This window comes from Paraburkholderia sp. BR10937 (assembly GCF_040965695.1).
GTDB lineage: Bacteria > Pseudomonadota > Gammaproteobacteria > Burkholderiales > Burkholderiaceae > Paraburkholderia.
On record NZ_JBFRCL010000003.1, the window covers coordinates 1 to 111,706 of the forward strand.

The 111,706-nt window shown below is 65.4% G+C and carries 103 protein-coding genes, 1 other RNA gene and 3 pseudogenes (1 of these 107 cut by a window edge); 47 read left to right on the plus strand and 60 right to left on the minus strand.

All coding sequences use genetic code 11. The features are described 5' to 3' along the window. The first annotated feature begins 166 nt into the window (after nt 1-166). The 3 genes from AB4Y44_RS03425 (at nt 167) to AB4Y44_RS03435 (ending at nt 5,036) form a co-directional block, all read left to right on the plus strand. Nucleotides 167-1,051 carry a Kdo hydroxylase family protein gene (locus AB4Y44_RS03425; protein WP_368698713.1) on the plus strand — a complete coding sequence of 295 codons (885 nt, stop codon included), beginning with the start codon at nt 167-169 and terminating at the stop codon, nt 1,049-1,051. 85 nt (nt 1,052-1,136) lie between these two features. Then, nucleotides 1,137-2,444, plus strand: coding sequence for a lipid IV(A) 3-deoxy-D-manno-octulosonic acid transferase (waaA, locus tag AB4Y44_RS03430; RefSeq protein ID WP_368698714.1), 1,308 nt, complete (start codon nt 1,137-1,139; stop codon nt 2,442-2,444). Nucleotides 2,445-3,032: 588 nt separating this feature from the next. Beyond that, complete coding sequence (locus AB4Y44_RS03435) at nt 3,033-5,036, plus strand: acyltransferase family protein (protein WP_368698715.1); 2,004 nt, start codon at nt 3,033-3,035, stop codon at nt 5,034-5,036. A gap of 27 nt (nt 5,037-5,063) precedes the next feature. Here AB4Y44_RS03435 and ureG read toward each other — a convergent pair whose 3' ends face one another. From ureG to AB4Y44_RS03480, 9 genes are all read right to left on the minus strand, one after another. Further along, entirely contained in the window at nt 5,064-5,714 is a 651-nt protein-coding gene (ureG, locus tag AB4Y44_RS03440; protein WP_368698716.1) for an urease accessory protein UreG, read from the minus strand. A 12-nt stretch (nt 5,715-5,726) separates the two neighbouring features. Beyond that, the gene (locus AB4Y44_RS03445; protein ID WP_368698717.1) at nt 5,727-6,407 is read right to left on the minus strand and encodes an urease accessory protein UreF; all 681 of its coding nucleotides are present in this window, start codon (nt 6,405-6,407) and stop codon (nt 5,727-5,729) included. Beyond that, nucleotides 6,394-7,080: an urease accessory protein UreE gene (gene ureE, locus AB4Y44_RS03450; RefSeq protein WP_368698718.1), complete on the minus strand. Its 687-nt coding sequence runs from the start codon at nt 7,078-7,080 to the stop codon at nt 6,394-6,396. Before ureE ends, AB4Y44_RS03445 begins: the two co-directional genes overlap by 14 nt. A gap of 9 nt (nt 7,081-7,089) precedes the next feature. Continuing rightward, nucleotides 7,090-8,796, minus strand: coding sequence for an urease subunit alpha (gene ureC / locus AB4Y44_RS03455; RefSeq protein WP_324158462.1), 1,707 nt, complete (start codon nt 8,794-8,796; stop codon nt 7,090-7,092). A 41-nt stretch (nt 8,797-8,837) separates the two neighbouring features. Next, nucleotides 8,838-9,143, minus strand: a complete 306-nt coding sequence (locus AB4Y44_RS03460; RefSeq protein ID WP_368698719.1) for an urease subunit beta — start codon at nt 9,141-9,143, stop codon at nt 8,838-8,840. Nucleotides 9,144-9,160: 17 nt separating this feature from the next. Then, entirely contained in the window at nt 9,161-9,463 is a 303-nt protein-coding gene (gene ureA, locus AB4Y44_RS03465; protein ID WP_028208480.1) for an urease subunit gamma, read from the minus strand. Between the two features lie 251 nt (nt 9,464-9,714). Further along, nucleotides 9,715-10,620: an urease accessory protein UreD gene (locus AB4Y44_RS03470; RefSeq protein ID WP_368698720.1), complete on the minus strand. Its 906-nt coding sequence runs from the start codon at nt 10,618-10,620 to the stop codon at nt 9,715-9,717. A gap of 400 nt (nt 10,621-11,020) precedes the next feature. Next, nucleotides 11,021-11,596, minus strand: coding sequence for a GNAT family N-acetyltransferase (locus AB4Y44_RS03475; RefSeq protein WP_368698721.1), 576 nt, complete (start codon nt 11,594-11,596; stop codon nt 11,021-11,023). 893 nt (nt 11,597-12,489) lie between these two features. Beyond that, nucleotides 12,490-12,768, minus strand: a complete 279-nt coding sequence (locus AB4Y44_RS03480) for a hypothetical protein (RefSeq protein ID WP_368698722.1) — start codon at nt 12,766-12,768, stop codon at nt 12,490-12,492. Nucleotides 12,769-13,145: 377 nt separating this feature from the next. Here AB4Y44_RS03480 and AB4Y44_RS03485 point away from each other — a divergent pair, with 377 nt between their 5' ends. Then, nucleotides 13,146-13,394 (plus strand): hypothetical protein, encoded by a 249-nt coding sequence (locus AB4Y44_RS03485; protein ID WP_368698723.1) that lies wholly within the window; start codon nt 13,146-13,148, stop codon nt 13,392-13,394. A 4-nt stretch (nt 13,395-13,398) separates the two neighbouring features. On the opposite strand, the gene AB4Y44_RS03490 is transcribed toward AB4Y44_RS03485, so the two are convergent. The 4 genes from AB4Y44_RS03490 to AB4Y44_RS03505 all read right to left on the minus strand — a co-directional run bounded on the left by AB4Y44_RS03490 (nt 13,399) and on the right by AB4Y44_RS03505 (nt 17,719). After that, nucleotides 13,399-15,612, minus strand: coding sequence for a penicillin-binding protein 1A (locus AB4Y44_RS03490; RefSeq protein WP_368698724.1), 2,214 nt, complete (start codon nt 15,610-15,612; stop codon nt 13,399-13,401). 331 nt (nt 15,613-15,943) lie between these two features. Beyond that, nucleotides 15,944-16,144 carry a DUF1289 domain-containing protein gene (locus AB4Y44_RS03495; RefSeq protein ID WP_368698725.1) on the minus strand — a complete coding sequence of 67 codons (201 nt, stop codon included), beginning with the start codon at nt 16,142-16,144 and terminating at the stop codon, nt 15,944-15,946. Between the two features lie 3 nt (nt 16,145-16,147). Continuing rightward, the gene (gene dmeF / locus AB4Y44_RS03500) at nt 16,148-17,437 is read right to left on the minus strand and encodes a CDF family Co(II)/Ni(II) efflux transporter DmeF (RefSeq protein ID WP_368698726.1); all 1,290 of its coding nucleotides are present in this window, start codon (nt 17,435-17,437) and stop codon (nt 16,148-16,150) included. Between the two features lie 9 nt (nt 17,438-17,446). Beyond that, entirely contained in the window at nt 17,447-17,719 is a 273-nt protein-coding gene (locus tag AB4Y44_RS03505) for a metal/formaldehyde-sensitive transcriptional repressor (protein WP_028206235.1), read from the minus strand. Between the two features lie 565 nt (nt 17,720-18,284). Between AB4Y44_RS03505 and AB4Y44_RS03510 the strand changes: the two are divergent. The 3 genes and pseudogenes from AB4Y44_RS03510 to AB4Y44_RS03520 all read left to right on the plus strand — a co-directional run bounded on the left by AB4Y44_RS03510 (nt 18,285) and on the right by AB4Y44_RS03520 (nt 21,730). Then, a pseudogene (locus AB4Y44_RS03510) lies at nt 18,285-20,120 on the plus strand (ABC transporter ATP-binding protein). 993 nt (nt 20,121-21,113) lie between these two features. Next, nucleotides 21,114-21,404 (plus strand): hypothetical protein, encoded by a 291-nt coding sequence (locus tag AB4Y44_RS03515; protein ID WP_368698727.1) that lies wholly within the window; start codon nt 21,114-21,116, stop codon nt 21,402-21,404. A gap of 77 nt (nt 21,405-21,481) precedes the next feature. Beyond that, nucleotides 21,482-21,730 carry a hypothetical protein gene (locus AB4Y44_RS03520; protein ID WP_368698728.1) on the plus strand — a complete coding sequence of 83 codons (249 nt, stop codon included), beginning with the start codon at nt 21,482-21,484 and terminating at the stop codon, nt 21,728-21,730. 367 nt (nt 21,731-22,097) lie between these two features. On the opposite strand, the gene AB4Y44_RS03525 is transcribed toward AB4Y44_RS03520, so the two are convergent. From AB4Y44_RS03525 to AB4Y44_RS03540, 4 genes and pseudogenes are all read right to left on the minus strand, one after another. Further along, the gene (locus tag AB4Y44_RS03525) at nt 22,098-22,409 is read right to left on the minus strand and encodes a hypothetical protein (RefSeq protein ID WP_368698729.1); all 312 of its coding nucleotides are present in this window, start codon (nt 22,407-22,409) and stop codon (nt 22,098-22,100) included. 457 nt (nt 22,410-22,866) lie between these two features. After that, on the minus strand, nt 22,867-23,358 hold the full coding sequence (locus AB4Y44_RS03530) for an RES family NAD+ phosphorylase (protein ID WP_368698730.1): 492 nt from the start codon (nt 23,356-23,358) through the stop codon (nt 22,867-22,869). Continuing rightward, the gene (locus tag AB4Y44_RS03535; protein WP_368698731.1) at nt 23,358-23,786 is read right to left on the minus strand and encodes an antitoxin Xre/MbcA/ParS toxin-binding domain-containing protein; all 429 of its coding nucleotides are present in this window, start codon (nt 23,784-23,786) and stop codon (nt 23,358-23,360) included. Before AB4Y44_RS03535 ends, AB4Y44_RS03530 begins: the two co-directional genes overlap by 1 nt. Nucleotides 23,787-23,929: 143 nt before the next feature. Further along, nucleotides 23,930-24,046 (minus strand): annotated as a pseudogene (locus tag AB4Y44_RS03540) (ABC transporter ATP-binding protein); the annotation flags it as partial. Between the two features lie 387 nt (nt 24,047-24,433). Between AB4Y44_RS03540 and AB4Y44_RS03545 the strand changes: the two are divergent. Then, nucleotides 24,434-25,072, plus strand: coding sequence for a hypothetical protein (locus tag AB4Y44_RS03545; protein WP_342921463.1), 639 nt, complete (start codon nt 24,434-24,436; stop codon nt 25,070-25,072). Between the two features lie 185 nt (nt 25,073-25,257). Here the strand turns inward: AB4Y44_RS03545 and urtE are convergent, their stop codons facing one another. From urtE to AB4Y44_RS03580, 7 genes are all read right to left on the minus strand, one after another. Beyond that, on the minus strand, nt 25,258-25,953 hold the full coding sequence (gene urtE, locus AB4Y44_RS03550) for an urea ABC transporter ATP-binding subunit UrtE (RefSeq protein ID WP_368698732.1): 696 nt from the start codon (nt 25,951-25,953) through the stop codon (nt 25,258-25,260). Between the two features lie 22 nt (nt 25,954-25,975). Continuing rightward, nucleotides 25,976-26,857, minus strand: a complete 882-nt coding sequence (urtD, locus tag AB4Y44_RS03555) for an urea ABC transporter ATP-binding protein UrtD (protein WP_368698733.1) — start codon at nt 26,855-26,857, stop codon at nt 25,976-25,978. After that, nucleotides 26,854-28,047, minus strand: coding sequence for an urea ABC transporter permease subunit UrtC (urtC, locus tag AB4Y44_RS03560; RefSeq protein ID WP_368698734.1), 1,194 nt, complete (start codon nt 28,045-28,047; stop codon nt 26,854-26,856). The genes urtD and urtC overlap by 4 nt, the downstream gene beginning before the upstream one ends. Before the next feature lies 1 nt (nt 28,048). Continuing rightward, nucleotides 28,049-29,698 (minus strand): urea ABC transporter permease subunit UrtB, encoded by a 1,650-nt coding sequence (gene urtB, locus AB4Y44_RS03565; protein WP_368698735.1) that lies wholly within the window; start codon nt 29,696-29,698, stop codon nt 28,049-28,051. Nucleotides 29,699-29,812: 114 nt separating this feature from the next. Beyond that, on the minus strand, nt 29,813-31,117 hold the full coding sequence (gene urtA, locus AB4Y44_RS03570) for an urea ABC transporter substrate-binding protein (protein ID WP_069265483.1): 1,305 nt from the start codon (nt 31,115-31,117) through the stop codon (nt 29,813-29,815). A gap of 436 nt (nt 31,118-31,553) precedes the next feature. After that, the gene (locus tag AB4Y44_RS03575) at nt 31,554-31,877 is read right to left on the minus strand and encodes a rhodanese-like domain-containing protein (protein ID WP_324160319.1); all 324 of its coding nucleotides are present in this window, start codon (nt 31,875-31,877) and stop codon (nt 31,554-31,556) included. Nucleotides 31,878-31,949: 72 nt separating this feature from the next. Next, nucleotides 31,950-32,603, minus strand: coding sequence for a protein-L-isoaspartate O-methyltransferase (locus tag AB4Y44_RS03580; protein WP_342921459.1), 654 nt, complete (start codon nt 32,601-32,603; stop codon nt 31,950-31,952). A gap of 283 nt (nt 32,604-32,886) precedes the next feature. Here AB4Y44_RS03580 and AB4Y44_RS03585 point away from each other — a divergent pair, with 283 nt between their 5' ends. The 6 genes from AB4Y44_RS03585 to AB4Y44_RS03610 all read left to right on the plus strand — a co-directional run bounded on the left by AB4Y44_RS03585 (nt 32,887) and on the right by AB4Y44_RS03610 (nt 39,875). Next, the gene (locus AB4Y44_RS03585; RefSeq protein WP_368698736.1) at nt 32,887-33,963 is read left to right on the plus strand and encodes a LacI family DNA-binding transcriptional regulator; all 1,077 of its coding nucleotides are present in this window, start codon (nt 32,887-32,889) and stop codon (nt 33,961-33,963) included. Between the two features lie 113 nt (nt 33,964-34,076). Continuing rightward, the gene (locus AB4Y44_RS03590) at nt 34,077-35,564 is read left to right on the plus strand and encodes a sugar ABC transporter ATP-binding protein (protein WP_342921457.1); all 1,488 of its coding nucleotides are present in this window, start codon (nt 34,077-34,079) and stop codon (nt 35,562-35,564) included. Beyond that, nucleotides 35,545-36,567 (plus strand): ABC transporter permease, encoded by a 1,023-nt coding sequence (locus tag AB4Y44_RS03595; protein ID WP_342921456.1) that lies wholly within the window; start codon nt 35,545-35,547, stop codon nt 36,565-36,567. The genes AB4Y44_RS03590 and AB4Y44_RS03595 overlap by 20 nt, the downstream gene beginning before the upstream one ends. Nucleotides 36,568-36,668: 101 nt before the next feature. Further along, nucleotides 36,669-37,637 (plus strand): substrate-binding domain-containing protein, encoded by a 969-nt coding sequence (locus AB4Y44_RS03600; protein WP_342921455.1) that lies wholly within the window; start codon nt 36,669-36,671, stop codon nt 37,635-37,637. A gap of 14 nt (nt 37,638-37,651) precedes the next feature. Next, nucleotides 37,652-38,701, plus strand: a complete 1,050-nt coding sequence (locus AB4Y44_RS03605) for a sugar phosphate isomerase/epimerase family protein (protein ID WP_342921454.1) — start codon at nt 37,652-37,654, stop codon at nt 38,699-38,701. Nucleotides 38,702-38,726: 25 nt separating this feature from the next. Then, a complete protein-coding gene (locus tag AB4Y44_RS03610) occupies nt 38,727-39,875 on the plus strand; it encodes a Gfo/Idh/MocA family oxidoreductase (RefSeq protein ID WP_342921453.1) in 1,149 nt (382 codons plus the stop codon). A gap of 205 nt (nt 39,876-40,080) precedes the next feature. Here the strand turns inward: AB4Y44_RS03610 and AB4Y44_RS03615 are convergent. The 3 genes and pseudogenes from AB4Y44_RS03615 to AB4Y44_RS03625 form a co-directional block, all read right to left on the minus strand. Further along, nucleotides 40,081-40,584: pseudogene (locus AB4Y44_RS03615) on the minus strand (transposase); the annotation flags it as partial. 131 nt (nt 40,585-40,715) lie between these two features. Continuing rightward, nucleotides 40,716-41,039 carry a type II toxin-antitoxin system RelE/ParE family toxin gene (locus AB4Y44_RS03620; RefSeq protein WP_069265475.1) on the minus strand — a complete coding sequence of 108 codons (324 nt, stop codon included), beginning with the start codon at nt 41,037-41,039 and terminating at the stop codon, nt 40,716-40,718. Beyond that, on the minus strand, nt 41,036-41,305 hold the full coding sequence (locus tag AB4Y44_RS03625; RefSeq protein ID WP_069265474.1) for a CopG family ribbon-helix-helix protein: 270 nt from the start codon (nt 41,303-41,305) through the stop codon (nt 41,036-41,038). The genes AB4Y44_RS03620 and AB4Y44_RS03625 overlap by 4 nt, the downstream gene beginning before the upstream one ends. A 397-nt stretch (nt 41,306-41,702) precedes the next feature. On the opposite strand from AB4Y44_RS03625, the gene AB4Y44_RS03630 reads away from it, so the two are divergent. The 3 genes from AB4Y44_RS03630 (at nt 41,703) to AB4Y44_RS03640 (ending at nt 42,917) form a co-directional block, all read left to right on the plus strand. Beyond that, a complete protein-coding gene (locus tag AB4Y44_RS03630) occupies nt 41,703-42,227 on the plus strand; it encodes a hypothetical protein (protein ID WP_368698737.1) in 525 nt (174 codons plus the stop codon). 82 nt (nt 42,228-42,309) lie between these two features. Continuing rightward, nucleotides 42,310-42,537, plus strand: coding sequence for a transcriptional regulator (locus AB4Y44_RS03635; protein ID WP_342921450.1), 228 nt, complete (start codon nt 42,310-42,312; stop codon nt 42,535-42,537). Then, on the plus strand, nt 42,534-42,917 hold the full coding sequence (locus tag AB4Y44_RS03640; protein ID WP_342921449.1) for a type II toxin-antitoxin system death-on-curing family toxin: 384 nt from the start codon (nt 42,534-42,536) through the stop codon (nt 42,915-42,917). Before AB4Y44_RS03635 ends, AB4Y44_RS03640 begins: the two co-directional genes overlap by 4 nt. 239 nt (nt 42,918-43,156) lie before the next feature. Here AB4Y44_RS03640 and AB4Y44_RS03645 read toward each other — a convergent pair whose 3' ends face one another. Both AB4Y44_RS03645 and AB4Y44_RS03650 read right to left on the minus strand, forming a co-directional pair. Further along, the gene (locus AB4Y44_RS03645) at nt 43,157-43,471 is read right to left on the minus strand and encodes a helix-turn-helix domain-containing protein (protein ID WP_342921597.1); all 315 of its coding nucleotides are present in this window, start codon (nt 43,469-43,471) and stop codon (nt 43,157-43,159) included. Next, nucleotides 43,471-43,815 (minus strand): toxin, encoded by a 345-nt coding sequence (locus AB4Y44_RS03650; RefSeq protein WP_342921448.1) that lies wholly within the window; start codon nt 43,813-43,815, stop codon nt 43,471-43,473. Before AB4Y44_RS03650 ends, AB4Y44_RS03645 begins: the two co-directional genes overlap by 1 nt. Nucleotides 43,816-43,976: 161 nt before the next feature. Between AB4Y44_RS03650 and AB4Y44_RS03655 the strand changes: the two genes are divergently transcribed. After that, entirely contained in the window at nt 43,977-44,465 is a 489-nt protein-coding gene (locus AB4Y44_RS03655; protein ID WP_342921447.1) for a hypothetical protein, read from the plus strand. A gap of 308 nt (nt 44,466-44,773) precedes the next feature. Here AB4Y44_RS03655 and AB4Y44_RS03660 read toward each other — a convergent pair whose 3' ends face one another. The 3 genes from AB4Y44_RS03660 to AB4Y44_RS03670 form a co-directional block, all read right to left on the minus strand. Next, the gene (locus AB4Y44_RS03660; protein WP_368698738.1) at nt 44,774-45,034 is read right to left on the minus strand and encodes a hypothetical protein; all 261 of its coding nucleotides are present in this window, start codon (nt 45,032-45,034) and stop codon (nt 44,774-44,776) included. Nucleotides 45,035-45,537: 503 nt separating this feature from the next. Beyond that, complete coding sequence (locus AB4Y44_RS03665) at nt 45,538-46,704, minus strand: ABC transporter substrate-binding protein (RefSeq protein WP_368698739.1); 1,167 nt, start codon at nt 46,702-46,704, stop codon at nt 45,538-45,540. 92 nt (nt 46,705-46,796) lie between these two features. Next, nucleotides 46,797-47,738 (minus strand): CysB family HTH-type transcriptional regulator, encoded by a 942-nt coding sequence (locus tag AB4Y44_RS03670; protein WP_028210583.1) that lies wholly within the window; start codon nt 47,736-47,738, stop codon nt 46,797-46,799. Nucleotides 47,739-47,986: 248 nt separating this feature from the next. Here AB4Y44_RS03670 and AB4Y44_RS03675 point away from each other — a divergent pair, with 248 nt between their 5' ends. From AB4Y44_RS03675 to cobA, 6 genes are all read left to right on the plus strand, one after another. Next, nucleotides 47,987-49,666, plus strand: a complete 1,680-nt coding sequence (locus AB4Y44_RS03675; protein WP_368698740.1) for a nitrite/sulfite reductase — start codon at nt 47,987-47,989, stop codon at nt 49,664-49,666. A 43-nt stretch (nt 49,667-49,709) separates the two neighbouring features. Then, nucleotides 49,710-50,246: a DUF934 domain-containing protein gene (locus AB4Y44_RS03680; RefSeq protein WP_368698741.1), complete on the plus strand. Its 537-nt coding sequence runs from the start codon at nt 49,710-49,712 to the stop codon at nt 50,244-50,246. Next, nucleotides 50,243-51,010 (plus strand): phosphoadenylyl-sulfate reductase, encoded by a 768-nt coding sequence (locus AB4Y44_RS03685; protein ID WP_368698742.1) that lies wholly within the window; start codon nt 50,243-50,245, stop codon nt 51,008-51,010. The genes AB4Y44_RS03680 and AB4Y44_RS03685 overlap by 4 nt, the downstream gene beginning before the upstream one ends. Before the next feature lie 99 nt (nt 51,011-51,109). Continuing rightward, on the plus strand, nt 51,110-52,072 hold the full coding sequence (cysD, locus tag AB4Y44_RS03690) for a sulfate adenylyltransferase subunit CysD (protein WP_342921441.1): 963 nt from the start codon (nt 51,110-51,112) through the stop codon (nt 52,070-52,072). Between the two features lie 25 nt (nt 52,073-52,097). Further along, a complete protein-coding gene (locus tag AB4Y44_RS03695) occupies nt 52,098-53,414 on the plus strand; it encodes a sulfate adenylyltransferase subunit 1 (protein ID WP_368698743.1) in 1,317 nt (438 codons plus the stop codon). 53 nt (nt 53,415-53,467) lie between these two features. After that, nucleotides 53,468-54,241 (plus strand): uroporphyrinogen-III C-methyltransferase, encoded by a 774-nt coding sequence (gene cobA, locus AB4Y44_RS03700; RefSeq protein WP_368698744.1) that lies wholly within the window; start codon nt 53,468-53,470, stop codon nt 54,239-54,241. 76 nt (nt 54,242-54,317) lie between these two features. Here cobA and AB4Y44_RS03705 read toward each other — a convergent pair whose 3' ends face one another. From AB4Y44_RS03705 to lptF, 3 genes are read right to left on the minus strand one after another with little or no spacing between them, the layout of a single operon-like run. Then, on the minus strand, nt 54,318-54,695 hold the full coding sequence (locus tag AB4Y44_RS03705) for a sirohydrochlorin chelatase (protein WP_368698745.1): 378 nt from the start codon (nt 54,693-54,695) through the stop codon (nt 54,318-54,320). A 54-nt stretch (nt 54,696-54,749) separates the two neighbouring features. After that, the gene (gene lptG, locus AB4Y44_RS03710; protein ID WP_342921437.1) at nt 54,750-55,898 is read right to left on the minus strand and encodes an LPS export ABC transporter permease LptG; all 1,149 of its coding nucleotides are present in this window, start codon (nt 55,896-55,898) and stop codon (nt 54,750-54,752) included. 15 nt (nt 55,899-55,913) lie between these two features. Further along, nucleotides 55,914-57,014 (minus strand): LPS export ABC transporter permease LptF, encoded by a 1,101-nt coding sequence (gene lptF, locus AB4Y44_RS03715; protein ID WP_342921436.1) that lies wholly within the window; start codon nt 57,012-57,014, stop codon nt 55,914-55,916. A gap of 134 nt (nt 57,015-57,148) precedes the next feature. Between lptF and AB4Y44_RS03720 the strand changes: the two genes are divergently transcribed. The 3 genes from AB4Y44_RS03720 to AB4Y44_RS03730 are packed head-to-tail and all read left to right on the plus strand — an operon-like array spanning nt 57,149 to nt 59,590. Beyond that, the gene (locus AB4Y44_RS03720; RefSeq protein ID WP_368698746.1) at nt 57,149-58,660 is read left to right on the plus strand and encodes a leucyl aminopeptidase; all 1,512 of its coding nucleotides are present in this window, start codon (nt 57,149-57,151) and stop codon (nt 58,658-58,660) included. 52 nt (nt 58,661-58,712) lie between these two features. Beyond that, nucleotides 58,713-59,129 (plus strand): DNA polymerase III subunit chi, encoded by a 417-nt coding sequence (locus AB4Y44_RS03725; protein ID WP_368698747.1) that lies wholly within the window; start codon nt 58,713-58,715, stop codon nt 59,127-59,129. A gap of 59 nt (nt 59,130-59,188) precedes the next feature. After that, a complete protein-coding gene (locus tag AB4Y44_RS03730; protein ID WP_342921433.1) occupies nt 59,189-59,590 on the plus strand; it encodes a DUF2486 family protein in 402 nt (133 codons plus the stop codon). A 60-nt stretch (nt 59,591-59,650) separates the two neighbouring features. On the opposite strand, the gene AB4Y44_RS03735 is transcribed toward AB4Y44_RS03730, so the two are convergent. Next, nucleotides 59,651-60,010, minus strand: a complete 360-nt coding sequence (locus AB4Y44_RS03735; protein ID WP_342921432.1) for a c-type cytochrome — start codon at nt 60,008-60,010, stop codon at nt 59,651-59,653. A gap of 132 nt (nt 60,011-60,142) precedes the next feature. Further along, a complete protein-coding gene (ilvD, locus tag AB4Y44_RS03740) occupies nt 60,143-61,816 on the minus strand; it encodes a dihydroxy-acid dehydratase (protein WP_368698748.1) in 1,674 nt (557 codons plus the stop codon). Nucleotides 61,817-61,986: 170 nt separating this feature from the next. Between ilvD and AB4Y44_RS03745 the strand changes: the two genes are divergently transcribed. After that, a complete protein-coding gene (locus tag AB4Y44_RS03745; RefSeq protein WP_368698749.1) occupies nt 61,987-62,946 on the plus strand; it encodes a LysR family transcriptional regulator in 960 nt (319 codons plus the stop codon). 247 nt (nt 62,947-63,193) lie between these two features. After that, nucleotides 63,194-64,108, plus strand: coding sequence for a prolipoprotein diacylglyceryl transferase (gene lgt, locus AB4Y44_RS03750; RefSeq protein ID WP_368698750.1), 915 nt, complete (start codon nt 63,194-63,196; stop codon nt 64,106-64,108). A gap of 91 nt (nt 64,109-64,199) precedes the next feature. Here lgt and AB4Y44_RS03755 read toward each other — a convergent pair whose 3' ends face one another. From AB4Y44_RS03755 to AB4Y44_RS03775, 5 genes are all read right to left on the minus strand, one after another. Then, nucleotides 64,200-64,934: an SIMPL domain-containing protein gene (locus AB4Y44_RS03755; RefSeq protein WP_342920911.1), complete on the minus strand. Its 735-nt coding sequence runs from the start codon at nt 64,932-64,934 to the stop codon at nt 64,200-64,202. Nucleotides 64,935-65,074: 140 nt separating this feature from the next. Further along, the gene (locus tag AB4Y44_RS03760) at nt 65,075-65,533 is read right to left on the minus strand and encodes an EVE domain-containing protein (protein ID WP_342920912.1); all 459 of its coding nucleotides are present in this window, start codon (nt 65,531-65,533) and stop codon (nt 65,075-65,077) included. Nucleotides 65,534-65,646: 113 nt separating this feature from the next. After that, nucleotides 65,647-65,828, minus strand: a non-coding RNA gene (gene ssrS / locus AB4Y44_RS03765) — 6S RNA. 128 nt (nt 65,829-65,956) lie between these two features. Continuing rightward, a complete protein-coding gene (locus AB4Y44_RS03770) occupies nt 65,957-66,271 on the minus strand; it encodes a cell division protein ZapA (protein WP_042268772.1) in 315 nt (104 codons plus the stop codon). Then, entirely contained in the window at nt 66,268-66,621 is a 354-nt protein-coding gene (locus AB4Y44_RS03775) for a hypothetical protein (RefSeq protein ID WP_028207759.1), read from the minus strand. Before AB4Y44_RS03775 ends, AB4Y44_RS03770 begins: the two co-directional genes overlap by 4 nt. Nucleotides 66,622-66,997: 376 nt before the next feature. On the opposite strand from AB4Y44_RS03775, the gene AB4Y44_RS03780 reads away from it, so the two are divergent. The 5 genes from AB4Y44_RS03780 to cobC are packed head-to-tail and all read left to right on the plus strand — an operon-like array spanning nt 66,998 to nt 71,372. After that, on the plus strand, nt 66,998-68,074 hold the full coding sequence (locus AB4Y44_RS03780; protein WP_368698751.1) for a FecCD family ABC transporter permease: 1,077 nt from the start codon (nt 66,998-67,000) through the stop codon (nt 68,072-68,074). Beyond that, complete coding sequence (locus tag AB4Y44_RS03785; RefSeq protein WP_368698752.1) at nt 68,071-68,904, plus strand: ABC transporter ATP-binding protein; 834 nt, start codon at nt 68,071-68,073, stop codon at nt 68,902-68,904. The genes AB4Y44_RS03780 and AB4Y44_RS03785 overlap by 4 nt, the downstream gene beginning before the upstream one ends. Before the next feature lie 41 nt (nt 68,905-68,945). Further along, nucleotides 68,946-70,010 (plus strand): nicotinate-nucleotide--dimethylbenzimidazole phosphoribosyltransferase, encoded by a 1,065-nt coding sequence (gene cobT / locus AB4Y44_RS03790; RefSeq protein ID WP_368698753.1) that lies wholly within the window; start codon nt 68,946-68,948, stop codon nt 70,008-70,010. A 10-nt stretch (nt 70,011-70,020) separates the two neighbouring features. Next, on the plus strand, nt 70,021-70,797 hold the full coding sequence (locus AB4Y44_RS03795; RefSeq protein WP_368698819.1) for an adenosylcobinamide-GDP ribazoletransferase: 777 nt from the start codon (nt 70,021-70,023) through the stop codon (nt 70,795-70,797). Next, a complete protein-coding gene (gene cobC / locus AB4Y44_RS03800; RefSeq protein WP_342920916.1) occupies nt 70,782-71,372 on the plus strand; it encodes an alpha-ribazole phosphatase in 591 nt (196 codons plus the stop codon). Before AB4Y44_RS03795 ends, cobC begins: the two co-directional genes overlap by 16 nt. Nucleotides 71,373-71,390: 18 nt before the next feature. Here cobC and AB4Y44_RS03805 read toward each other — a convergent pair whose 3' ends face one another. From AB4Y44_RS03805 to cobU, 4 genes are read right to left on the minus strand one after another with little or no spacing between them, the layout of a single operon-like run. Continuing rightward, nucleotides 71,391-72,299: a cobalamin-binding protein gene (locus AB4Y44_RS03805; RefSeq protein ID WP_368698754.1), complete on the minus strand. Its 909-nt coding sequence runs from the start codon at nt 72,297-72,299 to the stop codon at nt 71,391-71,393. Continuing rightward, nucleotides 72,299-73,324, minus strand: coding sequence for a threonine-phosphate decarboxylase CobD (gene cobD, locus AB4Y44_RS03810; RefSeq protein WP_368698755.1), 1,026 nt, complete (start codon nt 73,322-73,324; stop codon nt 72,299-72,301). Before cobD ends, AB4Y44_RS03805 begins: the two co-directional genes overlap by 1 nt. Beyond that, entirely contained in the window at nt 73,317-74,252 is a 936-nt protein-coding gene (gene cbiB / locus AB4Y44_RS03815) for an adenosylcobinamide-phosphate synthase CbiB (protein ID WP_368698820.1), read from the minus strand. Before cbiB ends, cobD begins: the two co-directional genes overlap by 8 nt. After that, nucleotides 74,252-74,806 carry a bifunctional adenosylcobinamide kinase/adenosylcobinamide-phosphate guanylyltransferase gene (gene cobU, locus AB4Y44_RS03820; protein ID WP_368698756.1) on the minus strand — a complete coding sequence of 185 codons (555 nt, stop codon included), beginning with the start codon at nt 74,804-74,806 and terminating at the stop codon, nt 74,252-74,254. Before cobU ends, cbiB begins: the two co-directional genes overlap by 1 nt. 139 nt (nt 74,807-74,945) lie before the next feature. On the opposite strand from cobU, the gene AB4Y44_RS03825 reads away from it, so the two are divergent. Continuing rightward, on the plus strand, nt 74,946-76,481 hold the full coding sequence (locus tag AB4Y44_RS03825) for a cobyric acid synthase (protein ID WP_368698757.1): 1,536 nt from the start codon (nt 74,946-74,948) through the stop codon (nt 76,479-76,481). Nucleotides 76,482-76,510: 29 nt separating this feature from the next. On the opposite strand, the gene AB4Y44_RS03830 is transcribed toward AB4Y44_RS03825, so the two are convergent. Continuing rightward, nucleotides 76,511-76,930 (minus strand): PaaI family thioesterase, encoded by a 420-nt coding sequence (locus AB4Y44_RS03830; protein WP_342920921.1) that lies wholly within the window; start codon nt 76,928-76,930, stop codon nt 76,511-76,513. Nucleotides 76,931-77,139: 209 nt separating this feature from the next. Here AB4Y44_RS03830 and AB4Y44_RS03835 point away from each other — a divergent pair, with 209 nt between their 5' ends. After that, nucleotides 77,140-77,766, plus strand: a complete 627-nt coding sequence (locus AB4Y44_RS03835) for a ParA family protein (RefSeq protein ID WP_069265443.1) — start codon at nt 77,140-77,142, stop codon at nt 77,764-77,766. 54 nt (nt 77,767-77,820) lie between these two features. Here the strand turns inward: AB4Y44_RS03835 and panD are convergent, their stop codons facing one another. The 4 genes from panD to AB4Y44_RS03855 form a co-directional block, all read right to left on the minus strand. Next, a complete protein-coding gene (gene panD, locus AB4Y44_RS03840) occupies nt 77,821-78,207 on the minus strand; it encodes an aspartate 1-decarboxylase (RefSeq protein ID WP_069265442.1) in 387 nt (128 codons plus the stop codon). A 98-nt stretch (nt 78,208-78,305) separates the two neighbouring features. Continuing rightward, nucleotides 78,306-79,148 carry a pantoate--beta-alanine ligase gene (panC, locus tag AB4Y44_RS03845; RefSeq protein WP_342920922.1) on the minus strand — a complete coding sequence of 281 codons (843 nt, stop codon included), beginning with the start codon at nt 79,146-79,148 and terminating at the stop codon, nt 78,306-78,308. A gap of 303 nt (nt 79,149-79,451) precedes the next feature. Continuing rightward, the gene (locus AB4Y44_RS03850) at nt 79,452-80,366 is read right to left on the minus strand and encodes a ScpA family protein (protein ID WP_256094748.1); all 915 of its coding nucleotides are present in this window, start codon (nt 80,364-80,366) and stop codon (nt 79,452-79,454) included. Beyond that, nucleotides 80,366-80,551, minus strand: a complete 186-nt coding sequence (locus AB4Y44_RS03855; RefSeq protein WP_069265440.1) for a DUF3460 family protein — start codon at nt 80,549-80,551, stop codon at nt 80,366-80,368. Before AB4Y44_RS03855 ends, AB4Y44_RS03850 begins: the two co-directional genes overlap by 1 nt. Before the next feature lie 468 nt (nt 80,552-81,019). Here AB4Y44_RS03855 and AB4Y44_RS03860 point away from each other — a divergent pair, with 468 nt between their 5' ends. Next, a complete protein-coding gene (locus tag AB4Y44_RS03860; protein ID WP_342921076.1) occupies nt 81,020-82,705 on the plus strand; it encodes an autotransporter assembly complex family protein in 1,686 nt (561 codons plus the stop codon). Nucleotides 82,706-82,766: 61 nt separating this feature from the next. Continuing rightward, nucleotides 82,767-87,218 carry a translocation/assembly module TamB domain-containing protein gene (locus tag AB4Y44_RS03865; protein WP_368698758.1) on the plus strand — a complete coding sequence of 1,484 codons (4,452 nt, stop codon included), beginning with the start codon at nt 82,767-82,769 and terminating at the stop codon, nt 87,216-87,218. Between the two features lie 71 nt (nt 87,219-87,289). Here AB4Y44_RS03865 and metG read toward each other — a convergent pair whose 3' ends face one another. After that, nucleotides 87,290-89,443: a methionine--tRNA ligase gene (gene metG, locus AB4Y44_RS03870; RefSeq protein ID WP_368698759.1), complete on the minus strand. Its 2,154-nt coding sequence runs from the start codon at nt 89,441-89,443 to the stop codon at nt 87,290-87,292. 462 nt (nt 89,444-89,905) lie between these two features. Continuing rightward, entirely contained in the window at nt 89,906-90,559 is a 654-nt protein-coding gene (locus AB4Y44_RS03875) for an OmpA family protein (RefSeq protein ID WP_342920925.1), read from the minus strand. Nucleotides 90,560-90,877: 318 nt separating this feature from the next. On the opposite strand from AB4Y44_RS03875, the gene apbC reads away from it, so the two are divergent. The 5 genes from apbC to AB4Y44_RS03900 all read left to right on the plus strand — a co-directional run bounded on the left by apbC (nt 90,878) and on the right by AB4Y44_RS03900 (nt 96,492). Next, nucleotides 90,878-91,966 carry an iron-sulfur cluster carrier protein ApbC gene (gene apbC / locus AB4Y44_RS03880; RefSeq protein WP_368698760.1) on the plus strand — a complete coding sequence of 363 codons (1,089 nt, stop codon included), beginning with the start codon at nt 90,878-90,880 and terminating at the stop codon, nt 91,964-91,966. 149 nt (nt 91,967-92,115) lie between these two features. After that, a complete protein-coding gene (locus AB4Y44_RS03885; RefSeq protein ID WP_342920927.1) occupies nt 92,116-92,670 on the plus strand; it encodes a superoxide dismutase family protein in 555 nt (184 codons plus the stop codon). Between the two features lie 143 nt (nt 92,671-92,813). Beyond that, a complete protein-coding gene (gene dcd, locus AB4Y44_RS03890) occupies nt 92,814-93,383 on the plus strand; it encodes a dCTP deaminase (RefSeq protein WP_028207739.1) in 570 nt (189 codons plus the stop codon). A gap of 86 nt (nt 93,384-93,469) precedes the next feature. After that, a complete protein-coding gene (locus tag AB4Y44_RS03895; protein ID WP_368698761.1) occupies nt 93,470-95,749 on the plus strand; it encodes an Orn/Lys/Arg decarboxylase N-terminal domain-containing protein in 2,280 nt (759 codons plus the stop codon). Nucleotides 95,750-95,811: 62 nt separating this feature from the next. Next, on the plus strand, nt 95,812-96,492 hold the full coding sequence (locus tag AB4Y44_RS03900) for a lysozyme inhibitor LprI family protein (RefSeq protein ID WP_342921077.1): 681 nt from the start codon (nt 95,812-95,814) through the stop codon (nt 96,490-96,492). 10 nt (nt 96,493-96,502) lie between these two features. Here AB4Y44_RS03900 and AB4Y44_RS03905 read toward each other — a convergent pair whose 3' ends face one another. The 3 genes from AB4Y44_RS03905 to AB4Y44_RS03915 form a co-directional block, all read right to left on the minus strand. Then, complete coding sequence (locus tag AB4Y44_RS03905) at nt 96,503-97,432, minus strand: bestrophin family protein (protein WP_368698762.1); 930 nt, start codon at nt 97,430-97,432, stop codon at nt 96,503-96,505. Nucleotides 97,433-97,687: 255 nt separating this feature from the next. Beyond that, nucleotides 97,688-99,094, minus strand: coding sequence for an argininosuccinate lyase (argH, locus tag AB4Y44_RS03910; RefSeq protein ID WP_342920930.1), 1,407 nt, complete (start codon nt 99,092-99,094; stop codon nt 97,688-97,690). A gap of 129 nt (nt 99,095-99,223) precedes the next feature. Continuing rightward, complete coding sequence (locus AB4Y44_RS03915) at nt 99,224-100,054, minus strand: helix-turn-helix transcriptional regulator (protein WP_342920931.1); 831 nt, start codon at nt 100,052-100,054, stop codon at nt 99,224-99,226. A 200-nt stretch (nt 100,055-100,254) separates the two neighbouring features. Between AB4Y44_RS03915 and AB4Y44_RS03920 the strand changes: the two genes are divergently transcribed. After that, nucleotides 100,255-101,019, plus strand: a complete 765-nt coding sequence (locus tag AB4Y44_RS03920) for a class I SAM-dependent methyltransferase (protein ID WP_368698763.1) — start codon at nt 100,255-100,257, stop codon at nt 101,017-101,019. Nucleotides 101,020-101,098: 79 nt separating this feature from the next. Here the strand turns inward: AB4Y44_RS03920 and ppc are convergent, their stop codons facing one another. Beyond that, entirely contained in the window at nt 101,099-104,173 is a 3,075-nt protein-coding gene (ppc, locus tag AB4Y44_RS03925) for a phosphoenolpyruvate carboxylase (RefSeq protein WP_368698764.1), read from the minus strand. A gap of 471 nt (nt 104,174-104,644) precedes the next feature. On the opposite strand from ppc, the gene hemC reads away from it, so the two are divergent. Genes hemC through AB4Y44_RS03940 form a run of 3 tightly spaced genes read left to right on the plus strand, consistent with a single transcriptional unit; the run spans nt 104,645 to nt 109,074 of the window. Beyond that, nucleotides 104,645-105,697, plus strand: a complete 1,053-nt coding sequence (gene hemC / locus AB4Y44_RS03930) for a hydroxymethylbilane synthase (RefSeq protein ID WP_368698765.1) — start codon at nt 104,645-104,647, stop codon at nt 105,695-105,697. Then, nucleotides 105,694-107,871 carry a fused uroporphyrinogen-III synthase HemD/membrane protein HemX gene (gene hemDX, locus AB4Y44_RS03935; RefSeq protein ID WP_368698766.1) on the plus strand — a complete coding sequence of 726 codons (2,178 nt, stop codon included), beginning with the start codon at nt 105,694-105,696 and terminating at the stop codon, nt 107,869-107,871. The genes hemC and hemDX overlap by 4 nt, the downstream gene beginning before the upstream one ends. Nucleotides 107,872-107,874: 3 nt before the next feature. Further along, nucleotides 107,875-109,074, plus strand: coding sequence for a heme biosynthesis protein HemY (locus AB4Y44_RS03940; protein WP_342920936.1), 1,200 nt, complete (start codon nt 107,875-107,877; stop codon nt 109,072-109,074). An 87-nt stretch (nt 109,075-109,161) separates the two neighbouring features. On the opposite strand, the gene AB4Y44_RS03945 is transcribed toward AB4Y44_RS03940, so the two are convergent. The 3 genes from AB4Y44_RS03945 to AB4Y44_RS03955 all read right to left on the minus strand — a co-directional run. Further along, nucleotides 109,162-110,481, minus strand: a complete 1,320-nt coding sequence (locus AB4Y44_RS03945) for an MFS transporter (protein WP_342920937.1) — start codon at nt 110,479-110,481, stop codon at nt 109,162-109,164. Nucleotides 110,482-110,642: 161 nt separating this feature from the next. Continuing rightward, nucleotides 110,643-111,401 (minus strand): SDR family oxidoreductase, encoded by a 759-nt coding sequence (locus AB4Y44_RS03950; RefSeq protein ID WP_069265421.1) that lies wholly within the window; start codon nt 111,399-111,401, stop codon nt 110,643-110,645. Nucleotides 111,402-111,431: 30 nt separating this feature from the next. Continuing rightward, a protein-coding gene (locus AB4Y44_RS03955) for an aldehyde dehydrogenase family protein (protein WP_368698767.1) crosses the window boundary here: on the minus strand, nt 111,432-111,706 show its 3' end. Its footprint extends 1,165 nt past the window's final position; the window shows 275 of its 1,440 coding nt (coding positions 1,166-1,440); its start codon lies beyond the right edge, outside the window; the stop codon is at nt 111,432-111,434.

The window sequence follows — 111,706 nt, forward strand, 5'->3', positions numbered from 1 at the left end:
ACTGAGGCTGCGGGTATAAGAATCGGCGCGCACGAGGGTGCACAGACGTGCACCAGCGCGCGCCAGGGCCTGGCCGGCATGCGGCGCGCGAGACGGCAATCAAGCGCACCACGCTCGCAGCGCGCCGCACCGGCAGGCAATCAGATCCATCGCTCCAGGGGCGACCATGAACGAATCCCAGATCATCGAAGTCACTTCCGCCGACTGGCATGGCCAGCAGCTCTCGCAACCGCGCGAGACGCTGCTCGACGCCGTCGAGCAGGGCAAGGTGCTGTATTTCCCGAACCTGGCCTTTGCGATCGAGGGCGGCGAGCGCGCGCTGCTCGACCCCGCGATCGCCGACCCCAAGCGCAAGAACATCAGCCTCGACCCGAACGGCGGCGCGCTGCACGGCGTGCTCGGCGACACCGTCACGCAGTCTGCCGTGCGCGCGCTGATCGCGCGTTACCAGACCTGCGCGCGCACGCTGGTCGACGGCCTCTTTCCCGAGTACACCGGCAAGCTGCGTGTCGCGCCCACGAGCCTGCGCCTGCATCAGGTGGAAACGCGCCAGACCTCGTGGCGCAAGGACGATTCGCGCCTGCACGTGGATGCCTTTCCCTCGCGTCCGAACTATGGCGAGCGCATCCTGCGCGTGTTCACCAACGTCAACCCGAACGGCGTGCCGCGCGTGTGGCGCGTGGGCGAGCCGTTCGAGGACATGGCAAAACGCTTCCTGCCGAACATCAAGCCGCAGTTTCCGGGCTCGGCGTGGCTGCAGAACCTGCTGCACATCACGAAGTCGCAGCGCAGCGAGTACGACCATCTGATGCTCAATCTCCACGACGGCATGAAGGCTGATCTCGATTACCAGAAGGCGTGCCCGCAGGAGACCATCGGTTTTCCGCCGGGCAGCGTCTGGGTGTGCTTCTCCGATCACACGTCGCATGCCGTGATGTCCGGTCAGTTCATGATGGAGCAGACCTTCTTCCTGCCGGTGAAGGACATGGTGCATCCCGAATGGGCGCCGCTCGGCATTCTCGAACGCCTCAAGGGCAAGGAACTGGTTTGAATCCACGTGCGACGAGCTTGCCGATCCACGCCTCGTGCCGCGCGGCCGCGGCGTTTCGCATGACCCTGGCCGACGCGGAGGCCCGATGCTGAGAGCAATCTATCGCGCGGCCTGGTGGCTCATTGCCCCGCTCGCGGTGCTGCGGCTATTCATTCGCTCGCGCCGCGAGCGCGGCTATCGAGAGCATATCGGCGAGCGTTTCGGCTATGCGGCAGGGCGCTTGCCCGAGGACGATGCGGCGCTCATCTGGGTGCACGCTGTCTCCGTGGGCGAAACCCGCGCGGCTCAGCCGCTCGTCGACGCGCTGCTGGCGGCGCGGCCTGACGCGCGCATTCTGCTCACGCACATGACGCCGGGTGGCCGCGCCACCGGCGAGCAGCTGTTCGGCAATCGCGTGCTGCGCTGCTACCTGCCGTACGACATGCCGCACGCCGTGCGGCGCTTTCTGCACGCGTGGCGGCCGTCGCTTGGTCTCGTGATGGAAACCGAGGTCTGGCCCACGCTCATCGACGAGTGCAAGCGTGCCGACGTGCCGCTCGTGCTCACCAACGCGCGCATGTCGGCGCGCTCGTTCAAGCGCGCGGCGAAGTTCGGCGCGGGCACACGCGAGGTGTTTGGCGGCTTCACGCGGGTGCTCGCGCAAAGCCCCTCCGATGCGGAGCGCCTCACCGCGCTCGGCGCGCGCAATGTGGCGGTGCTCGGCAATCTCAAGTTCGACATGGCGAGCCCGCCGGCGCTGATCGCGCGGGGCCGTGAATGGCGGCGCGCGATCGGCGAGCGGTCGGTGTGGGTGGCGGCGAGCACGCGCGAAGGGGAAGAGGAGCTCGTGCTGCAGGCCTTCGCGGCACTTAATGTGCCGGATGCGCTGCTGATCCTCGTGCCGCGCCATCCGCAGCGCTTCGACGAGGTAGCCGCGCTCGTGGAGCGCAAGAACTACAAGCTCGAACGACGCTCGCGCTGGGCGCCGGCCGCGGCTGCCGCGGCCTCCGCGCATGCGGGCGTGCGTTTGTTGCCGCAGGACGTGAGCGTGCTGCTCGGCGATTCGATGGGGGAGATGGGCGCCTATTACGCCGCCGCCGACCTCGCGTTCATTGGCGGCAGTCTTCTGCCGCTCGGCGGCCAGAACCTGATCGAAGCGTGCGCCGTGGGTGTGCCGGTGCTGATCGGGCCGCACGTATTCAATTTCACGCAGGCCACCGCCGACGCCACGGCCGCGGGCGCGGCCCTGCAGGTTCAGGATCCCGCCGATCTCGCGCGCGCGTTGCGCGAACTCTTCAACGACAAGCCGCGCCGGGTCGCGATGGGCGCGGCCGCGGCGGCATTCGCCTCGCGCCACCGCGGCGCGACGGCACGCACGGTGGACGTCGTGCAGGCGCTCGTCTCCGATGCGTGAATTTGTGCGCGGTAGCGCATGCGCAAGTCACCCAACGACGACAAGGGCGATCAAACCGGCAACGATCGCAGCCATGACTTTCTACCTTCTCCGTATCTGACCGCTGCCAATCTTCGTGTTGCTATATTTTCTCGAGAATTAATATCGCAAAACTAACTATCATCCACCGATCGTTGGTCGACGACGAGCATTGCGGCGCCAATGCAAAGCGCGAGCCCGTGGGGCAGCGCCACTGGGAACGTCGGTCTGGCAGGCGCAACTCCGGATAAGCCGGCGTCATTTTCACCTTGGAGCGTTTTGTTTGTTATTTGAAAGTCCGTCTTTTGAAAGGGACAAAAACGGACGCGTGAAGGGCAATGTATAGACGCATGAAGGGTGGCTTATAGGCGCATGAAAGGATTGGGTCATTGCATACCTTCACGCGCAGCGATGCGTACGTATGCGCACATACGCTCAAACCTGAGCGCGGGTGTACTGGGTTCACGTGGTTGATTTGCGTTCGGGCCACGTCCGCGTAAGGAACGCATTGCTGATTATCGGTGTCGCCTGCGTCCGCTTCACCGACATGCAGTCATCGAAGGCCAGTTCATGTCACCGACGATTACCCCGCAAGTGCTGCCGGTTCCGTCCGCGACGGAAGTGCTCGATAGTCCGCCGGATCGAGCCGCGACCCGCAGCGTATCGACGCATGAATATCGCCCACACGTCGACGGCCTGCGAGCAATTGCGGTTATGGGAGTGATTCTCTTTCATGCGTTCCCAAGCCGAATGGCGGGTGGATTTATCGGGGTCGACGTTTTCTTTGTCATCTCCGGATATCTCATTACCACCATCATTCTCACGAATCTCGAGCGCGACAAATTCAGTATTGCTGATTTCTACTGCAAGCGTATCCGCCGAATTTTCCCCGCGCTTCTTCTTGTATTGTTCTTTTGCGCGGCTACCGGTTGGCTCGTGCTGCTGCGAGACGAGTACCCGCAACTCGGGAAGCACATCGTCGGCGGGACGTCCTTCGTCCAGAATTTTGTCTTGTGGAGCGAGAGCGGCTACTTCGATAGCGGTCACGAGGCCAAACCGCTGTTGCATCTCTGGAGCCTTGCGGTTGAAGAGCAATACTACATATTCTGGCCCCTGCTATTGAGCTATGCGTGGACACATCGCTGGCGCTTCTCGGTCGTGAACGGGGCGATCCTGGCGATGTCCTTCGGCATCAGCGTATGGCTTGCCTGGCGGGATCCCGTTGCTGCCTTCTACTCGCCCCTTTCCCGCTTCTGGGAACTCATGGTTGGCGGCTCGCTTGCCTATATCGCTTTGCGTCGCCCGGATCTGGTTGGCCGATGCGCCAACCTGCTCTGTGCAATGGGAGTGGGTCTCTTGCTGTCAGGATTCTTGCTGATCAATCACGAGCGGCCATTTCCAGGATTGTGGGCGTTGTTGCCGACGATGGGCACATTCTTCGTCATCGCAGCGGGTTCAGGCGCGTGGATCAATCGCACCGTTCTCTCGAGTCGCCCGTTCGTGACTTGCGGGCTGATTAGCTACCCGCTTTATCTCTGGCATTGGCCGTTGTTGTCTTTCGCCCATCTCGTCTGGCCGGACAATGGTCACCCCACGAAGATTGCCGTGGTATTGCTATCAATCTTGCTCGCCTGGCTCACGCACCGCTTTGTCGAGAGGAAGATTCGCTGGCATCGCTCTGCGAATCGAACGGCGCTTCTGCTGGTTCTCGGCCTCGTGCTGATGATGGTTAGCGGCGTAGCGATCAAGGATGCGCTCATCGGTCCCCGCTTCGATGCCGTCAACCTGGCCACGCGGACAGGGTGGCACTTCCTCGCGCTAAGAAGTCCGGATGGGCAGGCTCGGGACGGCATCTATCCCTTGCACGAAGACCGGAAGGCCGCGACGCTTTTTCTCGGCGATTCGCATGTCGCCCAGTATGCCGAACGCGTCTACGCGGATGAGGAGGCCAACCCTTCAAAGAACGGCGCCATCTTTGCTGTCGCCGCGGCTTGTCCTCCCATTCCACACGTTTTAGATCATGATTTGCCGGTCGATTCGGAGTGCGGGTCAGTCCGGCGCGAGGCGCTGGCGAAGGCCGCGAATCGCCGAATAACGACGGTTGTGATCGGCGGCTACTGGAGTTACTACTTCAACGCCCCGGGCTACTACCTGGTCAGCGGCCAGAAGGAACTGAGTCTGGCCACGCCAGCAGGAAGAGCGGCGGCATTCGCCGAACTCGATCGGGAAGTCAGGGAGCTGCAGGCGCAGAACAAAAAGGTCTATGTGCTGCTCGACAATCCGATAGGCGACCCGTTTGACCCGCACGTATTTTTATCGAGAGTCGGCCGCTTCGACCCACGCGAGGCTGAGCAACGCGTGAAAATCGATGGCCTGCAAGAGAGTGTTCGCAAGGAACTGATCGCGCTTGCCCAGCGCGACAATGCCTCGATCATCGACCCCGAGGCGCGCCTGTGTGTGGATGAAGCGTGCATCCGCGTGACGGGAAAATGGTCGGCCCTCTATGAGGACAGGTCACACCTGAACCCGGACTGGATCGTGAAAAACGCCGACTACATCGATCCGTCAATCTGAGAGACCGGTGGTGGGACGTCGATGGGCTCAAGCGCTTTCTGTGACCAGGAGGCCTCGTTTTTCGATGAACGCGATCACCTCATCGAGCCCCTCGAGCGCCTTCAAATTGCACATCACGAAAGGCCGCTCGCCACGCATCTTCTTCGCGTCCGAGGCCATGATGTCGAGGTTCGCACCCACGAGCGGCGCGAGGTCGGTCTTGTTGATGACGAGCAGGTCCGACTTCGTGATGCCGGGGCCGCCCTTGCGCGGAATCTTTTCGCCGCCCGCCACGTCGATCACATAGATCGTGAGGTCCGAAAGCTCGGGGCTGAAGGTCGCCGCTAGATTGTCGCCGCCCGATTCGATGAAGACGATGTCCGCATCGGGAAAGCGCGTGAGCATCTGGTCGACGGCTTCGAGATTGATCGATGCGTCTTCGCGGATCGCCGTGTGCGGGCAGCCGCCCGTTTCCACGCCCATGATGCGCTCGGCGGGCAGGGCGCCCGCGACGGTCAAGAGGCGCTGGTCTTCCTTCGTGTAGATGTCGTTGGTAATGGCGACGAGGTCGTAGCGCTCGCGCATGGCCTTGCAGAGCATTTCGAGCAAGGTCGTCTTGCCGGAGCCGACCGGTCCGCCCACGCCGACGCGCAGCGGCGGCAGTTTCTTCGTTCGTTTGCTGGGTGCGTGCGAATTCATGGTTCGTGTGTGTCAGGAGCGGAAAAGCCGCGAGTATTGCGATTCGTGGCGCGCAGAAAGCACGCCGAGTTGCGGCGCGAAGGTGTTGAGCGCCTCGGGCGGCGTGGCAAGTGCGCGCGCCACGGCTCGTTCGATTGCGGGCCGCAGCGTGACGATGATGCGCTGCCCGGCGAGTTGGCCCAGCGGCACCGCCTTGAGCGCGGCGGCCGTCTGGTTCTCTATCCAGCTGAACGCGTAGGCGGCGAGCGCGGCGTCTGGCGCAGCCGCGTGGGCCCACGCGGCGAATGCGAAGGCCGTGGGCTGCGCAATGGGCGTCATGCGCTCGAGCGTCGAGCGCCGCGCGGCATCGCCCCATTCGAGCTGCGCGCAGAGCTGGCGCAGCGACCAGCCCATCTGCGCGGTTTCGCGCCGCAGTTCCGCCGATTCGCGGCTCGCGACGAATTCCTCGTTGGCAATAATCAGCGCGGGTGCGTCGTGCGAGCGCCAGCGTTCCATCTGGTGCGCCACAAAAGGTAGCTCGCCGCAGGCGAGCACGTTCGCGAGGCCGCCCGCTATCCAGTGCGCGGCGTCGTCGGCGTTCGTGACGAGTTGCGCATCGATTGCGGCTTCGAGTCCCTGCGAGTAGCTGAACGCGCCGACGGGCAGCGCCGGCGACGCGAGATGCAGCAGGGCGGTGAGCTCAGCGATGTTCATGGCTGTGGTCGTGCGCGTGGCCGTCGCAATGACCATGGTCGTGTCCGCAATCGTGGTCATGCGCGTGATTGTCGCCACGGGCGTGATTGTGCGAATGACCGTGCGCAGGGTCGTGCCCGTGGTCGTGCGCTTGCGCGTGAGCGTGGTGCCCGTCGTGCTCCTCGTACACGCGCTGCGCAAGCGCGTAATCTTCGGCGAAGGTTTCGTCGTGGCCGTGGCGGTGGCCGCCGCCGCTTTGACCACTGTATGCGCCCGATTCCGGCTGGAAGGGCAACTCCACACGCTCCACCTGCGCGCCCAGGCGCTTGAGCATGTCTTCGAGCACGGGGTCCGCTTCGAGCCTGAGTTCGTCCGCCCCCACTTCCACCGGCGTATGGCGATTGCCGAGGTGATACGCGGCGCGCGTGAGCGTGAGGCGGTCGGGCGCGCGTACACGCAGTACCGACTCGGCCGCCGCGATCACGCGCACGAGGCCGCCGTCGTCGGCCACGAGCAGGTCGCCGTCGCGCAGCACCGTGCCGCGCGGCAGCACGACGCCCACTTCCTCGCCCGTGTCGAGCGTGGCCGCGAGGCGGCTCTTGCAGCGCGCGTAGTAGGGCAGCGTGAGCGTGGGCGCCCGCTTCACAAGAACGGGCGCGAGCTTCGCATTGAGTCGTTTATCGATCGTGCGCATGGCTAAACTTTAGAACAGGAAGTAACGCTGTGCCATAGGCAGTACCGTGGCGGGCTCGCAGGTGAGCAACTGGCCGTCGGCGACGACCTGGTACGTTTCGGGATCGACGCTGATCGTCGGCTGCCAGGCATTGTGAATCATGTCGGCCTTCGTCACGCTGCGGCAGTTGCGTACCGCCACCACGCGCTTTTGCAGGCCGTAGCGCTCGGGCATGCGTTTGTCGAGCGAGAGTTGCGACACGAAGGTGAGCGACGTTTGTGCAAGCGCCCGCCCGCGCGTGGCGAACATCTCGCGGTAATGCACGGGCTGGGGCGTGGGGATCGAGGCGTTCGGGTCGCCCATCTGCGCGAGCGCGATCATGCCGCCCTTGAGGATGAGCGAAGGCTTGATGCCGAAGAACGCCGGTTCCCAGAACACGAGGTCGGCCCATTTGCCCGGTTCGAGCGATCCCACTTCGTGCGCGATGCCGTGCGTGAGCGCCGGGTTGATCGTGTACTTCGCCACATAGCGCTTCACGCGGAAATTGTCGTGGCGCGCGTTGTCCCCGGGCAGCGCGCCGCGCTGCACCTTCATCTTGTGCGCGGTCTGCCACGTGCGGATGATGACTTCGCCCACGCGGCCCATCGCCTGGGAATCCGAAGAAAGCATCGACAGCGCACCGAGATCGTGGAGGATGTCCTCGGCGGCGATGGTCTCGCGGCGGATGCGCGACTCGGCAAACGCAATGTCTTCGGCAATCGACGGGTCGAGGTGATGGCACACCATCAGCATGTCGAGATGCTCGTCGAGCGTGTTGATCGTGTACGGGCGTGTGGGGTTCGTCGACGAGGGCAGCACGTTCGCTTCACCGCACACCTTGATGATATCGGGCGCGTGGCCGCCGCCCGCGCCCTCGGTGTGGTACGTATGGATCGTGCGGCCCTTGAAGGCGGCGACAGTCGCTTCCACGAAGCCCGACTCGTTGAGCGTGTCGGTGTGAATGGCCACCTGCGTGTCCGTTGCGTCCGCCACGCTCAGGCAATTATCGATGGCGGCGGGCGTCGAGCCCCAGTCCTCATGCAGCTTCAGGCCGATCGCACCCGCGGCGATCTGTTCTTCGGCGGGTTTCGGCAAACTCACGTTGCCCTTGCCTAGAAAGCCGAGATTGATCGGCCAGCCGTCCGCGGCCTGCAGCATGCGCTCCATATGCCACGGGCCCGGCGTGCAGGTGGTGGCGTTGGTGCCCGTGGCGGGGCCTGTGCCGCCGCCCAGCATGGTCGTCACGCCCGAGGCGAGCGCTTCGTCGATCTGCTGCGGGCTGATGAAATGGATATGCGTGTCGATGCCGCCCGCCGTGACGATCTGGCCTTCGCCCGCGATCACTTCGGTCGCGGCGCCAATGGGAATCGTCACGCCTGGCTGCACGTCCGGGTTGCCGGCCTTGCCGATCTTCCAGATGCGCCCGTCCTTGATGCCGATGTCGGCCTTCACGATACCCCAGTGATCGACGATCACGGCGTTCGTGACGACGGTGTCCGCGACTTCCGCGTGCACCCGCTGCGACTGGCCCATGCCGTCGCGGATCACCTTGCCGCCGCCGAACTTCACTTCGTCGCCGTAGACGGTGTAGTCGCGCTCGATCTCGATGATGAGTTCGGTATCGGCGAGACGCACGCGGTCGCCGGTGGTGGGGCCGAACATCTCCGCGTAGGCGCGGCGGCCGATCTTCAATGTCATGTCGGGTTCCTGATGAATTCGCCTGAATTCGCTGGCCGCGCTCAGAGCGGGCCCATCACCTGGCCGTTGAAGCCGTACACGGCGCGCTCGCCCGCAAGCGCCACGAGTTCCACGGTGCGCTCCTGTCCTGGCTCGAATCGCACGGCCGTGCCCGCCGCAATGTTCAGGCGAAAGCCGCGCGCGGCCTCGCGGTTGAACGAGAGGGCGGCATTGACCTCGTAGAAGTGGAAGTGCGAGCCGATCTGCACGGGGCGGTCGCCCGTGTTGGCCACCTTCACGGTAATGGTCTCGCGGCCCGCGTTCAGTTCGATTTCGCCGTCGTCGATCAGCAGTTCGCCGGGGATCATGGCTGGCTCCTTTCGACTCATGGAATCGGATGGTGGACGGTGACGAGCTTGGTGCCGTCGGGGAAGGTCGCTTCGACCTGGATGTCGGGGATCATCTCAGGCACGCCTTCCATCACGTCGTCGCGCGTGAGCAGCGTCGTGCCGTAATGCATGACCTCGGCGACGGTCTTGCCGTCGCGGGCCGCTTCCATCAGCGCCGCGCTGATGAAGGCGACGGCTTCCGGGTAGTTGAGCTTGAGGCCGCGCTCGCGCCGCCTTTCGGCGAGCAGCGCGGCAGTGAAGATCAGGAGCTTGTCTTTCTCGCGTGGCGTGAGCTTCATCGCGTCATCGTATTGGGTCGGTTGGGGCAAGTCTGTCGACCCAGCTTACGGGAGCGAGGTTACGCGCAGCTTGCGGCCTCGCGCGCGGCGCGCACGAATCGATGCAAGCTCACAGCAAGGTGTGTGCCAGTGAAGGGGACAGCGTAGATGCACCAACTGCGAGGTGATTCTGCACCGCGTTGGCGTTGCTGCGCTGCGTTATCGTGCGTGGAAGCGCCGATACGCACCGAAGCGGTGCGTATGACGTGCGCTCAGGTCGTCCACAAGCGCAGCGGCGCGACCTTCACACCATGCACGAACGGCCGCAGCGCCGTCCAGCACTGCGTGAGCGTGTTCTGCAGCGGTTCCATCGAACGCCCGACCACGCGCACGAGCAGCACGCCCGGCGCGATGCAGGTCGCGCCCGAGCGCAGCGCGTCGTCGAAGGGCAGGATGGCGGCGAGGTCTTGCGCGAGCGCCTCGTTGCACGCGGGGCCGATCGCCCACAGCACGCCGAAAGCGGGGTAGCCCGCGAGGCCTTGCGGCGCGTCGCGCAGCGGGTCGTTGGCGTCGATGAGGGCGCGTTCGAGCCAGAGCAGTTGATCGTCGCCTTCGCCTTCCGGCGCCGCGCGCGTTACGCGCGTGAGCGCTCGCACCATGCCGGCCGACCAGCGCTCGCCCGCGGCCTGGCGGCCCAGTTGCGTCGCGTCCCAGCCGATGGCCGTAGCCCCCGCGCCGAGCGTGAGCGCGAATTCGAGTTCGGCGTGGGCGTGGTCGAACACGAGGTTGTTCTGCGGCAGGCAGTCGAGCTTCGCGCCCGCGCCCACGCGCACGTTGATGCGTTGGCGCGCCACGCGGCCGTTCGACTTGTACCACTTGGTCGCGCCTGGCGTCGTGAGCACGGCGTGAGCGCCATCGCCCACCTTCACGTCGATGTCGAGCCGGTCGCCGCCCGCGATGCCTGCTGGCGGATGCACGATCACCGCGTGACAGATCGCATCGCCTTCGGGGTAGAGCGGCCGTTGCACGCGCAACGGCCCCGCGTGCAGGCGATGGGTGAGCGCGGTACGTTCGCCCTGGCGCTCGAAGCCGAGTTCGAGTTTCGCGGCCCATTCCTGATGCGCGGTGCTGCGAAACGTGGTGTTGGCGAGTGCGGCGTGATCGACGTGGAGCGACATGCGTGACGAGGAAAAAGGCGGGGAATGGCGTTGAGGATAGCACGCGTGCTCGCGAGCGCTGACCTTGGGGCCGGAGAGCCTGTGCGTCAAAACCGATTGCATGTCACGCCGGCGCCCAGCGCTCAGATAGATGGCGTTTTGCACCGTCTCGGTATGGATTGCGACCGAGCAAACCACTGGTGAGATGACGAGTCCCCCCCGTGCCTGAAGAACGTCACATCAGCCTTCATGTTTGCCGCTTGCTCCAGCAGGGACTGGGCCGCTGGACGCATACTTCGCCGGCTGATCCTGGACATTGTCGATCCGGGCGCTCGTCATCCGCCATCCCATCGCTGACGAATGAGATGCCAGAGTGAGCACCACACCGGAACAGCCAGCGCGCGACCGTCGGCATATCACCTCACGCAGGCGGTGATGTCTGCATTGTCCGTTGATCGGCCCTGATCCGGGAGAAAAGATGGACGTCGTGAAAGGCCTCTTTCCAGTAGCCCCATTGCCGCATCACACCTTCTTCCACAAATCCCAGGCTTCTCAGAAGTCCAATCGAGGCGTAGTTGTCGAGGTTCGTGATCGCCTGGATACGGTTGATTTGCCAGTGGTCATATGCATGTGCAATCGCCGCGTTTAGCGCTTCGCGCATCAATCCCTGTCGCCATGAATGACGTTCCAATTCGAAGCTAATACTTGCGGAATAGAACTTGGAATCGAATCTAAACCCGCATGAGCCAATGAAACGCATGCTGCATTTCGATACGATGGCCCAGCGCACACTTAGTCCTTCCGCGAGCTCCTTGAGCATAGCTGAGACAAGCAGCCGGGCATCGTCGATGCTGTTTAGCGGCGCCAAGTCGTAAAAGCGCATCACTTCGCGATCGGACCAGATTTCGAATATCCTTTGGGCGTCGGACATCTCGATCGGGCGAAGCTGAATCCGGGCTGCGTTAGAGACGTCGACCTCGGTAAAAAGTGGAAGCATGGGTTTGTCGCGCGTTGACTAGCTTCGATGAAAAAGGACCGGCAGAGTGCAGCAAGCTTTCGACACTCGCACAGAAGCGCCCAACCACTGTCATAGTTCGCGACTTGCAACAGCATGATCTTGAGGCGATCCGAGTGCACGCCTGCAGGTCTGTGAAGCGGGATTCAGACGTCTGTTTTCAGGTTACGCGCGCAAAAACACGGTAGAACTGGGCGACTGAATGAAGCATAGCAGCCAGGTCGGACGAGTTTTTCGGCGCCTCAGCGCGGATACTTACCATCTTTTACGAAGACCACTCTATGTAACCTGTCGTAACCAGAGGGCGCATAACGATACTGTCAGGTCTCTGCTAACGGCAGTGTGGTGATGGAGTCGGAGTCGGGGTGCTAGAAGTCCGCTTGCTGCCAATTCTCTTCGTCGAGCCATTCGCAGCTTTGTCACCAGAGATCCAAGGCCCCGTTGTTTGCCGTAGTACGGAATGCAGCGCAACGCTTAAAGCGCTCCCAGTGGCGCTGCCCACCGCCCATTCATCGACGCCACCGACAGGCAAGCTGCGACACCTACGCATGTTGCCCATGCCAGTCGGCTAATCGCCCAATCTGCGCATCGGTCTACTTTGTGCCGAACGTCAGCCGTTCACCAATTCACCTCGATCGTCTCCAGTTGGCCAACCAGAGCCCGACGACCAAGCGCGGCAAGTGCACGTCGTCGGGCGCTCGATGCAAAGGGCATAGCACGACCCGTTGCAGTCATTTAGCCCCGTGCGACCACAACGTCGGCTTTCAGGCGCAAAGCCGCCAGTGGGCGTCGCTCCCATTCCGTTGAGCGGCAACGAGGCAAGCAGCAGCGCTGCGGGGCGTCCGTGGTAGGGATCCGTGGTCACGCAAAGCCGATTAGCACTCGCCTTTTTTGGCGTGGCCCGGGGGGCAGTGCCAGCCCTTGTCGTGATGGTGATGTTTTTCCCAGTCATCGCGATCCCAGTAGCGGTGACCATCCCAATATCGGTCGCCGTACCATCCGGGCGTGACGACCACAGCGGGAGGTGGGGGTGGGGCAACCACGACAGGGGCACCTACATTTATGCCTACGTTGACATCAGTCGCGTGGACAGCGCTGGCGAGGCTGATTGCAGCAGCGGCGAAAGTCAAGTGAGCAAGTGTGGGTTTCTTCATTAAACGTTCCTCCCCAAGTGAATGTATGTGCGAGACGGACTTGGCCGGCTAACAAAAACGGGCTATAGCGGTCACAATGTCGCGGTGATTTGCAGAACCACTGTAAATTCTAACGTCTGACGCCTTGTTACCCTAAGGCTCGTGCAAGATTATGGGCGGCAGCGCGTAAGGATGCCTTAAGGCATCCGCCCGTAAGATGTCGCGCTCGATCCAGACACGCGATGCTATGTGTCAGGCACCGGTCGTCTTCGGAATTTCTCTGTTCACACCTACCCTGACGCCGCCATTTTCCGTGCTCGTTCTACGCAGTGCGCTGCAATCTCCTACGCTGGACATAGATTGCGTCGATCGCATGCCATGAAAACGATAAAAGATACATGCAGATCATGAGCCCGAACCGGTGGTTATTCTTGGGCATGCTTCTGCTTGTTGTTTCGCTCAGCCTGCTTCTCGTGGTGCTATTTGGTGGCTCGCTCTGGCCGCGAAGCACGCCTGTTTCGGGCCGGGCGGAAAAGCAGGCTGCTACTATCAGCCCGGGGGCGATCAACAGCGCGAACAGCAATGCCACAGGCGTCCAGCCTGTGGCTGTTCGCCTCCACCAGTCCGCAGATTATCGAATGTACTGACGCGTCAGAATCGCCAGAAGAGGAAATGATGGTGCTTGCGCGCATGACCTGCGTTCGACGGGCTGCTCACGGGCGCAAGCTGCGCGTGGGCATCAACGACCCGCGCGCGCAGTGCCATGTCATAGAAGGCCCCCACCATCGGCAATGCACCGTGCGCGCCTTCGCCCCAGTAGTCGTTGCGCAATGTCACGCGTGCGTCGTCGAAGCCCACCCAGGCACCGGCGACCAGCTGCGGTTGGATCAGGATGAACCAGCTGTCCGTGTTGTCCTGCGTCGTTCCGGTCTTGCCCGCCACGTCGGCATGAATACCGAAACGCGTCCTGATGTCGGAGCCAGTGCCCCGATTGACGACGTCACGCATCACGTCGACCAGCTTGAGCGCAGCGGCAGGCGGTAGCGCCTGCGTTGGCCGCGCAACAGGGAACTCGGCGAGCACGTTGCCGTTGCGATCTTCGATGCGCGTCACCATGCGTGGCTCAACATAGGCTCCCCGATTGGCGATCGTGCAATACGCCGAGACCATCTCCTTGAGCGTGACCGGGCTTGTGCCGAGGGCGAGAGACGGCACGGCATCAAGGGGACTTTCGCGGACGCCCATCTCACGCGCAAGCGCCGCAACCTTTGCCGGTCCCTCCCGCTGCATGAGCTGGGCAGCCACGCGATTGCGTGAGAAGGCAAGCGCATTGCGCAGTGTCATCGGCCGGCCGGTAGGGGGCTCGGGGTCGGTCGGCCGCCACACCGCATTACCCTTCAATGCAATGGCAACGTTGCGGTCGACGATTGTGTCGCCTGGTTGCGCACCATCGGCAAAAGCCGCACCATACACAAAAGCCTTGAAGGTGGAGCCGGGTTGCCGACGGGCCTGCTGCACGTGATCGAATGGCTCATCGCGATAGTCGCGGCTACCGACCCACGCCTTGATATCCCCATTGCGTGGATCGATGGCGACGAATCCGGCCTGAACCTGCGTCTTGCTGTGGCAGAGCGCGCCCACAAACGCCGCATCCTGCGCAAGCTTCCTGACTGCGGTCTGATCGGAGAGGCCGGTCTCCCGTGCGGTCCGGTACTCCGCTGTCTGCCTGATGAAGGACTGGAACAGTTCGTTACCCGGCCAGCAGCCTGTACGCTCGTTCCAGGTGCCGTTGGCGATCCACTGCAGCTGGCTGGCCTGCCAGGCAACGGCCTGCGTCGCCATTGCCTGAAGTCGGGAATCGATGGTCGTGCGCACTACGAGCCCGTCCGAATAGATGTTGTAGCCGTTGCGATCAGCCCACGCGGTCAACCACCTGCGCAGTTGTACTGTGAAATGCGGAGCGGAGCCGACCGGTTCGGCCTGCGGCTCGAAATTGACACCGAGCGGTCGCTGCTTCAGCCAGGAATAATCAGCAGAACTGAGCTTGCCGTATTTCAACATCTGTTCGAGTACGGCATTGCGGCGTTCCAGTGCGCGCTCAGGATTGAGCACGGGGTTGTACGTGCTATTCGCCTTCAGCATGCCAACGAGCGTTGCACTCTCGAGAACGTCGAGCTCCGCAGCGGATTTTCCGAAGTAGGTGCGCGCCGCCATCTCGACCCCGTACGCGTTGTACAGGAACGGTACGGTGTTGAGATACGTCTCGAGGATCTGGTCCTTGCTGTACACGGACTCGATCTTGAGCGCAGTAATCGCTTCCTTGAGTTTGCGTGTCAACGTCGGTGCGCGACCGATTTCATCGGGATACAGGTTACGCGCGAGCTGCTGCGTGATGGTGGAGCCACCCTGTCGGGCCCCGGCAAATGTGTGCAATGCCGCCGACGGAATGCGCCTCAGGTCAATGCCGTGATGCTGATAGAAGCGGCGGTCCTCGGTCGCGATCAGGGCGTCCACCACATGCGGTGAAATCTGGTTGAGCGTGACCCATTCGCGATTGACCGGCTTGAATTCCGCGAGCACGGTGCCGTCGGCGGAGAGGATCAGTGCGGGACGGTCAACGCGGGCCTTGCGGATGTCACCGAGGCGGGGGGTAAATGGAATGAGGGCCAGCGTATATGCGAGCGACAGCGCAGGCACCGCGGCAATCGTCAGCGCAAAGCCGCGGCGTGTCGGATGGCGAATGCCGTGCCAAGTCGCGGCGAAAAGGCGCGCGGTCAATGCGCCTGCCCTGGCAGCGCCTGACCGACCGGATTTCACCCAGCGTGCGCAGAGTTCACGAAAAAGCGACACATACGGGTGATTCACGGTGGTTGAGCCATGTACGAAAGGCCGGATCGTACCAAAGCCCAGGCGGTTTTCCGCCGGTAAAAGTGCTCTGCGGGTGTGCTGCTAACAGACGATTACACTTGTTTCGATTCTGCGGCGCTCGTTCGGGAGCACCGGATCCGCGTTGAACAAGCGGGACGCACGCGTTTGCATGGCAACGACTTTCCCTCGTCGTCGGCGCCAGACCGAAAATGACGGTGATTAGTCCCGTGTCGTTGCGCGCTGGTGCCTGGATACGCCTTTGCGGCGCGTCCGTCCTCCGTGGCCAGCGTTCCGGTGCACGCGATGTCAGGGGACGAGGGGCCGGACCTCAGCCGTTTGTTTCGCTCGTGGTCGCTTTTCTAGCCAGCTTTGCCTGTCTCCGTGGACGGTCATTGACGACCTGATGCCGCCGGTGGTCCGTCATCTTCTTCCAGTTCCCGATTTCTTCGCGGGTACGAAAGCAGCCGATGCAAAGCCCGGTCTCGCCATCGAACGCGCACACATCGACGCACGGCGATTTGACAGCCATCGCTCACGCGGCGGCACGAGCCGGATTGACTTCGACCGTCACGTGAGACAGCCCCTTAAAGCGCTTCAGCGCCGCGTGATAGAAGCTCGGACCGCGTTGCGCTTCATGGGTGACGACCGACACTACCGCACTCATGTGCCCGGGACCGACGCGCCAGACATGCAGGTCAAGCACTGCGTCGCCGTTGTCTTCGACGACATGACGGACGTTTTCGGCCATGCGCTTGTCCAGATTCATGTCGAGCAGAATGCCTCCCGTATCGCGCATCAAGCCCCACGACCAGTTCGCAATGACCAGCGCGCCGATTACGCCTGCGAGCGGGTCCATCCAGACCCAGCCGAACGCACGGGCCAGCAGGAGGCCGATGATCGCCAGCACGGAAACCGCGGCGTCCGCAATCACATGGATGTATGCCGAGCGGATGTTGTGGTCGCGGTTCGCGGCAGCCTGCGCGTCGTCGTGGTCGTGCTCATGTTCTTCGAACTCGATTGAATGCTCGCCATCAGGCAGGTGGACGACGGCCCTGAAGGCATGCGGCTCGGGAATGTCGTCCTTCGACTCCAGATAGCCACCGCGATCGGCAAACGCGAAGCTCTGGTGCGTGCCGTCGGGGCGGATCGTTGTCACTGAAACAGCATTGACGTGCAGTTTCGAGGAAGCCGTTTCAGGCGTGATGCGGAAAACGGGCGGCACACCATCTTCAAAGACCGACACGGCGAAAACGCCCGCGCTACCGAAGATGCGATGCGCCTCTTCCTGGTGACTGTGTTCGTCTTGATGTCCATGCCTGTGGCCGTGGCTGTGCTCATGTCCGTGACTGTGCCCGTGATGGTTGCCGCTGAGCAGCCAGACGCTTGCGAGATTCACCAGCAGGCCAACAACTGCGATGGGGATCGCCTGGCCGAAGTGGATGGGCACGGGTGAGAGAAACCGCGAAACGGCCTCGTACCCGATCAGCAGCGCGATCATGGCGAGCACAATGGCGCTGGTAAAGCCCGCGAGGTCGCCCAGCTTTCCGGTACCGAAAACGAAGCGGTTGTCTGTCGCGTGCTTGCGCGCATAGGTGTATGCCAAAGCGGCGATCAGCATCGCGCCGGCGTGTGTCGACATGTGCAGACCATCGGCGACGAGCGCCAGCGAGCCGAAAAGGCTTCCGCCAACAATTTCAGCCACCATCATCGCACTGCACAGCGCGATGACCATCCACGTCCTGCGCTCGTTGTCTTCGTGGGCCGCGCCCAGAAAGATGTGGTCGTGCCCCGCTCCGAAAGCAGCATTTTCGAATTGACTCATGGTTCCCTCTTACTTGAAGTAGCTGTGGACTACTTCAATCAGCTGCTCGGTGCCGCTGCCGTGCTCGTCGTCCGGCTCCGCGTCGACGAGATGCGTCCGGATGTGATCCTCGAGTACCACAGCAAGCAACCCGTTCATCGCGCCACGGCTGCTGGTGATGAGCTGGAGCACGTCCATGCAGCCGCGCTCTTCCTCAAGTGCACGCTCGATGGCTTCAACCTGTCCCTTGATGCGGCGAACCCGGTTGAGCAGCTTCTGTTTTTCGCGAATCGTATGGCTCACGGCTAGCCCCTAAATACGGTAGGGGGCTATCTTACCCTGGATAGGGTACGGGGGTATACATTTATATCGAACTGGGTTCTATGGAAGGTTGTCAGTGCACCTCTACGGCCAGAGGACCGCAACCTGTCGGATAATGCGCTCGAATCGAATGACTGTTTGTCGTGCCCGGGTAGTCGTTTGGATGTCTACGCTGCGGTGTTCGCGAGCGGCCGCACCTGGCCGACTGCCGCCTGATGCGGTCGACAGTGGCCGACCCGTTGCGGTCCTTCGGGTCCCAGCGATTCCGGCGTCCTTTGTCGATTGCGGAACGGCCATCCAACGAGCGAAGTCACCAAGGTATTGGGCCACGTGCCCCGCGTGCGTTATTGGTTTGATCCGCGGTAATACGCTTCATCAGCTTTTTTCTGTTCGTGCGTACGACCGGCAGCGGCGCAGGCTATGACTTCCGGACTGTATTGCCGGTCGTGCAATGACGACACGCGGTTTCAGGAACGGCATATGCGCACATACCGCTGGCGCCACTTCTGATCAGACGGTCACCTGGCGCTAACAGGGGTGTACCGGGATGGTTACGACACGTGCAGACATTGCAGATGGGGACCCCCGAACGCAGATTCGCGGACGCCGCGCGACGGCATTGTTGCGGTATGCACGCAAACCGATCAGTCTGCTCTTACGTTACGTCCGGGCACATCCGTACGGCCACCTGGTGGTCCTGTCGGGCATCGTGGCAGCCATTGCCTGTTCGCTGGGCGCGCAGTTTGCGACGAAGAATCTCATCGACACGCTACCTGCAGGTCATGCGCATCCCGCTCGTGTAATGTAGGCATTCCTCATCATCGTTGCACTCCTGTTCGCGGATAACCTGTTCTGGCGTCTTGCAGGCCTGGCCGGCGTGCGGACCTTCGTCGCGGTGACAGGGGATGTACGCCGTGAACTGTTCGGATACCTCACCGGTCATTCGCCCGCTTACTTTTCGAACGTGCAGCCGGGAATGCTTGCAAGCCGGATCTCGGCGACCGCCATCGCCATCTTCACGATCGAAAATATGGCGGCATGGAGTGCCATTCCGACGCTTCGGTCCGTATTGGGATCCGTTGTACTTATCGGCTCGGTGAGCAAAGGGATGGCTTTCGCCCTCGCTGGAATTTCCGTATGCATGACAGCGTTCCTGTTCTGGATCGCCAGAAAGGGAGGGGAGCGTCACTTGCATTTTGCTTCTCGGGCCGCGTCCGTCGACGGAGAACTGGTCGACCTCATCGGCAATATGTCAACTATTCGGGCGTTTGATGCGATGTCACGCGAATGCCTGCGCTTCGGCAACTTTCTCGACAGCGAGATCCGCTCACGCCAATCCTCATTGCGTCACCTCGAAAAGCTCCGGCTGATCCACGCCATCATGACGGTGTTACTGTCTTGCCTGCTGCTGGGATGGGTCATCTGGCTTTGGAGCGAGGAACGCGCCACCACTGGCGACGTCGTGCTGGTGAGTTCGCTAGGCTTCGCTATTCTGCACGGCACGCGAGATCTTGCCGTGGCGCTCGTGGATATGACCCAGCATGTCGCCCGTCTTGCGGAGGCCGCGCAGTCCTTGCTCATCCCGCGGGAAATGAAGCAGGGAATGGACGTCCCGGATCTGCAGATTCGCGACGCGAACATTGATTTTGAGAATATCTCGTTCTCGTATCCGGGACGACGTCGCGTGCTGGATCACTTCAGCCTGCATATCGATGCAGGGCAGCGCGTTGGCCTTGTCGGCGTGTCCGGCGCCGGCAAAAGCACGGTACTCGCGCTGCTCCTTCGTTGGTTTGATCCACCTGCGGGCGCCGGCGCAGTATGCATATCCGGGCAGCGGCTATGCGACGTGAGCCTGAGGAGCCTGCACGATGCGGTGAGTATCGTGCCTCAGGACATTTCGCTGTTCAACCGTTCGCTGCTCGACAACCTGCGCTACGGGCGCCCTGAGGCAACGGAAGATCAGGTGATGAAGGCCTGCGAGCATGCAGGGTGCCTGGAGTTGATCCGTTCGTTGCCCGACGGCCTGAACACCGTTGTGGGTGAGCATGGATCGAGCCTTTCTGGTGGCCAGCGGCAGCGAATCGCGATCGCGCGCGCCTTGCTGAAGGACGCGCCGATCCTCTTGCTCGATGAGGCGACGTCCGCACTCGATAGCGCGTCGGAAGCTGTCGTCCAGGCTGCACGGGACAAGCTAATGAAGGGCCGTACGGTCGTGGCCATCGCTCATCGTCTCTCGACGTTGCAGAACTTCGATCGCATCGTTGTGATCCAGCACGGGCGACTTGTCGACGATGGCACGCCGCAGGAACTGACGCGTCGGCCCGGAATCTATCGCGATGTCCTGCTACGTCATGAGCGCCGCGCCGGGATAATGCAAGCGTGACACGCAGGAGGAGCGGTAACGCTGGGAAAGCGGATCTGATGACAACCGATGCGGTGTGCACGTTGACCGCTGATGCGCCTTTCGTGCTCGTATTCGGGGGGCGTTGCAATCTGCATTGGATTGCGCGGGCTCGCCGATTGAAATGCACACGAGAGAATGGATTCGTGCTACGAGGGTGCAGACAGTTTCATGGATGGCAGATCGTCTCACCTGAAGCCAGCCAGTGCATATATTCTGCGCTGTAGCGTTTCCCACCTGGAGAACTCGCCATCAAGCATCGCCAGTTCGTTCACCGGTATTGATGTGTTGGCCTGGAGTCCTGTCAAAAGCGACAGATATTCACGATAGCACTGTGCCAACTGGCGCTGCGCAACCTGCACGCGAATCATCGCTAACTGCTGTGTCGATAAACGTGGCCGACCGGATGCCGGCGGGCTGTCTCTCACGCGCATCACACGACGCGAGGCAGATGCGCGATCGCCCCACTTACACAGCATGCCCAGAAGGCACATCTGGAACGACGCAAGGCGGATGTCCGGAAGGATACCTTACCGATCAAGGCCGACGAAGGAGGGTACTTGCCCGGCGGTGTTTCCTGTCGCCCCTGACGGCGGCGGGCCAGATCAGTCGATCTTCGTTGCAAGGACCAACGAAGCGGCGGTCCGACACGCAACCGCGCGTTTCGCCGCTACTGAACGGGAGCAGATCCGGGAACCGAAGTGCATGCCGTCAACAGATTCAATGGGTTCGACAGCGTGCAGGATACCGGTCAGGAACTTTCGCTGTACAAACGGCTGGAGAGGGGTAACATGAGAGCATCAGTCGACCTGCGACCGATCCCAGCCCTCCTCCTGCAGCCTTCCTCGGGGATCGAGCCGCTTCCCTCCATCGCAGACCACGAAACGCGATCGACCGCTGTCCAGATGTGTCGAGGCCGTCGCGTGCGCCCTTATCTCCGCTTTTGCCGCAAACGTGCGGCCAGAAGGTGACACCATGACTGTCGCTACCCGTCTCTACCGTGGACTTGAGATTTGCCCACTGGTTTATCCGCACCGGCCAACCGCGTCCGGTGCCTCCCATAACTACGACGAGGGGTTTGATGCTGCTGTACGAATCCTGGGACCGCAGGAGCCCGACGGCACTCAACGGAGCCGGGTGTTTTGCCTCGCAGCCAGCCGCCCATTCGGCAGTGCGGGCGATGCGCGTCGTGCATCGATCGAATATGCAGAGCGCCTCATCGATACCTGTTCACCGGGCGAGACTGTGGTCGATATGAAGTCCTGAACTTTTCTCCAATCACGTAGCCGCTGTTCCGCGCTGGAGCAATGGCTATGGCTTTCCGATATCGATGGAGGTTCACCGTGAACAGAAACGACCTGCTCAGACGCATCCAGGTCCGCGGCCGCGAATTTATCGACGAATTTTTTCCGTCGGATGCGAACGCGGACCTGGATAGCCTGATCGGCGACCGTCGCCATGAGGTCGACCCGGAAGCGTACCGGATGTTCGTCGCAGTTCGCACGCTGTTGCGCGAAAGCGGTATGCCAGGTTGCGAGGCGGATTGCGAGGCGGGGCACATCATGGCGCTTCTCAACACTCGCGCAGCCTGACGATGACGATGGACCTTGCGGTAGATGGATGCCGCACCCGGATTGACAAGGTGAATACATGCGTTCCGATTCAATCCGTTTCAGGATCGACCCAACACCCCGTCGGGTGGACGGGGAATACATGGCGCACGCGCGCATCAGCGCCAACCGTGCGGATGGCAGCGAGTACAACGCTGCCTGATCGCGGAACAATGTCCGCCATCACGCGACGGACTTTACGGGATCTGATGGGAGGCGTATGAAAACGCGGATCGATACATTAAACGGTTGGCAAATGAAGGCAACAGTAGCAAGCAGACTTACCCCGGCGGGGGAGGCGAGGTACTTCATTGTTGAGCCGCCCGTGTACGGTGAGACATCGGAATGCTTATCGAAAATTCGCGCGGACACCGAGTACATCAAGGGTCCATTCGATGATGCCGATGACGCGTTTCGAGCGGCTTTCGATGTCTGCAGACGGGCGATCCAGCAGGCCGAAAGTTCGCGGAACGTGCAGAAGATTGACTAACCGGATTTCCTTATCGTTTCCGCGGGTCTTCCATGCTTCGAGTGTTCTCGCATCGCGGTTTTGAAATTCATGTGAGGCTTCCAGAGGCTTGTATGACGCAACGTTCTGGATAACGGGAAACGACAATGTCGGCGTGGTCGAAGAACTTGGCGCCGAGACGAAGCTTCGCAATGGGCCGCTCACTCCCGAAAGGGCTCTGGCGATCGCAGAGAAGGTTGGTCACGCGGCTATCGATGCCGTTCTGGGAGAGGACGAGTCGTAAGCATCGGCATTTCGTTCAAAAACGGCGAACACCTGGAGTTGGCAGCCCACTGGAACCCCGGACTGCGGTGTTCTTCGAAACCCGAAGCTGTCTATCGACCGCAGAAAATCGAGGGGTCGGTTTGCGAACTCAACCGAAGGCCGAAGCGGACACTCCCAGCGTGCGTATGAATGACTGCATCTGGCCCGACTGCTGTCTCTTGCGGTCGGCAGTTGCTCGCTTACGCCGCGATTTGCCTTGTGCCCCTGTTCATCCAGAATTGGCTGCCGGTATCACGCAAGGAACAACGGCCAGTTCGTCTTTGCCTGGTGAAATTTCCGACGTGATACCAGTCTGGAAGATTGCGACCGCACGGTGACTGCGCGTTCAGTGCTGTTCCGGTTTTCCCGGACTCTCTGCTGCAGGTAGAACGAACAGGCGTTCGTCCCATAAGACCGGCAGCGCTTCGGATACGACGATCCGCGCAGCGTCTGGATGGGCGGGATTCACCAGGGCGTTGGACTCGGCACGCGCGACTACCGAAGGCACGATCAGGATCGCGGAGCGGCACTCTTCCAGCCAGCGGTTTCCGAAATCACGGGCGATTTCAGTGGATGGCCTGTCCCAACCCACAGGCAGCGTGTCCGGAGTGTGCCTTTCGACCGGAAGATCATCAGGAACCTGCGCCTCGATCCACACGTGTGTCTTTGGCACTTTGCCGATCCGTGCGTGCACCAGCACCTCCAGCATGGCACCCGCGAACGTGAGCGCGCCATAGATCACGGGACGGCCAGGGCTGTTGAACCGGCCGCCAACGAGCATGGCGCCGGTGCCACTCCAGAGCGGATGCCGCCTGTCGGCAATGCGGAAAATCCTCATCAGGCTGGCAGCCCGTAAAAGAGTTTCCAGAGCAGCTCTTCCACGCGCCGCGCACCCAGTTCTGTCAGGGCGACCTCGAGCGGCGCGCGGCCTTCCAGCAGGGGGTGGGGCGTGGCAAGGAAGGTACGTGCGTCGGCAGGTTCGTCCCAGACGTAGGCCGCGCTCGCGTAGACGCGTGCGAGCCGCTCTGTCTTTTCTGATTCGTCAGGCGTGAGCCTGTCGCGACGGCGCTTGTAGGTTGCCTCGGGGACGATGCGAGCCTGAAGCGCGCGCCTTGCCTCCGCGGTCAGGGCAATGTGTTCGACGCCGTTTCGCAGGGCTGATTTGGGCAGGCCTTCTGCGACCTGCGCCTCAAGTTCGGCGATCGAATGGGGTACTGGGCTGAGGCCCATGACTGCAGCGATCTTCTCGGGGGAAACGAGTTGCATGGCGCGCTTCCGTCGTAAATCAAATGAGCCTCCATTATAGCTCATTTGAGCTAGCCGCGATGAAGGCTAACTACCCGGTCTCCATTACAGCAAGCTCAAGCCCGGCGCCGCCGCGCATAACGGCAATACGGGGTTGACCGCTGCGTACAGCGAGGAAAGATATCGCGCCCTTGCAGCACGTAAGCGAGGCCCTGCGCCAAGCGCGCATGGGTGGGCAGCTTCGTGAGCGCCTCTCCGCGCCAGGCGATCGAGCCGTTCTTCGTGGGCACGTCTGCTGCAAGCCCCTCACAGGGATCGCGTCGCCCCTTCCATTGCAGACCCCGAATCCCTCCGAACGCCCGGCGCGTACCAGCGCGTGCATAGTCCCCAGACATGTCGCCGCGAAACTCGCGGCTAAGCGCTTCGCAACGAAGCGCGGACGGGGAGGATGGCGCCTGCCTAGAGCGGATCCCTGGTTAGGGGCACTACTGTGCGAAAGGCCACAGAAGTTCGCCTGTATGTCCTGCATGGTCATGGAGGAAACGTTCGTGTCGTAACAGACAGGAAATCGTAAACCTGTCTGAAAGCGTTCGTTAAAGGTTATTCGGAAACTGCACCACCCCAATTGATGGATTTTCTATTGTCTCAAATTATGAGTGGAGACAACAATGTCAGCAATTAAATGCCTTAAACTCATCACTCCTCCCCTGATTACCATTGGAGCCAGGAAATTGCTATCTCCCGAAAAGAAGAAGGTTCTTTTCGATGGCGATGACGCAATGTTCAAGCGACTCACGGCCTCATCGAGGCTTTATTTCGAGTACGGCTGCGGAGAAAGCACGATTTGGGTAGCGCAGAATACCAATGCAAAAATTCATAGCATAGACACGAGCAAGGAATGGATTGATTTTGTGGAGACTAGAATTGACCGGAAAGATGCCACAATTGAGTGGGTAGATTGCGGTGAACTGGGGCAGTGGGGCGCTCCAATCAATTACCAAAAAAGGCAAAATTTTCTTAGATACGCCAATGCTCCATGGACAAATCATCAGAACCCCGACATTGTTCTTATTGATGGACGATTTCGCGTTCTCTGTTTTTTAATAACACTGAAATTATCCAATGAAGGGACGAAAATTATCTTCGATGATTACACAAATCGTCCCCATTATCATATAGTCGAGGACTTCATCTCTCGCGCCGACACTTTCGGCCGGCAGTGCCTATTCATCGTTCCCAGCAAGAAAAATATCGACACGAATCTTATCGACCGGATGATTGATAAATTCGAATATGTTCTTTCATAACGCCAGATGCGCAGCCCCCAGCGCACAACCAGCGGGCTGTTGCGCTTTGGAAGCTGCCTTGACGTTGCATGCGCCTGAAAGGTGGTTCAGGGGCGACGAGCGCCGTCTGGTCCCTGCAGATCCACGTAGAACTTTCGTAAGGCTGCCCGGCATTCGTCGTAGCGGCTGGTCGCCAATTTCAGGCTTCACACCGCGATCAGCTCCCGCACCCCATCCGCATCCATACTCGCGCCCGCACCACCCGCCACGATTTCACCGCGGCTCATCACCCAGTAGCGGTCCGCAATGGCTTTGGCGAAGTCGTAGTACTGCTCGACCAGCAGCACCGTCATCTGCATCTCTTCCACGAGCCGCCGCAGCGTGCGGCCGATGTCCTGGATGATCGAAGGCTGGATGCCTTCGGTAGGCTCATCGAGAATGAGCAGCTGCGGATCGCTCATCAGCGCGCGGCCGATGGCGAGCTGCTGCTGCTGGCCGCCCGAGAGGTCGCCGCCGCGCCGCGCCTTCATGTCCTTGAGCACGGGAAAGAGTTCGTAGATATGCGCGGGCACGCCTGAGGGCATGCGCTTCCTGCTTGCCGCGCCCACCAGCAGATTCTCTTCGACGCTCAGGCGCGGAAAGATATCGCGCCCTTGCGGCACGTAAGCGAGGCCCTGCGCCACCCGCGCATGCGTGGGCAGCTTCGTGAGCGCCTCGCCGCGCCACGCGATCGAGCCGTTCTTCGTCGGCACGACGCCCATGAGGCAGCGCAGCAGCGTGGTCTTGCCCACGCCATTGCGCCCGAGCAGCACGGTGAGTTCGCCCTCGGGCACCGTCATCGAGACGTTGCGCAGGATGTGGCTGCCGCCATAGTACTGGTTCAGCGATTCGATGGTTAGCATGACTGGTCTATTCAAAACGGCCCTAGCGGCCCAGATACGATTCGATGACCGCTTCGTCGCGCTTCACGTCGTCGAGCGTGCCGTGCGCGAGCACGCTGCCTTCGGCCATCACCGTGACGCGCCCGGCCTCGCCCGCAAGCGCCGCGACGAACTCCATGTCGTGCTCGACCACCATCATCGAGCAGCTCCCGCGCAGGCGGTTGAGGAGCGTCGCGAGTTCCATGGTTTCGTCGTCGGTCATGCCGGCGGCGGGCTCGTCGAGCAGCAGCAGCTGCGGCTTTTGCATGAGCAGCATGCCGATTTCGAGCCGCTGCTTCTGGCCGTGCGAGAGTTCGCCCGCGAGGCGTCGCGCGTCACTTTCCAGCCGGATCACTTCGAGCGTTTCCTCGATCTTCGCCTGCGCCTCGCGGCCAAGGCGTGCGCGCAGCGTGGCGAACCAGCCCTTGTCGGCCTTCATCGCGAGTTCGAGGTTCTCCCAGACGGGATGCTGCTCGAACACCGTGGGCTTCTGGAACTTGCGGCCAATGCCCGCGCGCGCGATCGCCGGCTCGTTCATGCGCGTGAGGTCGAGCGTTTGCCCGAGGAACACCTTGCCCGAATCGGGCGCGGTCTTGCCGGTGATGACATCCATCATCGTTGTCTTGCCCGCACCGTTCGGGCCGATCACGCAGCGCAGTTCGCCCGCGTCGATTACGAGCGACAGCTTGTTGAGCGCGCGAAAGCCGTCGAAGCTCACGGTCACGTCTTCGAGATACAGGATCGTGCCGTGCGAGATGTCGATCGCGCCGGGTTCGACCACGTGCCCGAGTTCCGCCACGCCGGAGAGGGCGAGTTCGTCGTACTTGAGGGCGTCGTCGAAGGGGTTGTGGTTGAGCGGGTCGCTGATCACGCTATGTCCGTTCATGGGCGTTCGCTCCGCGTGGTGATCCGGTTCCGGATGAGTTCGATCAGTCCCATGATGCCGTTGGGCAGCAACAGCGGCACGAGCACGAACATCAGGCCGAGGAAGAACAGCCAGTACTCGGCGAAATGGGCGGTAAAGAAGCTCTTTGCGCCGTTCACGGCGAATGCGCCGATGATCGGCCCGATGAGCGTGCCGCGTCCGCCCACGGCCACCCAGATCGCCATTTCGATCGAGTTGCCGGGCGACATCTCGCTCGGGTTGATGATGCCGACCTGCGGCACGTAAAGCGCGCCCGCGATGCCGCACAGAACGGCTGAGACGGTCCACACGAAGAGCTTGTAGCCAAGCGGGCTGTAGCCGAGAAACATGAGGCGCGTTTCGCCGTCGCGCACGGCGGTCACGACACGCCCGAGCTTCGAGGTGACGATGGCCCGCGCGCCGAGAAACGCGAGCACGAGCACGGCGAACGTCAGGAGGAACAGCACGGTGCGCGTGCCCGGATGCGTGATCGGCATGCCCGCAATGCGCTTGAAGTCGGTGAAGCCGTTGTTGCCGCCGAAGCCCGTTTCGTTGCGGTAGAAGAGCAGCATCGCGGCGAACGTCATGGCCTGCGTGATGATCGAGAGGTATACGCCTTTCACGCGCGAGCGGAACGTGAAGAAGCCGAACACCCAGGCGACCACAGCGGGCACGAGCACGACGAGCAGGAGCGCATACCCGAGGTGCTGTGTGCCTTGCCAGTACCACGGCAGCGCATGCCAGTCGAGAAACACCATGAAGTCGGGCAGGTCGCTGCCGTACTTGCCGTCGTGACCGATCTCGCGCATGAGGTACATGCCGATGGCGTAGCCGCCAAGCGCGAAGAAGAGACCGTGACCGAGGCTCAGAATGCCGCAGTACCCCCACACGAGATCGAGCGCGAGCGCGGCGATCGCATAGCACATGAGCTTGCCGACGAGCGTCATCGCATACGCGGAAAGATGCAGCGCGCTCGATTGCGGCAGCACCAGCGCGCAAAGCGGCACGCCCACGCCGATTGTGAGGATCAGCACGATGAGCGCGAGCCAGGCGCGCGGCGAGAGCAGGGCCGGCCGCGCGGGCAAGCCGAGCGCGAACGTTTCGGCGCCGTCGCCGGAAGGTCGCGAGGCGCCCAGCGTGTGACGCGTGGAAGAGGAAGTGACGCTCGTCATGTCATGCCTCCGCGCTGCGGCCCTTGAGGGCGAACAGCCCCTGCGGACGCTTCTGGATGAAGAGCACGATCAGCACGAGCACGGCGATCTTCGCGAGCACGGCGCCCCAGAACGGCTCGATGGCCTTGGAGACGAGCCCGAGACCGAAGCCGCCGATCACGGTGCCCGCAATCTGCCCGACGCCACCCAGCACCACGGCCATGAACGAATCGATGATGTAGCTCTGGCCGAGGTCGGGGCCGACGTTGCCGATCTGCGAGAGCGCGCAGCCGCCAAGGCCCGCCACGCCCGCGCCGAACGCGAAAGCCCACGCATCCACGCGCGCGGTGCGCACGCCCACGCAGGCGGCCATGCGGCGGTTTTGCGTAACGGCGCGCACGAACAGGCCAAGACGCGTCTTCGTGAGCACGGTCCACGCAATGCCCACCACGATCAGCGAGAACGCGAGGATCGCGAGGCGGTTGTACGGCAGGATGAGGTTGGGCATGACGCTCACGCCGCCGCTCATCCACGACGGGTTTTCGACCTGCACGTTTTGCGCGCCGAAGATCATGCGCGTGGCCTGAATGAGGATGAGGCTGATGCCGAATGTGGTGAGCAGCGTCTCCAGCGGGCGGCCGTAGAGGTGGCGGATCACGAGCCGCTCGATTCCCGCGCCCACGAGCGCGGCGGCAACGAACGAAGCGGGAATCGCGAAGAGCGGATACCAGTCGAACGCGCCGGGCGCATAGCGCTGCACGAGCGTTTGCACGACATAGGTCGCGTACGCGCCGATCATGAGGAACTCGCCGTGCGCCATGTTGATGACGCCGATGAGCCCATAGGTGATGGCGAGGCCGAGCGCCGCGAGCAGCAAGACGCTGCCGAGCGAGAGGCCCGCGAACAGTGTGCCGGCGATCTCGCTGCGGCGCTGGATGGCGTCGAGCGCGTCGATGCCTTGTTGCGCTGCTGCACGCACGTCGGCATCGGGCTCGCTGTACGCGCCGCTTGCGTTCTTCGCGACGAGCGGGCGCAGCAGTTCGTACATGTCGAGGTCGTGGCGCGCGGCGACGAGCTTCGCCGCTTCGAGGCGCGTGGCCGCATTCGGGTCGTGCAGCGCGGTCATCGCCCAGAGCGTGTCGAGACGGCGCTTGAGCGCCGGGTCGGTTTCCTTCGCGCGCGCAGCGTCGATCAGCGGCTTCATGGCCGGGTCGGGGTTCTTCAGCAACGCGGCAATCGCCGCGCGCCGCGTTTCCAGGTCGGGCGAGGCGAGTTGCAGGCCCGAGACCGCGCCCGCTACCTTCGAGCGCAAGAGGTTGTTCAGCGTGATGGGCTGTGCGCTCGAAGCGACATTTGCGGCGACGGGCTGCCCCGTGGCGGCGTCGCGCGCGCTTTGTCCATCCGCGCCATCCTGCACGAGCACTTCGCCCGAATCGGTTGCGGTGACGCTGTCGTCGGCGAGCGCCTTGAGGAGCGCAAGCGACGCGGCGTCGTGCGTGGCGATGAGCTTGTCGATGGCCGCGGATTTCGCGTCGAAATCGTCGCCGCCGAGCGGGGCGACATCGGCCGCATCGAGCGCGTGCGCGGACGTGCATAGCGCCGTGAAGAGCGCAGCCGCGGCGAGCGCGCGGCGCAGGCCCGCTTGCGCGTACCTCGGGAGTGAGAGAGCCATGATGTTTTCTTTTGGTGCGGGCCGGTGCGCAACATCCTGGCTGTTACGCGCAGGCCCGTAGACAGAGCACGCGAGCGCGCGCCACGTGGCGGCGCGGCGCTCGCGAAGACAACGTCAGGCCACGCGCGAGCGGCGCAGGAAGGCGGGTAGCGCGTTCGAGGTGACCACATCCGGCTTGCCTTCGTTGCCGGCGATGAACGGGCTCCACGGCTGCGCGCGCACGGCGGTCTTCGTCTTCCAGACGACGTTGAACTGGCCGTCGCCGCGAATCTCGCCGATCATCACCGGCTTGTGCAGGTGGTGGTTGCCGTCCATCGTGAGCGTAAAGCCCGAGGGCGCCGCCACGGTCTGGCCGATCATGGCCACGCGCACCTTGTCGACATCGGTGCTCTTCGCCTTTTCCACGGCCTGCTTCCACATGTGGATGCCGACGAAAGTCGCTTCCATCGGATCGTTGGTCACGCGCTTGCTGCCGCCGGGCAGGTTGTTCGCCTGCACCCAGGCTTCGAACTGCTCCTTGAACTTCGTGTTGTTCGGGCCTTTGACCGACATGAAGTAATTCCACGCCGCGAGGTGTCCCACGAGCGGCTTCGTGTCGATGCCGCGCAGTTCTTCCTCGCCCACGGAGAACGCGACCACCGGCACGTCGGTGGCCTTGATGCCCTGGTTGCCGAGCTCCTTGTAGAACGGCACGTTCGAGTCGCCATTGATGGTCGACACGACGGTGGTCTTGCCGCCTTGCGAGAACGTCTTGATGTTTGCGACGATGGTCTGATAGTCGCTATGGCCGAACGGCGTGTAGACCTCCTGAATATCGCTGTCTTTCACGCCCTTCGAGTGCAGGAAGGCGCGCAGGATCTTGTTGGTCGTGCGCGGATACACATAGTCGGTGCCGAGCAGGAAAAAGCGCTTCGCGCCGCCGCCTTCGGCACTCATCAGGTATTCCACCGCGGGAATCGCCTGCTGGTTGGGCGCCGCGCCCGTGTAGAACACATTGCGCGACATCTCTTCCCCTTCGTATTGCACGGGGTAGTAGAGCAGGCCGTTGAGTTCCTCGAACACGGGCAGCACCGACTTGCGCGACACCGAAGTCCAGCACCCGAACACGCAGGCCACCTTGTCCTGCGTGAGGAGCTGGCGCGCTTTCTCGGCGAAGAGCGGCCAGTTCGAAGCCGGATCGACCACCACGGGCTGGATTTGGCGCCCCATCACGCCGCCGTTCTTGTTGATGTCGGCAATCGTCATCAACGCGGTGTCTTTCAGTGAGGTTTCCGAAATGGCCATCGTGCCCGACAGCGAGTGCAGGATGCCGACCTTGATCGGGCCGCTGCCGGTGTCCGCGTGCGCGAACGGCATGCGCCCCGCAGCCGCGAGTGCGCCCGACATCGTCCCGAGTTTCAACAGACTGCGACGTTTCATTTTTGTGCCTCTTGTCCGTGAGTGAGTCGTGGGCCATGGCGCGTGGTCGTTGTCGTCTTGCGCGCCGCCCGGTGAGTGTGTGGCGTGTCTTGCGCATACCCTTCTGCAAGCGTTGTGCCAGCGTGAAGGTCAGGCGCCAGGCTTGCCCCATAAGGCGCGCGGAGATGCGGGGCGCATTGGTGGTCACGCAACGGGCGGGCGATTGTGGTGCAGCAAGATGCATGGTCGGGCGCGCTGCATCGTCTCAGTGCGCGCATGCATGAAGCGGGACGAACGGTGCGGCAGGGCGCGCTGCATCGTTGTGCATGAGTGGCGTGCCGGGGCAGCGATGCGGGTGCCGCACGCCGTGGACCGAGGTGAATGGTCCAGAAATGACAAAGGGCGCGGCCTGAGCCGCGCCCTTTCGCGCCGTTTGGTTAAGCTGGCGTGCGCCTGCCTAGTACGTCGGCACCTTGGGGTCGACCTGACGCGACCATGCGTCGATGCCGCCTTGCAGGTTGAACACCTTCGTGTGGCCGCGCGATTCGAGGAACATCGCCACCTGGGCGCTGCGCGCGCCGTGGTGGCAAATGCAGACGATCTGCGCCTCGTCGTCCAGTTCCTCGCTGCGCGCGGGGATCTCGCGCATGGGGATCGACAGGCTGCCGGCGATCTTTGCCGTTTCGATTTCCCACGGCTCGCGCACGTCGAGCAGTACGGGAGTCTCGCGCGAGGTGTCGGCAAGCCATTCGGCGAGGGCGGGGGCGGTCAGATTCTGCATGGAACACTCAATCGGGTAAGTAAGCCGGGCCGCCGTGCACGGAACCCGGCGATGCGGCAGGTTGGCAGCGCCTTAGAACTTGAAGCGCGGCGGATGCACGGCGTTCTGCAGCGGCTCGACGTAGGTTTCGAACACGCCGGCAATACGGAACTGCTTTTCGTCGATGCGCGTGATGATCTGCGCTTCCATGACGGGCGCGCCGCCCACGAAAGCGGCCAGACGCCCGCCCACCTTGAGCTGCTCGAGCAGCTCCTGCGGCACAACCGGCAGGCCGCCCGAGACGCAGATCACGTCGTACGGCGCGTTCGCGGCCCAGCCGCGTGCGCCGTCGCCGACCACGACTTCGGCGTTCAGCACGCCGTTCCTGACGAAGTTCGCGCGCGCGAATTCGGCGAGTTCCGTGTCGATCTCCACGGTCAGCACCTTCTGCGCCCGGTGCGCGAGCAGCGCCGCCATGTAGCCGGAGCCCGCGCCGATTTCCAGCACGCTCTCGTGCTTCTTCACCGCGAGCTCCTGCAGCACGCGCGCTTCGACGCGCGGTGCCATCATGTGCTGGCCGTTCGGCAGCGGCACTTCGAGATCGGCGAACGCGAGGGCGGTATAGGCCTCGGGGACGAAATGCTCACGCTTGACGATCGAGAGCAGGTTCAGCACGTCCTGGTCGAGCACTTCCCAGGGGCGAATCTGCTGTTCGATCATGTTGAAACGCGCTTGTTCGATGTTCATGGTGACTCGGCGTTGTGGTCGGGATCGGTTCGGGTCGAAGCCCGGCAAAAAGGTGTCGGGCAATCGGAGAATTGTAGCAAACCGGCTACTGGCCCGGCCGCGCCGCCGGCAGCCCGAAGGGGGCCCGGCGGCATTGACGCATCGGTGTTTGTCCTGGCGTCGTGCGCCTTGCAGTTTTGCGGTTCTCGTACCAAAAATGTAATCGATTACATTTTTGACGCGCCCAGACGACGCACGTCGCGGCCGCCGCAGGTTTCCGAACCGGTCACCAACGCCTTCGCCCATGTCCGCTCGCTCGTCCAGAACGTCGCCACTGCGGCCGCAGCCGCAAGACGAAGACGCCAGCACCGCCAGCGCCTCGCGCGGCGGCTCGATCGCGGCGGTGGCGCAGCGCGCGGGCGTCTCCGTTGCGACGGTTTCTCGCGTGCTCAACGGCCATGCGAACGTGCGCGCCGCCACGCGCGAGCGCGTGCTCGCCGAGATCGAGTCGAGTGGTTATCGCGTGAACGAACTTGCGCGCAACCTGCGCACCGCCGAAAGCCGCCTGCTTCTGACGATGGTGCCCGACTTCGGCAACCCGTTTTACGCGGAGATCGTGCGCGGCATCGACAGCGTCGCGCGCGAGCACGGATTTTTCCTGCTGCTGTGCGACACGGGCGCCGACGCCGGCCGCGAGCGCAGCTACTTCGATCTGCTGCGCCGCCATCGCGCGGATGGGGCGATCTGCCTCGACCCGGCAACCGTGCAACATGCGCTGGCCGCCGAATCGACGGCGCTGCCGTGGGTGGCCTGCTGCGAGTTCGATCCGGACGTGGGCGTGCCGTATGTCGGCATCGACAACTACCGGGCCGCGCACGACGCGGTGCGGCATCTGATCGCGCGGGGGCGGCGCCGTGTCGCGCTCATCAACTCCGACGAGCACTATCTCTACGCGCAGCAGCGCCGCGACGGCTGGCGCGACGCGCTTGGCGAAGCGGGCATCGCGATGTGCGACGCCTGGCGCGTGAACGTGAACTGCCTCGACTACGACGCGGGCGCGCAGGCCGCCGCCGCGCTCATGCGGTTGCCGGCGGGCGAAGCGCCCGACGCGATCTTCGCGGTCTCGGACACGCTCGCGGTGGGCGTGGTCAACGGCTTGCGCGGCGCGGGGCGGCGCGTGCCGCACGACGTCGCCGTGGTCGGCTTCGACGATATCGCGCTCGCCGCGCAGATCGACCCGCCGCTCACGACGATCGCGCAGCCCATGCGGGAGCTGGGTGAGACGGCCGCGCGCCTGTTGCTGCGGCGTTTCGCCGATCCGCGCGCGAGCGTGCCGGGCGTGCTGCTTCCGCATCGGCTGGTGGTGCGTGAGAGCGGGTGAAGTCGAAAAAAACGCAAACGAACACATAGCAGGGGAGACCAGCGGAGCGAAGGCGGGCGGCGAGCGCCGCCCGCCGGAGCCCGCCGACAAGGCCACTGGAGGAGCGCACGCGCATGAGCGTCGCCGTGAAGTTCAACGACATCCGCAAGGACTTCGGTCCCGTGCGCGTGCTGCACGGCGTGAGCTTCGAGCTCGCGCCGGGGCGCATTCACGGGCTGCTGGGCGAGAACGGCGCGGGCAAGTCCACGCTCATGAAGATCCTCGCGGGCTACGAGAACGCGAGCGCGGGCGAGATGCTGGTGGACGGCGTGGCGCGCCGCTTCGAAGGCTCGCGCGAGGCCGAAGCCGCCGGCATCGTGCTGATCCACCAGGAGTTCAACCTGGCCGAGCACCTGACGATCGCGCAGAACATCTTCCTCGGCCACGAAAAGCGCAAAGGCTGGCTCGTCGACGACGCCGCCATGCGCCGCGAAGCGCGCGAACTGCTCGCGCAGGTGGGCCTTGCGCGCGACCCGGACGTGAAGGTGCGCGACCTGATCGTCGCCGAGAAACAGCTCGTGGAGATCGCCAAGGCGCTCTCGCGGCACGCGCGCCTGCTCATCATGGACGAGCCCACGGCCACGCTCACGCCTGCCGAAACCGCGCGCCTTTTCGCGCTCATGACGAAGCTGCGCGCATCCGGCACGACGCTCGTCTACATCTCGCACAAGCTCGACGAGGTAGAGACCATCACCGACGACGTGGTCGTGATGCGCGACGGCCGCTTCGTGGCCGCGAGCGCGACGGCGGGCCTGGCGCGCCAGCAGATGGCGAACCTCATGGTGGGCCGCGACGTCTCCGACATGTTCCCTGAGAAAGGCGCGGCGCCCGGGATCGCCCCCGTGGCGCTGCGTGTGGCGCATCTCACCGTGCCGGGCTGGGTCGAGGATCTGAGCTTCGAGGTGCGCGCCGGCGAGATTCTCGGCTTCGCGGGCCTCGTGGGCGCGGGGCGCAGCGAGGCGTTCGAGGCGATCGTGGGCCTGCGCCACAGGCACGCGGGCGAGATCGAGATCGATGGCCGCCCGGTGATGCTGCGCCACCCGCGCGACGCGATGCGCCTCGGCCTCACGTACCTGAGCGAAGACCGCAAGGGCCGCGGCCTGCACATGAACCTCACGCTGCAGGACAACCTCACGCTCATGACGCTCGAGCGCTACGGCCATCCGCTGCTCGACCTGAAGGCGGGCCGCCGCGCGCTGGAGAAGGCGGTGCGCGAATTCGGCATCCGCACGGGCGACCTCGACAGCCGCGCGCGCATGCTCTCGGGCGGCAACCAGCAGAAGCTCGCGCTCGCCAAGTTCCTGCAGCCCGACCCGCGCGTGATCGTGCTCGACGAGCCCACGCGCGGCGTGGACGTGGGCGCGAAGCGCGACATCTATTTCCTGATCCAGCGGCTCGCGGCCTCGGGGCGCGCGGTCGTGGTGATCTCGTCCGAACTCGTCGAGCTGATCGGGCTCGCGCATCGCGTGGCCGTGATGCGCGCGGGCCGGCTCGTCGCCACGCTCGGGCACGAACATCTGAACGAAGAGGAGCTGATCGCTCATGCAACCGGCACCCACTGACGCGGCGTCCGAAGGCCGTGGCGCGCGCTCGGCCGCAGCGCGCTTCGTGCACCGGCTCGCGGGGGTCGGGCCGCTCATCGGCCTGATCCTGCTGTGCGTGCTCGGCACGCTGCTCAACCGCGATTTCGCCACCGCCGGCAACCTGCTCAACGTGCTCACGCGCACCTCGTTCATCGGCATCATTTCCGTGGGCATGACGTTCGTGATCATTTCGGGCGGCATCGACCTGTCGGTCGGCTCGATGGCCGCGCTCATCGCGGGCGTGATGATCTGGGTGATGAATACGCTCGCCGCGAGCGAACACGCGGTCGCGCCCGTGGCGATCGTCGCCATCGGCATGGCGATCGCGCTCGTGCTCGGCGCGGTGTTCGGGCTCGCGCATGGCTTGCTGATCACGCGCGGGCGCATCGAGCCGTTCATCGTGACGCTCGGCACGCTTGGCATCTTCCGCTCGGTGCTCACCTGGCTGGCCGACGGCGGCGCGCTCACGCTGCAGAACAATCTCGTCGATCTCTACGGGCCGGTCTATTACGCGAGCCTCTTTGGCATTCCCGTGCCCGTGTGGGTGTTTGCGCTCACGGCGGCGGGCGGCGCGCTCATTCTCAACCGCACCGCGTTCGGGCGGCACGTGCAGGCGATCGGCTCGAACGAGCAGGTCGCGCGCTATGCGGCGATCCGCGTCGATCGCGTGAAGTGCGCCACCTACGTGCTGCTGGGCGTGTGCGTGGGCGTGGCGACCGTGCTCTATGTGCCGCGCCTCGGCTCCGCCACGCCGACGACGGGTCTGTTGTGGGAACTGGAGGCGATCGCTGCGGTGGTGGTGGGCGGCACGGCGCTCAAGGGCGGCGAGGGGCGCGTGGCGGGCACCGTGGTCGGCGCGGTGCTGCTCTCGGTCATCGCCAATATTCTCAATCTCACGAGCATCATCAGCGTGTATCTGAATGCGGCGGTGCAGGGCGTGGCGATCATTGCGGTGGCCTTCCTGCAGCGCGGCAGGCGGTAAGGATGTCGAAGCAGATCTGGCAGGGCGGTGGGGAAGTAAAAGGAGGCAGCGAAAACTCAACGCAGGAACGGGCGCGGGAGCGCACGACAGGAGACGGCATCATGAAGAAGATGATTCGAACGATGTGTGCGGGCGCGCTGGCGCTTGGCGTAGCGGCGACGTTCGGTGCGGGCGCGGCGCGCGCCGACGACAAGGTCACGCTGGGCGTGGCGATTCCCACGGCCGACCATGGCTTCACGGGCGGCATCGTCTGGTGGGCGAACGAGGCGAAGAAGGACCTCGAAAAGGCGCACCCGGACCTCAAGGTCATCGTCAAGACGGCGGCGAACGCGCCCGATCAGGCGAACCAGTTGCAGGACCTCGTGACCGTCAACAAGATCAACGCGCTCGTGATCTTCCCGTATGAATCGGCTTCGCTCACGCAGCCGGTCGCACAGGTGAAGAAACAGGGCGTGTACGTGACGGTGGTCGATCGCGGCCTGACCGACACGAGCGCGCAGGACGCCTATGTGGCGGGCGACAACACGGCGTTCGGCAAGATCCCCGCCGAATACCTCGCGAAGCAGCTGGGCGGCAAGGGCGATATCGTCGCGCTGCGCGGCATTCCCACCACGCTCGACAACGAGCGCTGGAGCGCGTTCACGTCGGTGATGAAGAATTACCCCGGCATCAAGATCCTCGACGCGAAGTACGCGAACTGGAACCGCGACGACGCCTTTCGCACGATGCAGGACTACCTGACGCGCTTCAAGCACATCGACGCCGTCTGGGCCGCCGACGACGACATGGCCGTGGGCGTGCTCAAGGCGATCGATCAGGCCAAGCGCAACGACATCAAGATCGTGTTCGGCGGCGCGGGGTCCAAGGAGATGGTCAAGCGCGTGATGGACGGCGCCCCGCTCATCAAGGCCGATGTGTCGTATTCGCCGAAGTTCATCTACGACGCGATCAAGCTCACGGCCGAAGCGCGTTTGCAGGGCAAGTCGCTGCCGCCCACGACGATCATCCCTTCGGTGCTGATCACCAGCGAGAACGCGAAGCAGTTCTACTTCCCCGATTCGCCGTTCTGAGGACGGTCCTTGCGATGAAGACGATCAAGGGCCCAGCGATATTCCTCGCGCAGTTCCTCGGCGACGACGCGCCGTTCGACAGCTTCGCGCACATGGCCGGCTGGGCGGCCCAGCTCGGCTACAAGGGCATCCAGGTGCCCACCGATGCGCGCCTCGTCGATCTCGCGCAGGCCGCGTCGAGCGTGGCGTACTGCGACGACCTGCGCCAGCAGGCCGACGACGCGGGCGTGACGATCACCGAGCTTTCCACGCATCTGCAAGGGCAGCTCGTCGCCGTGCATCCCGCCTACGACACGCTGTTCGACGGCTTCGCGCCGCCGCAGGTGCGCGGCGATCGCGAAGCGCGCACGGCATGGGCCATCGAGCAGTTGATGCTGGCCGCGCGCGCCTCGAAGAATCTGGGCTTAAGCGCGCACGTGACGTTTTCGGGCGCGCTCGCGTGGCCGTACGTCTATCCGTGGCCGCAGCGGCCGGCGGGTCTCGTCGAAGCCGCCTTCGACGAACTCGCGCGCCGCTGGCGGCCGATTCTCGACGCGTTCGATGCAGCGGGCGTCGACGTCTGCTATGAACTGCATCCGGGCGAGGATCTGCACGATGGCGTGACGTTCGAGCGCTTTCTTGCGGCAGTGGGCGATCATCCCCGCGCGAACATCCTCTACGACCCGAGCCACTTCGTGCTGCAGCAGCTCGATTACCTCGCGTTCATCGACCTCTATCACGCGCGCATCAAGGCCTTTCACGTGAAGGACGCCGAATTCCGCCCCACGGGCAAACAAGGTGTGTACGGCGGCTACAGCACATGGGTGGAGCGCGCGGGGCGCTTTCGCTCGCTTGGCGACGGGCAGATCGACTTCGGCGCGATCTTCTCGAAGCTCACGCAGTACGACTATCCGGGCTGGGCGGTGCTCGAGTGGGAGTGTGCGCTCAAGCATCCGCACGATGGCGCGCGCGAGGGCGCGGAGTTCATCAAGCGGCACCTCATTCGCGTGGCGGAGCACGCGTTCGACGACTTCGCGGGCAGCGGCGTCGATGCGGCGCAGGTGAAGGGCGTGCTGGGCCTCTGAACGCGATCCTCGCAGGAGACACGCAATGACTCGAAGACTCAGGCTCGGGATGGTCGGCGGCGGCGAGGGGGCGTTCATTGGCGCCGTGCATCGCATCGCGGCGCGTCTCGACGATGGTTTCGAACTCGTCGCGGGCGCACTGTCGTCCGATGCGGCGCGCGCGCAGTCGAGCGCCGAGGCGCTCGGCCTCGCGCGCAGCTACGCCGACTGGCGCGAGATGGCGAGCGTGGAAGGCGCGCGCGAGGACGGCATCGATGCGGTGGCCATCGTCACGCCGAACCATCTGCACGCGCCGGTGGCGCATGCGTTCATGGAGGCGGGCATCCACGTGATCTGCGACAAGCCGCTCGCGGTCTCGCTCGCCGAGGGCGAAGCGCTCGCGCAGCACGCGCGCGACGCGAATCTCGTATTCGCGCTCACGCATACGTATTCGGGCTATCCGCTCGTGCGGCACGCGCGCGAGATGGTCGAGGCGGGCGAGATTGGCGAGGTGCGCATCGTGCAGGTCGAGTATGCGCAGGACTGGCTCGCCAATCCGGTCGAGCGCGGTGGCGCGAACCGCCAGGCGGTGTGGCGCACGGATCCCGCGCTCGCGGGCCCGGCGGGGTGTCTGGGCGACATCGGCACGCATGCCTATCAGCTGGCGGCCTTCGTGAGTGCGCTCGTGCCGGAAGCGCTTGCGGCCGAAGTGCACACCTTCGTGCCGGGCCGCCGCGTGGACGATCACGTGCAGGCCATGCTGCGCTACGCCAACGGCGCGCGCGGCATGCTGTGGGCGAGCCAGGTGGCGAGCGGCGCGGAGAACGCGTTGCGGCTGCGCGTATATGGCACGAAGGCAAGCCTCGCGTTCGATCAGGAGGAGCCCAACCTGCTGTGGTTCACGCCGCAGGGCGGCGAGGCGCAGCGGCTCACGCGCGGCCGCGTGACGGGGGCTGCCGCACGGCACGCGACGCGCGTGCCGCCGGGGCATCCGGAAGGCTATCTCGAAGCGTTCGCGCAGCTCTATCGCGACGCAGCCGCGCAGATCCTCGCGCGCGAGGCCGGCGAGCCCGCGCCGAGCGCAAGCCGGCTATTGACGACGGTCGACGACGGCGTGGAGGGACTGCGCTTTATCGACGCCGTGCTGGCAAGCAGCGCGGCGGGTGGCGTCTGGCGCAGCATCTCCCGAGCGTGAATGGCGCGTCGCGTGGTCATGGAAATCTGGATGAATGGACTGCCGACTCCAGCGGCGGACGTCGTTTTATTCCTGCGGAAAGCGGATCCGGGAAAACTGCTTGCCCGCCAGGATCGAACTTCTCCTTTAAATTTGATAGTCGACGGGAAGCAGTAACTGGAGTTCTTGGTCGGACCTGAATAATTCGTTTTGCGCGGCGCGGCCATCATGCCGTGAAGACGACAGTGGGCGAGCGGTTGCGCAAAGCGATCAGAATGAGGGCGTAAAAAAGCCGCAGCTTTCTGAGGATCATGCGCAGGTTGTGGCCGGCGCCGCACAGCACCGCGTGCATCGCATCGCCGAGTGCGCCTTTGAGCCAGTTCCGGTCGAGTTTGCCGTCGGCCTTCATGTGACCGATGGCCGGCTCGATCGCGCTTCTCCGTCGGATCATCGCGCGCAGGTTCCGCGTAATTCCGCGTCGCAATCCCGGGTGATAGATCTTCACGCCATCTACGGCGACACCCTTGTAGCCTCGATCAACAACGGCCACTTCCGGCTTCACGTCGCTTAGGATTGCCGCCTGCTCCAGTGCCTCGGCCAGCGTATGGCCGTCATACGGATTGCCCGGCATCGAGCGCGCTCCGATCACGAGCCCGTCCTTGTGGGTCGTCGTGATCGACACCTTGACGCCGAATTCGTACGGCGTGCGCGCCTTGCCCCTGGCCTAGCAACCCGGGCTCCGTTCAGGGTTAGAGACTCCGATCCGGATGGCGACGTCGTCTTCGATTTTCCAAACCGGTGAACCTTCGTGGTTCAAGGTCGCGAAGGTGCGAATGTAATATCCCATTTACAGTTGCTCCTTCAACGGTCCTGTCGAGTGTCCCATACGCGAAGGATGGCAATGGTCGCGGGCTCTTCTGCATACGGCGGCAAAACCTCGTAGTGCAGTTCGTATCGGCCCGCGAGACAGACCCAGCGATGTACCTCGCGAGCCGGTGGTCCGTCGTATCCGTCGAGCTCTTCGCCCAGCCGGTGGAAGTGGTCCTGTCCGAGTCGTTCCGCCTCATCGAGCAACGCATTGACGACCTTGCGAGCAGTGGCGGCATCATTGAACTTTTTGACGTGCCTGGCAATGACTTCAAGGTCTGACATCGCCTTGCCGGTGGGGATGACCTTGACGCTCACGCTTTCGGCACCGGCAGTTCGTTATCCGTGCCGAGGCTGTTTGCCCACGCACGAGCCTGCTCCATTGACACGAAGCGCCCGGCGGTAACGTCGTCCAGGCCCTCCTGAATCAGACGACGCTTTTCGGCCTCGCGCGCGAGGTACTGGACCAACGCTTTCTTGATGATCCACTGCCGCGGCCGCTCGATCTGCTCTGACAGAGCGTCCACTTCTTCTGCCAGTTCGACCGGCACTTGGGCAGTCAGCGTTCGAGTCTCAGCAACCATCACACACCTCGATTATTGATCAGCAACAGACTCTATTATAAAACAATAATACGGTCGGAATCGCTGTCCCTCGGCGCGCTGGATGCGTCGAAACGGAGAAAACAGGACGTTCGGCCCCGTCCGAAACGCTGGAAATTCGGGGGCTTTCACGTGCCTAACCAAAGTTGTTTGGCCGTTGAGAGGGCGATATGGTCCTTATAAAATGACGATACGGTCGAAAAACCGTCAATTCGCCGGTTTTCGGCTCGCCGCTCGCGCCGCAACGCATGCCAGAGCGAATCCGCAGGAAATTTGCCGGATTTTCGCCTCACTTTTCTTTCTCTGATCTGCCCGAAGTGTCCGATGCCGCCGGCTGGCGTTGCTGCGCGCTCTATTTTTCGCGTTTTCAGGAGCTTCCATGGCTGCTATCACAATTCCAACCACAGTTGAGAGCACACCGACGACCTTCACGCCTGCGTTCCCGTTCGTCGCGCAGACCAACGACTTCGACGATGTCTTTGCGTGCGCCGCGATGCTCTCGGGCAAGACGATCGAAGAAGTGAGGGAGATCGCTCTCGCCAAGACAAAGCATCCTGCACGGGGGCCGTACTACCTCGGCGAGACGCAGATCGCCGCGCTACTCGCCCAGCTTGGACTCGTTGCAACCGTCTACAAGGAGGTCAGCCGCGTGGCTGACATTCCCGACGTCGCCTTGCTGCTGGTCGACTACAACGCCGAGATGGAAGTCGGTCGGCACATCTTGTTTCACCGCGCAAAGGCGTCGCACGCCTCCGGCACCACGATCGAGTATGCACTCGACCCGGCGCCGTGGTGCAAACCGGCCGACCGCGTTCGCACCAACTTCAAGAGCATCGCCGGTCATTGGGCCATTGGCATTCATGCCACTGCGTCCCGAACGGGATGGCCATCTTTCTGTCCCTGAACACCGACTGTGGTGGAGCGGTTCGCTCCTTCTTCTTCGAACCATTGCTATATAATGAAAATTATATAGCGAGGAGGGCGCCATGCTTACATTCAAGGTCACAACGGTCGGGGCTTCGGCTGGCTTCATTCTTACCAAGGAGGCGATGGCACGGCTCAAGGTGCAGAAGGGCGATACCGTGTATCTGACCGAGGCGCCCGAAGGTGGCTACCGGATTACGCCGTACAACCCGGATTTTGAACGCCAGATGAAGCTGGCGGAAGAGATCATGCACGATGACCGCGATGTTCTGCGGGCGCTAGCCAAATGACAGCGTGGCGCTGGGTGCGCGCGGATCTGACTTATGCCGTCCATGATCGCCAGCTTGCCGAGCATGGGGGGCTCGATGGCGTGCGTGACAAAGGGGCAGTGGAGTCAGCCCTGGCACGGCCGCAAAATCTCGATGTTTATGCGGGTGCGGACGCGGCGGCGCTCGCCGCGGCATATGCCTATGGGTTAGCGCGGAATCATGGCTTTGCGGACGGCAACAAGAGAACCGCCTGGGTGGTTGCGCGTCTTTTCCTGGCAGACAACGGCTATCGGCTGAATTTTGATCCGGCCGACGCCGTTAGGACCATGGAAATGGTTGCTGCCGGCGCACTCGACGAAGCTGCGCTGGCAGAGTGGTTCCGGCAGCGGATCGCCGAGTAAGTCGGCGCACGGATAAACTCGAAATTCGCGCTGGTTTAACCCGTTACGGGCGTCCCATAGGGGACGCCGACAACAGAATCCTTTCGGTGTAGCGCACAATCATGTTGAGTCTGGCGGGAACGCCAAGTCCCACATAGACGGGATCAAGAAAAGTAGCTCGTATACCGTCAAAAATATCGTCGCGTCACGGTGCTTGTAGCGGGACGACGACAACGACGGTGGACGCTGCCCGCAATCGTTCAGAGCGTTTCCAGCATCTGAAGCGTTTCCGGGTGCTTGGCGACCAGCCGGATCAGCGTGGCCGCCTGTGCGTTGGGCTTGGCCTTGCCTTGTTCCCAATTCTGATACGTGCGCACATTGATGCGCAGGCTTCGGGCCATGACGGCCTGCGACGCGTGAGAGGCTTCGCGCACGGCCTTGATTTCTGCCGGCGAAACTTCGAGCGCATCGCGCACATCGGCCTTGATCTTGCGCAACGTGATTTTCCCTTCGCGCTCGCCAGCAAGGGCGTCGGGACCCTCGGTCAATTCAGCAAACAGATTTCGCTTCTTCATCATTGCTTGCTCCGTATCGTGACCTCTCTTTCCAGTCGCTTCGCGAAGGCTTTGCGCGCGTCACTGGAGAGGCCTGCCATTTCATCCTTGTCGTACAGTGTGAACATCCAGAATTGATAACCGCTGACCCAGTAGTAACAGATCACTCGCAGGCCACCGCGTTTGCCTTTCTGGCGGCGTTCGTCGGCGAACCTCAACTTCCGCAGACCGCCGGCTCCCTTGATCAGGTCGCCAGCCTCGGGATTAGCCAGTAGCTCTTTCTGCGGGACAGCGTAATCATCATCCGCCAGGTAGTTCTCGCGTTCACGGGAAAATGGCGACACTTCAATGAAGGTCGCTTCCATGAACAAATTATACGCTAATTGCGTATAATTGCAGGAGCATGCTTCGGCGAGTTGGGCCGAACCACGCTTGGGCCTACCGCTCATCGCACCGGAGTCGGTTGGGGGTACGCGACGTTAGCTCGGCGTACATCTTCTCCTGGTACGAGGTTGCTCCCCTTTCTATGCTCTATCTCTACTGCACTCACAAGCTGCTCAAACGTCTGAAACCCGACGTGGTCGAGGCTGGAAGCAGCACGACGAAGCTCGGCAATTGGTACGCAACTGTTTTGCCATGGCGGCCTCAGGTCGCGATGCTGGTGAATGAGCAAACGCTATTGCCGGTGCTGACGCGGTTGGCTCCTGCCGCCAACCTGGCGGCCAGGTTCCCGGGGGCTCTGATAGATATACTGGCCGCCCACGGAGTGCCGCGTTCGTTTATCGACTCGGAAGTGAGCGAAATGCAGGTCGTCAAATACACGAAGACACAAAATCGCAGCGTTGTCAGCATCATGACGCAGTTCGCGTATCTCGCCGAAGCGTATTGTGCCGACGATGAGATGAAGGACCTCATCGCACTGTCGCTAAAACTGGCGCGCACGCCATGTAGCCCGCTTTACAAGGGTCCGGTGTCCCCGGACAAGGCACTGGCTGATTTGGCGAGCGCCGGGTGAGTGATCGCTGTTGTGCAGCGAGGACGTTCGCAGCGGCTATCAGCGTGCCATGGGAGATGGCGCCGATAGCATCCTTTCGACATACCGCTGATCGATGTTCGGTTCCAGAACCGGGATGCGGCCGTCGCGCGCGCCCATGCGGCGATCTGCACGCTTGTCGGTGTGTCGTGACGCGTGAACTCGTCCAGCACCATGTCGACCAGTGCGACTGACCGGCCCGGTTTCAGCAGCAGATCGAGCGCATCGGCATAGGTGAGCATAATCAGGGAGGGACCACATCAGGAAGCAGGGTGGTGTGTCGCCACGGGTTAGCCGCGCAAGGCCTTGAGATCGTCAATCATGCGGCGCGTATTCGCTTCTGGCAGGCGGGGCATCGGCAGATGTGCCTGAGCCATCAGCAGGAACAGGTCTTCGCCGCTGTCGATGCCGAGCGCCTGCATCGCCTGGCGACCATCAGTGCGACCCAGCGAAAAGTCGAGCAGCGTGCGGAAATTCTCATTGCCGCCCGCTTCTGCAGCTTCGAACGTCTCGACGAGATAGCGAAGTTCGGCGTTGAACAGCGCGTTCACGGATGTGTCCGATTTCGCCGCGAGAATCCTGGCGCGCCTGAGCAGATCGCGATCAACTGAGCCCGTGAAGTTGACGGTTTCGGCCATGTCAAGAACCCTTCAATGAAGTTCACGACAACTTTGGCACATGTCTATGTGTTACAAATAAACATGTGGATGATGTGTCTCATTGACAACGGGCGTGGTTCACGTAACCCACATCAAAACCTTGTGTATGGAGGCGGGTTGCGCCCGCCGAACCGAAGGCAACCCGAATACGAGGATCCGGCAAGCAGGCAATGTTGATTGAATCGCCGGATAGGGCTTGCCTGGCGTTGCCGACAAGTTTCGACAGACAGCGCGCCGCGCATACAAGGCGAATTCTGAGAGATGAGGGCTTGACGGTTTTTCGTCATCAGCGCGTTTGCCTGCTGCCTTGAACGGTTCGAATGCGCGGCCGCCCGTCCGGGCGGCCGCGCATTCGCGTCGCGGTTTCCCGTCTCTCGCGGCCATAGCGCTTCGGTTTATTGCGCGAGATACACGAACTTGCCCCCGCGTACCGTGCCCATCACGCTCGCGCGCTGGTCGAGGCCCACGTGGTCCGTCGGGCTCGTGTTCACCATGCCGTTGGGCACGACCACTTCGTGCGCGTGCTCCAGCTCGCTGCGCAACGCCACGCGAAACGCTTCGGTGCCCGGCTGCGCGGTCCTGAGCGCACGCGCAACCGCGTCCTGCAAGCGCGGGTACACGCCCGCCGCGTCGCCTGCGAATTGCGTGACCGTGCCCGGGCCGTACTTTGCCTCGTAGGCATCGACGAAGGCGAGCGCTGCCTTTTGCGCCGGCTGGTCGGCCGGCAGCGTGCGCGCCACCACCACGGGCTGGGTCGGGAACAGGGTGCCTTCGACGTCCTTGCCGCCCAGCTTGATGAATTCAGGCGTGGCGATGCCATGCGTCTGGTAGATCGGCCCCTTGTAGCCGCGCTCGATCAGCGTGCGTTGCGGCAGCACGGTCGGCGTGCCTGCGCCGGCAATCAGCATGGCGTCCGGTCTGGCCGCCATCAGCTTGAGAATCTGGCCCGTCACGCTGGCGTCGGTGCGGTTGTAGCGCTCGGTCGCCACGATCTGGATGTTGCGTTCCTTCGCGTACTTCGTGAATTCGTTGAGCCAGCTGTCGCCGTAGCTGTCCGCGAAACCGATGAAGCCCACGCTCTTCACGCCATGTGCCGCCATGTAGCGCGTCATGACGTCGGCCATGGCGGCATCGGTCTGCGCCATCTTGAAGGCCCACACGCGTGCGCCCTGCTGCGGCTCGACCACCGAGCCCGAGCCGACCAGCGTGATCATCGGCGTCTTGCTTTCCGCCACCGGGTCGAGCGCCGCGAGCGCCGCCGGCGTGATATTCGGCCCGACGATCACGTCCACGTGATCTTCGTTGATGAGCTTGTGGATGTTGCGCACGGCGGCGCCCGGGTCCGAGCCGTCGTCGAGCACGATGTAGTCGGCCTTCTGGCCCGCGATCGTGTCGGGCCACATCAGCATGGCGTTCTTGCTCGTGATGCCGATGGCGGCAGCGGGCCCCGTGCTCGAGAGATCGATGCCGACCTTGATGTCGGCGTGCGCGGCCGGGGCGAACGTGGCGGCGGCAAGGGCGCAAGCCGCGGCGAGCGGGCGCAAAAGCGTGTACAGCTTCATCCGATGGGTCTCCAGGCGAGAAGTGAAGCGAGAAGTGATGTTGTTGTCTTGCGGATCTTGTCTGATTTTTCTTCCGGCGCTCGCGCAACGGCTTACAGCTCGTAAGTCTCGTGCTCGCCCTTGAGTGCCTGCTCGATGAGCTTGCGATTCAGGCTCGGCGACAGCAGCTCGACGAGCGTATACACATAGCTGCGCAGGTAAGCACCCTGTTTGAGCGCGACGCGCGTGACGTTGCTGCCGAAGAGATGCCCCACGGGCACCGCGCGCAGGTGCCGGTCGCGCTCGGCGTTGAAGGCGATGTCGGCCATGATCCCGACGCCGAGGCCCAACTCCACGTAGGTCTTGATCACGTCGGCGTCGATGGCTTCCAGCACGATGTCGGGCGAGAGGGCGCGCAGGCGGAACGCGTCGTTGATCTTGGTACGTCCGGCGAACGCATTGTCATAGGTGATCAGCGGATATTGGGCCAGATCGTCGAGCGAAAGCGGCTTGCGCTCGAGCAGCGGGTGGTCGGGCAGCATTACCGCCACGTGATGCCAGGTGAAGCAGGGCAGCGACACCAGTTCCTTGTAGCCGGAGATGGCTTCGGTCGCGATGCACAGATCGGCCTGGTCATGGAGCACCATTTCCGCGACCTGGGTCGGGCTGCCTTGCAGGATCGACAGGTGCACCTTCGGAAAGCGCCGCTTGAACTCGGCGATGGCGGCGGGCAGCGAATAGCGCGCCTGCGTGTGCGTGGCGGCGATCGTGAGGTTGCCCTGGTCCTGCGCCGCGTAGTCCTTGCCCACGCGCTTGAGGCTCTCCACTTCCTGCAGAATGCGCTCCACCGAGGCGAGGATGATCCGGCCCGGCTCCGTGAGCGAGCGCACGCGCTTGCCGTGTCGCGTAAAGATTTCGACCCCAAGCTCGTCCTCCAGCTCGATGATCGCCTTCGAGACGCCCGGCTGGCTTGTATACAGTGCCTTGGCCGCTTCCGTAAGGTTGAAGTTCTGGCGTACGGCCTCGCGGACGAAGCGGAACTGGTGCAGGTTCATAGATAATCCTTATAACCTGTTTGCATATCGACCTGATTTTTGAGTCGTTTGAAATATAAGGCGAGTTTATTACCATTCCTCCAACTTTTCCAATATGGATATCTGTTTTGGTCATTAGCAAATGACCGGCGCGATTGAAGGCGCGGCCGCCTCGCCAGAGGCAGGACAGAGCGGAAAGAGCGAAGTCGAGAAGTCGGAGCGCGGCGTAACCGGAACGCCGCGATTGAACCAAACCCTGGGGTCCCCGAATGTACCAATACGATCAGTACGACCAGACCATCGTCGACGAACGCGTCGCGCAATACAGCGACCAGGTCCGCCGCCGCCTGTCGGGCGAATTGAGCGAAGAAGAGTTCCGTCCGCTGCGCCTGCAAAACGGCCTGTACTACCAGCGCCACGCCTATATGCACCGCATCGCGATTCCGTACGGCAATCTGCGCAGCGACCAGCTCCGCATGCTCGGCACGATCGCGCGCGAGCACGACCGCGGCTACGGCCACTTCTCGACGCGTTCGAACATCCAGTACAACTGGATCAAGCTCGAAGAAACGCCGGAAATCCTGCGCAAGCTGGCCTCCGTGCAGATGCACGGCATCCAGACCTCGGGCAACTGCATCCGCAACATCACCGCTGACCAGTTCGCTGGCGTCGCGCCCGACGAGATCGTCGATCCGCGCCCGTGGGCCGAAATCCTGCGCCAGTGGTCGACGTTCCACCCCGAATTCGCGTGGCTGCCCCGCAAGTTCAAGATCGCCGTGTCGGGCTCGAAGGAAGACCGCGCCGCCGTGCAGATTCACGATCTGGGCGTCTACCTCGACCGTAACGAGCAGGGCGAAGTCGTCGCGAGCATCCTCGCGGGAGGCGGTCTTGGCCGCACGCCGATCGTCGGCAGCATCATCAAGCGCGACCTGCCGTGGCAGCACCTGCTGACCTACTGCGAAGCCGTGCTGCGCGTGTACAACCGCTACGGCCGCCGCGACAACATGTACAAGGCGCGTATCAAGATCCTCGTGAAGGCGCTCTCGCCGGCGAAGTTCGCCGAGCAGGTCGAAGAAGAGTGGCAGCACCTGAAGGACGGCCCCTCGACGCTCACGCAGGAAGAAGTCGATCGCGTCTCGCAGTACTTCGTGCCGCCGGCGTATGAAAAGATCGCCGACACGGATACGTCGTACGAGAAGCATCTGCTGGAAAACCGTGCGTTCGCGCGCTGGGTCGAGCGCAACGTGCGCCCGCACCGCGTGCCGGGCTACGCGTCGGTCACGCTCTCGCTCAAGCCGCGCAACATCGCGCCGGGCGACGCCACCGACGTACAGATGGAAGCCGTGGCCGGCTGGGCCGACGAATACTCGTTCGGCCAGATCCGCGTCTCGCACGAGCAGAACCTGATTCTTGCCGACGTCAAGAAGCGCGACCTGTTCGCGCTGTGGGAAAAGGCCAGGGCGCAAGGTTTCGCGACCGCGAACATTGGCCTCTTGACCGACATCATCGCGTGCCCGGGCGGCGACTTCTGCTCGCTCGCCAATGCGAAGTCGATTCCCATCGCGCTGGCGATCCAGGAGCGCTTCGACAACCTCGACTTCGTCCACGACCTCGGCGACCTGTCGCTGAACATCTCGGGCTGCATCAACGCATGCGGTCACCACCACGTCGGCAACATCGGCGTGCTGGGCGTCGACAAGGATGGCTCGGAGTGGTACCAGGTCACGCTCGGCGGCGAGCAGGGCAAGGGCGCCAACGGCGCGCGCCTTGGCCGCGTGATCGGCCCGTCGTTCTCGGCAGAAGAGATGCCCGACGTGGTGCAGAAGGTGATCGACACGTTCGTCGAGCATCGCATCGACGACGAGCGTTTCATCGACACATACGACCGCATCGGCATCGCGCCCTTCAAGGAGCGCGTGTACGCATCGCGCCAGCCGGCGCACGCTTAATGTACGCAACTGAAGCACGCAACGAGACTACGAGATTCGAGCAATGGCATTGATCATCAAAAAACGCGAGATCGTTGAAGACAACTGGCAAGTCGTGCGTGCGGCCGAAGACGGCGCATTGCCCGAGGTTGCCGCGCTGCCCGCGGGCAAGGTGCTGGTGCCGCTCGCCTACTGGCAAGCGCAGCGCGATGCGCTGGTCGCTTCGCGCGGCAAGGACGAGCTCGGCGTGTGGCTCGCGCCGGACAGCGAACCGGCCGATATCGCCGCCGACTTCGACAAGCTCGCGGTGATCGGCGTGGACTTTCCCGTGTTCCGCGATGGCCGTGGCTTCTCGATCGGCCGTCTGCTGCGCGAGCGCTATGGCTACCAGGGCGAGCTGCGCGCGATCGGCGACGTGCTGCGCGACCAGCTGCGCTTTCACGAGCGCTGCGGCTTCGATGCGTTCGCCGTGCGCGCCGACAAGGACATCCACGATGCGCTCAAGGCGTTCACCGAGTTCACGGTGCAATACCAGGGCGCCTTCGACGAACCGTCGCCGCTGTTCCGCCGCCGCGCTGCACAACAGGGCGCTGTAGCATGAGCACCCTCGCGAACGAAATCACGGCTGGGCTGCAGGCGAAGATCGTGCGTCTCGATGCGCTGCTCGATTCGATCGCCGCGCGTCACGCCGACGTGAAGCTGGCCAGCAGCCTCGCCGCCGAAGACATGCTGCTCACGCACGCGATTCTTTCGCGCGGTGTGAAAATCGGCGTCTTCTCGCTGAACACGGGCCGCCTGCACGCCGAAACGCTCGGCATGATCGACGTGGTGCGCGAGCGCTACGGCTACGAGATCGAGCAGTTTCATCCGCAACAGGACGCCGTGGACGAATACGTCGCCCAGCACGGCCTGAATGCATTCTACGAGAGCGTCGATCTGCGCAAGCGCTGTTGCGAAATCCGCAAGGTCGAGCCGCTGAACCGTGCGCTGTCGGGCGTTTCCGCCTGGGTCACGGGCCAGCGCCGCGAGCAGTCGGTCACGCGTGCGGAGCTGCACGAGGAAGAGCGCGACGAAGCGCGCAACATCGACAAGTTCAATCCGCTCGCGGACTGGACCGAAGCCGATGTCTGGGCCTACCTGCGCGCCAATGACGTGCCCGTGAACCCGCTGCACGCCCGCGGCTACCCGAGCATCGGCTGCGAGCCCTGCACCCGTGCGATCCGTCCCGGCGAAGACAGCCGCGCGGGCCGCTGGTGGTGGGAATCGCGCGACACGAAGGAATGTGGCTTGCACATCACGTCCGTGTCGGCCATTCCGGTCGTCGCAGTGTCGCCCGAAGTGTCTCCAATCGGCCAGGCGAACTAAGATTCAAGTTTGTCGCGCCGTCGTGAAGACCGGCGCGCTACCGAATACCGAGTACTGCGCGCCCCGTAAAAAGGGCGCGAATAAACGAAGGATCCGAACATGAGCACCACGCTCGATTCAGCAGTGAACGCACCGCTCCAGGTCACGGCGAACCGCATGGACCATCTCGACTGGCTCGAAGCCGAGTCGATCCACATCCTGCGTGAACTCGTCGCCGAATGCAGCAAGCCTGCGCTGCTGTTCTCGGGCGGCAAGGACTCGGTCGTCGTGCTGGCGCTCGCACTGAAGGCGTTCGGCCTCGGCGCGAACCGCAGGACCGCGCTGCCGTTCCCGCTCGTGCACATCGACACGGGCCACAACTACGAAGAAGTGATCGACTTCCGCGATCGCCGCGCAGCCGAAATCGGCGCGGAACTCGTGGTCGGTCACGTCGAAGATTCGATCAAGCGCGGCACCGTGCGCCTGCGCCGCGAAACCGATTCGCGCAACGCCGCGCAAGCGGTCACGCTGCTGGAAACCATCGAGCAATACGGCTACACGGCGATGATCGGCGGTGCGCGCCGCGACGAAGAGAAGGCCCGCGCGAAGGAGCGCATCTTCTCGTTCCGCGACGAATTCGGTCAGTGGGACCCGAAGGCGCAGCGCCCGGAACTGTGGAGCCTGTTCAACGCGCGCCTGCACAAGGGCGAGCACCTGCGTGTGTTCCCGATTTCGAACTGGACGGAACTCGACGTGTGGCAATACATCGAGCGCGAGAAGCTCGAACTGCCGTCGATCTACTACGCGCACCAGCGCGAGATCGTGCGCCGCAATGGCCTGCTCGTGCCGGTCACGCCGCTCACGCCGATGAAGGAAGGCGAAGTCAGCGAAATGGCGCAGGTGCGTTTTCGCACCGTGGGCGATATCAGCTGCACGTGCCCGGTGGCGAGCGATGCCGACAACGTCGAGAAGATCATCGCCGAAACGGCCGTGACCGAGATCACGGAACGCGGTGCGACGCGCATGGACGACCAGGCGTCGGAAGCCGCGATGGAACAGCGCAAGAAGCAAGGTTATTTCTAAAGAGCACGCAGAGGAAAGAATAGACATGGTTACGACGCATCAACCTGAAGACCTCGGCGTGCTGCGCTTCATCACGGCGGGCAGCGTGGACGACGGCAAAAGCACGCTGATCGGCCGCCTGCTGTACGACAGCAAGGCGGTTCTGAGCGACCAGCTCTCGGCGCTTTCGCGTGCGAAGAACAAGCGCACGGTGGGCGACGAGATCGACCTGTCGTTGCTCACCGATGGCCTCGAAGCCGAGCGCGAGCAGGGCATCACGATCGACGTGGCGTACCGCTACTTCGCCACGGCCAAGCGCAAGTTCATCATCGCCGACACGCCGGGCCACGAGCAGTACACGCGCAACATGGTCACGGGCGCTTCGACGGCGCACGCCGCGATCATCCTGATCGACCCGACGCGCGTGACGGTCGAGAACGGCGTGACGCAACTGCTGCCGCAAACCAAGCGCCACAGCGCCATCGTCAAGTTGCTGGGCCTGCAGCACGTGATCGTCGCGATCAACAAGATGGATCTCGTCGACTACAGCGAAGCGACGTTCAACCTGATCCGCGAAGCCTATGTCGCGCTCGCGCGCCAGCTCGGCCTCAATGACGTGCGTTTCGTGCCGGTCTCGGCGCTCAAGGGCGACAACATCGTCGCCGCGAGCGAGCGTATGCCGTGGTACGCGGGCGAGCCGCTTCTCGACGTGCTCGAACAACTGCCGGTCGCGCAGGCGACGGGCGAAGCGCTGCGCTTCCCGGTGCAGTGGGTCGCGCGCCAGGACGGTTCCAGCGCCGACGACTTCCGCGGCTACATGGGCCGTGTCGAAGCGGGCGAAGTGAAGCTCGGCGACGCCATTACGGTGCTGCCGGCCGGCCGCAGCGCAACGGTCGCCGAAATCATCGCGCCGGTGCCGGGCGGCACGGCGCAGGTGGACCGCGCATTCGCGGGCCAGACCGTCACGATCCGTCTCGCGGAAGACGTCGACGTCTCGCGCGGCGACACCTTCGTGCCAGCGGCCGATGCCGCGCAACCTGCGAAGAAGCTCGAAGCGGACCTCTGCTGGTTCGACGACGAGCCGCTCTCGCCGCAGCGCAAGTACCTGCTCAAGCAGACCACGAGCACGGTGTTCGCGAAGATCGGCGCGGTCAAGCAGGTGCTCGACGTGCATACGCTCTCGCACGCCACCGACCGCCACGAACTCGCGATGAACGATATCGGCCGCGTGGCGCTCTCGCTGCAGAAGCCGCTCGTCTGCGACCTGTATGATGCGAATCCTGGCACCGGCGCATTCGTGCTGATCGACGAGGCGACGCATCACACGGTGGCCGCGGGCATGATCCGCGCGTTCTCGGCGTAAGGCGCTGCGCGAGGTTGCGGCCGCGCGCGGCCGCAACAATGGATTCGAAGCATATGGGCAAGGTATATCTGATTGGCGCGGGACCGGGCGCAGCGGACCTCATCACGGTGCGCGGTGCACGGCTGCTCGCGAGCGCCGACGTCGTGCTGCACGACGCGCTCGTCGAGCCGGCCATGCTCGAGTACGCGCCGGCAACCGCGAAGTTCATCGCGGTCGGCAAGCGCTGCGGGCAGCGCTCCACGGCGCAGCACTTCATCAACAAGCAACTCGTCGATGCGGCGCGCGAGCACGCCGTGGTCGTGCGCCTGAAGGGCGGCGATCCGATGCTGTTCGGCCGTGCCGACGAGGAAATGCGCGCGCTCGAAGCGGCCGGCATCGCGTTCGAAGTCGTGCCGGGCATTACGGCGGCGCTGGCGAGCGCGGCGACGCTGCAACGCTCGCTCACGCTGCGCGGTGTGGCGCGCAGCGTGGCGCTTGCCACGTATTCGCGCGCGGCGGGTAGTGAAGAGATTCGCGAGCAGGTCAACGCCGATTCGCTCGTGTTCTACATGGGCCGCGACAGCGCGCCCGAGATCGCGCGCCAGCTGATCGAGGCGGGCCGCGCGGGCGCGACGTCCGTGGCGATCGTCGAAGCCTGCAGTACCGCGCGCGAGCGCACGCTCACGCTCACGCTGGCGGGTCTCGCAGCGGGTGAGGCGCAGGACTGGCTCGACCCGGCGCAGCCGAGCCTGCTCATGATCGGCGATGCGTTCGCCGAACGCTCGGGGCAGGCAGAGCACGATGATGAAGCGCAAGGCGATGGTCAACACCGCCGCGCCGCCGCGTAAGCGCCACGCGAAACAGGCTCGCAAAGCAAAACGGGCTCGCTGAAAAGCGGGCCCGTTTTTTTATGCGTGAGCGGTTCTAGTCGCGGTCGTTTTCGATGCAGTAGCGCACGATCGCATCGAGCACCGCATCGTCTTCGCCGACGGCGCCCGCACAGCGCAGGCGCACATCCGGATGCTCGCTCTGGCATTGCGCGATCAGCGCGGGCAGATCGCGGCGCACGTGGCCGCCCTGGCCGAAGAACACCGGCACGATCGTGACCGTGTCGCAGCCTGCCGCGGCCTGGCCGGCGATCGCATCGGGTAGGCTCGGCGTCATGAGTTCGAGAAAGGCGAGGCCGACCGGACCCGCATCGCCGCGCGTGGCGGATAGCTTCGCGGCGAGCCGCTGGAACGGCTCCTGCCAGCGCGCGTCGCGCGCGCCGTGGCCGAAGAGAATCATGCCGTGCGTGCCCATGCTTGCGAGCCTGTGCGAATTAGCGGCCGAACTATCGGCTGAACGCTACCGGCATCAATGCCGGTCGACCCATTTGAGCCCGATCAGTCCGACCGCGAGATAGATGAGCCCCGGTGTCGCCGCCGTGAGCGGCGCGGGCCAGGTGTTCAGTGTACCCACGTGCGAGAACAGCGTGTTGACGAGCTGGAAGCTCATGCCGAGCATGATCCCGCCGAACACCTTCATGCCCACCACGCCGGCGCGCGTATGCAGATACGCGAACGGCAGCGAGAGCACGAGCATCACGAACACGGCGAACGGGTAGAGCAGCTTGCGCCAGAACGCGATCTGGTAGCGCTGCGCGTCCTGATGGTTCTCGGTCAGATGCTGGATGTAGCGGAACAGGTTGAACATCGACATCCGGTCGGGCGAAACGAGCAGCACCGAGAGAATGTTCGGCGTGAGTTCCGAGCGCAGCGAGTATTCGGGCGCCGAGGTCTGCTGGGCGCGATAGACCGGATTGAGCGCATCGACCGGCTGGTTCTGCGGCGGCGCCACGCCGATCAGTTGCGTATCGGTCACGTCCTTGAGCAGCCAGTGGCCCGGCGGCTGGAACGTGCCGCTCTTCGCGAGGCGCACGTTGGAGAGCCGGAACTGCGAATCGAATTCGTAGATGCGCACGTTCGTGATGGTCGCATCGGGCAGCAGCTCGCCGACGTTCACGAAACGCGTGACCTGCTCGCCGTCGGCGCGCGAGGTGAGCGTGTCCTTCACCCACACGCCCGACTGGAAGTTGCTCGACACGGCCGAGCCCAACGCTTCGAGGCGCACGCGCTCGGAGAGCTGGTCGGTGTAAGGGCCGACGACTTCGCCGATCAGGTAGGTGAGCAGCACGAGCGGCACGCCGATCTTGAGCAGCGAGCGCAGTGCCTGGTTGGTGGCGAGGCCCGACACGCGAAAGATCGTGTACTCGGAGTTCGCGGCCATTTGTGCGAACACGTAGATCGCGGCGATGAGCGCCGCGACCGGGATGATCTCGTAGAGCCGCGAGGGCGCCTGGAGCGCCACGCGCAGCACCGCGTACTGGAATTTGTAGTTGCCGTGCCCGACCGAGTTCAGCTCGTTGATGAGGTCGAAGAAGAAGAACAGGCCGGAGAAGGCGAACAGGATGAAGATGAACGTCAGGTAGACCTGGCGAGCGAAGTATTTTTCGTAGATGCGCATCGGTCAGTTTCCCTCTCAGTTGCCAGGAGAGGCGCGCCGGAACATCGCACGTGTAAGGAGCGGCCGGTTGCGCACGCGTATCCAGAAGATGAACACGACGAGCGCGAGCACCACGGCGTGCAGCAGGACGAGACCGACGCCGAAGGGCATCTTGCCTTGCTCGATCTGCGACTGCACGACGTTGAGCAGGTTCGAATAGGTGAGGTAGATCAGCACCGCCATCACGAGATTGATCGTGCGGCTGCGGCGCGGGTTCTGGTAGGCGAGCGGAATGCCGAGCAGCATCAGGTTGATCGCGATGAGCGGCAGGCCGGCGCGCCAGGCGAGTTCGCCCAGGTTGTCGTTGGTCGGGTGGCGCAGCAGGCCCGGCGTGGACGTGGTGCTCGCCGAGGGCGTGTTCACGAGCGGCTGGCTCGTGATCTTCACGCCGTAACGCTGGAACTCGCTGATGCGAAAGTCCGGGTGGCCGGGCTCGCCGTCGTAGCGGCGGCCGTTTTCGAGCACGACGAAGCGCTCGCCGCTCTTCATGGTTTCGGTGTGGCCCGTCTTCGAGACGATCACGCTCACCTTGCCGTTTTCCGTGCTCGTGACGAACACGTTCTCCACGCGGCCCTGGTCGGGGCTCATGCTCTCGATGAAGAACACGCGGTGCGTGGTGGGCGATTCGCGGAACTGGCCGGGCGCGAGCAGCGACACTTCATCGCGCTGCTGGAAGCGCGCACGGATCAGCTTGCTCTGCGCATTCGACCACGGCCAGCCGATGAACGCGAAGAACACGATGAGCAGGATGATCGGCGCGGCAAAGGTGGCGACCGGTTTGATCAGGCGCGTGAGGCTCACCCCGGAGGAGAGCCACACGACCATTTCGGAATCCTTGTACCAGCGCGTGAGGACGAACAGGATCGACACGAACAGCGTGACGATGAGCATGACGGCCATGTAGCCGATCACGGTGAGTCCGATCAGCACCAGCACGTCGCGCGGATCGATCTGACCGGACGCGGCGAAGCCGACGATGCGGATCATCATCGTCGTCAGCATGATCGTGAGCAGAACCATGAACACGGCGCCGGCCGTGTACGCGAGTTCGCGCTGCAGGGAACGTTCGAAGATCATTCTTGATGGGCAGGGCGGGCGGACCGTGCCGGGAGGCGCGCAGCTCGCGCAACCGCCCAGGAGCCGCCGCGGGAAAAATAGCGGATAATTGCGGCTTTCATCCTAAGCCCTGATTTTATCCGAGGACAAGCGCGATGGACTTTAGCATAAAAGCCTGTGACTGGAGCAAAGGCGGGGAAGGCCCCTTCCTGACCGGCAAGTCGGATTGTGTCGTGGTCGGCGTGTTCGAGGCGCAAACCCTCTCGGGCGCGGCGTTCGCCATCGACAGCGCCATTGGCGGCGCAATCGCGCGCGTCGTCAAGGCCGGCGACATCGACGGCAAGGCCGGCTCCACGCTGTTCCTGCCGGAAGTGAGCGGCATCGGCGCCTCGCGCGTGCTGCTCGTGGGTCTCGGCAAGCAGGACGCGTTCGGCCAGAAGGCTTACGGCGACGCGGTCAAGGCCGCCTGGCGCGCGATCCTCGGCACGAAGATCGCGCAGGTCACCTTCACGCTCGCGCAATTGCCGGTGAAGGAGCGCACGGGCGACTGGAGCGTGCGCACCGCCATTCTCGCGCTGCGCAACGAGACCTATCGCTTCACGCAGATGAAGAGCAAGCCCGACGTCTCGCAGCGGGCCCTCAAGCGCGTGGTCTTCAGCATCGACGCCGCCGAAGAGAAGGCCGCGAAGCTTGCGGCGAAGCAGTCGGTCGCGCTCGCCAACGGCATGGACCTCACGCGCGACCTCGGCAATCTGCCGGGCAACGTCTGCACGCCGACCTATCTCGCCGCCACGGCCAAGAAGCTCGCGCGCGACTGGAAGCTCAAGGTCGAGGTGCTCGGCCAGCGTCAGATCGAGACGCTCAAGATGGGTTCGTTTCTTTCGGTAACAAAGGGCTCGGTCGAGCCGCCGCAGTTCATCGTGCTGCACTATCAGGGCGCAAGCGCCAAGGCCGCGCCCATCGTGCTGGTCGGCAAGGGCATCACGTTCGACACGGGCGGCATTTCGCTCAAGCCGGGCGAGGGCATGGACGAGATGAAGTACGACATGTGCGGCGCGGGCTCTGTGCTCGGCACGATCCGCGCGGTCGCCGAAATGGGGCTCAAGCTCAACGTGATCGGCATCATCCCGACCTGCGAGAACATGCCCGCGGGCAATGCCACGAAGCCGGGCGACATCGTCACGACCATGGCGGGCCTCACGGTCGAAGTGCTCAACACCGACGCCGAAGGCCGCCTGATCCTGTGCGATGCGCTCACCTATGCCGAGCGCTTCAAGCCGGCCGCCGTGGTCGACATCGCCACGCTCACGGGCGCCTGCATCATCGCGCTCGGCCATCACAACAGCGGCCTTTTCTCGAAGGACGACGCACTCGCGGGCGAACTGCTCGACGCGTCGCGCGAAGCCAACGATCCGGCCTGGCGCCTGCCGCTCGACGACGAGTATCAGGACCAGCTCAAGTCGAACTTTGCCGACCTCGCCAACATCGGCGGGCGTCCGGCGGGCAGCGTGACGGCGGCGTGCTTCCTGTCGCGTTTCACCGAAAACTACCCGTGGGCGCACCTCGACATCGCGGGCACGGCGTGGAAGAGCGGCGCGGCCAAGGGCGCAACGGGCCGTCCGGTGCCGCTGCTCGCCCAGTTCCTGATCGATCGTGCCGGGCAATGAGGGCAGGAATGGCGATTGCTGGCCACCTGACGGTGTGTAAAGTGGTGTGGGCATGACGCGCATCGATTTCCACACGAACGTCGGTGACTCGCTGCTGTATGCGTGCCGCCTCGTGCGCAAGGCGTATCAGGCGGGCCAGCAGGCGGTCGTGCTGGCCGAGCCCGCGCGCCTGCGCGCGTTCGACGAAATGTTGTGGACCTTTTCGCCGCTCGACTTCGTGCCGCATTGCATGGCCGACAGCCCGCACGCGGGCGAAGCGCCCATCGTGCTGGCAACGGAACTCGAGCGTGCGCCGCATCATCGTGTGCTGCTCAATCTCGGCGCCCAGGTCCCGCCACAGTTCGCACGCTTCGAGCGCCTGCTCGAAGTGATTGGCGATGCGCCCGACGAACTCGCGGCGGGCCGTGAGCGCTATCGTTTCTACCGCGACCGCGGTTACACGCTCAACAACTACAGGCAGGGCGGCTGAGGCCGGATGCGCGAGGCGTACCGGCGCAAGGCCGACTGCCCCGATCGATGGAGGTAGACATGTCCGGCATGCACGACTCGGAAGATGCTGCGATTCCGCTCTTGAACGAGGTGATGGTGAGCGGCAATCCGCTGCGCGCGCACAACGTCGAAGAGGCGAAGAGCGCGACGGCCGCTGCCGTCCAGGCCGCCGTGGCCGAGCGCGAAGAGGGCCTGTTCGCGCACGACGCCGACGCGCTCGTCGAGCGCCTGCGCGGCCGTTGCCTGACCTGGCTCACGGGCGAAGGCCGCGCCGTGATCGAGGCGCGCTGCAGCGCCGCGATGCAGGAACATACGAACTGGCTCGTGGGTCAGGTATCGCGCGAAATCGGTCTTGCGCTCGAAACGGAACTCACGAACTGGGTGAAGGCCGCCGTGCGCGAAGAACTGGCGGCGCGCGCGGGGCGGCCGCCTTCGGCCTGATTCAGTCGGGCGCGCGGCGGCGAGCAGCCACCCGGCGAGCGCGCCATCACAGCGTTCGCCTTACTTGAGCGTGAGGATCCAGCTCGCGAGCTGGGCCGCCTGTGCGGGGTTCAGCTGCGTGTTGGCCGGCATCGGCACGGTGCCCCACACGCCGCCGCCGCCTTCCAGAATCTTGTGGGTGAGATAGGCCTGCGCGTCAGGCTTGCCCGCGTACTTCGCGGCGACATCGCGCAGGGCGGGACCCATGAAATTGCGGGTCACCGAATGGCAGCTCATGCAGTTCTGCTGCTGGGCGAGCGCGAGCCCGGCGGGGCCATGCTGCGCGCGGGCCGGGGCTGCCCCGAGCGCGCCGGCAAGGCCGATGGCGAGCGCGGCGGCGAGCGTCGCTGTCTTGTTCTTCGCTTGCGACTTCCGTTTCATACTGGTCTCCGCCCGCGTGTGCGCCGGCTGTGTCGTCGCATTATAAAAGCAAAGGGCGCACGTCCTGGACGTGCGCCCTTTGCTTTACTGGAGGCCGGGATTCGAGCGGCGCCTGGCCCGGCTTGGACCCGCCTAGCCCGTCACCGCGCCCTGGTTCGCCGGCCGCGCGAGCGCTGCGTACTTCGCCATGACACCGCGCGTGTAACGAGGCGCGGGCTGCTTCCAGGCCGCGCGCCGTCGTGCGAGTTCGGCGTCGTCCACGTTCAGTTGCAGCAGCAGCGTGTGAGCGTCGATGGTGATCGAGTCGCCTTCCTGCACGAGCGCGATCGTGCCGCCTTCGAACGCTTCCGGCGCGACGTGGCCTACCACCATGCCCCAGGTGCCGCCCGAGAAACGCCCATCGGTGATGAGCCCAACCGATTCCCCAAGCCCCTTGCCGATGATCGCCGAAGTCGGCGCGAGCATTTCCGGCATGCCGGGCCCGCCCTTCGGGCCGAGGTAGCGCAGCACGACCACGTCGCCGGCCTTGATCTTGTCTGCGAGGATGGCTTCCATCGCGCTCTGCTCGTCGTCGAACACGCGCGCCGGGCCCGTGATGACCGGATTCTTAAGGCCCGTGATCTTGGCGACCGCGCCGTGCGTCGCGAGGTTGCCCTTGAGGATCGCCAGATGGCCTTCCTTGTACAGCGCCTGACTGATGGGGAAAATCACCTTCTGGTCCGCGCGCGGCGTGGACGGCACGTCCTTGAGCTCTTCCGCGATGGTCTTGCCCGTGATGGTGATGCAGTCGCCATGCAGGAGGCCCGCGTCGAGCAGGATCTTGAGCACCTGCGGAATGCCGCCGGCCTCGTGCAGGTCGGTCGCGACGTACTGGCCCGACGGCTTCAGGTCGCAAATGACCGGCACCTTCTTGCGCATGCGCTCGAAGTCGTCAATGGTCCATTCGATTTCCGCGGCATGCGCGATGGCGAGATAGTGCAGCACGGCATTGGTCGAGCCGCCCGTCGCCATGATGAGCGCCACGGCGTTCTCGATCGACTTCTTCGTGATGATGTCGCGCGGCTTGAGATCCTGCTTGACGGCCTCGACCAGCACGCGCGCCGATTCCGCCGCCGAGTCGACCTTCTCCTGGTCGGGGTTGGCCATCGTCGACGAATACATGAGCGACATGCCGAGCGCTTCGAACGACGAGCTCATCGTATTCGCGGTGTACATGCCGCCGCACGAGCCCGTGGAAGGGCAGGCGTTTTTCTCGACGCCTTCGAAATCTTCTTCGCTCATGCGCCCCGCGGTGAATTCGCCCACGGCCTCGAACGCCGAGACGATGGTGAGGGCTTTACCCTTCCAGTTGCCCGGGCGGATCGTGCCGCCATACACGTAAATGCCGGGCACGTTGATGCGTGCGAGCGCGATCATGCCGCCGGGCATGTTTTTGTCGCAGCCGCCGATCACGACCACGCCGTCCATCCACTGGCCTTGCACGCAGGTCTCGATGCAGTCCGCGATGACTTCGCGCGAGACGAGCGAGTACTTCATGCCCTCGGTGCCCATCGACATGCCGTCCGAGATCGTGGGCGTGCCGAAGGTCTGCGGGTTCGCGTCGGCGCGCTTGATGGCGTCGACGGCCGCGTCGGCCAGGCGCTGCAGGCCGGCGTTGCACGGCGTGATGGTCGAGTGGCCATTGGCGACGCCGATCATCGGCTTGTCGAAATCGGCCTTCTCGTAGCCGAGCGCGTAATACATCGAACGGTTGGGCGAGCGGGCGACGCCTTGCGTGATGTGCTTCGAACGACGGTTATAGGGCATGGGGATCTCCGGTGAATTTCGTCTCGGATGCCGGATGTGGGTTCTGGTTCGGGGAGCGCCGGCACGTCTATCGAAGCATGCGATTTCGCGAGAACGCTGTCCAATATATTATTCGTGGTCTATTGAGTCGAAAAACATATCAACATGACCACAGCGCGAGGCCGCCGCCGATGAATCCGACGATCCCCGATCTGCGCCAGCTCCGCTATTTCGTCGCCGTGGCCGAGGAGCAGCATTTCGGCCGCGCGGCGGCGCGCCTGTCGATGACGCAGCCGCCGCTCTCGCAGGCCATTCGCGCGCTGGAGGAGACGCTGGGCGTGGAGCTGTTCGCGCGCACGCGCCGTTCGGTCGAATTGACGGCCGTGGGCGCCGATCTGCTGCCGGAGGTGAGGCGCCTGCTGGCGAGCGCGGAAGCGCTGCGGCCGCTCGCGCAGAGCCTCGCGCGCGGCGAGGCGGGCGTGCTCGCGCTGGCCTTCGTTTCGACCGCCGACTACGGCTTGCTGCCGCTCTTGCTGCGCGACTTCGGCGCGCGCTATCCGCGCGTGCGCCTGCAGCTCACCGAAGCCACGAGCGACGTGCAGGTGGAAGAGCTGGTGGCGGGCCGCATCGACGCGGGTCTCGTGATCGCCCCCGTGCCGCCGCGCCACGCGGCCCAGCTTGCTTACCAGCCGGTCGCACGCGAACCGCTCGTGCTCGCCATGCCCTCGGCACTGTCGGTGCGCCTTGGCGGCCCTTCAGCCGACGACTGGCACGACGCGCCCGTGAGCCTGCGCGATCTCGCCGATGCGCCGCTCGTCGTCTTTCCGCGCCATCTGGCCCCCGGTTTCTACGACACCATCATGGACTGCTACGGGGCGGCCGGCCTCGCGCCCCTCATCGGCCAGGAAGCGATCCAGATGCAGACGATCGTGAGCCTCGTCTCGGCCGGCATGGGCGTGGCGCTCGTGCCGCAGTCGCTGCGCCATCTGCGGCGCACGGGCGTCGTGTACCGGCCGCTCGCCGGGGCGGTGCCGGCCATCGAAACGGGGCTCGTCTGGCGCTCGGCCGAGGTGAGCCCGGTGCTCGCGGCGTTCATCGAGATCGTGCGCGCGCACGCGGCGACGGTGGGCTGGCCGTCGCGCCAGGGCTAGCCGGAAGCCGGGGCGGCCGCGTCCGTCATCTGTCACCGTTACACTCGCGGCGCAGCGCCAAGCGTGCATTTTGGTTCGCGCCCCCTCGCGTCGGCGATAATGTCACGCCGTGACACGCCGGCGGCGAACCTCGCCGCTTTGCAAACGTCCAACGCGCCTGGCCTGCCGCTTTGCCCGTTTCAGTGAGCGGCGCGGAACTGCTTACAACCCGATTTCAATCGATATCGCCGACAAGACTTCATCCACGATGCTCATCCACCCGAACTTCGACCCCGTCGCCATTCATCTGGGGCCGCTCGCCGTGCGCTGGTACGGTCTCATGTATCTCGTCGGCTTCATTCTGGCGATCGTGATCGGCCGTCTGCGCCTGCGTCTGCCGTATGTGGCCGCGCAGGGCTGGACCGCGAAAGACATCGACGACATGCTGTTCTACGGCGTGCTCGGCACGATCCTGGGCGGGCGCCTGGGCTACGTGCTGTTCTACAAGGCGAGCTGGTACTTCGCGCATCCGCTCGACATCTTCAAGGTGTGGGAGGGCGGCATGTCGTTTCACGGCGGCTTCCTCGGCGTGACCTTCGCGATGGTGCTGTTCGCGTGGCAACGCGGGCGCACCTGGCTGCAGGTCACGGACTTCGTCGCGCCGATGGTGCCCACGGGGCTCGCCTTCGGCCGCCTTGGCAACTTCATCAACGGCGAGCTGTGGGGCCGCGTGACCTCGCCCGATTCGCCGTGGGCCATGCTGTTTCCGGGCGCCGCGAACGACGACGCCGCATGGCTCGCCGCGCATCCGCAACTGGCCGCGCAGTGGCATTTGAACGAAGTGTTCGCGCAGTATCATCTGCTGCCGCGCCATCCGTCGGAACTGTACGAAATCGCGCTGGAAGGCGTTGCGCTCTTCATCGTGCTGATTCTGTTCGCGCGCAAGCCGCGCCCCGTCGGCGCGATTTCGGCCATGTTCCTGATCGGCTATGGTCTCGCGCGCTTCACGGTCGAGTTCGCACGCGAACCCGATGACTTCCTCGGCCTGCTGGCGCTCGGCCTCTCGATGGGCCAGTGGCTCTCGCTGCCGATGATCATCGTGGGCATTGGTCTGATGGCGTGGGCGTATCGCCGCGCCAAACGCGGCAACGACGGTGCGCAGGTAGCGGGCGCGAAGAGCTGACACGCACGCGGCGCATCACGCGTTTTAGCCCATGAAAATGGCCACGGTTTTCACCGTGGCCTTTTTGCTCGCGTGGCTTGTATCGCGCGCTTTACTTCATCTGCACCGAGCCGGAGACGTTGACCGTCACCGTGGACGTACCGCCTTCGAGCGGCACAGGTGCCGACATCTTCGCGTCAGCCGAAGCCGCGCGTGCGCTCATCATCATCATGGGGCGCGGCATCACGCCCGAGTGTCCCACGTTCACGTCGCGAATCGTGTAGCTGCTGTAGCCGAACGCGCGCGTGGCCGAGAGCGCCTGGTCGCGGAACGAGGCGATGGCCTGGCCCGAAAGCTTTTGCTCGGCGGCGCGCTGCGCCTCGGGTGACAGCGAGAACTGTACGTTGCCCACCTGCATGATCGACGCGAGATCGCCGGCAAGCTTCGACGCCGCCGCGAAGTCATGCGACTCGAGCACGACTTCCGTGCGGCCGCGCCAGGCGGAGATGCGCCCGTCGCGATCCGTGGAAGGGAAGATCGAGAACTGGCCGGAATGGGCGGTCACGCCCGCGACGCCTCTGGCGCGTTGGAGCGCGGAGTCGGCGCGTTGATTGAGCGTCGCGGTGAGCGAGGCCGGATCGCTCGCTTCCTGTTCGTAGAACAGCGTAATGTTGACGACGTCCTGCGGGACTTCGGCGCTCGCCTGCGCGGACAGCGAAAGCACGCCCGAGGGCTGCTGGAAGCGCGCGTCGCTTTGTGCGAACGCGGCGCCCGGCGCGAGCGTCATGGCGAGGGGAAGGGCGGCAGCCAATGCGGCGGCGAGCGTGACAGCGGTTTTTCGGTTCATTGAGGCTCCTTGCAGAACTGGCGTCGCGCGCGAGGCATACGTGGCGACGCGCGACTGTGCGCGATTGTGCTTGAAGTCGCGCACGGATGCTGTGTGCGTGCCCGGCCGCCTGCGTCGACGCAGAACCGAACCGCATCACATCACATCAGATGTTTCGTGATGAAGTTCCACTCGGCCGTCGTGACCGGCGTGATCGAAAGGCGGTTGCCCCTGGCGAGCACGCGCATGTCCGCGAGTTCCTCGTGTTCGCGCAAGGCGGCAAGAGCAATGAGCGGGCACTTCTTCTTGAACACGACGTCGACGAGCATCCAGCGTGGATTCTCGTGCGTCGATTTCGCGTCGTAGTAAGGGCTTTTCGGATCGAACTGCGTGGGATCGGGGTAAGCCGTGGACGACACCTGCGCGATGCCCGCGATGCCGGGCTCGGGGCAGCTCGAGTGATAGAACAGCACGCCGTCGCCTTGCTGCATGGTGTCGCGCATGAAATTGCGCGCCTGGTAGTTTCGTACGCCGGTCCAGGGCAGCGTGCGCTGCGGTGCGTTTGCGAGGTCGTCGATGCTTGCTTCGTCGGGTTCGGACTTCATCAGCCAGTAGCGCATGAGTCGAAGTTCACGTCGAAAGGGAAGAGGGGCGAGCGTGCATGGCGCGAAAAACGCCAATGCACGCCGCACAAAGGAAAACGGCATCGGACTGTGGTCCGATGCCGTTTGAATAGGTCCCCGCCATAGCCGCTAGGCCGGCATCCTGAACCGAGGGTTCAGAATTGGTCGCAGTTAGCAGCACTTCGGGTACATCAGACTGTGTGACGCGCACGCCCGTGCTACAAATTTCCGCAACCGTGCACATGGCATTGGTTCAAGGAATATATGACCTTGGCGAACCAGGCAGGGAAGCTGACTAAACTGGTCGGCAGCGTGTTTAGAAACGCGCGTTTCTAAACAAATCAACGCTACCTTTGAACAACATCATACCGCACGTTGCTGCGTAATACTGCGGCTTACGACCGCGGCGTACATCAGCGCTTATTGCACACCGTACTGGTGAATTACAGCGCCGAGTTGTTCGTTCATTTGGCGCATTGTACGACGGATTTCTTCGGCTGGGAATGCTTCCCCGTGACGCACGCTGGTTTGCAGGCGCAGCAGCTCCGAGGCGAGCGAGAGCGCCGCCATGACGGCGATGCGATCGGTGCCGCGCACGTTGCTGTGATTGCGGATCTTCGACATTTCGGCATCCACGCGCGCCACGGCTTCGAGCAGCGCCTGTTCCGTTTCCGGCGAACAGACGAGGCGATAGGTTTGGCCGAGTATCGTCGCTTCGATCTGCTTGGTGGTCATGCATTTTCTCCGTGGCGGGCCGCGTTGCTGTCGTCGTCGTTGCTCTGCGACGGTTCGAGCAGATCGAGCTGGTTGTCGCGCTCGTTACCTGCGCGTGCGCGTGGCAGCTTTTCGAGGATCGCGTTCAGACGCACCTGCGCATCGTCGATCTTGGCCGAGAGGGCATCGCGCTCTGCCTGCAGCGCGGCGCGCTCCTCGCGGACCTGTTCGAGTTCGGTGCGTGTTTCGTCGCATTGCGCACGCAGCTGCGCGAGTTGCTCTTCGAGTGCGAGGCGTGCTTCGTGTTGGCGCTGATTAATCTCGATCAGCCGCCCGATGTTTTGTGAGAGTGTTTCGAGTTCGTTGAGCATGTGCTGCGTCCTCTAAAGACAGGCATTCTAGCGCGGATTAACGCGTATTTTGATAATTGTGTCGTTTCCAGACGTAACAACCCGGCTTCTTACCCGAATCAGGCACAAAACCCTCGCTACGTGTGCTGCATACGCCGGGCGGGAACGTAATTTGCCAGGGCCGCGCGCAAAGCGCATCGTCTCGATCATGGTCTGCGCGTTATAACATCACGGATTCATGGTCTTTTGCCAGTGCTTTCGCGAACCGCTCGTGCCACGCGTCATGCAGAATCCCTGGCGACCAAAATACTGCGCTCTGTCGCGGCCTGCGTATACCCCTGCTGTCTTTCTGTGCGAGTTTGATTGAAATCCGCTGCCGAGTTCCCCGATGCGTTCCATGAGCCGCGATGAGTCCCATGCTGTGCCGCCTGTGCCGCCGATCCACGCGCTGCCGCGCCGCTCGATGAGCGCGCGCCGTGCGTGCACGATCTGGGGGGCGCTCGCAGCCGTGGCGCTCGTGGTGTTCGCTGCATCGCTCGCAACCGGCAGTGTGAGCGTGACGTTTGCGCAGGTGCTGGCGGCGCTTGCTCCCACGCATGACGTGCACGGCGCGCCGGACATGGCGATCGAAATCGTGCGCACGCTGCGCTTGCCGCGTGCGTTGGCGGGGTTTGCGTGTGGCGGCTTGCTCGCGCTGGCGGGCGCGCTGCTGCAGGTGCTGCTGCGCAATCCGCTTGCGGAGCCCTATGTGCTCGGCGTGTCGGGCGGCGCTGCCGCGTTCGCACTCGTGGCGATGATCGCGGGCGTGGCGTGGTGGGGCGTGCAGGCGAGCGCGTGTGCGGGCGCGTTCGTTTCGATCCTGCTCGTGCTCGGCCTTGCGCGCCGCGAGTTGTGGCGCGGCGAGCCGCAAGACAGCTCGCCGCGGCTGCTCCTGACGGGCGCGGTGACGGCGGCAGGCTGGGGCGCAGTGATCACGCTGCTGCTCACGCTCGCGCCCGACACACGTCTGCGCGGCATGCTGTTCTGGCTAACGGGCGACCTCAATGGCGCGGGCACGCCATGGCCCGCACTCGCGACGCTTGGCGTGGTCCTTGCGTGCATCGTGCCCGCCGCGCCGATGCTCAACGTGCTGCTGCGCGGCGATGCCGCTGCGCAGGCGCTCGGTGTGCCGGTGCTGCGTCTGCGCGTAGGCATTTATCTTTCCGCGTCGCTCGCGGCGGCCGCCGCCGTGACGACAGGCGGCACCATCGGCTTCGTGGGGCTCGTCGTGCCCCACATGCTGCGCCTCGCGTTCGGCAACGACCAGCGCATGCTGGTGCCCGCCGCCGCGCTCGCGGGCGGCGTGGCCGTCATGGGCGCGGACCTCGTCGCGCGTACGGTGGCGGCGCCCGCGCAGTTGCCGGTGGGCGTCGTGACCGCGCTCGCGGGCGTGCCCGTATTCCTGTGGATGCTGCTCGCGAGGCGTGGACGATGAGCGATACGCATCCATCTCTGCTCGCGGTCCACGCGCTCACGTTGCGTGCGGGAGCGCGCACGCTCGTGGAATCGCTCACGCAAAGGTTTGCCGCCGGCGAAATCTGGTGCGTGGCGGGTGCGAATGGCGCGGGCAAGACCACGTTGATCAGCGCGCTCGCGGGCCTGGGCGAGCCCTCGGCGGGATGCATCGAAGTCGAGGGCATCGCGCTCGCGCAGTGGCCGCCGGTGCGTCTCGCGCAGCGTCGCGCACTGATGCCGCAGGACCAGCGTGACGCCTTCAGCGCGAGCGTGATCGACACCGTGCTGCTCAATCGCTATCCGCATCTTTCGGGCTGGGGCTGGGAAGGCGAGGCCGATCGCGCCGCCGCGCACGCCGCGCTCGTCACGCTCGGCCTCGAAGCGTTTGCCGCGCGCGATGTGCTGTCGCTTTCGGGCGGCGAGCGCCAGCGGGTCGCGCTTGCCGCCGCGCTGTGCCAGGGCGCGCCGCTTCTGCTGCTCGACGAGCCGCTCGCGCATCTGGACCTGCATCATCAGATTGCGTGTCTCGAAGCACTCTCGCGCTGGGTGCGCAGTGAAGCACGAACGGTGCTGTTTTCGTGCCACGATCTCAATCTTGCGCGGCGCTTCGCATCGCACGCGCTCCTGCTCGACGGCCGCGGCGGTTTTCACGCGGGCCCCGTGCGCGATGTGCTCACGCCGGAACGCGCGAGCGCCGCATTCGGACATCCGCTCGTGCTGATACGCGAGGGCGCGCATGAGGCGCTTGTACCCGCACTCGTACAGACATCTTCATTACCGCATTCGCCGGGATCGAACGGCGTGCATTAGTGCGCCGCTGTCGCCCGCATAACTTCGAAACGAAATACACCATGACGTCATCGCTTACCGAACTGCTCGCCGTCGAACCGCTCGACCTCTCGTTGCGCGACGAACTGCAACGCCTCATCGACACGAAGACCAAACCGCCCGGCAGTCTCGGCCGCCTCGAAACGCTGGCGCGCCAGCTCGGCATGATCCAGGGCACGACGCGCCCGAGCGTCGAGCGTCCCGTGATGATCGTGTTCGCAGGTGACCACGGCATTGCTGCCGAAGGCGTGAGCCCATACCCGCAGGCCGTCACCGCGCAGATGGTCGCGAACTTCGTGGCAGGGGGCGCGGCCATCAACGTGTTCAGCGACGTGGCGGCACTCACGCTCGAAGTCGTCAACGCGGGCGTGGCGACGCCGCTGCCGTCGTCACCCACACTCGTCGACGTGCCCATCGCGGCCGGCACGCGCAACTTCGCGCGCGAGCGCGCCATGACGCGCGACGAAGCACTCGCCGCGCTCGCGGCAGGCGCCGGGCGCGTGCGCCATCACGCGGCACTCGGCACGAACGTGATCGGCTTTGGCGAAATGGGCATTGCGAACACGTCGTCGGCCGCTTGCCTGATGAGCCGGTTGTGCGGCGTGCCGATCGACGAATGCGTCGGGCGCGGTACGGGCCTCGACAATGCGGGCCTCGCGAAAAAGCGCAATGTGCTCGCGGCGGCGCTCGCGCATCATGCCGACGCGCGCGAGCCGCTCGACGTGCTCGCCGCGTTCGGCGGCTTCGAGATCGCGATGATGGCGGGCGCGTACCTCGAAGCGGCGCGCTCGCGCATGGCGATTCTCGTCGACGGCTTCATCGCCACTTCGGCGCTGCTCGTGGCCGACTCGCTCGCGCCGAACGTGCGCGACTACTGCGTGTTTGCGCACGCATCGAACGAAGCGGGGCACCGCCGCATGCTCGATCACTTCGGCGCGCGCGAACTGCTCACGCTCGAGCTGCGGCTGGGCGAGGGCACGGGCGCGGCGCTCGCAGTGCCGCTGCTGCGCGCGGCGGTGGCGTTCCTCAACGACATGGCGAGCTTCGAGTCGGCCGGCGTCGACAATCGCAGTGATCGCCACGCCTGAGCGCCGCGCGATGAATCCGCTTGCGGAGCTGCGTTATTTCCTTACGGCGCTGGGCTATTTCACGCGCGTGCCGGTGCCGCGCTGGGTGGGCTTCGAGCCCGCGTGGCTCAACGCGGCGGCGCGCTACTTTCCGCTCGTCGGCGCGTTGATCGGCGCGCTTGGGGCGCTCGTCTATCTCGCCGCGTTGCGCGTGTTTCCGGCGAACGTGGCCGTGCTGCTGTCGATGGCTCTCACGCTCCTCGCGACGGGCGCCTTTCACGAAGACGGTCTCGCCGACTGCCTCGACGCCTTCGGCGGCGCGTACGTCCGTGAGGACGTGCTGCGCATCATGCACGATTCGCGCATCGGCGCGTTCGGCGCGATCGGTCTCGTGGTGGCGCTCGCGCTCAAGTGGCAGACGCTCGCGGCGCTGCCGCCGGCGCGCGCCGCGATGCTGATGATCGCCGGCCACGCCGCGAGCCGCGCGTGCGCGATCAGCTATCTCGTCACGCTCGAGTATGTGCGTCCCGAGGGCAAGGCCAAGCCCGTCGCGCAGCGCATGAGCGTGCCCGCGTGGCTGTGCGCGTGCGTGTTCGGCTTGCCGTGGCTGTTCTGGCCGGCGTGGTCCGGCGCGCCCGACTGGCACGCGGGCGCCGCGACGCTCGGCGTGCTCGCCGTGTCGCGCTATGTGCTGGGGCGTTACTTCGTGCGCCGCATCGGCGGCTATACGGGCGATTGTCTCGGCTTCGCGCAACAGGTGTTCGAGATCGCCATCTACCTCGTGGGGCTCGCATGGATCTCGTTCTGATCCGCCATCCCGCCGTGGCGGTGGATGCGGGCGTGTGCTATGGCGCGAGCGACGTGCCGCTCGCGGGCGACGCGACGCAGCAGGCCGTGTCGCTCGCCGGGCGGATTGCGGCGCTTGGCGTGCGCGAACCGCAGCGTATCGAAACGAGTCCGCTCACGCGCTGCGCGAGCGTGGCGGCGGCGCTCGGCGATCTGCGCGGCCACACGCCGCAAGCCGAAGCACGCCTCGCAGAGATGGATTTCGGCGCGTGGGAGATGCAGCACTGGGACGCAATCGAGCGCGCGCAGATCGACGCATGGGCCGCGAATTTCGAGCATGCGCGCGAGCATGGCGGCGAGAGCGTCGCGCAGTTCGATGCGCGCGTAAGCAGCTGGTTCGACACGTTCGACGCGCGCGAGAAGTCCACCGTTTGGGCCGTCACGCATGCGGGCGTGATGCGCACCGTCACGGCGCGCGCGCTCGGCATGCCGCTCGCGCGCTGCGTGCGCTGGCCGCTGGAGATGGGCGCCATCGTACATTTGCGTTACGACTCGTCGAGCGCCCTGTGGCTGCTGGCGCGCTGGAACGCCTGGTGAGTCGTTTCGGAGATCGAATCAATGCGCCGCAGCGTTGCGCGAGCGGGCGAGGTCGAGATCCTTGCACAACTGCGCCGCGCCCTCGGCGATGCGCGGCGCGGGGCGCGTGAGCAGATCGCCGTCGATGGCGAAGAGATTGCCGTGCGCGACGGCGGCGAGCGCGGGCCAGGCGCGCCAGCGCTCGAGGCTCGGCAGCGGCCGGTCCGGCGACGTCGCGCCTTGCGACGCGGTGACGATCGCATCGGGATTGGCGGCGCGGACGGCTTCCGTCGACACCGTCTGCACGAGCGGTTCGAGCGCCGCGAACACGTTGCGGCCGCCGCAGAGCGTGATCACGTCGCTGATCATGTGCGAGCCGTTGAGGGTCATCAGCGGCTGATCCCAGACTTCGTAGAACACGCTCACGGGTGCGCGCTGCGCATAGTGTGCGCGCAGCTGCGCGATGTCGCGACGGTAAGCAGACGCGGCGGCCTGCGCGGTGTCTTCGGTGCCGAGCAGCACGCCGAGGCGAGTGAGCGAGGTCGCGACATCGTCGAGCTTGTGCGGCTCGCTGAAAAAGAGAGGGATGTGCAGCGCGCGCAGACGATCGAGCTGCTGCTGCGCGTTGCCGTGACGCCAGACCACGATGAGGTCGGGCTTGAGCGCGGCGATGCGCTCGAGGTCGAGCGCGCGGTTGTCGCCCACGCGCGGCACCTTTTGCGCTTCGGGCGGGTAGTCGCTGTAGGCCACGGCGCCGACCACTTTCGCGCCGCCGCCCGCGGCGTAGAGCAACTCGGTCACGTGGGGCGCGAGGCTCACTACGCGCTGCGCAGGCGCGGGGAGGGAGACGGTGCCGCCCGCGTCGTCGATGGCGGTGACGCTCGCATGCGCGGCGCACGGGAGGATCATCGCGGCCAGCAGCGCCAACGCCGTGGTGGCCGCGCGCATCAACCGATCATCCGCATGGCTTGCCCGAGTGCGCTTTCGAAGCGCTGCCACTCGCCCTCGGACGCGGGCAGGCCAAAGCGCAGGCTGGCCGGCGCGTCGAAGCGGCGCGTCCACACGGCGTGGCAGGCGAGCGCGTCCTGCAGCGCGGGCGCGCGCGGGTCCGTGATCCAGGCGAACAGCGGCGTGGCGTGCGGCGTGAAGCCGTGAGCGCGCAGCAGCGCGACGAGGCGCGCGCTGTCGGCGGCGAGGCGAATGCGCATGTCGTTCTGCCACGCGCTGTCTTCGAACGCATGGGTGACGGCGTGGCGCGCCGGCCCGCTCACGGTCCACGCGCCCAGATGCGCGCGCAACGCGGCCAGCAGGGCGGGGGCGCCGAGCGCGAATCCGCAGCGCGCGCCCGCGAGCCCGAAGAACTTGCCCGGCGAGCGCAGCACGACGAGTCCTTCCCGGCTCGTTGCGCGCGCAAGCGTTTCGGATCGCTTGTGGCCGAGGGCATCGGCAAAGGCTTCGTCGACGATCAGCGTGCCGCCGCGCGCCGCGAGTTGCGCATGCCAATGCAGCAGGTGGGCGGCAGCCAGATGCGTGGCCGTCGGATTGTTAGGATTCACCACGACGGCGTGCGTGACGGTATCGGGCAGCGTGTCCTGCGTGACGTCGAGCGGCACGATCTCATGGCCCGCGCGCGCGAATGCCGGTGCGTACTCCCCGTAAGTGAGCGGCGCGATTGCTACATGCGCGCGCGGCAACAACGCTGGCAGCGCGCGGATCGCGGCCTGACTGCCAGCCACCGCCAACACGTGGTGGGCGTCGGGCGCGCCGTAGTAGCGCGCGGCGCACGCGGCGAAGCCGTCCCCATCGTCGGGCAGGCGCCGCCATGCCGCGGACGGCACCGGCGGCACCGGGTAGCCGTGCGGATTGATGCCGGTGGAGAGGTCGATCCAGGCGTCCCAGGCGATGCCGTAACGCTGCGCGGCTTCGTGCAGATTGCCGCCGTGCGCGACGAGTGCGGCAGCGTGCTCAGACATGGGTCGCCACGCTCACGAAGGCCAGTGCGAGCAGCGCCGCGAGCCACAGAATGGTCGTGCGCTCGACGAGCCGCAAGGCAGCATCCACGTGCTGTGCTCGCGGCGGCGAGCCCGCGCCGAGCGCCGGGCGCTCCTCGAGCATGCCGTGATAAACGGCCGCGCCGCCCAGCAGCACGTTCAGGCTGCCCGCGCCGGAGGCCATGACGGGACCCGCGTTCGGGCTCTCCCAGCGATGCGCCTGTTCGCGCCAGCAGCGCAGCGCCACGCGCGTGTCGCCGAGCAGCGCGTAGCTCGCGGCCGTGAGGCGCGCGGGAATCCAGTTGAGCACGTCGTCGATGCGCGCGGCCGCCCAGCCGAAGCGCAGGAAGCGCGGCGTGCGGTAGCCCCACATGGCATCGAGCGTGTTGGCGAGGCGGAAGCCGAGGGCGCCGGGGCCGCCCGCGATCGCGAACCAGAACAGCGCGCCGAAGATCGCGTCGTTGCCGTTTTCGAGCGCCGATTCGACGGCCGCGCGCGCGAGCGCGGTGGCGTCTGCCCCGGCTGTGTCGCGCGAGACGATGCGGCCCGTCAACTCGCGCGCGGCGGCGAGGTCGCGCCGGGCGAGCGCGGCGCCGATCGGCGCGATGTGCTCCGTGAGGCTGCGCGCGCCGAGCGCGAACCAGAGCAGCGCAACGTGCAGCGCCCAGGCGAGCGGCCAGGGCAGCAGCGCGCACAGCAGCGCAGCGACGATGACGGACGGCGCAACGGCGGCGAGCCATGCGACGAGGCCGAGCGGACGGCCGCGGCGGCCCGTGTTCAGGCGCGCTTCGATGTGGTTCGCGTATTTGCCGAAGGCGACGAGCGGGTGCGCGCGGCGCGGCTCGCCGAGCCAGCGGTCCACAGCGACGCCGGCCACGGCGAGCGCGGCGGTGACGGGTAGCGAGAGCATCATGAGGTCCCGCGCGGCGCCTTGAGCACCAAAGGCAGACCCGCGGCGACGAGCGTGGCGCGGTCGGCGAGCGCCGCGATGCGCTGATTGAGGCGGCCGAGTTCGTCCACGTAAAGGCGCGTGGCCGCGCCCATCGGCACGACGCCCATGCCGATCTCGTTGCTCACCACGAGCACCGTGCCTTGCGCGCGCTCGCAGGCGGCGGCGAAGGCGTCGAGGCGCTCGCGCCAGTCGGGCAGCGGCGCGTGGGAGTCGGCAGGGCAGAGCAGGTTCGCGAGCCACAGCGTGAGACAGTCGATCAGCACACACTGGCCGGGCGCCGCCGCAGCGTCGAGTGCGTCCGCGAGATCGAGCGGCGCCTCGGCGAGCGCCCAGTGCGCGGGCCGGCGCGCGCGATGGTGGCCGATGCGCTCGGCGAACTCGGTGTCGTCCGTCACGCGCGCGGTGGCGATATAGGTGACCGGCAGGCCGCTCGCGGCCGCGAGGCGTTCGGCGTGCGCGCTCTTGCCCGAGCGCGCGCCGCCGACGATGAAGGTGAGATCGCGCGAATTCATCGCGTGATTGTAACGGCTGCGCCCAGGCTCGCCGTTGTCCCATCGGCCAATGCCGCGCCGTGGTTCTGCATCGGGCGGCGGGGCGATGGGATAATGCGCGTTCGCCTTTCCGTGACTCTTCGGCCCACCCAAGCGCTTCATGACCGCCACGCTACCCGCCGTGCCCCGCGTACCCGCCGGCACGCTGATGATCCAGGGCACGACCTCCGACGCCGGCAAGAGCACGCTCGTCGCCGGCCTGTGCCGCCTCGCGCGCCGCGCGCGTGCGCGCGTCGCGCCGTTCAAACCGCAGAACATGGCGCTCAACAGCGCCGTGACCGTGGACGGCGGCGAGATCGGCCGCGCCCAGGCGCTGCAGGCGGTCGCCGCCGGCATCGAGGCGCACACCGATCTCAATCCGGTGCTGCTCAAACCCAATAGCGACCTCGGCTCGCAGGTCATCATCCACGGCAAGGCGCGCATGAACCTGGGCGCGCGCGCGTACCAGGACTACAAGCCGCTCGCGCGCGAGGCCGTGCTGGCGTCCTATGCGCGTCTGCGCGCGCGCTACGACACGGTGTTCGTCGAAGGTGCGGGCAGCCCCGCCGAAGTGAATCTGCGCGCCAACGACATCGCCAACATGGGTTTCGCCGAGGCAGTCGATTGCCCGGTCGTGCTCGTGGCCGACATCGACCGGGGCGGCGTGTTCGCGCATCTGATCGGCACGCTGGCCTGTCTTTCGGAGAGCGAGCGCGCGCGCGTCAAAGGTTTCGTCATCAACCGCTTTCGCGGCGACCGCACGCTGCTGGAACCCGGCCTCGCCTGGCTCGAGCAGCAGACCGGCAAGCCGGTGCTGGGCGTCGTGCCGTATCTGCACGGCCTCACGCTCGACGCCGAGGACATGCTGCCGGGCGCCGCCCACAGCGGCGCCCAGGCCGGCGGCGAGACGCTGCGCGTGGTCGTGCCGGCGCTGCCGCACATCAGCAACCACACCGACTTCGACGCGCTGCGCGCCCATCCGCAGGTCGATTTCACCTATGTGCGCACGGGCGAAGCGCCGCCTGCCGCCGATCTCGTGATCCTGCCGGGCTCGAAGAACGTGCGTGACGACCTCGCGTGGCTGCGCGCCCAGGGCTGGCAGACCGCGCTCGCGCGGCATCTGCGCTATGGCGGGTGCGTGCTCGGCATTTGCGGCGGCATGCAGATGCTCGGCCGCGCGATTGCCGATCCGCATGGCGTGGAGGGCGAGCCGGGCGCGGTCGAGGGCTTCGGCTGGCTCGACTACGAGACCGTGCTCACGCGCGAAAAGACCTTGAGGAACGTGACGGGCGCGCTCGCGCTGGAGGGCGCGCAAGGGGACGCTGATGCGGACCCGGCGCGCGTGGCGGGCTACGAAATTCACATGGGCGAGACGCGTGGGCGCGCGCTTGAGTCGCCCGCGCTGTGGCTCGCTGAGGGAGACGAGGGGGCGACGCGCCCGGATGGTGCGCGCTCGGCGGACGGCCAGATATTCGCGACCTACGTGCACGGCCTCTTCGACACGCCGCAGGCCTGCGCCGCACTCTTGCGCTGGGCCGGGCTCGCGCAGGCGCGCGCGGTGGACTACCCGGCGTTGCGCGAGGCGTCGCTGGAGCGGCTCGCGGACACGCTCGCGGCGAGCCTCGATCTGGAGAAGGTGTTCGGCGTCATCGGCTAAAAGTGCAGCTAAAAGCGCGGCTGGCCGGCTCAGTAAAGCACCATCTGCGTACAGCGGAACAGCGCGATGGTCTTGCCGTCCGGGCCGCTCACGGTGGCGTCCCAGACCTGGGTGCTGCGCCCGAGGTGCACGCCCCTGGCCACGGCCGAGATCGTGCCTTCGCGCGCGGTGCCGAGATGATTGCTCTTGATCTCGATGGTCGTGAAGTTCTTCGCGTTGGGCGGCAAGTGCGCGAGGCAGGCGTAGCCGCAGGCCGTGTCGGCGAGGCCGATTACCGTGGCGGCGTGCAGGAAGCCATTGGGGGCGAGCAGGTCGCTGCGCACGTCGAGTTCGGCGCGCAGGAGGCCTTGCTCGAGGACCAGCGGCCGAAAGCCCAGCAAATCGGGCAGGCGACCGCGCTGCCGCTCGAGCAGGGATTCGATCGTGATGTCGTGGCGTAGCGTGCTCATGGTCGCTCAGTCTCCTTGATTTGATATGAACATTGCGGGTGCGCGCTCGTGGGGGGCTTCGGCGGCGCGCAATTTGCCGATAATATCGGACGGTTGATTCGGGGCGCCGGCTGGTCTGCAAGGCGCCTCGCCAGGTATCGAACAACGCATCACGCAAAAATCACGGCAATCCGGCTGGCCTTGCGCCAGCCATCCTGACGGGAGCATTCATGACGGTAATCGTGGTGGCGAATCCCAAGGGCGGCGTGGGAAAGAGCACGCTGTCCACCAATCTGGCCGGCTATTTCGCCGCACAAGGCGAGTGGGTCGCGCTCGCGGACCTCGACCGGCAGCAGTCCTCGCACGCCTGGCTCGATCTGCGGCCCGCGACGCTGCCGGCCATCGAAAGCTGGCAGGTCGATCTGGACAACCCGGCGAAGCCGCCCAAGGGACTCGAGCACGCAGTCATCGACACGCCCGCCGGCCTGCACGGCAACCGGCTCCAGGCGATCATCGAGCTGGCTGACAAGGTGATCGTGCCGCTGCAGCCCTCGATGTTCGACATTCTCGCCACCCAGGACTTCCTGAACCGCCTCGCCAAGGAAAAGTCCGTGCGCAAGGGGGCGATCCAGGTGGGCGTGGTGGGCATGCGGGTGGATGCGCGCACGCGCTCGGCCGAGCAGCTGCAGCGCTTCGTCGAGGGCCTCGAGCTGCCGGTGCTGGGCTATCTGCGTGACACGCAGAACTACGTGCAGCTCGCCGCGCACGGCCTCACGCTGTGGGACGTCGCGAAGAGCCGGGTCGAGAAGGACCTCGACCAGTGGCAGTCGATTATCGGCTGGGTCGACGGCAAATAAGCGCGCAGGTACGGCGGCGCGGGCCCGATGAGCCGCGCCGGCCAGACCCGCGTGTCAGCTCCAGGCTTGCGTGGGCACGTGGTCGCGGCTGCCCTTGATGCGGTTGTTCTCGTCTACGAATACGAGGTCAGGCTTCCAGCCGGCCTTGAGCTCTTCCTCTTCCACGTTCGCGAACGCCGCGATGATCACGAGGTCGCCCAGTTGCGCGCGGCGCGCGGCCGAACCGTTCAGCGAGATCATGCCGCTGCCGCGCTCGCCCTTGATCGCGTAGGTCGTGAAGCGCTCGCCATTGTTGATGTTCCAGATGTCGATGCGCTCGTTTTCGACGATGTTCGCCGCTTCGAGCAGGTTTTCGTCGATGGCGCACGAGCCTTCGTAGTGCAGCTCGCAGTGCGTGACCGCGACGCGGTGGATCTTCGACTTGAGCATATGGCGTTGCATGGAGGGTCTCCTCAGGCGAGCGGGCGCGCGGCCCGCCGCGGGTAAGCGGAATCTGGGGGGATTGGTTGAAAGCGGGACGGCGCGGCCGCCCGCGGCCCTCAGATCTCGAGGTTGTCGATCAGGCGCGTCGCGCCGAGCTTCGCGGCGGCCAGCACGACGAGCGGCGACTCGGCGTCGCCGGCCACGCCCGGCGCGGGCGGCAGCAGGTTCGCGCGCTTGCGGATCGCGATGTAGTCGGGCTTCCAGCCGCGCGCGGCGAGCGTCGCCATGGCGTCGAGTTCGAGCCGCTGGAAGTCGCGGCGGCCCGACAGCACCGACTCGCGGATCGCGCGCAGCACGCCCGCCAGTTGCGGCGCCTCGGCGCGCTCGGTTTCCGTGAGGTAGCGATTGCGCGAGCTGAGCGCGAGGCCGTCGGTGTCGCGCACCGTTTCGGCGGCGATCACTTCGGTCGGCAACGCGAACTGGTTGCACATCGCGCGCACGATCATGAGCTGCTGGTAGTCCTTCTTGCCGAACACGGCCACGCGCGGCTGCACGCACGACATCAGCTTCATGACGACCGTGCACACGCCCTCGAAGAAGCCGGGGCGGAATTCGCCTTCCAGAATGTCACCCAGATCGTGCGGCGGGCGCACGCGGTACTCCTGCGGCTGCGGGTACATGTCGCGCTCGGTGGGCGCGAACAGCACGTAGACGTTTTCCTTCTGCAGCTTCTCGATGTCGTCCTGAAGCGTGCGCGGATACTTGTCGAAGTCCTCGTTCGGACCGAACTGCAGCCGGTTGACGAAAATACTCGCCACGACCGGGTCGCCGTGCTGGCGCGCGAGGCGCATCAGCGAGAGATGGCCTTCGTGCAGGTTGCCCATCGTCGGCACGAACGCGGTGCGGTTTTGGCCGCGCAACTGGTCGCGCAATTCCTGAATCGAGCTAATGACTTTCATGATCGGATGCTTTATGCCTCGCGCGGGGCAAGACTGGGGTTGCACGGCCGCAAGCCAGAGGCCCGGACGAAGGGCGGCGAGCGGACGTCGCGCGCCCGGTTCGCGCGAGTGGCGCCGTGTCCCGTATATGGGACGAGACCGGGCAGGCGCGGGCGATTGTAGTGGATTTGTGAATGCGGCGCACCCGCCTCGGGTAGGGGGTTGTCCTGGCGTTCCGCTGTGCGGCCCGGCGCAGGCGCCTGCGCGATGTGGTCCTATTTATTGGCTCGCCGCGCGCGGACCCGGGCAAGGCGGGGCCGAGGATCAGGCAGGCAGGTACGCGAGCCGCACGTAGATCGGCGCGAACGGCTCGGGCTGGGTGATCTCGATGAGCGATTCGCGCGACAGCTCCAGCATGGCGATGAAGTTCACGACCACGACGGGCACGCCGCGCGTAGTGTCGAACAGCTCGGAGAACTCCATGAAGCGCTCGCCCTGGAGCCGGCGCAGGATGATGCTCATGTGCTCGCGCACCGAGAGCTCCTCGCGCGAGATCTTGTGATGCTGGACGAGCTTCGCGCGCTTGATGACGTCGGCCCACGCGGCGCGCAGGTCGTTGCTGTCCACGTCGGGAAAGCGCGGCGTGATGCTCTGCTCGATATAGACCTCGGCGCGCAGGAAGTCGCGGCCGAGCTGCGGCAGCTGGTCCAGGCGCTGGGCGGCGAGCTTCATCTGCTCGTATTCGAGCAGGCGCCGCACGAGTTCGGCGCGCGGGTCCTCGGCTTCCTCGCCGGTATCGGCCTTCTTGACCGGCAGCAGCATGCGCGACTTGATCTCGATGAGCATGGCCGCCATCAGCAGATATTCGGCCGCGAGTTCGAGGTTGGTCTTGCGCAGTTGCTCGACGTAGCCGAGGTACTGGGTCGTGACCTCCGCCATCGGGATGTCGAGGACGTTGAAGTTCTGCTTGCGGATCAGGTACAGCAGCAGGTCGAGCGGGCCTTCGAAGGTCTCGAGGAAGACTTCGAGCGCATCCGGCGGGATGTAGAGGTCCTGCGGGAGCTTGAAGAGCGGCTCGCCGTAAAGGCGTGCGAACGCGACGCCGTCGACCGTGTCGGGCGTCGAGTCGGTCGCGGGCGTGGTCAGCGCCTCACCGGGCGTTTGCCCGGCAGCGTGGCCCGCGTGACTGGCCGCGTGCTCGCCTGCTGGCGGCGCGCCGGCCCCGTCGGCCTCGGCCATCAGAAGTTCTGGTAGTAGACGTAAGACGTCTGCTTCACGCGCGAAGCCTGCTGGCGCTCGCGCTCGTCGAGGTCGATCGGCTGCTTGTCCCACAGGAGCGCGCGGCCCTTGCGTTGCTGTTCTTCGAGCTGCGGCTTTTGCTGCTTGAGCTGGTTGATGAACTGCGTGATGTCCGACTGATACATGGCTGACGTCCGTCCAGTAAGGCGGGGCGCCTGATTGCGCCGCGCCGCTAATTCTGTCGGCGGCAATTTTACCGCAAGCGAACGCCGCGGAACATCCGCCCGGGCGGATTGCATTGGCCATCCCCGAGGCCGCCCCGCGCGCGCCGTCGGCCCGGCCGCGCCCGCCGTTGTGGCACGCTTTGCACCTCCTCCTGGGGTTTTGACGCGCCGATGTGGTGAAATAACGCGTTTGCGCCCGTTGCCGCTTCCCGTGCCCTGCGCGCGAGCGGCGCAACCGGTGGCAACCAGTTCTACGACGGCCGGAGGTGGCGTTTGGCGGGATGGGTGATCGAAGCATTGTGCGCACGGCGGCGCCCCTCGCGGGCGGCGCGGCCACGGCTCGCCGCGTGCCTGATCGTGTGCCTCACCGTGTGCTCCGCCGTGGCGCCGCCCGCCCGGGCCGACATCCTGACCACCCTCCTGCCGTGGATGCGCCCGCGCACCTACTACGACGTCGAAATCCAGGCCTCCCCGCGCGACCTGCGCAAGCTGCTCGAGACGCACCTCGACATTGCGCGCTTTGCCACGCGCTCGGACGTGAACGAGGACCAGTTCGAGTTCCTCGTGACCGCGACGCCGCAGCAGGTGCGCGACCTCGCCTCGACGGCGGGCTATTTCACGCCGGTCGTACGCACCGACGTGCGCACGATCGACGGCCGGCGGCACGTGCGGGTGAGCGTCGACGCGGGGCCGCGCACGACGATTTCGTCGGTGAAGCTCGTGTTTCGCGGCCCGGTCCTCACGGAAGACCCGGCGCAGGAGAACACCGCGCGCTTCGCATTCTCGTTGCACGAAGGCGACGCCTTTACGCAGTCGGGCTGGGACGACGCCAAGAACGCCTCGCTCAAGGCGCTGCAGGCGCGCCGCTACCTCGGCGCCAAGATCACGTTTTCGGAGGCGCGCGTCGATCCGCTCAGGCATGACGCGCAACTTTCCGTAACGTTCGACAGCGGGCCGACCTTCACGCTGGGCAAGCTCGATGTGTCCGGCCCGCGGCGCTATCCGGGCTACATCATCGACAACGTGAATCCGCTTTCGCCGGGCGAAATCTACGACCTGAAGCGCGTGGCCGAACTGCAGCGCCAGGTGCAGAACACGCCGTACTACGCGAGCGTGGCGATCGACGTCGACGCGAACACGCAAAAGCCGCTCGAGACGCCCGTGCACGTGAAGGTGAGCGAGTTCCCGTACAACAACTTCCGCGGCGGCGTGGGTTATTCGACCGACACCGGCGCGCACGTCCAGGGCTCCTACACCTACCTGAACACGTTCGGGGCTGCGTGGCCGTTCCAGGTGCAGGGGCGGCTCGACCAGATCCAGAAGTTCGGTCAGGTCCAGCTTTCGATGCCGCCTGGTCCGCGCGCCTGGACCAACAGCCTCGTCGCTTCCTACACGACGACCGACGTCTCGGATACGAACATCTATAGCGCGCGTGTCGGGGTGCAGCGCACGCGCACCTCGCAAAACATCGACTACGCGTACGCGCTGATGTTCTACGACGACCGTCTCACGCAGAACGTCGGGCCGTCCTCGCGGGCCTATGCGCTCGTGCCGACCTGGGGCTGGACGCGCCGCAATGTCGACGACCCGCTCTTTCCGCGCTCGGGCAACATCATCCGCATGGAGGCGGGCCTCGCGCTCAAGAACGTGGGCGCCGAGCAGAGCTTCCTGCGCGCCTACATGCGCGGCCAGCAATACCTGCCGATCGGCCACAGCGACATCATGGTGTTCCGCGCGGAGCTGGGCGGCGTGTTCACGAGCGGCCCGTCGAACGGCATCCCCGCGTCGCTTCTGTTTCGTGCGGGCGGTTCGAACTCGGTGCGCGGCTACTCGTTCCAGAGCATCGGTAACGACCAGTCGGGCTCGATCCTGCCGACCAAGTATCTCGTCACCGGCTCAGTGGAGTACCAGCACTGGTTCAGCCACGACTGGGGCGGCGCGGCGTTCTTCGACGTCGGCACCGCCACCGATACCTGGGGCGAAAAGGAGTTCGATCCGGGCGCGGGTATCGGCGCGCGCTGGCGCAGTCCCGTCGGGCCGGTCAACCTCGATCTCGCCTATGGTTTTCGCACTCACAGCGTGCGGCCTTATCTGACACTCGGGATCGCCTTCTGATGATGACGCGCTCGCTGCTCCGCTTTTCAACGCTTCCTGCGCCGCACGGCGAGGGGGCGGCATGAGCGCGCGCCGTTTCGCTGCGGTGACATGGCTGCCGGCTACGTTCGCGGTGCCGCCGGGGGAGCCTGGCCGCAGCCCGGACGATGAAGCGCGCGGTGAACCCGGCGGCCATGGCGGCGACGGCGGCGACGGTGCGCCGCCGCGGCGCCACGGGCCGCGGCTCTGGAAGGCGCTTGCCTGGGCGATCGTCGTGCCGGTGCTGCTCGTCGGACTCGTCGCCGGCTTGCTCTATGGCGTGCTGACCACCGAGCGCGGCACGGCCTACGCGTGGCGCGCGGCAGTCAGGCTGCTCGACGGCAAGCTCGCGGGCCGGTTCGAAGGCGGCACGCTCGCGAGCGGCGTGCGCTTTTCCAACCTGAGCTGGCGCGGCACCGACGGCAACACGCTCAAGGTCGACCGCATCGGCGGCCAATGGGAGCTGCAGGGCTTCGGCCAGAAACCGTGGCGCTTCGTGGTGGACTATCTGCACGCCGGCGACATCGAGATGCGCATCGTGCCTTCGCACGAGCCTTCTTCGCCCATGAAGCTGCCGGAAAACCTGCAGCTGCCGCTCGGGCTCGAGATCCGCGACCTGCAGGTGGACAAGCTCACGGTGCACGAAGGCACCTCGACCAACGAGTTCTCGCACTTCCAGTTCCACGGCCGCAGCGACGGCCGCCATCACGAGGCCGCCATCGAGCGTCTCGACACGCCGTTTGGCGCGGTGAGCGCGCGGGCGTTGCTCGACGGCGTGCGGCCGTTCCCGCTCACGGGCGACCTGGGCTACTCCGGCAAGGTGAACGGCGAAGACGTGCAGGTCAGCGCAAACCTCGCCGGCTCGCTCGAGGCGCTCACGGCCGATGTCGAGGCAAGCGGCATGAAGCTCACGGGCCGCGCGCACGTGGAGGCCACGCCGTTCGCTTCCGTGCCGCTGCAGCGCGTCACGCTCGCGTTCGATCATGTCAATCCGCAGGCGTTCGCACCGGGCGCGCCGTTCGCCGACCTCGCCGTGCGTGCGCAGCTGCAGCCGGTGCCGGGCGGCGCGGCAGGCGTGCCGGCGGCGCTCGCGGCGGTGGCTTCGGGCGCGGCGGCGGTGTCGGACGTGACGCCGGCTTCGGCGCCGGCGCTCGCATCGGCGCCGGCGGGCGGCGCGAAGCCCGATGCCGCGGCTGCAGCCTCGGCCGCGGCCGACGCGGCGCGCGCGCGCAGCAACGCGGCGGGCTTCACGGTGGCGGGCGCGGTCTCGATCGTGAACGCGAAGCCGGGCGCCGTCGACGAAAAGCTGCTGCCGCTCATCGACGCCCACGCCGACGTGGTGCTCGATGCGAAGACGCAGCGCATCCCGAAGCTCGCCGTGCGTCTCGTGAAGAACGCGACGGTCACCGGCGGCGGCACGATCAGCGGGCGCGACGGCCGTTTCGACCTGAAGGTGGCCGGGCTCGACCTCAACGCGATCCAGTCGAGCGTGCGCGCGACGCAATTCGCGGGGCCAGTCGGCGTGCGGCTGAATGGCGACGTCCAGAGCGTCACGCTCGATCTCGCCGACCCGAAGGCGGCGCTGCGCGTGCAGGGCAAGATCACGCAGGACCCCGCGCGCCTGTCGCTCAACGACGTGCGGCTGACTTCGGGGGCAGGGCGCATCGACCTGTCGGGCGCGCTCAAGCACGACGCCAGCTCCACCTATCAACTCAAGGCGGTGCTGACCAATTTCGATCCGCTGTCGCTCACGTCGCAAACACCGGCGCGCACGGCTGCGAAGCCGCCCGCGCCGCCCGCCCGGCCGCGGCCCGCGGCCCAGCCCGCCGCCGACGCGCTCAACCCGCAACGCAATCTCGCGCTCAATCCGGCGCTGAACCCGTCGCTCAACCCCGCGCAATCGGGCGAGCAGGCCGCCGAGCAAAAGCGCGTCGAGAACGCGAAAGAGAGCAGCCCGCGCGGGGCGGCCGAGCCCCAGGCGAAGCCGCGGCCGGCCACGCGTCCCGCAGCCCGGCGCATCGAGGCGCGCGTGAACGGCACGCTCAACGCGAGCGGCACGCTCGCGCCCACCTTCACGACGCGGGCCGAGTTCAAGCTCGGCCCGAGCGTCTACGACGACCTGCCGCTCACGGGCCAGGGCCTCATCCAGCTGGCGGGCTCGCGTATTCTGCCGAGCCGCGCGAACCTCTCGGTCGCGGGCAATACCGTGGATCTGCAAGGCAGCTTCGGCGCGCGTGGCGACCGCCTGCGCTTTCGCGTGGATGCGCCGCAGCTCGACCGGCTCGGCTTTGGCATCGCTGGCCAGCTCGCGGCGAACGGCGATGTCACCGGTACCTTCGCGCATCCCGATGTCTCGCTCGACTACAAGGCCGACCACGTGGTGTTCGGCGATAACCGCGTCGGCCATGCCGAGGGTCGGGCGCTCGCGCGCGACGGCGCGAACGGCGCGCTCGCCTTCAGCACCGACGCGAGCGACATTGCTGCGGCGGGCGTCGATATCACGACGCTCACCGCGCGCCTCGACGGCACGCGCGCGAAGCACACGCTCACGGCGAGCGCGAAGGGCAAGGTCCAGGGCCAGCCGATCGACTTCGTGGCGGCGGCCAACGGCGGCCTCCAGGACACGCGCGAAGGCACGCGCTGGAACGGCACGGTGACGCAACTCGAGAACCGCGGCGTGCCCGGCCTGAAACTGCAGTCGCCGCTGACGGTGAGCGCGGGCCCCGGCAAGGTCACGCTCGGCGCGACGCGCATCACGGGGGAAGGCGCCTCGCTCGAGCTGAAATCGTTCGATCTCGACCATGGCCGCATCCGCTCGGCGGGCACGCTCACCAACGTCTCGCTCGCGCGCATCATGCAGATCCGCCAGCAGTTCACGGGCGTGCCGTCCACGCTCAGGACCGACCTGATCTTCGACGGCGACTGGGACTTCTCCGTCGGCCCGACGGCCACCGGCTATGTGCAGATCAAGCGCCGCTCGGGCGACATCACGACCGAGGTCGGCCGCGGCTTTGCCTCGCTCGGCGTGGGCGACCTCAACGTGCGCGCGGCCTTCAGCGGCGGCAACCGGCTCACGCTCACGGCGCATGCGCTGGCGAGCCGCGTGGGCATGCTCGACATCGATGCCTACACGACGCTCATGCCGCGCGACGGCATTCTCACCGTCGCGGACGAGGCGCCGATCGGCGGCACCATCAAGGCGAACGTGCCTTCGCTCAGGAACACGGGCGGCATGCTCGGCCCGACTTACCTGCTCGACGGCCATCTCGCGCTGCAACTCGCGCTCGGCGGTACGGTCGCGAAGCCGAACCTCACGGGGTCGCTCGTCGGCGACGGCATCTCGGCCACCATGGTCGACCAGGGCGTGGAGCTGAAGGACGGCGTGATCCGCATCGCGCTCTCGCAGAACCTCGTCGACTTCCAGCAGGTGGAGTTCCACGGCGCGACGAGCGGCACGCTGCGCGCGAAGGGCCAGGTGCGGCTCGACAACGCGGAGCCCGATCTCACCGCGAGCATCGTCGCGGACAAGCTCGAGCTTTTCGCTTCGCCCGACCGCAAGCTGTCGCTCTCCGGCAGCGCGAGCATCGCCAACGGCGGGCATCTGGGCGGCATGCAGATCGACGGCAAGTTCACCGTCGATCGCGCGCTCTTCGACATGCCGGAGTTGCCCGCGCCGTCGCTCGGCGACGACGTCGTGATCGTGCGCCCCGACGGCACCACGGTCGGCGGCAGGCCGCCCATCGAAGAGACGGCGTCGACCAAGCCCGCGCCGCGCTTTGCCCCGCGCGCGAACGTCGACATCGATCTCGGCCACGACTTCCGCTTCCGCGGGCAGGGCGCGGATCTGGGTCTGGCGGGCACGATTACGGTCAACAGCGCGCCGGATGTCCCGCTGCGCGCGGTCGGCAACGTACGCGTGACCGAGGGCTCCACCTACACGGCGTTCGGCACCAAGCTCAATATCGAGAACGGCTTCTTCACATTCAACGGGCCGGTGGGCAATCCGGGCATCAACATTCTCGCGATGCGGCGCAACCAGCAGGTCGAGGCGGGCGTGCAGGTTACCGGCACCGTGCAGGCGCCGGCGGTGCGGCTCGTTTCCGAGCCCAACGTGCCCGATAACGAAAAGCTCTCCTGGCTGCTGTTCGGGCACGGCACCGACCAGGGCAACAACCTGGGCCAGCAGAGCGCGATGACGACGGCGCTCGCCCTGCTCGGCAGCGCGCAAGGCAAGCGTATTGCGCAGAGCATCGGCCTCGACGAGTTTTCGATCGGGCGCAGCGAGGTGGGCCTGACCGACACCGAGGTCGTCATGATCGCGAAGGCCATCAACCAGCGTCTCGTGATCGGCTATGAGCAGGGCCTGCAGTCGGCGTCGAACGCGGTCAAGGCCACGATCAACCTCTCGCGCTACTGGTCGCTGGTGGTCTACGGCGGCACCTTCAACGGCGCCGATATTCTCTATACGCGGCGTTTCGACCGGCTTCGCCGCTAGCGCCTCGAAAAGCCAGGCGCAAAAAAACGCCCCTCGCAAGGGGCGTTTCGTATGACATCGGCGAGCGGGTTTTACTTGACCCGCATGCCCGGCTTCGCGCCGCTATGCGGCTCGAGAATGTACAGACCCGGTTCGGCCTTCTCGTCGGCCGAAGACGCCGCGAGCACCATCCCTTCGGACATGCCGAACTTCATCTTGCGCGGCGCGAGGTTCGCGACCATCACCGTGAGCTTGCCCTTGAGGTCTTCCGGCTTGTACGCCGAACGGATGCCCGAGAACACGTTGCGCGTTTTTTCCTCGCCCACGTCGAGCGTGAGTTGCAGCAGCTTGTCCGAGCCTTCGACGATGTTGCAGTCGACGATCAGCGCCACGCGCAGGTCGATCTTCGCGAAGTCGTCGATGGAGATGACCTCCGGCGTTTCATCGGCGGCCGGCTTCTTCGCTTCCCTGGCGGCCTTCGACTTCTTGTTCGCCTCCGCAGCCGAGGCGGCGGGCGCATCGGTCGCCTGCAGCGAATCGCGGTTCGCGGCGAGCAGCGCTTCGATCTGCTTCGGATCGACGCGCGTCATCAGGTGCTTGTACGCGTTGATCGGCTGTTGCGACGAGAGCGCCTTGCCTGCATCGGCCCAGGTCAGCGGCTCGATCGCGAGGAACTGTTCGACGCCTTGCGCGAGCGTCGGCAGCACCGGCTTCAGCGAGAGCGAAAGCAGGCGGAACGCTTCGAGGCTCACGCTGCAGGTCTCGTGCAGCGCCAACGAGTTGGCCGGATCCTTGGCCTGCTCCCACGGCTTGGCCGTATCGACGTAACCGTTCACGGTGTCGGCGAGTTCCATCGTCTGGCGCAGTGCGCGGCTGTATTCGCGTGCTTCGTAATGCGCAGCGATCTGCGCAATGGCGCCGCGCAGTTGCTCGAGCAGCGGATGATGCATCGCGCTATCCTGCACGCGGCCGTCGAAGCGCTTGATCAGGAAGCCCGCCGCGCGGCTTGCGATGTTGATGTACTTGCCGACGAGGTCGCTGTTCACGCGCGCCTGGAAGTCCTCGAGGTTCAGGTCGAGGTCTTCCATCGTGCTGTTGAGCTTCGCGGCGAAGTAGTAGCGCAGCCACTCGGGGTTCAGGCCCGTGGTCACATAGCTTTCCGCCGTGATGAACGTGCCGCGCGACTTCGACATCTTCGCGCCGTCCACGGTCAAAAAGCCGTGCGCGAAGACGTTGGTCGGCGTGCGGTGGCCCGAGAACTGCAGCATGGCCGGCCAGAACAGCGTATGGAAATACAGGATGTCCTTGCCGATGAAGTGGTACTGCTCGGTCTTCGAGCCGGCCTTCACCCATGCCTCGAAATCGAGGCCGCGCTTCTCGCACAGGTTCTTGAAGCTCGCGTAATAGCCGACCGGCGCGTCGAGCCACACATAGAAGTACTTGCCGGGCGCGCCCGGAATCTCGAAGCCGAAATAGGGTGCGTCGCGCGAGATGTCCCAGTCGGCGAGCTTCGATTCGCCCGACTCGCCCAGCCACTCGCGCATCTTGTTGGTCGCTTCCGGTTGCGCGAGGCCGCTCACCCAGCCGCGCAGGAAGTCTTCGCAGCGCGGGTCCGAGAGACGGAAGAAGTAGTGCGTCGAGGTCTTGCGGATGGGCGTTGCGCCCGAGACCACCGAGTACGGATTCTTCAGGTCAGTGGGCGCGTAGGTCGAGCCGCACACTTCGCAGCTGTCGCCGTACTGGTCCTTCGCGCCGCACTTCGGGCACTCGCCCTTGATGAAGCGGTCCGGCAGGAACATGTTCTTGACCGGGTCGTAGGCCTGCTCGATGTCGCGCGTCTCGATGAAACCCGCTTCCTTGAGCGCCAGATACACCGACTCGGAGAGCACACGGTTCTCTTCGGAGTCCGTCGAGTAGTAGTTGTCGAACGACACGCCGAAGCTGTCGAAGTCGCGCTTGTGCTCCTGCCACACGCGCGCGATCAGCTGCTGCGGCGTGAGGCCTTCCTTCTCCGCGCGCAGCATGACGGGCGTGCCATGCGTGTCGTCGGCACCGACGTAGTAGACCTCGTGGCCATGCATTCGCAGCGCGCGAACCCAGATGTCCGTCTGGATGTACTCGACCAGGTGGCCGATGTGGATCTGGCCGTTGGCGTACGGCAGAGCAGACGTAACGAGAATCTGGCGGCGGCCGCTTGGGTTGGCATGCGCGCCGGCTGCTGCGAGGTCGGTGGCGGGTGCTGACATAAGTGAGGGGAAGTCCGATATTGCGGGGGAAAGCGCGATTTTAGCAGGGCGGGCGCAGCGCCGTTCGGCGAGCCGATGGACGCTCGTATGCGCAATGCCTGGAGGGCGCGCGGGCTACGCAGGCAATGGCTGTGTTGCGCTGCACAAATCGCGGCCAAAAAAAACCGGGGCAAGATTGGCCCCGGAGCAACAACGACAAGAGGAGAATGGTGACGCGGCGGCACTGCCGCACACGTACCGTAAAGACAGACAGCACGGTTTCCCGAGAGTTCGAAAAATTTTTCGATTCTCTCCCAGCGCGTTGAAGCGGGGGTCGGATGACCGTCCAGCAAGGGTTGCGGACGCATCTTCGGGTCGCTCGAAATGCAAACGGGACGGCATGATTGCCGTCCCGTCGATGCGTCGCTGTTTTTGCTGCGCAGTCGCCGGCAACCGCGTTCCCGGCGACTGCGTCGGGCCGGCTTAGCCGCCCTGGTGCTGCGACGTCGCGCGCAGGTACATTTCCACGCGGCGGTTAGCAGCGCGGCCCGCTTCGGTGTTGTTGTCAGCGATCGGTTGCGTATCGCCGCGTCCCTCTGCCGACATGCGCTGCATCTGAATGCCGCGCGAAGCGAGGTAGTTCACGACGCTCTGGGCGCGGTTGACCGACAGCGTCTGGTTGTAGGCGGGGGAGCCCGTGTTATCCGTATGGCCGACCACCTGCGCAACCACTTCCGGGTTCTGCTGGAGCGTCTGCGCGACCTGGTCGAGCACCGGCGCGAACGACGGCTTGATCGCGTAGCTGCTGGTGTCGAACGTCACATTGCTCGGGATGTCGAGCTTGAGCGAGCCGTCCGGCTGCTCGGTGATCTTCGTGCCGGTGCCCTTGGTGGCGCCCGTGAGCTTGTTGTGAATGTTCTGCCAGTTGTAGCCGGTGATTCCGCCGACCAGTGCGCCAGCGCCTGCGCCGATTGCCGCGCCCTTGCCGCCGCCGAAGATGGCGCCGATCGCCGCGCCCGTGCCTGCGCCGACACCGGTGCCGACGGCCGTGTTGGTGCCCTGCTGCGTCGCGCAGCCGGCGACGAGCGCGCCGGCCACGGCGAAGACGGACAGGCGAGTCAGGATTCTTGTGTTCATTTGCTTTCCTTTCTTGAGTGGAACGGACGCTGCCCGCGGCGTTCGCGGCCCCGCATGCGAACAGGGTCTTCGAACGGTGCGCGGCGGCAGCTACTACAATGACGCCTTGAGGTTGGCGCCGCCAGGCGAGAAGCCGCTGGGTCGCGGCTTTGAGACCCCCTGGTCGGCACACAAAATCGATGCTGCCGCGAAGCGTGCCCTGCCGGGCAATTTTGCGCAATGCAGCTTAACAATTTCTTTCGATTTCCGGCGCGTAGGCGATCAGTCCTCACTCGGATCGGCGCTAACGCAGACCGGCATTCTCCCCACGGAGTTTCAATGAGCATAGATCGGGCTTTGGTCGACGCCGCGCTCGCGGCCTTGACGGATCCGAACACGGGTCATCCCTACACGGTGGCCAAGGGCGTGCGCAACGTCACCGTCGATGGCGATACGGTCGGCGTCGAGATCGTGCTCGGCTATCCCGCGAAGAGCCAGTTCGACGCGGTGCGCGCGCAGATCGAGGCGGCGCTTGCCGCCGTGCCGGGCGTGAAGGCGAGCCGCGTCGCGGTCAGAAGCGAGATTACCGCGCATACGGTGCAACGCGGCGTGAAGCTGCTGCCCAGCGTGAAGAACATCGTCGCCGTGGCCTCGGGCAAGGGCGGCGTGGGCAAGAGCACGACCGCCGTGAATCTCGCGCTCGCGCTCGCCGCCGAAGGCGCTTCGGTCGGCGTGCTCGACGCGGACATCTACGGTCCTTCGCTGCCGATGATGCTCGGCATCGAGGGCCGCCCCGAGTCGCCCGACGGCCAGTCGATGAATCCGCTCGAAGGCCACGGCGTGCAGGCCAACTCGATCGGCTTTCTGATCGAGCAGGACAACCCGATGGTCTGGCGCGGCCCGATGGCGACGTCCGCGCTCGAGCAGCTGCTGCGTCAGACCAACTGGCGTGAGCTCGACTATCTCGTGGTCGACATGCCGCCGGGCACCGGCGACATCCAGCTCACGCTCTCGCAGCGCGTGCCGGTGACGGGCGCCGTGATCGTCACGACGCCGCAGGACATCGCGCTGCTCGACGCGAAGAAGGGCCTCAAGATGTTCGAGAAGGTGGGCATTCCGATTCTGGGCATCGTCGAAAACATGGCCGTGCACATCTGCTCGAACTGCGGCCACGCCGAGCACATTTTCGGGGCGGGCGGCGGCGAGCGCATGGCGAAGGAGTACGGCGTGGAAGTGCTCGGCAGCCTGCCGCTCGATATCGCCATCCGCGAGCAGGCCGATTCGGGCCACCCCACCGTGGTGGCCGCACCCGAGGGGCCGGTGGCGGCCACCTATCGCGCGATCGCGCGCCGCGTGGCAATCCAGATCGCCGAGCGCGCCCGCGACATGACCTCGAAGGTCCCGACCATCGTCGTGCAGAACACCTGAGCGCCGGTGCGGGCCGCGGCGCTCGCGCGGCGCCCCGCGCATGGGGACAGATAGGCGCGCGCCGCGCCGCGTGCGCGGTATCATGTGGGCTTCATCGGGTCCGGTATGGCGGCAGCAACGGGGCTGCCGCCGCCCGGCAAGAGGATCGCATGGATAAAGGACACGACAGGCAAGCGGGGAATGCGCAGGTCGTCAGGATGATCGCCCTCGTCACGCTCTGCGGCTGCGCGCTGCTGGCGGGTTGCACGAGCTTCATGGGGCAGCAGGAGAAGCGCGCGGTCGCCCAGTTGCTGCCGACCGTCGGCAGCCAGGTGCGCGGGACGGTTTCGTTCGTCGAACACTCGGACGGCGTGCAGGTGAGCTACAACCTCGCGGGCCTGCAGCCCGACAGCGATCACGCATTGCAGGTGCACGAGCGCGGCGACTGCAACGCCACCGACGCCTCGAGCGCCGGCGCCGTGTTCGCGCCCGCTGCGGAGCGCCTGAAGCCCGGCGTGCGGGTGGAAGGCGATCTCGGCAATATCCATGCGGATTCGAACGGTGTGGCGTCGGGCTTTATCGTCGCACCCGACGTCTCGCTCGACGGCGTGCGCTCCGTGCTGCAACGCGCGGTGATCGTGCACCGGGACGCCATCGACCCTTACGCGTATCCGCAGCGCGGCACCGGCCCGGCGCTCGCCTGCGGGCTGATCCGCGCCCAGTGAGCGAGGCGTTTGCGCCGGCGCGAAACGCAGTTCCAGGCATGGCGATCCACATCGCGTAAAATAGGCGCCTTTCGCACGCGGCGCGCGCCCGGTGGGCCCGTCCGCATGCTTTCCCGACCCGAATTTCTCGTCAAGTAGCGAACATGGCAATCAAGTCCGACAAGTGGATCCGGCGCATGGCCGAAGAGCAGAAGATGATCGAGCCGTTCGTGCGCGATCAGGTCCGTATGTCGGAAGATGGCCGCAAGATCGTGAGCTACGGTACCTCGAGCTACGGCTACGACATCCGCTGCGCCGACGAATTCAAGATCTTCACGAACATCAACTCGACCATCGTCGATCCGAAGAACTTCGACGAAAAGTCGTTCGTGGACTTCAAGGGCGACGTCTGCATCATCCCGCCCAATTCGTTCGCGCTCGCGCGCACGGTCGAGTATTTCCGCATTCCGCGCAACGTCCTGACCGTCTGTCTGGGCAAGTCGACCTATGCGCGCTGCGGGATCATCGTGAACGTCACGCCGTTCGAGCCCGAGTGGGAAGGGTACGTCACGCTGGAATTCTCAAATACGACACCTTTGCCTGCGAAAATCTACGCGAACGAAGGGGTGGCGCAAGTGCTGTTCTTCGAAAGCGACGAGATCTGCGAGGTTTCGTACGCGGATCGCGGCGGCAAGTATCAAGGCCAGCACGGCGTGACCCTGCCGAAGACCTGACGAACCAGACCCTGCCACCGGACACAACGACATACGGGGACCGCTGCGCGTCATATGCAGCGGTCGTTTCTTTTGGAGAATCGCCCATGAAGTTTCGTTTTCCCGTCGTCATCATCGACGAAGACTTTCGCTCCGAGAACATCTCGGGTTCCGGCATCCGCGCGCTCGCCGAAGCCATCGAGAAAGAGGGCGCGGAAGTCCTCGGGCTGACGAGCTACGGCGACCTCACGTCGTTCGCGCAGCAGTCGAGCCGCGCGGCCTGTTTCATTCTCTCGATCGACGACGACGAGCTGCTGCCCTACGTCGAAGGCACGGATGGCGAAGCGCCCGAGCATGCGCCTGCGATCGTCGCGCTGCGCGCGTTCGTGGAAGCGGTGCGCACGCGCAACGCCGACATCCCGATCTTCCTGTACGGCGAGACGCGCACCTCGCGCCATCTGCCCAACGACATCCTGCGCGAGCTGCACGGCTTCATCCATATGTTCGAGGACACGCCGGAGTTCGTCGCGCGCCACGTGATTCGTGAAGCGCGCGTGTATCTCGACGCGCTCGCGCCGCCGTTCTTCAAGGAACTCGTCAAGTACGCCGACGAAGGTTCGTACTCATGGCACTGCCCGGGGCACTCGGGCGGCGTCGCGTTCCTGAAGAATCCGCTCGGCCAGATGTTCCACCAGTTCTTCGGCGAGAACATGCTGCGCGCCGACGTCTGCAACGCGGTCGAGGAACTCGGCCAGCTGCTCGATCACACCGGCCCGGTCGCGGCCTCGGAGCGCAACGCGGCGCGCATCTTCAGCGCGGACCACGTGTTCTTCGTGACCAACGGCACGTCCACGTCGAACAAGATCGTCTGGCACGCAACGGTCGCGCCCGGCGACATCGTGCTGGTGGACCGCAACTGCCACAAGTCGATCCTGCACGCGATCACGATGACGGGCGCGATTCCCGTGTTCCTCACGCCCACGCGCAACAACTTCGGCATCATCGGCCCGATCCCGCGCGACGAGTTCAAGCCGGAAAACATCCGCAAGAAGATCGAGGCAAATCCGTTCGCCCGCGAGGCGCTCGCGAAGAATCCGAACGTGAAGCCGCGCATTCTGACGATCACGCAGAGCACGTACGACGGCGTGGTCTACAACGTCGAGATGATCAAGGACCTGCTCGGCGACATGCTCGACACGCTGCACTTCGACGAAGCCTGGCTGCCGCACGCCGAATTCCACGAGTTCTACCAGGACATGCACGCGATCGGCGCGGGCCGTCCGCGCACCAAGGCGCTGGTGTTCGCGACGCACTCCACGCACAAGCTGCTCGCCGGCATCTCGCAGGCCTCGCAGATCGTCGTGCAGGACTCGGAAGACAGCGCATTCGACCGCCATCGCTTCAACGAGGCGTATCTGATGCACACGTCGACGTCGCCGCAGTACGCGATCATCGCGTCGTGCGACGTGGCCGCCGCGATGATGGAAGCGCCGGGCGGCCCGGCACTGGTGGAAGAGTCGATCGCCGAAGCGCTCGACTTCCGCCGCGCCATGCGCAAGGTGGACGCCGAATACGGCGACGACTGGTTCTTCCAGGTCTGGGGGCCGGACGAGCTGGCCGAAGAAGGCATCGGCTCGCGCGACGACTGGATGCTGCGCCCGAACGATCACTGGCACGGCTTCGGCGCGCTGGCGGAAGGCTTCAACATGCTGGACCCGATCAAGGCGACCATCGTCACGCCGGGTCTGGACGTGGACGGCGAATTCGGCGAGACCGGCATCCCGGCCGCGATCGTGACGAAGTACCTGGCCGAGCACGGCATCATCGTCGAGAAGACGGGTCTGTACTCGTTCTTCATCATGTTCACGATCGGCATCACGAAGGGCCGCTGGAACTCGATGGTGACCGAGCTTCAGCAGTTCAAGGACGACTACGACAACAACCAGCCGCTGTGGCGCGTGCTGCCCGAATTCGTCGCGCAGCATCCGATGTACGAGCGCGTGGGCCTGCGCGACCTGTGCCAGCAGATCCACAGCGTCTACCGTGCCAACGACATCGCGCGCCTGACGACCGAGATGTACCTCTCGAGCATGGAGCCTGCGATGAAGCCTTCGGACGCCTTCGCGAAGCTCGCGCACCGCGAGATCGACCGCGTGCCTGTCGACGAACTCGAAGGCCGTGTCACGTCGATCCTGCTCACGCCGTATCCGCCGGGTATTCCGCTGCTGATTCCGGGCGAGCGCTTCAACAGGACGATCGTGAATTATCTGAAGTTCGCGCGCGAGTTCAACGAGCGCTTCCCGGGCTTCCATACCGACATCCACGGGCTCGTGGGCGAGACCATCAACGGCCGCATCGAGTATTTCGTGGATTGCGTGCGCGACTGAACGCGCAAGGGAGGGGAATGTTGGGTGGTTCATCGGCGCGGCTAGCGCGTTACTTTGCGGCGATGGTGTCGGCGCTGTCGGCGATTTCGGCCGCCACGGCGCTGTTTGCCGTGGCGCCGGCGGCGCGCGCCGAGGTCGCGGCCGCCGATCCGATCGACACGGCCATGCGGACCTGTCTCGCGCGCGCGGACCGGTCGTCGACGGCCGGGCAGATCCAGTGCATGGACGACGCGCGCACCGCATGGCGCAAGGCCGCCGACAACGCGCTCACGCAGCTGCTCGCGAAGCTTCCGTCCGCGCAGCAAAAGCGCTGGCAACTGAGCCAGCAGAAGTGGGTGGCCTGGCGCGACGCCGAGGACACCATGCTCGGCGCCGCGTTCGCGACCACGAGCGGCAGCACCTACCAGCTTTATGAGGCGGACATGCGCCTGCAGCCGGTGCGCGATCGCGCGCTCGCGCTGCGCAACCAGGCGACGACGTACGACGGCGACGCGCCGAAGGTGCGTGCCTGCAGCGCCGACGCGCGCTGCGAGCACGTGAGCTACGACCTCAACCGCTACTACCGTCAGCTCTATGCGCGCATGCCGAAGCACGCGCGGCCTACGGTCGCACGCGCACAGAGCGACTGGCGCGCGTATCGCGACGCGACCACGCCGCTCATCGACGAGCATGCGCGGCTCGATCTGCTAGGCGGGCGCCTCGCGACCTTGAAGCGGCTCGCCGAAACGGTGAACAACCACTGAGGCTGCGCCTTCAGTCGAGGATGAACTGCTCCGGCGCGCGCGCCGGCAGCGCAGTCGGCTCGCCCATCAGGTCGTGCAACGCGACCTCGATGCCGGTCGACATCAGGTTGAGCGCGAGGTCGTTGTCTTCGGTGCCGAACGGGTCTTCGAGCTGCGAGGCGATCGCCTCGTGGGCCATGAACGCGTAGGCCACGAACACGGCGAAGATCGGCGTCAGACCGCCGATGCTGTCGACGAGGCCGAACGGCAGCATCGCGCAGAAGAAGTACACGGTGCGATGAATCATCACCGTATAGGCGAACGGCAGCGGCGTGGAGACGATGCGCTCGCACCCGCCGATCACATCCGAAATGCCATTGAGATTGTGCTCGAACGCGAGCACCGCGTAGCCGTCGAGGCGACCTTCGCGCGTTTCGCGCTGGACCCATTCCGAGGCGCACAGCAGGAGCGTGGCCGGGCGGTAGCGCGCCGCCACCGCGCGCTCGAACAGCGCGGGCGGCAGGCGCGATTCGAGATCGGCGTGCGGGTCGGTGTTGCGCAGTTGATGGCGCAGCGCATGCGGCAGCGCAGCGAGCAGACGCATCAGCTCGCGGGCACGCTCGCGCGTGGCGGCTTCGTCGCCGCTGCGCGGGAGCGTGAGCGCCTGGCGCACCAGCGAGCGCGTCTCGTTGAGCATTTGCCCCCAAAGCTTGCGGCCTTCCCAGTAGCGGTCGTAGCTCGCGCTGTTGCGAAAGCCGAGAAACACCGCGAGCGCAATGCCGATCAGCGAGAACGGCACGGTGCTCAGGTTGACCGTGAGCTTGAGGATGTGATCGTGCGCGGCCACTGCGATGATCGACAGTACCAGCACGATGAAAAGGCGCGGCAGAAGTTGCGGCAGCACGGAGCCGCGCCACGCGAGCAGCATGCGGAACCAGTGGAGGTGAGGGCGGACGATCATGGGGCAGGTGGTGGGAGCGAAGACGAAGCCTGACGCAGCAAGTCGTCAGTATGGCGCGGGATCGTAGGCCATGGCGCGCGACTGCCGGGCGCACACTTCCGCCATTTTGCTGCGGGTACAGCGCGCTGTCATGTGTGTCCTCAAGCGCCTGGTACACCTTGTACGCCGCCCAAAGACAAACCGGGCGCGCGACGTTGTCCGTCGCGCGCCCGGCCAGGCTTTGAGTGCGGGCGTTCTCCGCCCGCCATGCTGAGCTTACTTCAGAGCCGCGCGCGCCGCCGCGATGGCCGCACGCACCTGCTCGGGCGCGGTGCCGCCCGGGTGGTTGCGCGCCGAGACCGAGCCTTCGAGCGTCAGCACTGCGAACACGTCTTCGGAGAGCAGGTGCGAGACGGCCGGCAGTTCGCGGCGCATCTCGTCGAGCGTGAGGTCGGCGAGATCGCAGTTGCGGTCCACGCAGATACGCACCGCGTGCGCCACGGCTTCGTGCGCGTCGCGGAACGGCAGGCCCTTCTTGACGAGGTAGTCGGCCAGATCCGTGGCCGTGGAGAAGCCCTGCAGCGCAGCCGCGCGCATCGCCTGCTCCTTGACCGTGATGCCCGCGACCATCTCTGCGAAGATACGCAGCGTGTCCGCCACGGTATCGACAGTGTCGAACAGCGGCTCCTTGTCTTCCTGGTTGTCCTTGTTGTAGGCGAGCGGCTGGCCCTTCATGAGCGTGAGGAGCGCCATGAGATGGCCATTCACACGGCCGGTCTTGCCGCGCGCGAGTTCCGGCACATCCGGGTTTTTCTTCTGCGGCATGATCGACGAGCCCGTGCAGAAGCGGTCGGCCAGATCGATGAAACCCACGCGCGGGCTCATCCACAGCACGAGTTCTTCCGAGAAGCGCGAAACGTGCGTCATCACGAGCGCGGCCGCCGCCGTGAATTCGATGGCGAAGTCGCGATCGGACACGGCGTCGAGCGAGTTGGCGCAGATGCCGTCGAAGCCCAGCGTCTTCGCCACGGCGAAGCGGTCGATCGGATAGCTCGTGCCCGCGAGCGCCGCCGCGCCGAGCGGCAGACGGTTCACGCGCTTGCGGCAGTCCACCATGCGTTCGGCGTCGCGCGTGAACATTTCCACGTAGGCGAGCAGGTGATGGCCGAAGGTGACCGGCTGCGCCACTTGCAGGTGCGTGAAGCCCGGCATGATCGTGCCCGAGTGCTGTTCAGCCAGGTCGAGCAGCGCGCCGCGCAGGTCGCCGAGCAGGCCGCCGATGCGGTCGATCTCGCCGCGCAGCCACAGGCGGATGTCGGTCGCGACCTGGTCGTTGCGCGAGCGGCCCGTGTGCAGGCGCTTGCCCGCGTCGCCGATCAGGGCGGTCAGACGCGCTTCGATGTTCAGGTGCACGTCTTCGAGGTCGAGCAGCCATTCGAATTCGCCGCGCTCGATCTCGCCCTTGATCTTCGCCATGCCGCCCTGGATGGCGGCGAGGTCGTCGGCCGAGATGATCTTCTGCGCGGCCAGCATCGACGCGTGTGCGAGCGAGCCCTCGATATCGACGAGCGCGAGGCGCTTGTCGAAGAAGACCGACGACGTGTAGCGCTTGACCAGCTCCGACATGGGTTCGGAGAAGCGAGCCGACCAGGCTTCGCCTTTTTTGTGCAGTTGGGACGTCATGGTGATGGGGCGTGAACGAGCAAGCGGTGAGAAGGCGTGCCGCGCGGCGCATGGCGCCACGCACGGCGGGAAAGATCACGATTTTAACATTGGCGGTCTGCCACAACGCCGCCAGGCGGCCCGCGCCGCTCAGAGCCGCACCAGCACCACGAGCTTGAGATCTTCGCGGTGCGCGGGCTTGAAGGTGATCTGGTCGTAGGCGATGCGGCCGTGGCGCGGATGGTTGAATTCGCGCCGGCCGCCCTCGCGCTCGAACACGTCCTGCGAGGCCCAGAAGCGCGCGAACTCGTCGCTCGCGGCGATCAGCGAGTCGATCAGCGCGCGCGTGGGCGCGTCGTTCAGGTGGCGGATGGAGTCGGCGCGGAACTCGGCGGCCAGGCGCCGCGCGCGCGTTTCCCAGTCGACGATCAGCTCGCGCCCGAGCGGCTCGGTGAACGTGAAGCGCAGCAGGTTGCGGTCATGCTCGCCGTCGAGCCAGCCCGTGAAGAGGTCCGCCGCATGCGCATTCCAGGCGAGCGCGGTCCACTGGCGGTCGAGCACGTAGGCGGGGGCGTCCACGAGCTTGACCGTTTGCAGCAGCGTGGCGGGCGCGTCCGCGGCGGTGGCCGGATCGGGCTCGGCGGGGTCGCGCTGCGCGGCCAGCTCGAACAGATAGGCGCGCTCGGCGCGCGAGAGCCGCAGCGCGACGGCGATGCGCGCAAGCGCGTCCGCCGAGGCCGAAACGGGGCGGCCCTGCTCGATCCACGTGTACCAGGTCGGGCTCACCCCGCACAACTGCGCGACTTCTTCGCGGCGCAGGCCCGGCGTGCGGCGGCGCGGGCCCGGCGGCAGGCCGACCTCGGCCGGCGAAAGACGTTCGCGATGGGCGCGGATGAATTCGCCCAGCGCGCGGGCGGGCGTCGCGTCGAGGGTTTTGCCGGCGTTGGCGGGCGAAGCCGGGGAGGGCGTGTCGAGGCTCATGGGTGTGGGGCTAGTGGCGGCGATACCAGAATAATCGCTTAACTTGTACTGGTACAAAACGGCCTCTATTGTAGCGTCTGACGCGGCGACGGGCCGCCACGTCAACCCGCCCGGAGATTCCAAAAGCCGCGGCGCGTCGCGCTCGCCGCTTCGCGCCCCCACATCAAGCACCGCATAAGAACCCGCAAAAGGAGCATGCGATGAAGCATCACGATCAGGTCGCCGACGCCTTCGGCTCGACCGCCGCCGCCTACCTCACGAGCCAGGTCCACGCGAGCGGCGCGGATCTGGAGGACCTCGCTGCGACCTTCGCGGCCACCTGCGGCAATGCGACGGTGCTGGACATGGGCTGCGGCGCGGGCCACGCGAGCTTTGCCGTTGCGCCGCACGTGCGCGAAGTCGTGGCCTACGACATCGCCCCGCAGATGCTCGCCACGGTCGAGGCTGCCGCGAAGGAACGTGGCTTGACGAGCGTGCGCACGCAGCAGGGCGCGGCGGAAACGCTGCCGTTCGCCGACGCGAGCTTCAATTGGGCCGTGAGCCGCATGAGCGCGCACCACTGGCGCGACGTGCCGCAGGCGCTGGCCGAAGTGCACCGCGTGCTCAAGCCGGGCGGCCGGCTGAAGTTCATCGACATCGCCGGCGTCGACGATCCGCTTTACGACACGCATATTCAGGCGATCGAACTGTTGCGCGATGCGTCGCACATTCGCGACTACCGCGCCGACGAGTGGCTCGCGATGCTCGACGCCGCCGGCTTCGACGCGAAGGTGAGCGAGCGCTGGCGTATCGCGCTCGACTTCGATACGTGGGTCGCGCGCATGCGCACGCCCCCGGAGCGCGTGACGGCGATCCGCTCGATGTGGGAGCGCGCGCCCGATGAAGTGCGCCAATACTTCGATGTGCAGAGCGATTCGTCGTTCAAGCTCGACGCCCTGATGATCGAGGCGACGCGGCGCGATTGACACTCGCCAGAGGCAATAAAAAACGGCGTCGTGACCGCGGGGGCACGACGCCGTTTGCACATGCGCGCAGCGCGAACGCTCAACCCGTATTGCGCAGCCCCGCCGCAATCCCGTTGATCGTCAGATGAATACCGCGCCGCACGCGCGGGCTCGGGTCGCCGGCGCGATAGCGCTTGATCAGCTCCACCTGCAAGTGATTCAAGGGATCGAGATACGGGAAGCGGTTCTTGATCGAACGCGCGAGCAGCGGGTTGTCGGCGAGCCGTTCGGGGGCGCCCGTGATCTCCCCGAGCACCTTCGTCGTGCGCTCCCATTCGGCCACGATGCGCTCGAACACGAGCTTGCGCAGCTTCTTGTCCGCGACGAGCTGCGCGTAGCGCGAGGCCACCGCGAGGTCGGTCTTCGCGAGCGTCATGTCCATGTTCGAGAGCAGGTTCGAGAAGAACGGCCAGGTCTTGTACATCTTCTTGAACATCGCAAGACGGCGCGCGCGCTCGGCGTCGCTGCCCGCATCGTCGAGATACGAGGCGAGCGCGCTGCCGAAGCCGTACCAGCCCGTGAGCAGCAGGCGGCACTGGCCCCACGAGAAGCCCCACGGAATCGCGCGCAGATCGTCGATCTTGCGGTTCTTCGGGTCCTGCAGCTTGCGCGAGGCCGGGCGGCTGCCGATGTTCAGCTCGGCGATTTCCGTGATCGGCGTCGAGGCGAAGAAGTACTCGGTGAAGCCGGGCGTCTCGTAGACGAGCGCACGGTACGCGGCCATCGCGGCGTCGGAGAGCGATTGCATCGTCTCTTCGAATGCGGGCAGCTGATCGGGCGCGTTGCCCGCCCCGCCCATCGGCAGCAGCGTCGCTTCGAGCGTCGCGGCGATCACCGTTTCGAGGTTGCGGCGGCCGATCTCAGGATTGCCGAACTTGCTCGCGATGACTTCGCCCTGCTCGGTCAGGCGGATCTGGCCTTCCACCGTGCCCGGCGGCTGCGAGAGGATCGCGTTGTAGGTCGGGCCGCCGCCGCGGCCCACCGTGCCGCCGCGGCCGTGGAACAGACGCAGCGTGATGCCGCGCTGCTTGTACAGCGCGACGAGCGCCAGCTCAGCGCGGTACAGCTCCCAGTTCGAGGTGAGGAAGCCGCCGTCCTTGTTGCTGTCCGAGTAGCCGAGCATGATTTCCTGCTCGTTGCCCTGGTGCTCGACGATGCCGTCGATGCCCGGCAGCGCGAGCAGGTCGCGCATGATGCCCGGCGCGTGGCGCAGGTCGGGAATCGTCTCGAAGAGGGGGATCACCATCAGCGCGGCCTTCGCGGGGTCTTCCGCGTGGCCGAGGCGTCCGCTCATCAGGCCGGTTTCCTTCTGCAGCAGCATCACTTCGAGCAGGTCGGAAACCGTTTCGGTGTGCGAGATGATGTAGTTGCGCACCGCGCGCGCGCCGAACTTCTCGCGCGTCACGCGCGCCATTTCCAGCACACCCAGCTCGCTCTTCACGAGCTCGGAATAGTCGAGGTACGGCGAGCGCAGCGTGCGCGGATCGGCGAGCTGCGCGAGCAGCACGATCTGCTTGTCTTTTTCGGAAAGCGCCGCGTAGTCGGCCTCGACGCCGGCGCGCGCGAGCAGCTCCGTAATCACGGCTTCGTGGATGTCCGAGCTCTGGCGCAGATCGATCGAGGCGAGATGGAAGCCGAACACATCGACGGCGCGCATGAGCGGCGCAAGCCGCGTGGTGGCGAGCGACGCGCCGTGATGCTCGGCGAGCGAATCCATCAGGATATGCAGGTCGCGCGAGAACTCGTCCGCATCGGCATAGGGCTTGGCGCGCACGGGCGCGGCGTTGCGGCCCGCGCTGCGCACGGCCACCACGCCTTCGCCCAGCCGCACGCGAGCACTCGCGGCGAGGCGCGTATACACACCGATCAGCGCGCGGCGATACGGCTCGTCCACGCGGTGCGGCGACTGGTCGGGCGAGGCTTCGGCCAGCGCCTGCAGCTCCTCGCTTGCGCCCGCGAGCAGGTTCGACACCGAAAGCTCGGCGCCCAGGCGGTGCACTTCGTCGAGGTAGTGCTGCAGGATCACCTGCGCCTGGCGCTCGCTCGCCTCTTCGAGCGTGGCGGCGGTGACGTTCGGGTTGCCGTCGCGGTCGCCGCCGATCCAGCTGCCCATCTGGAAGAACGCCGGCAGGCGCGCCGAAAGACCGTGCTCCTTCAGCTGCGTTTCGATCTCGCTATAGAGCGCCGGGATCTCGGTGAGGAAGGTCGTGTGGTAATACGAAAGCGCGTTTTCGATTTCGTCGCCCACGGTCAGGCGCGAGTCGCGCAGCATGCGCGTTTGCCAGAGCGAGGTTACGCGCGCACGCAGGAGCGACTCGTTGTGCTCGAGCTCGCGATGCGTGAGCGGCTGGTCGCGCTCGGCGAGCAGGCGCGCGATGTCGTGCTGCGAGTCGAGTGTGCTCTTGCGCTGCACTTCCGTGGGGTGCGCGGTGAGCACGGGGACGATCAGCGCGTCGTTGAAGAACTGCTGGAGCACCGGCGTCGCGGCCGCGCCCGCCAGCGCGAGACGTTCGAGCGAATGCGCGATAGTGCCCGCCTGCGGCGCCGAGCCCGCGAGGTCGTGAATGCGGCGGCGGCGGTTGCGGTGGCGATCTTCAGCGATGTTCGCGAGATGCGAGAAGTAGCTGAATGCGCGCACGACCGTCACGGTCTCTTCGGGCGAGAGCGCGCGCAGCTGCTTTTCCAGCGCGAGCGCGTCGGCGTTGTCGTCCTCGCGGCGAAAGCGCACGGCGGTCTGACGAATGGATTCCACGACGTCGAACACGGCGTCGCCTTCCTGCTCGCGCAGCACTTCGCCGAGCAGGCGGCCCAGATAGCGGATGTCTTCGAAGAGCGGCTGGTCCTTGTCGTCGCGCGCGCGGCCATTGCGCGGCGCGCCGGAGGGCGTTTTCGGAGCCTTCGCCGCCTGCGCGGCCTTAGTCGCTTTTTCGGCCTTCGGCGTCTTCGCCGCCTTGACAGCCTCGGCGGCCGGTTTGGTCGTCGTGGATTTCGTGGTCTTCGTGGTCTTCGTCGTTTTCGCCGGTTTGGTGAACGGCGTGGCCGATGCGGCCTTCGAAGTTGCGTTCTGCGATGCGGTGTTGCGGCGCTCTGCGCGCGCCGAGCCTGAAGACTTCACGATGTTTTCCTTGAGGCTTGCCAGGATATGGGCAGGTTAGTCGGAGAACTGCCAACTGCATGGCCGCGGCGCGTGCCGGGCCGTGTACTGCGGGTGCAACCTGGAGAGGGTGGAAGGTGCCACCCTGCGCGAGCCGTGCGGATAGGGCAGAGACGGCGCGGCCCGCCAATGGCGGTGCACCGGGTGCAGGCCTTGCGGGAGAGTGCGCCGCTGCGAGGGCGGGCGCAAGCCGAAGCGGCGCCGCGGCGGTGGCCGGGGCCGCGCGGGCCGCGTATGTGCCAGTCGCATGCCAGACGCGCGCCAGTTTGCCTACGATGGGTACAGCAAGCGCCGCTGCAACGCCTGGGTCTCTTCCTTGCCGCCGCCCGCGCCTTGTCAGCCTGTCCCTGCGGGGAGGCGGTAAAAAGGGCGCGTGCTAACATTGCCTGTTATCCGATCCTGCTTTTCATCCCGTCATTCGATGTACTTGCCATGAACTCCGAGACGTTATCCGCGCCCATGCCCCGCACCCTGGTGATCGCTTCGCGGGAGAGCCGCCTCGCGATGTGGCAGGCCGAGCATGTGCAAGCTGCGCTGCACAAATTATATCCAGCCTGCGACGTGAAAATTGTTGGAATGACGACACGCGGCGATCAAATTCTCGACCGCACGCTCTCGAAGGTGGGTGGCAAGGGTCTGTTCGTGAAAGAACTGGAGCAGGCGCTCGCCGAGGGCCGCGCCGATCTCGCCGTGCACTCGCTCAAGGACGTGCCGATGGAGTTGCCCGAAGGCTTCACGCTCGCGGCCATCATGGAGCGCGAGGACCCGCGCGACGCGTTCGTCTCCAACGACTACGACTCGCTCGCCGCGTTGCCGGCGGGCAGCGTGGTGGGCACGTCGAGCCTGCGCCGCGAGTCGATGATCCGCGCGCGCTATCCGCACCTCGACGTCAAGCCGTTGCGCGGCAATCTCGACACGCGCCTCGCCAAGCTCGACCGCGGCGATTACGCGGCCATCATTCTCGCGGCTGCGGGCTTGAAGCGCCTTGGCCTCGGCGCGCGTATCCGCGCGCTCATCGAGCCCGAAGACAGCCTGCCGGCGGCGGGCCAGGGCGCGCTCGGCATCGAGATCCGCGCGGATCGCGCCGATATCGCCGCATGGCTCGCGCCGCTGCACGACGACGCCACCGCGAAGGCCGTCGAAGCCGAACGCATGGTTTCGCGCGCACTGGGCGGCAGCTGCACGGTGCCGCTCGCGGCCTATGCGCAGTGGCACGACGGCAAGCTTGCGCTGCGCGGCACGATCGCCACGCCCGACGCGAACCGTGTGCTCGCCGCGCAGGAGGCCAGCGCCGTGTCCACGCTCGACGATGCCATGGCGCTCGGCCGCCGCGTTGCCGACGACCTCATCGCGCAGGGCGCGCTCGAGATCGTGCGCGCACTCGCAGACGCGGCGCAGGCCGCTGAGGGCCCGAATACGGCGCCCGCCAGCGGCGCCGCCGCCCACAACCCAACCGGCACGGGCGAAGGCCCGGCCTCCAGATGATGGCCGGCCCCAGGCACCCGTACGGCAACCCCAGCCAGCCCGACGACTGGGGCGGTCCGGGCGACGCCTCCGCCGGCGCGAAGCGCGCGTCGACGGCAAGCGGCGATAACAGCAACGGTGGCAATGGTGACGGTAAGCCATTCACCGTCGTGATTACCCGGCCGGCCGGTCAGTCGGATGGTCTCGCCGGGCAACTCGCGCAGCACGGCATGCGCACGCTCGACTTCCCGCTCATCGCCATTGCGCCCGTGACTGACGAAGCGCCGCTGCGCGCCGCGCTCGGGGCGCTCGAACGCTATGCGCTCGTCGTGTTCGTTTCGCCGAACGCCGTCGATCGCGCGTTCGCGTGCTATGCCTCGGTCTCGTCGATCTGGCCGCCCGCGCTGCCCGTGGCCGTGGTCGGCCCGGCGAGCGTGGCCGCGCTCGAGCGGCACGGCGTGGCGGCACCCGACCATCGCGTGGTGAGCCCCGCGGGCGCGGGGGACGAAGAGCCTGCGCGTTTCGATTCGGAGTCGCTCTACGCGGCGCTCGAAAAGGCCTTCGGCGTGGACGCCTTCGCGGGCAAATGCGTCCTGATCGTGCGCGGCGACGGCGGACGCGAGTGGCTCGCCGAGCGTCTGCGCGAAGCGGGCGCCGAAGTCGAGACCGTGGCGGCCTACCGCCGCATCGTGCCCGAACCGCCGATCGCCGCCTGGACCCAGGTGCACGCGCTGCTCGAAGGCGCGCCGCACGCGTGGCTCGTCACGAGCTCCGAAGGCGTGCGCAACCTGGACGAACTCGCGCGCGAGCACCTCACGGCGGGCGAGATCGTCGAGCTGCGTCATGCGCCGCTCGTCGCGCCGCACCCGCGGATCGCCGAGACGGCGCGCTCAATGGGTTTTGATAGGATTACGGTGCCCGGCGCGGGCGACGAACGCATCGTCGAGACGCTGCTAGGCCTCGCTTCTTCCGTTGTTCAACCGGTTCAGAACACTCCGGCCCAGGCGCCGGCCAACCCACGCATGACAGATTCGAACAACTCAAGCAGCACAGCTAACCAGGGCGCCGTCGCGACGGGCGCGTCGGCATCGGGCAGCGCATCGGCGCGGCCTTCGTATGCTTCGTCGGGCGCGGGCTCTTCCGCGCCGCTGACGCCGCCGCCGGGCGCAGGCAACGGGCGGCGCGGCGCGGGCTCGGCGCTGCTGTGGCTCGTCCTGGTGCTGGTCGCGGCGGGCTCGGGCGCAGGCGGCTATTTCCTCAATCGCAAGGTCGACAACCTCGGCATGCAGGCCATTCAACGCCAGCAGGCGAGCGAGCAGCAGACCGCCGCGCTGCGTGCGCGCGCCGACCAGGCCGTTGCGGGCGCACAGCAGATCGACAAGCAGATCGCCCAGCTCGAAGGCAAGATCGCCGACGCGCAGAATTCGCAGCAGGCGCTCGCGCAGCAATACGCCGATCTGTCGAAGAGCCGCGACGACTGGACGCTCGCCGAAGTCGGCCAGATGCTGTCGAGCGCGAGCGAACAGCTCCAGCTCACGGGCAACACGCAGCTCGCGCTGTTCGCGCTGCAAAGTGCCGACACGCGCCTCGCCGCCTCGGACAACGCGCAGGCCATCGCCGTGCGCAAGGCGATCGCGCAGGACATCGACAAGCTCAAGGCCGCGCCGTCCACGGACCTCACGGGTCTCGCCATCAAGCTCGACACCGCGCTCGGCCAGATCGACTCGCTGCCGCTTTCGGGCGAGGCGATCGTCGCGCATACGAAGCCCGAGGCTGCGCAGCCTGCCGATATCGCCCAGGTCGCAGCGGCGACCAGGCAGCCGAAATGGAGGGTGTGGATCAACACCTTCGTCGACGGCGTGGGCAAGCAGATCGCGAGCCTCGTGCAGGTGCGCCGCATCGACAACGCGGATGCCATGCTGGTGTCGCCCGATCAAGGCTACTTCGTGCGTGAGAACCTGAAGCTGCGTCTGCTGTCGGCGCGCCTCTCGCTGCTCTCGCGCAACCAGGAAACGCTCAAATCCGACCTCGCGGCCGCCGACGCCACGCTCGCACGCTACTTCGACGGCGCGTCGAAAGACACGCAAACCGTGCGCGGGCTGCTCAAGGAAGTGAACGACGGCTCGGCCGCCGTTGCGCTGCCCACGCTCGATACGAGCCTGAAGGCGATCCAGCAATACCGGAGCCGGGGGTAAGACATGGCGATCCGTGGACTCCTCTGGCTCGCGCTGCTCTTCGCGATTGCCGTCGCGCTCGCGACCGTCGGGCGCTTCGACACCGGGCAGGTGCTGCTCGTCTATCCGCCGTATCGCGTGGACGTCTCGCTCAACCTGTTCGTGGTCGGCATCGTGGTGGCGTTCCTGCTGCTGTACGCGATCCTGCGATTCGCGCGCAACATCGTGACGATGCCGCGCCGCGTGGCCGCCTACCGCGCGCGCATGCGCGCCGAGAAGGCGCACGCCGCACTGCGCGACGCCGTGGGCAATCTCTACGCGGGCCGCTTCTCGCGCGCCGAGAAAGCCGCCCGCGATTCGCTCGCCGACGCGAAGAATACGAGCGCCGCGGGCCTGATCGCCGCGACGGCCGCGCATCGTCTGCATGAATACGCGCGCCGCGACGAATGGCTCACCCAGGTCGACGACCCCGACCTCCAGGAAGCGCGCCTCATGGCCACCGCCGACATGCGCGCCGACGGCCGCGACGCCGATGGCGCGCTCGCTGCACTCACCGAGATGCGCACGCAGGGCGGCCGCCGCATCCACGCGCAACAGATCGCACTGCGCGCGCAGCAGCAGCTCAAGAACTGGAGCGAAGTGCTCAAGCTCGTGAAGACGCTGGAAAAGCGCGAGGCGTTGCACCCGGCCGTGGCCGTGCGCCTGCGCCAGCTCGCGGCGGAAAATCTGCTGCGCGACCGTCGTCACAACGCCGATGCGCTGCTCGAGCTGTGGCAGTCGCTCTCGAACGTCGAGCGTCACTCGCCGCGTCTCGCCGACTGCGCCGCCGAACTGCTGATCGCGCTCGATCGCCAGGCCGACGCACGCAAGATCGTCGAGGAAGCGCTCGCGCAGAACTGGGACGCGCGTTTGCTGCGCCGCTATCCGGATACCGCAGGCAGCGACGCGCTACCGCTCATCCAGAAGGCCGAGGCGTGGCGCAAGGAGCGTCCCGAGGACGGCGACCTGCTGTTCGCGCTGGGCCGTCTGTGCCTGAAGCAGCAACTGTGGGGCAAGGCGCAGTCGTTCCTCGAAGCCGCCCTCAAGTCCGCCGACGCCACGCAGAACGAGCCGCTCAAGATCCGCTCGCATCGCGCGCTCGCGCGCCTGCACGAGCAGCTCGGCGACGGCGAGAAGGCGGCGTCGCACTACCGCGAAAGCGCACTGTCGATGAACGTGGTGTAAAGCAGCCCGCCGCGAATCCGAAGCCGCAACGAAAACGGCCGCCTGCAAAACAGGCGGCCGTTTGTTTTGGCTGAAGCCGTGAGGCGTCTAGCGGTTCACGAGCTTCGCCGGTGCGGAGAGCGCGAGCAAACCGCCGAGGATCATGAACGCCGCGAGCATGTACATGCCTGAGTCGTTGGCCTTGGTGGCCTCTTTGAGCCAGCCCACCGCATACGGGCTCAGGAAGCCCGCGAGGTTGCCGATCGAGTTGATGAGCGCGATGCCGGCCGCCGCGCCCGTGCCCGCGAGCCAGGCCGTGGGCAGGCTCCAGAACAGCGGGAGCGTCGTGAGAATGCCCATGGTCGCAATGGTGAGCGCCGTCATGGCGAGCGTGGTGTCGTGCGCCCACGTGACAGACAGCACGAGGCCGAGCGCGCCGATGGCGGCCGGCACGGCGATGTGCCAGCGGCGCTCGCGCGTGCGGTCGGCGCTCTTCGCCACCAGCACCATGCCGACCACGGCCGCGGCGAACGGAATCGCCGAAAGCAGGCCGATCGTGAGCGCGTCTTTCACGCCCGTCGCCTTGATGATGGTGGGCAGCCAGAAGCTTACGCCGTAGAGGCCCATCACGAACGAGAAGTAGGTGAGGCTCATCACCAGCACGCGTGCGCTCGTGAGCACGGTCATGATCGGCGGGTCTTCCTTGGTGGCATCTTCAGCGGCGATGTTGCGTTCGAGCAGCGCGCGCTCTTCTTCGGTGAGCCACTTCGCCCGGCCGATGCGGTCGTCGAGCACGAAGAACACCAGCACGCCGACGATCACCGAAGGCAGCCCTTCGAGCAGAAACAGCCACTGCCAGCCTTGCCAGCCGTTCGCGCCGTCGAAGGACTTGAGAATCCAGCCCGACACCGGACCGCCGATCACGCCCGACAGCGCGATGGCCGTCATGAACCACGTGGTCATGCGCCCGCGGCGGTGCGCCGGATACCAGTAGGTGAGATAGAGGATGATGCCGGGGAAGAAGCCCGCCTCGCACAGGCCGAGCAGAAAGCGCATCACGTAGAACATGGTCGGCGTGGTGACGAACATCGTCAGGATGGAGACGAGGCCCCACGTGACCATGATGCGCGCGATCCACACGCGCGCGCCCACGCGATGCAGGATGATATTGCTTGGCACTTCGAACAGAAAGTAGCCGACGAAGAAAATGCCTGCGCCGAAGCCATATACCGCATCGGAGAGATTGAGCGCTGAACTCATCTGCAGCTTGGCGAAACCCACGTTGACGCGGTCCAGATACGCGACCACGTAACACAGCATGAGAAGCGGAATGAGGCGCCACGCGACTTTGCGGTACGTGGCTTCTTCGAAGGCGGAGGGCGGGGCGCCCGCTCCCGCTTGCGGCAGATGATTCGCTGGACTGGCCATGGTGTCTCCTTAGCGATCTTGCTCGTTGGCGTGTTTGTTGTATTGCCACCTTGATATGGCGGGTATTCGACGCGAAAGCACGATCATTCTATACGCGCCGCCGTGGCGCGACGGCGCGTATCTGTCGGGGAAAACACCGATCGGTCAGCTGGCGGGCGCAACTACACGCAGCGCCCGCCATCCACTTCGATGCAGGTGCCCGTGATGAACGCCGCCTCGTCCGAGGCGAGATAGAGACACGCGTTGGCCACGTCCTGCGGCGTCGAAAAGCGCCCGAGCGGAATGGTCGCGACGAAGCGCTGGCGGTTCTCGGGCGTGTCGGGCACGCCCATGAACTCGGCCGTGAGCCCCGTATCGCCGATCACGGGATTCACGCAGTTCACGCGGATCTGGTCGGGGCCCAGCTCGGCGGCAAGCGCCTTGCTGGCCACGATCATCGCGCCCTTGCTGCCGTTGTACCAGACGAGCCCGGGCCGGGGCCGGATGCCGGCCGTCGATGCGATATTGACGAACGCGCCGCCGCCGCGCTCGCGAAAGTGCGGCACGAACGCGCGCACGCTCCAGTAGAGGCCCTTCACGTTGACCGCGTACACGCGGTCGAACTCCGCTTCGCTCACTTCGAGCACGGGCTTGTTACGATGCGTGGTGCCCGCGTTGTTGACGACGATCTGCACGCTGCCGAAGTCTTCGATGGCCGCTTCGCGCAGCGCGTGCCAGTCGGCTTCGCGCGTGATGTCGCCTTGCACGGCGATGGCCTTGCCGCCTGCGAGCGCGATCTCGCTCGCCACGCGCTCGGCGGCGTCACCGTTCAGATCGTTGATGACGACGTTCGCGCCTTCGCGCGCATAGGTCCTGGCGATCCCTTCGCCGAAGCCCGAGCCGCCGCCCGTCACGACGGCCGTCTTGCCTTTGAGTCGCATGGTGTCTCCGTTTATGTTTATCGACATGATTCAGCCGTGCCGGATCGCGATGGTCTTGAGCACCGTGAAGCCATAGAGTGCTTCGAAGCCTTTTTCGCGCCCGTGTCCCGAATGCCGCGTGCCGCCGAACGGCAATTCGACGCCGCCGCCCGCGCCGTAGTTGTTGACGAACACCTGGCCCGCGCGCACGCGCCGGGCAAGACGCATCTGGCGCGCGCCGTCGCGTGTCCAGATGCCGGCGACGAGGCCATAAGGCGTGCCGTTGGCGAGCGCGAGCGCTTCTTCCTCGCTCTCGAACGGCATGG

What these genes read in the sequence shown, in the direction of transcription:
- AB4Y44_RS03425 (WP_368698713.1), top strand. Translation starts at nt 167, where the DNA reads ATGAACGAATCCCAGATCATCGAAGTCACTTCCGCCGACTGGCATGGC.
- waaA (WP_368698714.1), top strand. Translation starts at nt 1,137, where the DNA reads ATGCTGAGAGCAATCTATCGCGCGGCCTGGTGGCTCATTGCCCCGCTC.
- AB4Y44_RS03435 (WP_368698715.1), top strand. Translation starts at nt 3,033, where the DNA reads ATGTCACCGACGATTACCCCGCAAGTGCTGCCGGTTCCGTCCGCGACG.
- ureG (WP_368698716.1), bottom strand. Translation starts at nt 5,714, where the DNA reads ATGAATTCGCACGCACCCAGCAAACGAACGAAGAAACTGCCGCCGCTG.
- AB4Y44_RS03445 (WP_368698717.1), bottom strand. Translation starts at nt 6,407, where the DNA reads ATGAACATCGCTGAGCTCACCGCCCTGCTGCATCTCGCGTCGCCGGCG.
- ureE (WP_368698718.1), bottom strand. Translation starts at nt 7,080, where the DNA reads ATGCGCACGATCGATAAACGACTCAATGCGAAGCTCGCGCCCGTTCTT.
- ureC (WP_324158462.1), bottom strand. Translation starts at nt 8,796, where the DNA reads ATGACATTGAAGATCGGCCGCCGCGCCTACGCGGAGATGTTCGGCCCC.
- AB4Y44_RS03460 (WP_368698719.1), bottom strand. Translation starts at nt 9,143, where the DNA reads ATGATCCCCGGCGAACTGCTGATCGACGACGGCGAAATCGAACTGAAC.
- ureA (WP_028208480.1), bottom strand. Translation starts at nt 9,463, where the DNA reads ATGAAGCTCACGCCACGCGAGAAAGACAAGCTCCTGATCTTCACTGCC.
- AB4Y44_RS03470 (WP_368698720.1), bottom strand. Translation starts at nt 10,620, where the DNA reads ATGTCGCTCCACGTCGATCACGCCGCACTCGCCAACACCACGTTTCGC.
- AB4Y44_RS03475 (WP_368698721.1), bottom strand. Translation starts at nt 11,596, where the DNA reads ATGCTTCCACTTTTTACCGAGGTCGACGTCTCTAACGCAGCCCGGATT.
- AB4Y44_RS03480 (WP_368698722.1), bottom strand. Translation starts at nt 12,768, where the DNA reads ATGAAGAAACCCACACTTGCTCACTTGACTTTCGCCGCTGCTGCAATC.
- AB4Y44_RS03485 (WP_368698723.1), top strand. Translation starts at nt 13,146, where the DNA reads ATGCAGATCATGAGCCCGAACCGGTGGTTATTCTTGGGCATGCTTCTG.
- AB4Y44_RS03495 (WP_368698725.1), bottom strand. Translation starts at nt 16,144, where the DNA reads ATGGCTGTCAAATCGCCGTGCGTCGATGTGTGCGCGTTCGATGGCGAG.
- dmeF (WP_368698726.1), bottom strand. Translation starts at nt 17,437, where the DNA reads ATGAGTCAATTCGAAAATGCTGCTTTCGGAGCGGGGCACGACCACATC.
- AB4Y44_RS03515 (WP_368698727.1), top strand. Translation starts at nt 21,114, where the DNA reads ATGACTGTCGCTACCCGTCTCTACCGTGGACTTGAGATTTGCCCACTG.
- AB4Y44_RS03530 (WP_368698730.1), bottom strand. Translation starts at nt 23,358, where the DNA reads ATGAGGATTTTCCGCATTGCCGACAGGCGGCATCCGCTCTGGAGTGGC.
- AB4Y44_RS03535 (WP_368698731.1), bottom strand. Translation starts at nt 23,786, where the DNA reads ATGCAACTCGTTTCCCCCGAGAAGATCGCTGCAGTCATGGGCCTCAGC.
- AB4Y44_RS03545 (WP_342921463.1), top strand. Translation starts at nt 24,434, where the DNA reads ATGTCAGCAATTAAATGCCTTAAACTCATCACTCCTCCCCTGATTACC.
- urtE (WP_368698732.1), bottom strand. Translation starts at nt 25,953, where the DNA reads ATGCTAACCATCGAATCGCTGAACCAGTACTATGGCGGCAGCCACATC.
- urtD (WP_368698733.1), bottom strand. Translation starts at nt 26,857, where the DNA reads ATGAACGGACATAGCGTGATCAGCGACCCGCTCAACCACAACCCCTTC.
- urtC (WP_368698734.1), bottom strand. Translation starts at nt 28,047, where the DNA reads ATGACGAGCGTCACTTCCTCTTCCACGCGTCACACGCTGGGCGCCTCG.
- urtB (WP_368698735.1), bottom strand. Translation starts at nt 29,698, where the DNA reads ATGGCTCTCTCACTCCCGAGGTACGCGCAAGCGGGCCTGCGCCGCGCG.
- urtA (WP_069265483.1), bottom strand. Translation starts at nt 31,117, where the DNA reads ATGAAACGTCGCAGTCTGTTGAAACTCGGGACGATGTCGGGCGCACTC.
- AB4Y44_RS03575 (WP_324160319.1), bottom strand. Translation starts at nt 31,877, where the DNA reads ATGCAGAATCTGACCGCCCCCGCCCTCGCCGAATGGCTTGCCGACACC.
- AB4Y44_RS03580 (WP_342921459.1), bottom strand. Translation starts at nt 32,603, where the DNA reads ATGAACATCGAACAAGCGCGTTTCAACATGATCGAACAGCAGATTCGC.
- AB4Y44_RS03585 (WP_368698736.1), top strand. Translation starts at nt 32,887, where the DNA reads ATGTCCGCTCGCTCGTCCAGAACGTCGCCACTGCGGCCGCAGCCGCAA.
- AB4Y44_RS03590 (WP_342921457.1), top strand. Translation starts at nt 34,077, where the DNA reads ATGAGCGTCGCCGTGAAGTTCAACGACATCCGCAAGGACTTCGGTCCC.
- AB4Y44_RS03595 (WP_342921456.1), top strand. Translation starts at nt 35,545, where the DNA reads ATGCAACCGGCACCCACTGACGCGGCGTCCGAAGGCCGTGGCGCGCGC.
- AB4Y44_RS03600 (WP_342921455.1), top strand. Translation starts at nt 36,669, where the DNA reads ATGAAGAAGATGATTCGAACGATGTGTGCGGGCGCGCTGGCGCTTGGC.
- AB4Y44_RS03605 (WP_342921454.1), top strand. Translation starts at nt 37,652, where the DNA reads ATGAAGACGATCAAGGGCCCAGCGATATTCCTCGCGCAGTTCCTCGGC.
- AB4Y44_RS03610 (WP_342921453.1), top strand. Translation starts at nt 38,727, where the DNA reads ATGACTCGAAGACTCAGGCTCGGGATGGTCGGCGGCGGCGAGGGGGCG.
- AB4Y44_RS03625 (WP_069265474.1), bottom strand. Translation starts at nt 41,305, where the DNA reads ATGGTTGCTGAGACTCGAACGCTGACTGCCCAAGTGCCGGTCGAACTG.
- AB4Y44_RS03630 (WP_368698737.1), top strand. Translation starts at nt 41,703, where the DNA reads ATGGCTGCTATCACAATTCCAACCACAGTTGAGAGCACACCGACGACC.
- AB4Y44_RS03635 (WP_342921450.1), top strand. Translation starts at nt 42,310, where the DNA reads ATGCTTACATTCAAGGTCACAACGGTCGGGGCTTCGGCTGGCTTCATT.
- AB4Y44_RS03640 (WP_342921449.1), top strand. Translation starts at nt 42,534, where the DNA reads ATGACAGCGTGGCGCTGGGTGCGCGCGGATCTGACTTATGCCGTCCAT.
- AB4Y44_RS03645 (WP_342921597.1), bottom strand. Translation starts at nt 43,471, where the DNA reads ATGAAGAAGCGAAATCTGTTTGCTGAATTGACCGAGGGTCCCGACGCC.
- AB4Y44_RS03650 (WP_342921448.1), bottom strand. Translation starts at nt 43,815, where the DNA reads ATGGAAGCGACCTTCATTGAAGTGTCGCCATTTTCCCGTGAACGCGAG.
- AB4Y44_RS03655 (WP_342921447.1), top strand. Translation starts at nt 43,977, where the DNA reads ATGCTCTATCTCTACTGCACTCACAAGCTGCTCAAACGTCTGAAACCC.
- AB4Y44_RS03665 (WP_368698739.1), bottom strand. Translation starts at nt 46,704, where the DNA reads ATGAAGCTGTACACGCTTTTGCGCCCGCTCGCCGCGGCTTGCGCCCTT.
- AB4Y44_RS03670 (WP_028210583.1), bottom strand. Translation starts at nt 47,738, where the DNA reads ATGAACCTGCACCAGTTCCGCTTCGTCCGCGAGGCCGTACGCCAGAAC.
- AB4Y44_RS03675 (WP_368698740.1), top strand. Translation starts at nt 47,987, where the DNA reads ATGTACCAATACGATCAGTACGACCAGACCATCGTCGACGAACGCGTC.
- AB4Y44_RS03680 (WP_368698741.1), top strand. Translation starts at nt 49,710, where the DNA reads ATGGCATTGATCATCAAAAAACGCGAGATCGTTGAAGACAACTGGCAA.
- AB4Y44_RS03685 (WP_368698742.1), top strand. Translation starts at nt 50,243, where the DNA reads ATGAGCACCCTCGCGAACGAAATCACGGCTGGGCTGCAGGCGAAGATC.
- cysD (WP_342921441.1), top strand. Translation starts at nt 51,110, where the DNA reads ATGAGCACCACGCTCGATTCAGCAGTGAACGCACCGCTCCAGGTCACG.
- AB4Y44_RS03695 (WP_368698743.1), top strand. Translation starts at nt 52,098, where the DNA reads ATGGTTACGACGCATCAACCTGAAGACCTCGGCGTGCTGCGCTTCATC.
- cobA (WP_368698744.1), top strand. Translation starts at nt 53,468, where the DNA reads ATGGGCAAGGTATATCTGATTGGCGCGGGACCGGGCGCAGCGGACCTC.
- AB4Y44_RS03705 (WP_368698745.1), bottom strand. Translation starts at nt 54,695, where the DNA reads ATGGGCACGCACGGCATGATTCTCTTCGGCCACGGCGCGCGCGACGCG.
- lptG (WP_342921437.1), bottom strand. Translation starts at nt 55,898, where the DNA reads ATGCGCATCTACGAAAAATACTTCGCTCGCCAGGTCTACCTGACGTTC.
- lptF (WP_342921436.1), bottom strand. Translation starts at nt 57,014, where the DNA reads ATGATCTTCGAACGTTCCCTGCAGCGCGAACTCGCGTACACGGCCGGC.
- AB4Y44_RS03720 (WP_368698746.1), top strand. Translation starts at nt 57,149, where the DNA reads ATGGACTTTAGCATAAAAGCCTGTGACTGGAGCAAAGGCGGGGAAGGC.
- AB4Y44_RS03725 (WP_368698747.1), top strand. Translation starts at nt 58,713, where the DNA reads ATGACGCGCATCGATTTCCACACGAACGTCGGTGACTCGCTGCTGTAT.
- AB4Y44_RS03730 (WP_342921433.1), top strand. Translation starts at nt 59,189, where the DNA reads ATGTCCGGCATGCACGACTCGGAAGATGCTGCGATTCCGCTCTTGAAC.
- AB4Y44_RS03735 (WP_342921432.1), bottom strand. Translation starts at nt 60,010, where the DNA reads ATGAAACGGAAGTCGCAAGCGAAGAACAAGACAGCGACGCTCGCCGCC.
- ilvD (WP_368698748.1), bottom strand. Translation starts at nt 61,816, where the DNA reads ATGCCCTATAACCGTCGTTCGAAGCACATCACGCAAGGCGTCGCCCGC.
- AB4Y44_RS03745 (WP_368698749.1), top strand. Translation starts at nt 61,987, where the DNA reads ATGAATCCGACGATCCCCGATCTGCGCCAGCTCCGCTATTTCGTCGCC.
- lgt (WP_368698750.1), top strand. Translation starts at nt 63,194, where the DNA reads ATGCTCATCCACCCGAACTTCGACCCCGTCGCCATTCATCTGGGGCCG.
- AB4Y44_RS03755 (WP_342920911.1), bottom strand. Translation starts at nt 64,934, where the DNA reads ATGAACCGAAAAACCGCTGTCACGCTCGCCGCCGCATTGGCTGCCGCC.
- AB4Y44_RS03760 (WP_342920912.1), bottom strand. Translation starts at nt 65,533, where the DNA reads ATGCGCTACTGGCTGATGAAGTCCGAACCCGACGAAGCAAGCATCGAC.
- AB4Y44_RS03770 (WP_042268772.1), bottom strand. Translation starts at nt 66,271, where the DNA reads ATGACCACCAAGCAGATCGAAGCGACGATACTCGGCCAAACCTATCGC.
- AB4Y44_RS03775 (WP_028207759.1), bottom strand. Translation starts at nt 66,621, where the DNA reads ATGCTCAACGAACTCGAAACACTCTCACAAAACATCGGGCGGCTGATC.
- AB4Y44_RS03780 (WP_368698751.1), top strand. Translation starts at nt 66,998, where the DNA reads ATGAGCCGCGATGAGTCCCATGCTGTGCCGCCTGTGCCGCCGATCCAC.
- AB4Y44_RS03785 (WP_368698752.1), top strand. Translation starts at nt 68,071, where the DNA reads ATGAGCGATACGCATCCATCTCTGCTCGCGGTCCACGCGCTCACGTTG.
- cobT (WP_368698753.1), top strand. Translation starts at nt 68,946, where the DNA reads ATGACGTCATCGCTTACCGAACTGCTCGCCGTCGAACCGCTCGACCTC.
- AB4Y44_RS03795 (WP_368698819.1), top strand. Translation starts at nt 70,021, where the DNA reads ATGAATCCGCTTGCGGAGCTGCGTTATTTCCTTACGGCGCTGGGCTAT.
- cobC (WP_342920916.1), top strand. Translation starts at nt 70,782, where the DNA reads ATGGATCTCGTTCTGATCCGCCATCCCGCCGTGGCGGTGGATGCGGGC.
- AB4Y44_RS03805 (WP_368698754.1), bottom strand. Translation starts at nt 72,299, where the DNA reads ATGCGCGCGGCCACCACGGCGTTGGCGCTGCTGGCCGCGATGATCCTC.
- cobD (WP_368698755.1), bottom strand. Translation starts at nt 73,324, where the DNA reads ATGTCTGAGCACGCTGCCGCACTCGTCGCGCACGGCGGCAATCTGCAC.
- cbiB (WP_368698820.1), bottom strand. Translation starts at nt 74,252, where the DNA reads ATGCTCTCGCTACCCGTCACCGCCGCGCTCGCCGTGGCCGGCGTCGCT.
- cobU (WP_368698756.1), bottom strand. Translation starts at nt 74,806, where the DNA reads ATGAATTCGCGCGATCTCACCTTCATCGTCGGCGGCGCGCGCTCGGGC.
- AB4Y44_RS03825 (WP_368698757.1), top strand. Translation starts at nt 74,946, where the DNA reads ATGACCGCCACGCTACCCGCCGTGCCCCGCGTACCCGCCGGCACGCTG.
- AB4Y44_RS03830 (WP_342920921.1), bottom strand. Translation starts at nt 76,930, where the DNA reads ATGAGCACGCTACGCCACGACATCACGATCGAATCCCTGCTCGAGCGG.
- AB4Y44_RS03835 (WP_069265443.1), top strand. Translation starts at nt 77,140, where the DNA reads ATGACGGTAATCGTGGTGGCGAATCCCAAGGGCGGCGTGGGAAAGAGC.
- panD (WP_069265442.1), bottom strand. Translation starts at nt 78,207, where the DNA reads ATGCAACGCCATATGCTCAAGTCGAAGATCCACCGCGTCGCGGTCACG.
- panC (WP_342920922.1), bottom strand. Translation starts at nt 79,148, where the DNA reads ATGAAAGTCATTAGCTCGATTCAGGAATTGCGCGACCAGTTGCGCGGC.
- AB4Y44_RS03850 (WP_256094748.1), bottom strand. Translation starts at nt 80,366, where the DNA reads ATGGCCGAGGCCGACGGGGCCGGCGCGCCGCCAGCAGGCGAGCACGCG.
- AB4Y44_RS03855 (WP_069265440.1), bottom strand. Translation starts at nt 80,551, where the DNA reads ATGTATCAGTCGGACATCACGCAGTTCATCAACCAGCTCAAGCAGCAA.
- AB4Y44_RS03860 (WP_342921076.1), top strand. Translation starts at nt 81,020, where the DNA reads ATGCGCCCGCGCACCTACTACGACGTCGAAATCCAGGCCTCCCCGCGC.
- AB4Y44_RS03865 (WP_368698758.1), top strand. Translation starts at nt 82,767, where the DNA reads ATGAGCGCGCGCCGTTTCGCTGCGGTGACATGGCTGCCGGCTACGTTC.
- metG (WP_368698759.1), bottom strand. Translation starts at nt 89,443, where the DNA reads ATGTCAGCACCCGCCACCGACCTCGCAGCAGCCGGCGCGCATGCCAAC.
- AB4Y44_RS03875 (WP_342920925.1), bottom strand. Translation starts at nt 90,559, where the DNA reads ATGAACACAAGAATCCTGACTCGCCTGTCCGTCTTCGCCGTGGCCGGC.
- apbC (WP_368698760.1), top strand. Translation starts at nt 90,878, where the DNA reads ATGAGCATAGATCGGGCTTTGGTCGACGCCGCGCTCGCGGCCTTGACG.
- AB4Y44_RS03885 (WP_342920927.1), top strand. Translation starts at nt 92,116, where the DNA reads ATGGATAAAGGACACGACAGGCAAGCGGGGAATGCGCAGGTCGTCAGG.
- dcd (WP_028207739.1), top strand. Translation starts at nt 92,814, where the DNA reads ATGGCAATCAAGTCCGACAAGTGGATCCGGCGCATGGCCGAAGAGCAG.
- AB4Y44_RS03895 (WP_368698761.1), top strand. Translation starts at nt 93,470, where the DNA reads ATGAAGTTTCGTTTTCCCGTCGTCATCATCGACGAAGACTTTCGCTCC.
- AB4Y44_RS03900 (WP_342921077.1), top strand. Translation starts at nt 95,812, where the DNA reads ATGGTGTCGGCGCTGTCGGCGATTTCGGCCGCCACGGCGCTGTTTGCC.
- AB4Y44_RS03905 (WP_368698762.1), bottom strand. Translation starts at nt 97,432, where the DNA reads ATGATCGTCCGCCCTCACCTCCACTGGTTCCGCATGCTGCTCGCGTGG.
- argH (WP_342920930.1), bottom strand. Translation starts at nt 99,094, where the DNA reads ATGACGTCCCAACTGCACAAAAAAGGCGAAGCCTGGTCGGCTCGCTTC.
- AB4Y44_RS03915 (WP_342920931.1), bottom strand. Translation starts at nt 100,054, where the DNA reads ATGAGCCTCGACACGCCCTCCCCGGCTTCGCCCGCCAACGCCGGCAAA.
- AB4Y44_RS03920 (WP_368698763.1), top strand. Translation starts at nt 100,255, where the DNA reads ATGAAGCATCACGATCAGGTCGCCGACGCCTTCGGCTCGACCGCCGCC.
- hemC (WP_368698765.1), top strand. Translation starts at nt 104,645, where the DNA reads ATGAACTCCGAGACGTTATCCGCGCCCATGCCCCGCACCCTGGTGATC.
- hemDX (WP_368698766.1), top strand. Translation starts at nt 105,694, where the DNA reads ATGATGGCCGGCCCCAGGCACCCGTACGGCAACCCCAGCCAGCCCGAC.
- AB4Y44_RS03940 (WP_342920936.1), top strand. Translation starts at nt 107,875, where the DNA reads ATGGCGATCCGTGGACTCCTCTGGCTCGCGCTGCTCTTCGCGATTGCC.
- AB4Y44_RS03945 (WP_342920937.1), bottom strand. Translation starts at nt 110,481, where the DNA reads ATGGCCAGTCCAGCGAATCATCTGCCGCAAGCGGGAGCGGGCGCCCCG.
- AB4Y44_RS03950 (WP_069265421.1), bottom strand. Translation starts at nt 111,401, where the DNA reads ATGCGACTCAAAGGCAAGACGGCCGTCGTGACGGGCGGCGGCTCGGGC.